We start from the raw sequence: 115,343 nt of genomic DNA, 5'->3' as shown, positions 1-115,343 counted from the left end.
AAGAATAGTAAAAGATGATGAAGTATTATATGATAAAGTGAATAAAATAGATAATCAAGCTGATAAAATCGAAGCGGATAGAAATTTATTAAATGTAAAAGATATTATTGAATTTGCTGATACTGTAAATTTAGAAGATGTAAAAGATATATTATCAAGACAGATAAATTGTAATATGGCTATTGCGAGAGAAGGTATAAAAAATAATTTTGGTGCTAATGTAGGGCTTAATTTATTAGCTTTATATGGCGATTGTTTACCTGTTCGAGCTAGAGCTATGGCAGCAGCTGGTTCTGATGCTCGTATGAGTGGTTGTTCATTGCCTGTAGTAATTAATTCAGGAAGTGGCAATCAGGGAATGACTGTAACAATTCCTTTAGTAGTGTATGCAGATGAATATAAGATTTCTCAAGAAAAATTGTATAGAGCATTGCTTGTAAGTAATTTATTAGCTATTCATCAAAAGAAATATATAGGAAAATTATCTGCTTTTTGTGGTGCAGTAAGTGCAGGTTATGCTTGTGGTGCGGCTATTACTTATATGTTAGGTGGTAATTTTAATCAGATTGCTAATACTATCATTAATACTTTAGCTAATACAAGTGGTATTATCTGTGATGGGGCAAAACCTTCTTGCGCAGCGAAAATTTCCTCAGCATTAGATGCAGCACTTTTAGCTCATACAATGAGTATGCATGATGATGTATTCCATGCTGATGAAGGTATTGTAAAAGATGATTTAGAAAAAACTATTAGAGCGGTAGGATATATTGGTCGAGAAGGAATGAAATCAACAGATATTGAAGTGTTGAATATTATGATTGATAAAGTCTGTCCGTGAATTAATTTGATGAAAAATAAATAAAAGAGGTCTTGAAGATGGCAAGATTAATAGATAAAGGTACTAGAGAATATACCTGTGCATTAATCATGATGTTTTTTGGTAGTTTGGCAGCATTTGGGGCAGAGTATTGTTTGCAACCAGTTATACCTATTTTGGCACAAGATTTTAACTTGACTCCGACACAAGCAAGTTTATCCATGTCTTTTGGCACAATCGGTATGGCTTTTTCAATGTTGTTGATAGCTAGTATTTCCAAACATTTGGAACGTAAAAAAGTCATGGTAATCGCTTTGGGGATTTCTTCTATATTGATATTGTTGATGTCAATTACAGAAGAATTTGCATTGATTTTGGCTTTGCGTTTTGTACAGGGAATTTTATTGGCAGGTTTTCCTTCTTTAGCTGTAGCTTATATAAATGAGGAATTCAATCCTAAAATAATCGGTGCTGCTATTGGTGTTTATGTAGCAGCAACGCCTCTTGGCGGTCTAGTTGGTCGTATTTTAATCAGTACCTTAACAGATGTAGCTTCATGGAGAATGGGCTTGATGATTGCTGGTATATTATATTTATTGAGTGCAATCATGATGTGGATTTTCTTGCCACCATCTCTAAATAAAAAAATCGAACATGGTAAAATTAAAATACAATGGAAAGATTTTTTGAGTTTATTGCAAAATAAGAAAATAATTATGATATATTTAATAGCTTTTTGTGTAATGGGCTGTTTTGTATGTACGTATAATTTTATTTCTTATGTATTGATGGCAGAACCTTATAATTTGAGCCAAACTATAATTGGCTTTATCTTTGTGCTTTATTTAGTAGGTTCAGTAAGTTCAGCCGTTATGGGAACATTATCTGACCATTATGGTCATGGAATAATAATCGTGATTTCTGTTATTATTCAATTAGTTGGTATTTTATTGACTTTATTTATGCCTTTAATCGTGAAGATAATAGGTCTTGCTATATTTACTTATGGCTTTTTTGGTGTGCATTCAAATGCTTGTGCGTGGGCACCGCAGAGTTGTCAAAATGATAAAGCACAAGTTTCTGCGATGTATATGCTATTTTACTATATTGGTGCTAGTACATTTGGTACAATTGGTGGTACTTTTTTAAGTAATTATGGTTGGAACGGTATAGTAGTATTTGAAACTGTTATTTTGACTATAGGTTTAATTTTGGCAATAATCTTATATAAAAAGAAGGAATAGTAAAAGTATAATTTTCAGAGATTTAGGATGTGTAAAATTTGTTTTTTAAACAAGAATATATTGCATCAGTAGAAACAAATCCCTCTATATTATTTTTTGATTTAGAAATGACTGGTGGCAATACTAGATATGATGAAATTTTGCAATTTAGTATTGTGGATTTATATAAAGGTGTGGTATTCAATGAATATATAAAGCCACGAAAATGTAAATCGTGGAAAGATACAGAAGCTATACACCATATAACACCAGAAATGGTAAAAGATTGTTTTACGATAAATGCTCATCAAGCAACAATAAAAAATTTATTTAAACATGCAGATATGGTCATTGGCTATGGCATTGAAAATGATTTGCGCTTTATGAAAAAAGATAAAATTTTTGTAGGTAAAAATACCATTATTTATGATTTACAAAAATCTTTTTCACGAGTTTATAGCAATGATAATAATATGCCTAGCTTGAAATCTTGCGCGCAGTATTATAGATGTCCAAATTTAGGAAAAGCTCATGACAGTTTGATTGACACATATATTACCGTTTATTGTTTTGTATGCATTTATGGATTAGATATGCCCAAGTGGCTAAAAGATATAGTAGAAAAGCAAAAAAGTAATTAATTATTTATTAGAAGCTGTATAAAATCTCATTATCATAAATAAAATTTATGATAACATTAAATATGTTAAAAAAATCACATAAAGTCATTGACAATAGTTTTATTAATACCTATACTGTAAATAGAATGTTATGTTCTATTTTTTATATTGTACATAGGTTAATTTTTGGGTATTTCATAAGTAATAAGTATGAAAGATTTATTTGTGAGAATACTTTATAAAAACTTAAAATATGATATAATAGATATAATTAATATTATATGTGTTGTATGACTTTGGTATAACATAATGCTCTTAATTTAAGAGCGTATGAATATAAAAGGTTGGGGCAACAACCTCTAAGATAGATATTTAAATCCTATGTTATAAATTAATATAGGTAGTGTCATTATGTCTTAAAATCACATAGATATGTGAATTGTCAATTGCATATATATGAAGGAGTGTTTATTTTATTATGGCAAAAGTAAAAATTACTGAAACAGTATTACGCGATGGCCATCAGTCCTTGCTTGCTACACGTATGCGTCTTTCCCAGATGCTTCCACAGCTCGAAGCTCTCGATGCTATTGGCTACAAATCTTTAGAAGCTTGGGGCGGAGCTACATTTGATAGCTGCCTTCGTTTCCTTGATGAAGATCCATGGGAACGTCTTGACACATTAAAAGCTCATCTTAAAACTCCTATTCAGATGTTGCTTCGTGGTCAGAACCTTTTAGGTTACTACCAATATCCAGATGATGTTGTTCGTGCTTTCGTTAAAAAAGCTGCTCAACATGGTATTGGTGTATTCCGTATCTTTGATGCTCTCAATGATACTCGTAACCTCAAAACAGCTGTAGAAGCTGCTAAAGAAGCTAAAGCTGAAGTTGAACATTCTGTAGAAGTTCAAGGTTGCTTAGTTTACACAGTTGGCGGTCCTCACACTATTGCTGAATTTGGTAAATTAGCTAAAGAACTTGATGCTATGGGCGTTGATTCCATCTGCATTAAAGATATGTCTGGTTTATTAAAACCATATGATGCTTATGAACTCGTTAAAGAATTAAAAGCATCCACAAAACTTCCTATTCAGTTACACACTCACTATACTAGCGGTTTTGGTTCCATGGCTTACATGAAAGCTATCGAAGCTGGTGTAGATGTAATTGACTGTGCACTTTCTCCATTCGCTATGGATACTTCTCAGCCTTGTACAGAAACTATGGTTGCTGCACTTGAAGGTACTGAATATGATACAGGTCTTGACCGTCAGGCTATGACTCCAATCGCTAAACACTTCCTCGGTGTTAAAAAAGAAATCATTGACGAATTTGGTTTAAAAGGTTACTTCGATGTTAATCCTAACGTTCTTGACTTCCAGATTCCAGGTGGTATGTTATCCAACCTTGTTAATCAGTTAAAAGAAATGGGTATGGCTGATAAATATCAAGATCTTCTTGATGAAATGCCACGCGTTCGTGCTGACCTTGGTTACCCACCACTCGTTACTCCTTCTAGCCAGATTGTAGGTACTATGGCTACATTCAACGTTATGACTGGCGAACGTTATAAAATGGTTCCAGATGAATTCAAAAAACTTGCTCGTGGTGAATTTGGTCGTACTCCACAGCCTGTTAACCCAGAAGTTCTTGAAAAATGCGGCATTAAAGAAGAAGACTTGGTTACTTGCCGTCCAGCAGACCTTCTCGAACCAGGTATGGATAAATTCAAAGCAGAACTTGCAGATAAAGGCTTCCCTAACGCTAGCGAAGAAGATGTATTATCTTATGCTCTCTTCCCAGCTGTTGCTGAAGAATTCTTCAAAAAACGTACTGTTAAAACTCTTAAAGAACTTGGTGTTGCTAACCCAACTGATGAAGATGTTTTACTTTACAACCTCGATGCTGAAGTTGCAAAAAAATTCTTTGCTGCTAAATAATTTTACTTTTAATTTTAAATATGAAAAGGCTCCACTTCTTGTGGGGTCTTTTTATATTAGTTTTTTTAATGACTTGAAATATAATTAAAATATAATAAAAACAGCTTTTTAGATATTGATTTATAGTTAAATTTTTAGATAAAATATTTTACTGATAAACTAACTTGAAGTAGTTATATAGAGTTATATAAGGAGAAATAGAAAGCGATGCAGTTGAATATTACAACAGACTATGCTATTAGAATTATTTTAGCATTAGCTAATAGAGATGGCGAAGTAGTATCTTCAAAAGATATCTCTATGACGATGAAAATTCCTCAAAAATATGTATTGAAAATAACACGCAGTTTAGTAGCTGCTGAGTTGATAGAACGTCGTTCGGGTGTATATGGTGGTTTTTTATTGGCTAAAAAGCCAGAAGAGATATCTTTATTAGAAATAGTTAAAGTAATGGAACCAACGATGTATGTAAATCGTTGTTTAGAAGAAGATAATTATTGCAGTAGAGATGCTGTTGATAATTGTTCGATAAGAAAATTTTATACTAATTTTCAAAATATAATTGAAGAAAAATTTTCAGAGATTACTATAAAAACTTTGATAGACAATAAATAAAAAAGATGTTTTCTTTTGAAAACATCTTTTTTATTTTGCCTATATATAATTGAATTAAGAATTTTGTTCTTGGTATTGTTTAAAGTTTTTAATTATAGCAATTGGTGTTTTTTGAGATGCGTTACCAAATGGATTATCGATAAGTAATTTAGCAACCATTTGACCATTACAGCCATCTGTTACATCTACGATACGAGAACGTTTTAAGTCGTTAACATCGGCGATTACAGCACCAAAGCAGTTAAGGCGAGATTTTAAATTATTAACTACTTCTTTTGTGTTTTCAGGGCCATAAACGATAGATTTATCAAATGGTGGCATTGTGCCAGTTACATCATCAATAAGAGCTGTTTGACGGCCAGCGATTTGATAGAATACACCGGATTTACCTACTAATTTTGCTAAGAAGCCGATGAATAAGCCAGCAGCTACACGGAAATGACCTTCTTTAATCATTAATGATTCCATACCGTGAGGAGTTGCAAGACTACCATAATCTGGAATGAAACGGCAACAAAATTGAGCCATATGAGAAATTTTGAGGTCTTCAGGACGAATGTATAATCCTTGAGTGATAGCCACAACGCTTTCAGCTACAGTGATGACATCATCAGGACCAATTTTATCTTTTGTATATTTTTCGATAGTATCTACAATATCATCTTTTTTTGTTAGAATACGAGTCGGAATGGGTATAATTTTAACTTCAGACATGATTTACCTTCCTTTTTTACAGTTATAAATTTAAAATATTAACAAGTTCTTATAAATTAATCTGCAAGCTTGATATCTGCTAATTTAGCGATTTCTTCAGATGTAAGCACGATTGTTTCTTTGGAGATTTTCCATGGGTAACGTGCAGCATGCTGATAAACGATATCAAGTGGTAAATCAACCATATGAGTAAGTGTTTGTTTGATATCATTGTTTTTGCGGTCAATTAATTTAACGCGAATAACAATGTCAATGCTTTCTTTTTTCTGAATTAATACAGCTTCAAAATAATCATCTTCACGAGGAACGCCTTTTAATTCAGCTTTTGCTTCAACTTTCACACCATCGAATTGTTCATATGGTAAAAGTTGACGAACGTAACAGTCCATGATTGTAGCACATTGTTTACCTTCATTGGCAACATTGATAGTAGTGCTAAGTGAAATACTGTCTTGAGTGATTTCATCAACAGTAAATGGTGTATGTTCGCTAGCTTTCATGTTGACAATAGCATCACCAACAACACGAATGATTACTTCATTGAGTAAGAATAAAATAATTAAAATCCATAGAATAATTGTGATAATAAAATCCACATCAATGCCCCCAATTGTGTTATTTTGCAAATGTAGTTAAATCTACATCTGTAATAGGTGGAATATCACTACCTAAAATAATTTCAGCCATTTTTTCAGAATTATTCTGTTTGGCAGAAAAGCGTAATTCAAGAGAACCAGATTGTTCTTGTGTATTGAGTAAATTATTTTTTGTAAGTATAGTAGCAGCATCTTTAGCTGTTTCTAAGGCTGGATTGATTAAAGCAACATCTTTGCCAAAATGTTTTGTTAAAACTTCACTGATGATAGGATAATGTGTACAACCTAAAATCAAAGAGTGAATATCGCTAGTTTTAAACTTGTCTGCATATTCTTGTACAGCTTCATCAATAGCATCATCATGAATATGACCTGTTTCAATCAATGGTACAAATTTTGGGCAACCTACACCAAAAACCTTTATCTGTGGATCAAGGTTAGAAGCTGCTTGTTTATGCATGCCTTTTTTGATGGTAGCTTCTGTAGCAATAACACCAATATGTTTATTTGCAGAAGCTTTAACAGCAGGAATGATAGCTGGGTTCATAGGAACTAAAGCAAAAGAAGTTTTATCTTTAATTACTGGATAACCATAAGATGTCATAGTATTGCAAGCACAAACTGCCATTTTTACGCCACGAGATTGGAAATAATCCATAAATTGTTGTAGAAATGAAATGATTTCTTCAGGAGTGCGTGAACCATATGGGGCACGAGCTGAATCTCCGACAAATATAAAATTTTCATGAGGTAAAAGGCGTCTTAGTTCTTTTAATACTGTGAGACCTCCAAGACCAGAATCAAAAACACCTATAGGTGAATTGCTATCCATTACTGTTGCTCCTTATTGTTATTATTTTAAAGCATTTTGCATTTTTGTATAGTATTTTTCAGGCAAACGAGTTATATGACCAGTAGCTTTGCTTGTGAATACATTTTGAGTGAAACCTTCAACTAATAAAGTATTATCACAATCGCGATAGATTTTATAGCTGAATTCCATTTTTACTTTGGTTAAAGCTACAGGTGTAGTTTCTATGCGTAAAACATCATCAAATTTACCTGAAGCTATATATTTACATTTCACTTCGGTGATAGGAAAAACATAGCCATCTTCCATCATTTCGCCAAGTGTGATACCGATTTCACGTAAGAAATTAACACGGCCAATTTCAAACCAACGTATGTAGTTAGAATGATGTACGACAGCCATAGCATCAGTATCATAAAAATTAACACGATGGATAGAGGTACTAATCATAAAATCATCTCCAATATAAAATAAAACACCGCCAAAAGGCGGATACAATAAACTATGAGTTAGATAAATATATGTATATGCCTCATAGCCAAACTTCATTATACTAATAATTGAAGTGCTTTTCAAGATTAATTTTGAGGAATTTATCTTCCAGGTCGTTGCAAGCGATAGGAAATTTTGGCATCTTTTTTAGTGAAGGCAACCCATAAATCACAAGCAGTGCAAAAAAAGCGACCTTTGGCTTCTGGTCTTGCTACATGACCAAGTTTTCTACGACAGACTGGGCATTTTATATCCAACAGAAACACTTCCTTAATTTAATGAGATTAAAATAAAAAGCACAGATTTTTCTGTGCTGATACTTAAAATTGGTGTGCCCAACAGGAATCGAACCTGTATTTTTGACTCCGGAGGTCAACGTTCTATCCATTAGACTATGGGCACATATAAACTATATTATACTAAAAAAATAAAATTTTTCAATGATAAAGATATGATATCTATTTATAAAAAATAAAGGTACTTTCAATTAAGAAAGATACCTTTATTTTTATTTATTATTCCTGTTGGGATAAATTTTGAGCTACAGCAATAAAAGATTTTTCACAAAGTTCATCTAAGCGAGTGAAATCTTTATTGAGATATAGATAACCTAAAACTGCTTCAAATCCTGTGCTTATATGATAATCATGGACTGAAGCCACACGTGGAGCGTGCGATTTAGCATTTTTTCCACGCTTGAAGACATATGCTTCATCTTCCGTTAAATCGTCTTTGATAGCTTTATAAGCTTGTGCTTGAAGCGTAGCTGAAACTAATTTCATACTGAAATCATTCAAAAGATGTACGCGAGATTGTTCAAAATTAAGCAATCTTGTGCGTATATAAAGATGATAATAAGCATCACCTACATAGGCTAAAACAAGCGGAGATAGATTGCGCGTAGGTATATCTTCATAACGATTTTTTAATTCATCAGGTGCTGTAAATTCAAAAAGATGTTGTTTTAAATATTGATATTGTTTGAATTTCATTATTTTTTCCAGCGAACACCAGTAGGAGAATCTTCTAAAGTAATACCGATATTTTTAAGTTCGTCACGGATTTTATCAGCAGTTGCCCAATCTTTATTTTTACGAGCATTTTGACGAATATCAATGATTAAATTCATGAGATTATCCACAAGTCCATCGTCAGCGGAGTTATCATCTTCTTCTAAAATACCAATGATATCAGCCATTTCACTGAATACATCAAGAGCAGTATCAACAGCTACTTTACTGCAAGCTACTTTACCGGAAGTTACTTCATTGTAGTAGATATTGATTTCTTTAGAAAGGTCAAACATATTTGCGATAGCAAGAGCTGTGTTGAAATCATCGTCCATAGCTTCAAAGAAATTTTGTTTGCACTGTTTTGCTTTGGCGATAAGTTCTTCACCAGATGTAGCATCAGTTGTGTTTTTAGCTAATTCTTTGAGATTATCAAGAGCATTTTTCAAACGGTTTAAGCTAGTTGTAGCTTCATCAAGACGAGCATCACTGAAATCAAGTGGGCTACGATAATGAGTAGATACGATGAAGAAGCGAAGTACTTCTGCTGGGTATTTATCAAGGATTTCTTTAACAGTGAAGAAATTGCCGAGAGATTTACTCATTTTTTCTTGATTGATTGTGATAAATCCATTATGAAGCCAATAGCGAGCAAAACTATGGTCATCACCACAATAAGCTTGAGATTGAGCAATTTCATTTTCATGATGAGGGAAGATTAAATCGCTACCGCCACCATGGAAATCAAATGTTTTACCAAGATATTTTAAAGACATAGTAGAACATTCAATATGCCAGCCAGGACGACCATTGCCCCATGGGCTTTCCCAGAATGGTTCACCTGGTTTTGCTGCTTTCCAAAGAGCAAAATCCATAGGATTGTGTTTGCTTTCATTGACTTCAATGCGAGCACCAGCCATCATATCTTCAAGTTTACGGCCACTTAATTTACCATAACCTTTGAATTTTTCTACGCTGAAATAAACATCGCCATTTAATTCATAAGCATAGCCTTTATCAATGAGTACAGATATCATGTCAATGATTTCTGGAATAGTTTGAGATACTTTAGGATAAATATCAGCATGTTTTACATGAAGTTTATCCATTACTTCAAAATAAGAATTGATATATCTTGTGGAGATATCGCTCCAATTTACACCTTCTTGGTTAGCAGTGCGGATGATTTTATCATCTACATCAGTAAAGTTTTGGATATGTTTTACTTTATAGCCAAGATGAGTGAAATAGCGTTTGATTACGTCCCAAGTAACGAATGGGCGAGCATTACCAATATGAGGGTGATTGTATGGTGTAACACCGCAAACATAAATGCTTACTTGTCCCTCTTTTAGTGGTTTGAATTCTTCTTTTTGTTTTGTTAGAGTATTATAAACTTTAAGCATGATTATTCTTGGAATCCTCCAATTCTTTTTTTAGTTTTTCTAATTGTAATTGTAAATCAGAAATACGATGAGAAAGTGTTTTAATCATATCTAATTCAGGGTCTGGTAACTTATCATGAGATAAATCGACGTCGAGCTCTTCGGCTAATTCACGCATTTTTGGAGAAATTGGTTTTTCTTCAACTTGTGTTTTTTCACCTTTGATTAAAATGACTCTACCCGGAATACCTACAACAGTAGCATATGCTGGTACTGGTTTTACTACGACAGAGCCAGCACCAATTTTGGCATGGTCGCCTACAGTGAATGAGCCTAAAACTTTAGCACCACAAGCCACTACGACATTATTACCAATAGTAGGGTGGCGTTTCCCTTTTTCTTTACCTGTACCACCCAAAGTAACTCCTTGGTATAAGGTAACATTTTTACCGATAATAGTTGTTTCGCCAATGACGATACTGGAACCATGGTCAATGAATAAACCAGGGCCTATTTGCGCACCAGGGTGGATTTCAATTCCTGTCAAAAATCTACCTAAATGAGAGATTAAACGAGGAATGACTACCCAATTTTTTTTGTAGAAATAATGACTTAAGCGGTAAAGCCAAATAGCATGCAAACCAGGATAACATAAGAGAACTTCAAATATACTTTTGGCAGCAGGGTCACGCTCAAATACAACACGAATATCTTTTTTTAAAGTTGATAATAAGTTCATAATGCTCACCGTTATAACGTATAACCCAGCCAAAAAATAGCTGGGTTATATGGATTATTTCTTTATAAATTTTAATTAGATTTAAGCTAAAGTGCGTTCAATGCGTTTTGCTGCACGTTCATAGCCTAAAACTTCTACAAGACCAGCAAGGTCAGGGCCATGCATTTGACCAGTTAAAGCAATACGAATAGGCATATAAACGGATTTTCCGCCTAATTTTATACCTTTATTAGCTTTGAAGTCTTTCATGATTTGTTTGAAAATTGGTTGGATATTTTCAGCTGTGAATTCTGTAAGCTCAGCTAATTTATTTTTAAACATAGTGATAACTTCAGTTGCAGTTTCTTCTTCAAGAACAGCTTTACATTCATCATCTTCTACTGTGAAATCATCTTTATAATAGAGGTCAGCGAAATCTACATATTGAGCAGCAAAACTCAAATGATCGCGAATAACTTCTGTGAAGCGATTTAATCTAGCCATTTCTTGTTCATCTGGAGTATCAGAGATATAGCCTTTTTCGATGAGATGAGGAATAGCCATCTGTGTGATTTGAGAAGCAGGGATTTTTTTCATGTATTGAGCGTTGATCCAGTTTAATTTGTCGATATCAAATACAGCTGGATTTTTAGCTACATGGTCCATAGAGAATTCTTTGATTAATTCATCAATGGAGAAGATTTCTTGTTCACTTTGAGGAGCCCAGCCTAAAAGTGCTAAGAAGTTAACGATTGCTTCTGGTAAATATCCAAGGTTTTTATATTGTTCAACAGAAGTTGCACCATGACGTTTACTCATTTTTGTATGGTCTTTACCTAAGATAAGAGAAATATGACCAAATTTTGGTACAGGGAAGCCAAGTGCTTCATATAAAACTACTTGACGAGGAGTGTTGGATAAATGTTCTTCTGCACGGATTACATGAGTGATATGCATTAGAGCATCATCGATTACTACTGCGTAGTTATATACAGGGATACCATCAGCTTTAACGATAACGAAATCACCAATACCGTTGGAGTCAAAGCTCATTTTTCCACGAACCATATCATCAAAGTTTACGGATTGGTCGCAAGGAGTGCGAAAGCGGATAACAGGTTTTCTACCTTCAGCTTCGTATTTTGCGATTTGTTCAGGTGTGAGGTTACGGCAATGACCACCATAAAGAGGCATTTTATTTTGTGCACGAAGAGCTTGACGTTCAGCTTCGATTTCTTCTTCTGTGCAATAGCAGTAATAAGCTTTACCTTCAGCTAATAATTTATCAGTGAATTTTTTATAAATATCTAAACGTTCAGTTTGACGATAAGGACCATATTCGCCACCTACATCAATACCTTCATTCCAATCAAGACCGAGCCATTTTAAAGCAGCTTTGATATTTTCCTCAGATTCTTTTGTAGAGCGAACTCTATCTGTATCTTCAATACGTAAAACAAATTTTCCATCAGTGTATTTTTTCGCTAATAACCAGTTGAATAATGCACTTCTTGCCCCACCAATATGGAATGGACCAGTAGGACTTGGTGCAAATCTAACTCTGATTTGTTCAGACATTAGTGATACCTCCAAATATATGAATTGATAATTATGAAATTTATTTAGCAAATTCTATTATACCATACAAAGGCAAGCACTTGAGCAGGGAAATAAGGATAAATTAATTTTTTATAAATTTAATTTATCAATACTACACATAGCATAAGAGGAAATTCCTTCTTCACTACCTGTAAAGCCCAAACGTTCTTCTGTAGTAGCTTTGATATTGACATCTTCAATAGGCAAATTCAAAATTTCAGCCACATTTTTTTGCATAGTAGGAATGAATGGCAATAATTTTGGTCGTTGAGCAACAATAGTAGCATCGATATTGTTGATTTTATAGTTTTTAGCTTGTAAAAGTTCTCCTACATGTTTTAACAATATTAAGCTAGAGATACCTTTAAATCTTTCATCTGTGTCAGGAAAATGTTTGCCGATATCACCAAGAGCAGCAGCACCAAGTAGAGCATCAGAGATTGCATGAAGTAATACATCAGCATCAGAATGACCAAGTAGACCTTTTTCGTGAGGAATATCAACGCCTCCTAAAATAAGCTTGCGGTCAGTTACTAATTTATGCACATCATAGCCTATACCAACTCTAGACATAATTAAACCTCTTTTCTATTCTATTTATTATTTTTATTTTGAGACCTTAGTGAAGACTTCATTAAATAATGAAGAGATTTTTATTTTAGCGTGATTTTTTACTTTTTGTCCGAATAACATTTCTGCGATGACTAAATCTGTAGGAGTTGTAACTTTGATATTATTATAATCTCCCATAACGAGTTTTACTGCATGGCTAGTGCGACGAACAAGGCTAGCTTCATCAGTACCTAAGAAATTATCTTCTTGAGCTTTTTTATGAGCTTCAATTAAAATTTCTTTTTTAAAACCTTGTGGTGTTTGAATTGCCCATAATTTGTTTCTATCTGGTACTCGTTCGATAAAGCCCATTTCATTGATTTCAGCTGTAGTATCTTTTACAGGAACGGCACAAACAGCTGAACCAGATATCATGACTTCATTGATTACATTTTGGATTACTGTTTCAGAAATTAAAGGACGAGCAGCATCATGAACAAGTACGATATCAGAAGCAGGATCTACTGCCATTAAGCCATTATAAACAGAATATTGACGTTCAGAACCACCTGCTACGATTTTGTAAGGTTTTAGTTTAGGAATTTTACTTAAGACTTTGCGAATAATTTCCATCTCATTGATATCGACAGCAATGATTAATTCATCAACACAATCACAACGAGAAAAAGTGAGTAGAGTTTGAATTAAGATTGGTTTACCTGAAAGCTCAGTGAAAATTTTGTTGAAGCCAAGTCCCATGCGTTTTCCTTGACCGGCTGCGGGAAAAATAACAGAAACCATAAGAATACCTCCTTAAAAAAAGACTACGAAGTATAAACCCCATAGTCTTTTCATAGTTTTTATTTTGGTTTGGCAAAAATCATGCGTCCTGCTGCTGTCTGTAATACAGAAGTAACAACAACTTCTAATGTTTCATTGAGATGTTTATGACCACCTTCAACAACAATCATTGTACCGTCGTCTAAATAAGCAACACCTTGCCCTTGTTCTTTACCATCTTTTACTACAGTTACTACCATAGTTTCACCAGGAATAACTACTGGTTTTATAGCATTAGCTAATTCGTTAATATTGAGAACTTGAACGCCTTGTAAATCAGCGACTTTGTTTAAATTAAAATCGTTAGTGATGATTTTAGCACCGATTTCTTGTCCTAAACGGATTAATTTGGAATCAACACCTGTAACATCATCATAATCGTGATGGTCGATTTTTACAAGCATATCAAATTCTGTTTGAATGCGTTTTAAGATATCCAGACCGCGTCTACCGCGTGTTCTTTTGAGTAAATCTGAAGAGTCAGCGATGAATTGTAATTCTTCCAATACGAAAACAGGGATTAATAAAGTACCTTCAATAAAACCTGTTTTGCAGATATCAGCAATTCTACCATCAATAATAACACTTGTATCGAGTAATTTATATGATGGAGTGTTTAATTCTGTCTTTATTTTATCCACAGATGAATTATTATCATTTTTGTTAGCATCTTCTTTAATGCGAGAAGGTAATAATGCAATAATATCTTTTCGTTTCTTTATGGTAATATATAAACCTAAATAACCAAAGACAATACTGAAAATGATTGGAATGTAAGGACCGATTAAAGGAATTCTAGAGAATGCGACACCTAAAAGATTAGCAAGAATAAGACCGATAGCTAAACCTAAAACACCAGCAACAACATCATGTGTTGGCATTTTACTGAGCTGACGTTCTACCCATATAGAGAAGATACGTAATTTGTTTATACAATAAGAAGAAGAAATAAATCCAATAGAACCACCAATAATACCACCGATGAGAATAGATAGAGCATTCATCATAGTCATATCTAAAATATCGAGGTTAATTTGTAAAAATTCAGCACTAATAATATAGGCTAAAACAGGACTAGCAAACTCTAGTAAGGTTGCCCCGATAATAACAGCAAAGACTGTTATAAAAAATTTTAAAACTCTATTTAATAACACTGTTGAAATTAAACCCCCTTTGCGAATGTGTTATAAATTTATTCTACTAAAATAATGAACAAAAGTCCATTAAGATTGCAAAATTATAATCAAATTATAATTTTTTAATCTTAAACTCATAATATATTCGGATTGATTTTGAGAAACGATTTTAAAACCTAATTTTTTGTACATATTTACAGCATAATTATTCTTTTGCACGGATAGTGATATTTGAGTATAATTTTTTTGCCGTAAAAAAGTTAAAAAGTTTTTTAATAAAGAAGTACCAATACCTTTATTTCGATATTGAGGGTATATGGACATAGCTAGTTCAGGAATATTGTCATTCAGATGACCAAATCCTTGAATACAGCGTATCCATACAGCACCTACTATATAATTATCAACTTGGGCAATAAAACAATAATCATCTTTTTCTTTACCAAAATTATTTATATAACGCCATAAACTAGGTTCTTGAATTATTGTTCTGGGTGGAATTTGGTCAGTATCTGAAAGAAAAATTGCTTCATATAAAAAATCGGTTAATAAAGGAATTTCATTTTCTTTTATAGGACGAATTATTATATTCATGATAAAACCTCTAGTTAAGTGCAATTTTTAAGGCTTCACTTAAATAACGAACACCATGGATTTGTACATTTGAAGCAAAATGTTCAAGGCGTTCTAAGTTTTTGGCAGGTAAGATGATATTTGTAAAGCCCATGCGAATAGCCTCGCGAACTCTTATATCCGGCTGACTGACAGAGCGTACTTCGCCAGAAAGTCCGACCTCACCAAAGATAATAGTTTGAGGTTTGATACTTTGGTTGCGAAAACTTGAAGCCATAGCACAGCAAAGAGCTAAATCGACAGCTGGGTCATCTATTTTTATGCCACCTGCTACTTTTACATATACATCACAAGTACCCATATTTAAATGCACGCGTTTTTCTAAGACTGCTAATAACAATTGAATTTTTTTGATGTCTATAGAGTCAGAAGTTCTGCGTGGCGGTACGTATGGTGTAGGAGCTACTAGAGATTGTATTTCTACTAAAAGAGGTCGAGTTCCTTCAAGGGCAGGTATGATTACTGTACCAGATTCATTGCTATTTTCTTCAGATAAAAACATTTTGGAAGCATCAGGAACATCGACAAGACCAGTTTCACGCATTTCAAAAATACCGATTTCATTAGTATTACCAAAGCGGTTTTTTACAGCACGTAAGACGCGATATTCAGCATTGCGTTCGCCTTCAAAATAAAGCACAGTATCAACGATATGTTCAAGTACACGAGGGCCTGCAAGTGTACCGTCTTTAGTTACATGACCAATGATGAAGATGGAGATATTATTTTGTTTGGCAATGCGAAGTAAGCTTACAGAACATTCACGTACTTGGCTGACGCTACCTGGTGCACTTTGGACATCAGGGCGAAAAATAGTTTGAATGGAATCGATGATTAATAAATCTGGCTTTGTTTCAAGTACATGACGTTCAATGCGTTCTAAATCTGTTTCGCTTAGAACAAAGAGATTATCTTGAAGTGCATTTAATCTATCAGCTCGCATGCGAATTTGACGAGCACTTTCTTCACCTGTTACATATAAAACTTTATGGGTAGTAGCTACATTAGCACAAATACGCAAATTTAAACTGGATTTACCAACACCAGGGTCACCGACCATGAGAACAAGTGACCCTGGAATTATACCTCCACCTAAAACGCGGTTCATTTCTACAGAGCCAGCACTAAATCTAGGTAAATCTTCTGTAGCAATTTCTTTTATGGGTTTAGGTGAACTATTTGTTTTATTTGTACTAAGGCTAAAACCACGATTATTAGAAGGAGTAACTTCTTCTAATTCTTCAACTAAAGTATTCCACTGACCACAACCTGGGCATTTGCCAAGCCATTTAGGAACACTATAGCCACATTCTTGACATACATATAAGGTTTTGCGTTTAGCCATAATAAGTTTCCTTGTAATTTTTTTATTATTTGGATTTAATGTGTAAATATTTTTTGAGATATTTTGCCATGGATTTTACTAGCCAAACAATGGCGATTAAAAAATTTAAAGTAAAATTTTTTATGCGTTTTATCAAAGATTTTTCAGCTAAAAAATTTTTTTGTACTTTATTCATTATTTATTTGTAACCTCAAAATTATCTGTTAGATTTTCGATATTTTCTGTAGGCAATACATCATCAACTTTAAAAGTCAATTTATCCTCAACACAATCTACAATTATTTTTTGCATGGATTTTATACTTTTTTGCAATAATTGTTCAGCAAGTGGGTCTTGAAGATAGCGTTGAACTGCACGTTTTAGCGGTCTAGCACCATAGATTGTATCAGTGCCATGTTTTAAGAGATAAGATTTTACTTCATCTTTGATGATTAATTCAATATCCATTTCAGCTAATCGCTTTTGAACATCATTTAATAATAAAGTAACGATTTGAGTCAATTCTTTATCAGTTAGTGGTTCGAAGATGATTATTTCATCAATACGATTGAGAAATTCTGGCTTGAATTGTCTTTTTACTTCGTCCATGACGATTTTTTTAGCATTTTGTTTAATCTGTTTATCTTCATTGACAGCAAAGCCCATGGTATTTGTCTTTTGTGGTTGCAGTTTAAAAGCACCTGCATTTGATGTCATGATGATGACTGTGTTTTTGAAATCAACAGTTCTGCCTTGGCTGTCAGTTAGGCGACCATCATCTAAGACTTGCAGAAGAATATTGAAAATATCTGGGTGGGCTTTTTCGATTTCGTCTAATAAAATAACAGCATATGGTTTGCGACGAACAGCGTCAGTTAATAGACCGCCTTCATCATAGCCGATATAACCTGGAGGAGCACCGAGCATGCGAGATACTGTGTGTTTTTCCATATATTCGGACATATCAAAGCGTATCATGGCGGATTCATCACCGAAAATAGCTTCTGCCAATGAACGTGCTAATTCTGTTTTACCTACACCAGTAGGGCCTAAAAATAAAAATGAACCGATAGGACGTTTTGGGTCTTTAAGTCCTGCTCTAGCACGGCGAATGGCTTTAGCTACAGCGTTTACACCTTCATTTTGACCTACTACACGTTTATGAAGTATATCTTCAATATGCAAAAGTCTATCTGCTTCTTTAGCTACTAATCTTTTTACAGGGATACCAGTCCAAAGAGTAGCGACATCGGCGATATCTTCTTCAGTTACAGCTATTTGAGCATTATTTTGTTTTTCCCATGCAGTTTTGGCAGTAGCTAATTCTTCTTTGATTTGTATTTCTTGGTCGCGGATAGTAGCTGCTAATTCATAATCTTGATTATCAATAGCTTTTTCTTTAGCTTTTTTCAAATCTTGAATTTTTTGTTCTAATTGTGAAATATTTGTAGGAATATTTACTGTTTTTAAGCGAACTTTAGCAGCTGCTTCGTCCATTAAATCAATGGCTTTATCTGGTAAAAATCTATCTGTGATATAGCGCTGAGATATTTTTACAGCAGCTTTGATAGCTTCATCTGTAATTTTAGCACAGTGAAATTTTTCATATTTATTGCGAATGCCTTTTAAAATGCTGATAGCATCTTCAGCGCTAGGTTCATTCACCATGATAGTTTGAAAACGTCGTTCAAGGGCAGAGTCTTTTTCAATATATTTTTTGTACTCTTTTAAAGTAGTAGCACCGATTACTTGGATTTCTCCACGAGATAGAGCCGGTTTTAAAATATTAGCAGCGTCTATAGAGCCTTCAGCAGCACCTGCGCCTACGAGAGTATGCATTTCATCAATGAATAAAATAATATTTTTATTTTCAATGATTTCATCAATGATTTTTTTGAGTCTGTCTTCAAAATCACCGCGATATTTAGTGCCAGCAACTAAGCTTGCCATATTTAAGGAAATAATGCGTTTAGAAGCTAAGACTTTAGGAATATTACCATTGATTAAACGTTGAGCCAATCCTTCGGTAACAGCAGTTTTTCCTACACCTGGCTCACCAATGAGAATTGGATTGTTTTTAGTACGGCGAGATAAAATTTGAATTACGCGTTCAATTTCATGATTGCGACCAATTACAGGATCGATTTTTTCTTCTTGTGCCAATATATTCAAATCTCTACCATATTTGTCTAATAGAGGTGTAGCAGAATTATTTTTTTGCTTATTATCTTTAGCATTATTATCTTTTTTAGGAGCTTTATTTTCATTAAAGACATTTAATTTAGGCATATCGTTTAAAGTATCTTCATTTAATAAATCCAAGATAGCATCATGGATAATATCTAAATCAGCGCCTAAAGAGACGAGAATTTCACAAGCTATACTTTCAGTATCGTAGATGATACCAAGTAAAATGTGTTCAGTGCCAATATAGTCATGCCCTAAAGCTTGGGCTTGTTCGACAGCGTATTCCATGATAGTTTTAGCTTCAGGAGAATAGCCTATTTCTTCAGTTTCAAGATCGTCAAAATCTTCTTTTTCCACTAATTCATGAACTCTTTGCCTTACTGTATATAAATCTATACCTATAGAAGAAAGAGCTTTAGCAGCTACATTAGTGCCTTCATGTAATAGACCAAGTAAGATATATTCAGTGCCTACATGAGCATGTTTTAAATGTTTTGCTTCATATTGAGCTAATTTTAAGACTTTTATAGCAGATTGAGTAAAACGTCCTTGCATAAATAAATCCTTTCTTTAATTAAAATCAGCTCATAGATATATCTGGGGCTAATTCTTGCAATATTTTTCTGATGATATGAGCACGTTGTTTATCAATTTCTTGAGGTGTCATATTTTCATTTTGTTGTAAGTTTTGAATATAATTTTTTTGACTGGCAATCAATAAGATATTTAAAAGCTCAGGTTTTGTTTCATCAATGATATCAAGGTCAACGCCTAAGCGCACTTTACTTACTAAATCAAGCATTTCATTTTCGGAGATAAAACGAGCGTATTTTAAAATACCGAAAGAGCGCCATACACGATTAGCGAGTTTATCAGGAGAATAATTTAAAAGAGCTTTTCTTGCTTCGCGTTCATGGGAGATAATTTCAGTTACGGTACTATTGAGATTATCGATTAATTCTTGTTCTTTAAAGCCTAGAGTTAATTGATTATCTATTTGGAAAATATTACCTGCATTATCTTCGCCAAAGAAATTGCGAATAGCCAAGCCTAATTGTGGTGAAATGTTGACAATTTTTGATAATTGTTGAGTCATCACAAGTGCAGGTAAATGCAGTAAGACAGAAGCACGAAGACCTGTGCCTAAGTTAGTAGGGCAAGCTGTTAAATACCCCATTTTTTCATCAAAGGCAATATTTAAATAAGCTTCAATGGCATCATCAATAGCAAAAGTTTTGGCTAAAGGTGTATTTAAATCTAAGCCTGAAGCCATACATTGAATGCGTAAATGGTCATCTTCATTTACCATGATAGCTACAGAAGCATCATTGCTCAAAATCAATAATCTGTTTTCTGGGTTGGTCAATAATTTTTTACTGATGAGATGTTTTTCTACTAAAACTTGTTGTTCAAGATGAGTTAATTTATCGATTTCCAAATAGTCAAATTTTAGACCTGTAGCACTTTCTATGGCTGGAATTAAGCGAATGATTAATTCTTTGATTTGAGCTAAATCATTGATATTAGCGCGATTAGGAAATGGTAAATTTTTTAAATTACGAGCGAGGCGAACTCTGCTAGCTAAAACAATATCTGCTTCTTTACCTAAAGTAGTAAGCCAAGATAATTGAGGAGTGGTAAATTTAGGCATTTTGGTCAACTCCTTTATCTAAATTTTGTTTAGCATGTAATTGATTTTCTAAAACTTTAATGCGGTCGCGCAAAACAGCAGCTTGTTCATATTCTTCAGCTTCTACATATTTAGTTATCTGTTTGCGTAAATTTAAAATTTCTTGTTTTAAACTCAATGTGCCACCAGCGCGATTAGGAATTTTGCCGATATGGGTACTAGAGCCATGAATTCGACGAAGTAAAGGTTCTAGGGCGAGGGCAAAAGTTTTATAGCAATCACTGCAACCTATTTTGCCAGTTCTAGTAAAATCTTGATAACTCATATGACAACTTGGGCAGATGAGAGGTTTTTTTAAATTATTTGTATCACTATGTTTAGTGGTTTTAGGTTCATGATTGAAAATTCCAGATAAAAAATCATTTATAGAGAATACATTTTGTTTTTCAGCTAATAGGCCTAATTTTGTAGCACAAAATTCACAAAGATGATGTTCTATTTGTCCTTGACTGGTAATTTCAGTCACATAAATACTAGCTTCATGTTTATGGCATTCATCACATAACATAAAAAATGCCTCCTTTGTAAATTATTTATAAATAATCTAGCTAAAATTAGCCAAAGTCATAATTAATGATTTGATAAAAGATACGCGTTCTTTGGCGTCTAATTTATCAAATACAGTGGAAAGCGTTTGCAAAAGCAATGCTGCTTCACGTTTTTGGATTAATTCTCGTTTAAATAAATAATGAATAATATTATTTACTTCATCTAAAGTGATATCTTCATCTATTTTAGCTAATATATCTTGGTAAATTAAATCTTGTAGTGGAACTCTACCAATGCGAATAAAGCCACCAAGACCACGACGAGATTCGACAACGAAACCTTTGTCTTGAGTAAAACGTGTGCTTAGTACATAACTTATCTGTGAGGGAGCACAAGATATTTCATCGGCAATATCTGAGCGTTTTAATTCTACTTTGCGATTATGCTCAGCCGCCAGACGACGTAGGATATAATCTTCAATTAAGTCAGCTATATTGCTCATATTAATCACCTTTATTTTAAAAATTTTTATCACTAATTATATTATAATTTGACATTTTGACTTAAGCAAGTTTTTTATTTTTAGCCTAAAATTTCTCTATAAAGGGATTTAAAGTATTTTCGTTAATAATAAAATAAAAGCATTCAATAGTTAGAGCAAAAATCTAATTATTAAATGCTTTTATTTTAATAATAAATACATATATTATTGTTCTCTAAAATTAATTTTACCTGTAACATCGTCCATAGAATCAACAATAGCAAGAGATTCCAAATGAACACCTTGAGCGCGTAAATCAGCGCCACCTTTTTGGAAACCTTTTTCAATGACGATACCAGCACCAATAAGTTCAGCACCAGCGGATTTTACGATTTCGATAAGACCTTTTAAAGCATTTCCATTAGCTAAAAAGTCATCAATTAATAATACTTTATCTTCTTTAGTTAAGAATTTTTTAGAAACAATTACATCATAAACTTTATTATGAGTGAAAGATTCTACCTTACTTGTATATACGGCACCTGCAATATTTTTAGATTTACTTTTTTTAGCGAAAACTACAGGTACATCAAAAAATTCAGCAACAATGCAAGCAATACCTATACCAGAAGCTTCAATAGTGAGTATTTTTGTAATTTCTTCATTAGCGAATAATCGTTTAAATTCTTTACCTATTTCACGGAATAATTTGATATCCATTTGGTGATTTAAAAAGCTATCAACTTTTAAAACATTTCCTTCTCTAACGATACCATCTGTTTGTATTCTCTCTTCGAGTAATCGCATGCGACTTTTCCTCCTAAAAATTTTCCGTCTATAAATATATAAACTATATTTTACCTATTTTTTGCGATTGTTGCAAGATTTTTCTAATGGATATATAAGAAAAAATAGGCTAGATATAATCTAACCTATTTAAATCTCAAAAAATTTATATATATGACTTATTTTTGTTTATTTAATAAAGCCATAGCAATTTTTTCGCTAGTGATAGGAAGTTCTTTAAACCAAACGCCAGTAGCATTGTAAATCGCATGAGCTAATGCTGGTGAAGGTGTATTGATAACGATTTCACCGATGGATTTTGCACCAAATGGACCAGATTGTTCATAGCTGTTAGCAAATTCCACGCGAAGTTTACCCATATCAAGACGAGATGGCACTTTATATTGCATAAAGGAATTTTCAGCGAGAACACCTTTTTTGTTATAAGTTACATCTTCATATAATGCCATGCCGATACCTTGAACGATACCACCTTCTGTTTGTACACGTGCAAGATTTGGATTGATTGGAGTACCACAGTCAACTACAGCGCAATAATCAAGAATTTCTACATGACCTGTTTCTTTATCAAGTTCTATTTCTACCATGCCAGCCATAAATGGTGGTGGAGATGATGGCATAGAATTTGATTCAGTATGTTGAAGTGATTGAGTTGCACCGCACATAGAACTTACAGCTATATCATTTAAAGAAACGCTTTCATTTGTATGCATATTGATTACAGATTTACCATCAAAATCAACATCATCAATAGAACATTTGAGCATATTAGCACCAAATGCTTTGATTTTAGAGATTAAGCCAAGAGCAGTTTTTTCTACAGCTTTACCAGTTACATAAGTTGTACTAGATGCATAAGAACCAGAATCATAAGGTGTTGCATCTGTATCAGCTGCGATTACAGAGATATTTTCTAATGGACACATCAATACTTCCGCTGCTATTTGAGCTAAGATAGTATCACAGCCTGTACCCATATCAGCAGAACTGATGGATAAAGTGTAAATTCCTTCATCATTTAATTTTAATGTAGCAGAACCCACATCAACGCATGTGATACCAGAGCCTTGCATTGCCATAGCCATACCAACACTGCGGATTTTGCCATTGCCCATATCGCGAGCAGGATATTTTTCGTCCCAGCCAATCATTTCTTTACAGCGAGCTACACAGCGGTCAAGTGTACAACTTGTAGCAGTTTCACCATAATAAGCTGGCATAACGTCGCCTTCTTTGACAAGGTTCATTTCACGAAGTTTTACAGGGTCAATATTTAATTTGCTAGCAAGTTCATTAACAGCACTTTCTACAGCGAAAATACCTTGAGTTGCACCGTAGCCACGATAAGCACCAGCACTCATTACATTTGTATATACTACATCATAAGCAAATTTAAATGCTTTTAAACCACGATAAAGTGGAATGGATTTATGACCAGATAAGCCAACAGTCGTTGGACCATGTTCTCCATAAGCACCTGTATTAGAAAGTGTATATACATCTATAGCTTGGATTTTACCTTCTTTTGTAGCACCAATTCGCACGGAAACTTCCATTTCATGACGAGGTGTAGAAGCTATTTGACATTCTGTACGAGTGAAAATCATTTTAGAAGGTTTTCCTGTTTTATAAGTTACAAAAGCAGGGAAAACTTCAGCTACTACAGTTTGTTTTGCACCAAAACCGCCACCAATACGAGGTTTTGTTACACGAATTTTTGATTGAGAAATATCAAGAGCGTGAGCTACGATACGGCGAACATGGAATACAATCTGTGTGGAACTTATGATATTTAAGCGATTATAAGTATCCATGTAGCAGTATGTGCAGAATGGTTCCATCATAGCTTGCTGACAAGCTTTTGTATGATAAGTTCCTTCAACTACAACATCGCAATTTTTTAATACTTCATCAACATCGCCTTCACCTTCAGAGCCACAAGCACAGAGATTGCGTTTATTATCTGCACCGACAGGAGCAAGAGAACGCCATGTATCTTCAGGATGAACGAGAATTTTATTATCTTTAGATTTACGGAAATCTAATAATGGTTCTAAAACTTGATATTGAACTTTGATTAATTTTAAAGCTCTATCTACAGCTTGTTCATTTTCCCCAGCAACGATAGCTACAGGGTCACCAACATAGCGAACATGTTTATCTAAAATCAAACGGTCATAAGGGCTAGGTTCAGGATAAGTCTGACCTGCCATAGTGAAGCGTTTTTGAGATACATCTTGATAAGTGAAAATAGCTTCGATACCAGGAACTTTACTAGCTATAGTTGTATTGATATTTTCAATGATAGCATTGGCATGAGGACTGCGTAAAACTTTTACAATCAAGCAATCTTTTGGTGCAACGTCATCAAGATATACAGGTTTACCTGTAACAAGTGACATAGCATCAGATTTCATGATAGGTTGATTGACATATTTTAAATTATCTAAATTAGTCATGCTTGTTCCTCCGTTTTACCATTTTTATAATCTAAAAAGGCACGAATACCACGAAGTTGACCTTCATAACCAGAACAACGGCAGAGATTACCAGCTAAATATTCAAGAATTTCTTCATCGGAAGGATTAGGATTTTCTCTAAATAAAGCAATGGCATTCATGATGAAACCTGGATTGCAAAAACCGCATTGTTCTGCACCTTGATTGGCAATGAAAGCACCAAATTCACGAGCTTCTTCTTGGAGTCCTTCAAGTGTAGTTATATGCTTGCCATCAACACGAGCAGCGAGCATAGAGCAAGATAATACAGGTTTATCTTCAACAAATAAAGTACAAAGCCCACAGTTTGAAGTGTCGCAACCACGTTTTACGCTACTACAGCCATGTTTGCGGACAAAATCTATCAATAATGTATCAGCTGAAATTTCTTCACTGATTTTTTTCCCATTGAGCCATACATTTAAAATCATTAAGCATTTCCTCCTATAGATACTAAAGCACGTTTGACTAAAACATATGCTAAATGTTTGCGATATTGTGCAGAACCACGAATATTAGAGTCTGTTTTTACATTATCTTTTACATAATTTGCAAATGCTTCAATAGTTTCAGGTGATACTTTTTCACCTAAGATATTTTCTTCATCAGCAATGATTACTGCACGATGAGGAGTAGCACCTATTACAGCTTGCCATTTGTCATGAAGTTTAGATACAGCAACAGCCAATACAGGAAAATCTGTTTTTGTCTGTCTATGTGATAAATATGCACAATTTAAAGCAGTTTTTTTCACAATGATATTGACTAAAACATCATTATCATAAGGCATTTTAGCAAATTCACTGATAGGAATGATACCTGCATGATGAAGTTCTACATAAGCATCAAGAGCCATAAATACAGTCAATACATCAGAAAATCCATAACGACCATATATACTACCACCAACAGTAGCAAGATTTCTAAATTGTACACCGACAATATGACGCATAGCTTCTTTCATGCTGTTATTAGTATATTGATTTAAACCAGCATGAAGTTCTAAATCGCGTAATGTTGTCATAGCACCGATTTTAAATTCTGTATCAGTTTCTTCGATAGTATCTAAATTTAAACCAGATAAATCGATAGCGATATTTACATTACCAGTTTGCATTTTCAACCATAACATACCGCCAATGATGCGATTAGTCTTTTTTTGATTTAATTCATAAGCTTCTTCTATAGAGGATACTTTGCGAAATTCTTTGATTGTAAGCACAAAATGCTCTCCTTTCCTTGCTCAAAAAAAGCTATCCGGCAAAATATGTCAGATAGCTTGTAGGTTATTCTTGTGATATTAAACAAGTCCAACCATCTTTTTGTTCTACTTTGCCTTCCTTCATTAAATGTCCTAATGCACGTTTAAAGGCAGATTTACTGATACCAAAGCGTTCACGAATAACTTCAGAAGCGGTTTCATCACAATAAGGCATTTTGCCACCTCGAGCCATAAGTGTATCATAAAGCATTTGAGCATCAAGATTAATAGCTTTTTCTTTGATTGGTCGCATAGAAACATTGATACGGCCATCATCACGAATAAAAGTAATACGTGTAGTTAAAGTCTGTCCAACACGTGGTTTAGTAGTCATTTCACGCTTATCTAAAAAAGCGATAAAACGTTCGTCTGTGAAGATAAAAGCACCTTGTTCTGTAAAATTATAAACAGAGCCAGAAACCATATCGCCGACTTTTACATTGTCAGCAGGGCGAGAAGCACGACGAATTTCATCTTCAACTTTCATAGTCATAGCTAATCGACCAGATTTATCTGTGTATAATTTTGCCCAAACGACTTCGCCTACTTGTAATTTTCCTCGCATACCAGCATATGGCATAAAGATACCACGTTCAGCACCGACATCTAAAAATGCACCATCACGGCTAGTATTGATTACTTTTAAACGAGCAATCTGTCCTTCACGCATTCTAGGAGTTCTCATACTGGCAGTAAGTCGTCCATGTGGGTCTTTATATAAAAACACAGATACTTTATCGCCAGGCTTTACAGGAGAGGTTTGTTGTAATTTATGCAACAAAATATCATCACTAGTATTGCCTGTTTGGGCATCTAAAAATGCGCCCATTTCACCAACACGTGCGACTTTCATAGTTACTACAGTACTTGGTTGATATTTTTTTTGTTGTTTTTCTATCAATATATTTATTTAACCTCGTTGTTTAATCTTCGTATTCAACAGTAGGAGCTTCGCCCCATAAGCTTTCTAGACCATAGAAACGACGAGCTTCTTCAGTGAAGATATGAGCAACGCAATTTCCAAAGTCTAATAATATCCATTCAGCATTTTGATATCCTTCTTTATGCAAGAATTCTTCACCAGCTTGAGTCATTTCATCTTCAATATTGTCAGCTATAGCACGAACTTGAGTTGCTGTAGTAGCACTACATACGATGAAATAATCAGTAGTAGTAGTTAAATCATGCATATTCATAATCATAATATCTAATGCTTTTTTATCGCTAGCAGCTTTTGCTATTAATTGGCTTTTTTTTTGAGAAGTTAAGGTCATATAAACACTTGCCTTTCTATAATAATTTATTTATGGTTATTCCTCAGCGGCATCTTCTGGAACTGGAGGGAACATATCATTTATTTCTTGTTCCACGCGGGCATTATCTGGTACCCAATCGCCAGTTGGAATGAGATTACCTGGAAGCATTTTAATTTTTATTTCTGTAGTGCTAAGAGTATCTAATAAATTTATCAGATTAGAAATATCTAAAATGTTAATATTAGTATCAATATTATTTTCCCAAATATCAAGAATTGTTGGCAATGTAGGAATTGTTTCCAAGGACATCATTTTTTCAAATAAAGCTTTGGCAAATTTTTGCTGACGTTGAATACGACCAATATCACCTAAATCATCATTGCGGAAGATGAGATATTGTTGAGACATATCGCCAGTTAAATGTTGATATCCTTTAGTGAGATGGACGGAAGTGCCACTTACAGGGTCTTCATAATCCATATTATTTTCTACATATAAATTAATTCCACCAATAGTATCTACAAATTTAGCTATACTTTTACGGTCTAAAGCTACATATTGAGTTATTGGTATATTTAATAATTGGGAAACAGTATTAACTGTCAAAGGTGCACCACCATAATAATAAGTGAAGCTGAGATATTCTGGGTCTTTGCGACCATCTATAGAGGTCTTGATTGTTCTAGGTAGAGATAAGAAACGTATTTCCCCATTAGTATGATCCATGCTTACAAGCATGAGAGCATCTGCATAACGACCAGATTCAGCAATACCTTCAACAGGTTTATCATCTATACCAATGAATAAAATATTAGTGTAATTTTCAAAACGTTTATCAGTGAATTGCGGTGGAATAGGTGGTTTTTGTGGTTTGCTAGGATGTGCTTCTTGGTATTGAGCATATTTAAAACTACCCCAAGAATAAATTTCAGAAATTACAATATATGAGCCATATACAATACTAGATAAAAGTATAAGTACAAGCAATAAACGACCAAGGCGTATACGTTTAATAAGTGGCTTTTTCGTTTTTCTATTCGTAGTTTTTGTTGAAGTTTTAATCTTTTTTGGGGGCATATTATAATTCTCGTTGGAGGAGAATTTCATTACGCGCAGCTACTGTATATGGATGAATAGTATGTCCTTTACGCATAATAAATAATATGGATTGGTTAAAAGCACTTATCATAACAGTATCAAGGTCTTGTGTTATGGCTTGTTTGCGAAGTTTATCTAAGCCTTCAAATTTACGATGAGGTTCTATCATATCGGCAAGATAAACTATTTTGTCGAGTTTAGACATATTAGCTCCGCCAACAGTATGAGAAGCGATAGCTTTTAAAATAGCAGTATCATGAACATCATATTTTTCTTTAGCAATAGCAGTACCAAGTGGGGCATGCATTAAAATAGGTAATTGACGGTCAATATCTGTAATATAGAGATGACGTTTTTCACATTCAGCAATTAAATCTTCGGTTGCAAACTCACGTGCACAATCGTGCAATAAGCCAGCAATAGCAGCTTGTTCTTCATCTACGCCAAATCGTTTTGCCAAGATGATGGCAGTATCCATTACCCCAAGACAATGAGCATAACGATTAGGTTTCAAATTTGATTGTAAAATAGTTTGCATTTGATTAATATCCACAAGAAACTCCTTCTTTATCCTAGATTAAAATAAATTTTATTAATGTAAATATTTATTTCTAAATATATTTTAATATATTTAGCTTAAAAATCAAATAGTTAAAATAAAAAAACTGCCAGTAAGGCAGTTTTCACTAAAGATATGAGTAATCAATAAGCCGAGTTTTGTTCCACTTGCGTGGTGATAATCATTTATCTGGACTTATAGTTACCTATAAGCTCTAGCGACACAACCCGGAAGGCTCAGCGGGCCACTTCATCCCTTCCCTATTCGGTCTTGCTCCATGTGGGGTTTACCTAGCCATACAGTCACCTGCATGCTGGTGCGCTCTTACCGCACCTTTCCACCCTTACCTGTATACACAGGCGGTTTAAGTTTCTATAGCACTTTCCCTGAGGTCACCCTCGCTGGACGTTATCCAGCACATTGCCCTGTGGAGCCCGGACTTTCCTCATATACAAAAAGTATACGCGATTATCTTTCATACTCATGTCTTTAGCTATTAGATTATAGCATTGATTTTTACTGTGGTCAAATATTTTGGCGACAATATTCGTACATAATCATCGAACCAGCATTTGCCACGTTCAATGATTCAGCATCGCCTTTCATCGGAATGTATATTTTAGCATTACATTTGTCTAATAAATTATCAGAAACACCATTGGCTTCATTGCCTAAAATAATAGCACAATCTTGAGGATAGGAAATATCCCATGAAGCTTTGGCACTATTATCTAAAGCTGTAGCATAAAGTGTTAAATTATGATTTTGACAAAAAGATAATAAATCTTGTTCAGAAATTTTAGTGATTATAGGGAGATTGAATAAAGAACCCATTGCAGAACGTACTACTTTTGGGGAATAAATATCGGCTGTTCCATTTAGGCAGATGATGGCTTTTACACCCATGGCATCAGCTGTGCGAATGATGGTGCCGATATTTCCAGGGTCTTGTAATCTATCTAAAATCAGATAAAGTCCTGATTTATTTATTGTAGCTAAATCATCTAAATTGTGATTTTGTATAGGTAAAATCAACATTAATCCCTGTGGAGATTGAGTATCACTGATCTTTTGATAAATATGTTCAGGAACTTCAAAACAAGGACAATTTAATTGTTCTAAAATGGATTTTCCGCGTTCATTTGTAAAGGCTTTTTGTGTGAAAAAACACATTTGCACGGAAATATTTTTGGCAATAACCATTTCAGCATTGCGAATACCTTCTAATATAAATAATTGGTATTTGTCGCGATATTTTTTTTGTTGGAGGCTTAAAGCCATTTTGACTTTGGCATTAGTTAGACTTGTGATTAGCTCCATTATTTTTCTAGAGCCTCCAAGCCATTGATACTTTCATTGCTACCAACAACGATAGCGATATCATTTTCAAGTAATACTTCTGTAGGAAGTGGAGAAATGATTAAATTATCATGACGTTTGATAGCAACAACGTTTAAGCCATATTTAGCACGGATATTTGATTCGCTGAGTGTTTTATTGCGGATAGCTTTTGGCACAGCGATTTCCACAATACTGAATTTTGGTGATAATTCAATATAATCCATGATATTTGTAGAAGCAAGGTTATAAGCAACACGACGAGCCATATCTCGCTCTGGAGCAACAATGCGGTTAGCTCCGATTTTTTCTAATACTTTGATTTGCAATGGACTTTTAGCGATAGCAACGATATAAGGAACACCGATTTCTTTTAATTGAAGTGTAGTCATGATATTAGCTTCAGTATCATCACCGATAGCCACGATTACAACATCGAAATTTAAAATGCCTAAAGAGCGAAGTGCTTCTTCATCTGTAGTATCTGCTTGAACTACATGAGTTACTTCATGGCTAAAGTCTTGGACTTTTTCCATATCTTTATCAATAGCAAGAACATCATAGCCCATTTCATGAAGAGATTTAGCGATATTTCTACCAAATCTACCAAGACCGACTACGGCAAATTGACGTTCATTTTGCGGAGAAAATTTCATAATAAAAGCTCCTTTATTTAATCTATTATGTTATATTTTGTTTTAACTTAAGGATAATTCTTTGAGTGCGAATTTAATAATATCTTCTGTATTGGTCATATTGCCAGCTTTTTTGAGTACAGAATTGATTTCTGGTTTTGTATAGCCAAGAGAAAGAAGGGCTTGTGTTGCTTCTTCATACATATCTATTTTTTCATCTTCGCTAGGTGTATCAATCAAGATTGGTTGGTCTAAGACTTCATCAGAAATACTTAAGTTGAGTTCAGTTAATTTATCTTTTAATTCTAAAACAATGCGTTCAGCTGTTTTCTTGCCAATTCCAGGGGCATTGGTGAGTAGGCTGACTTGTTTATTTTGGATAGCCCAGATGAGTTTTTCACTAGAAAGACTAGAGAGCAGACCAAGCCCAGCTTTAGGGCCAATCTTAGATACGGAAATCAATTTGCAAAATACATCATATTCTAATTGATTGATGAAACCATATAATAACATGGCATCTTCACGCACGCTTAAATAAGTAAAGAGTTTGATTTCTTCATTCATTTTTAATTTTGCACGTGTGCTAGTGCTGATAAATACGCGATAGCCGACACCATGAACATCAATAAAGCAAAAATCACTGGCAATAAAAGTGACTTTTCCCTGTAAATATCCTATCATAAAATCTTTCCTTGTTAATTTATTTATTAATCATTATTAATTTAATTATAATTTATTTCGCCATGTGAGGCTATTCATACAATGAGTAGTACAGATAGCTACAGCTAGAGCATCGGCAACATCATCAGGTTTTGGTGGTTCAGGAAGATGGAGTAATTTTGTTACCATATAGATGACTTGTTCTTTGCTCGCTCTGCCAAAGCCCACTACGGATTGCTTGATTTGTAGCGGTGTGCGTTCGACTAATTCAATTTGATTTTCAGCTGCGGTCAATAAGACGATACCACGAGCTTGACCGACAGGAATGGCAGTAGTTACATTGCGATTGAAAAATAATTGTTCTACGCCCATTACATCAGGTTTATATTTTTGAATAATATCTGTAAGTTCACGATGAATTTTTAATAATCTATCTTGTGGTCGCATCTGTGGACTCGTCAAAATAGCTCCATATTCAATGGCTTTTAGACGGCTTCCTTGCATATCTACAAGACCATAGCCACAGATAGCAGTCCCAGGGTCAATACCTAAAGCAAGCATAAAATCCTCCTTTTAGTATATCAAATTTAGCAAAAATGTGCAGTTCACATTATATCATGATTAACTAGTTTTTAAAAATAACAAAAGTCATGTTTAAATATATTATTCAAACATGACTATAATTTTATATTGATTTTAATAAATTTTTAAGCGAGTGGAAATATCTTCAATATATTTTTCATTTGGCTGAGCTTCAATGCTACCAAATGGCATTTGAGCTGTTAATTTCCATGTATCAGGAATAGAGAATAATTCTTTGATTTTATCATCAATTAAAGGATTATAATGTTGAAGATTAGCTCCGATATTTGCTTGGCTTAATGCTGTCCAGATATTATTTTGGAGCATACCATTTGCTTGATTTGACCATGTGGAGAAATTTTCAGCATACATAGCATAAGTTTCTTTTAATTCATTGATGATTTCAGTGTCTTCAAAAAATAAGATAGTGCCAACACCAGCTTTGAATTTATTGATTTTATTTTGAGCTACAGCGAAAGTCTCTTCTTTTTTAGCTAATTTTCCTTTTAAAATATCTGTAGTGATTTGCCAAATCTGTTGATGTTTTTCACCAAAGGCGATGATAACATTTGTTGTAGGATAGTTAAAAGCAGATGGGCTATATTTTAGGCAATCGGAGATGATAGAAGTTATTTCTTCATTAGATAAATTAACATTAGTTCCTAAATTATAGATACTGCGACGATTTTTTAAGGCTTGTAAAAATTCCATGATAAATACCTCGATTATATATCTTTAGATAAAAATAGACGCAGTTATCACTGCGTCTAAAGATTATTTTATTCTTCGTCCATTTCGTAGTTGGAATAAACGTTTTGAACATCATCATGTTCTTCAAGCATATCGATAAGAGTCTGCATTTTTTCAGCGTCTTTGCCTTCAACTTTAACAGTAGTATCAGGAATCATAGTGATTTCGGATTCAACTGTTTCAATGTTGTTTTCTTCTAATGCTTGAGAGATTGCATCGAAATCTTCAGGAGCAGCAGTGATTTCAAAAGAATCATCTTCTGCTTTGAAGTCTTCAGCACCAGCATCAAGAGCAATCATCATGAGGCTTTCTTCATCATCGAAAGCTTCTTTGTCTACAACAAAGATTGCTTTTTTGTGGAACATCCAGCCTACGCAACCAGTTTCGCCGAGGTTTCCGCCGTATTTGGAGAATAAATGACGAATATCAGCAGCTGTACGATTGCGGTTATCTGTCATAACTTCGAGCATAACAGCAGAACCTGCTGGACCGTAACCTTCATAAATTAATTCTTCGTAATTGCTACCATCAGAAGCACCTAAGCCTTTTTGAATAGCACGATTGATATTATCTTTAGGAATATTGTTAGATTTAGCTTTGCTTAAAGCTAATTTAAGACGCATATTACCAGTAGGGTCAGCACCACCCATACGAACAGCAATAGTGATTTCACGACCAATTTTTGTAGTCATTTTTGCACGAATGGCATCATTTGCACCTTTTTTTCGTTTAATATTGGCCCATTTAGAATGTCCTGACATCTTTTAAACGCACTCCTTAATAAATTAAACTATAAATTATCTAATATGTACTAGATAAGTAAAGAAAATTTTAAGATTTAGATAAAACTTTGTAAGAAAATATCTTTTTAGAGTATACCATAAAAAAACGAGTATTTGCAAATCATTTAAAAGGTTCATTTCTTTATTGATTGAGAAATAAATTAAATATAGTAATTATAGTCTACTAATAAAGATAAAAAGCTAGAATATATCAATATTATTATGGAATATATTCTAGCTTTTTGTTTATAATTTTATGATTTTTATGCTTTGATTAAACGATAGAATTTCTTTTTACCTTTGCGAACGATCATGTCGCCATTTGCAAGGTCTTCTGCTGTTAATACTTTTTCTACGTCAGTCCATTTGTCATCGCCAATAGATACACCGTTTTGAGCGATTAAACGACGACCTGCACCTTTAGATTCAAATACTTTGTTATCTACTAAGATATCAAGTAATTTTTTGCCAAAGTCTGCTTCTGTGATAGTAATAGTTGGAGCATTGTCCATATTACCTTTACCACTGAAAAGTGCTTGAGCAGCTTCTTGAGCTTTTTTAGCTTCTTCTTCGCCATGAACGAGTTTTGTAACTTCATAAGCGAGAACTTGTTTTGCTTCGTTGATTTTTTGGTCTTTATAGCTACCGAGGCGACGAACTTCGTCCATTGGTAAGAATGTGAGAAGAGCAAGACATTTTTCTACGTCGCTATCAGCAACATTTCTCCAGTATTGATAGAAGTCGTATGGAGAAGTTTTTTCAGGGTCGAGCCAAAGTGCGCCTTTTGCTGTTTTACCCATTTTTTTACCTTCACTGTTAGTGAGAAGGTTGAATGTCATACCATAAGAAGGTTTTGCTTCTTTACGACGAATGAGTTCAACACCAGCAATGATGTTAGACCATTGGTCATCGCCACCTAATTCAAGTACGCAACCATAACGGCGATTTAATTCCATGAAGTCATAAGCCTGCATGATCATGTAGTTGAATTCAAGGAATGTTAAGCCACGTTCTAAACGTTGTTTATAACATTCAGCAGTAAGCATGCGATTAACAGAGAAATGTGGACCAACATCGCGAAGTAATTCAATATAATTTAATTTGCGAAGCCAATCACCATTGTTGATCATTAAAGCTTTACCATCAGAGAAATCGATAAAGCGTTCCATTTGTTTTTTGAAGCAATTGCAATTATGTTCAATATCTTCATCAGTTAACATTTTACGCATATCTGTACGACCAGAAGGGTCACCTACAGTACCAGTACCGCCACCAACTAAGCAGATAGGGCGATGACCTGCTTTTTGCATATGAGACATAGCCATTAAAGCTAAGAAATGACCAACATGAAGGCTGTCTGCTGTTGGGTCAAATCCCATATAAAATGTAACTTGCTCAGTTTCTAAAGCTTTTTTTAATTCTTCTTCGTGTGTTACTTGAGCTAAGTAACCACGTTCTTTAAGTGTATCAAATACGCTCACAAAAAGTCCTCCTAAATTTTGTATGATTATCTATTAATTTAACCCTTTGCCTTGTTGAATACTTGGTTCAGGTAAATTTTGCCTTGGAGCTGGAAGAGATGGTTGCTCGATATTTTCTTCAATTGGTTCATTTTCATCAATTGGCTGTTGAGCATCATTTGGGTTTGATTGTTCATTATGAACAGGTTTTTGTTTATCAGGTGCTTCTTTTGATGGTTTTTCTTTTTCATGAGAAACATCTTTAGCTGTAGTTTTAGCATTGCTTTCTACATTTTGAACTGGATTATCAATGGAAGTATCTGAACCATCAAAGTTTTTAGCTGGTATAGATGCAAGTGCTGTTTTCATGAAGTTTTGCCAAATTTTCGCAGGTGTAGTACCACCAGTAATACCAGGCATAACATCATTATCATCACAGCCCATCCATACTACTGTTACTAAATCAGGTGTATAACCTGCAAACCAAGCATCTTGATAATTATCGGTAGTTCCTGTTTTACCAGCAGCAGGTCTGTTGATATTAGCAGCTTTACCTGTGCCTTTAGTGATAACATCTTCAAGCATATCTGTTAATAAAGTAGCTGTGCGTTCAGATAAAACTTGTTTAGTTTCTGGTGTATGTTCATAAATAGTTTTGCCTTTGCGGTCAACGACTTTAACTATAGCAGTTGGTTTTGTATAAACGCCATGATTTGCAAAAGCACTATAAGCACCAGCCATATCAAGAACTGTTACCCCATTTGTGAGACCACCGATGGAAGCAGCTAAGTTTTTATCATTTGCATCTTTAGAATTTAATTCTAATGTGGATATACCTAAATTTTGAGCTGTTAATAAAACTTTATCGATAGATAATTTTTCTGCTAAACGAATAGTAGGTATATTTAAAGAATTAATAGCTGTTTGACGCATGGAGACTGTACCTCTAAATGTACGGTCATAGTTTTGAGGTTGCCAATCACCTAATTTGAAAGGTTTATCCTCAATAGTAGTATCTGGTGTCATTTTATTTTCTAAAGCAGTAGCAAAAGTAAATGGTTTAAATGCCGAACCAGGTTGACGTACAGCAAGTACAGCACGATTGAATTGGTCAGTACCACGACCACCAACCATAGCTTTGATATATCCTGTTTTAGGGTCAATTGCTACGAGTGCTCCTTGTGGTTGAGTAAGACCATTAGCATCATTGTAATAAGTTGGTAATAAACTATTTACAGATTGTTCAGCAGCTTTTTGCATGTTCATGTCAATGGAAACATAAATTTTTAAGCCTTCTTTATATACTGCATCAGCACCGAATTTATCAATCATTTCTTGAGTTACATAATCGATAAAATATGAAGCAGTATTATCATTTTCTTGTTCTTTAGGATTTACAAGTCGTAAACTTTCAGCTTTTGTTTTAGCTGCTGTAGTAGAATCAATATAGCCATATTTTACCATTTGGTCTAAAACTTCTGCTTTACGTTCATTAGCAGCACCTAAATTATTAAGTGGTGAATAATAATTTGGACTACGAGGTATGCCAGCGAGCATTGCACATTCTGATAAATCTAATTGACTTACATCTTTGCCAAAATATGTCTGTGCAGCAGCTTGAACACCATAAGCACCTCTACCAAAATAAATTTGGTTGAGATACATTTCTAAAATTTCTTCTTTAGTATATTGTCTTTCTAAGCGAAGAGCAATGAAAAATTCTTGAATTTTTCGTTTGAATGTACGGTCTTGTGATAAAAAGGCATTTTTGGCTAATTGTTGAGTGATAGTACTACCACCTTCAGCCACTTCACCGCTTGTTAAATTAGAATAAATCGCACGGAAAATACCTCTAGGGTCAATACCGTTATGTTCATAAAAGCGATTATCTTCGACAGCGATAAAGGCATTTTGCAGATTAGCAGGGATTTTATCTAAAGTCACTAATGTACGATTTTCAGTAGCGTGAATATTAGTGATTAGATTGCCATTCATATCGAGAATTTGAGAAGAAGCAGGTGGGTGAATATCAGAAACATCTTTATCACCATCAAGGCCAATAGCAACTAATCCACAACCAACACCTAAAAATACAACTATAAATAGCGTTAAAAGCGCTAAGAAAAATTTTTTGAAGCCAAAAGATTTTTTCTTATTTTTTTTATCAGTTGTATGATTAGAGGTTGATTTTTTTTCGTTAAAAGGCTGTTTATTCATAGAATACACCTCAAATATTTATAATACTATGTTTAGTTTTGGTAAGAATATAGTAATTATTTGCGTTATTTTAATTTTACAGCGGTTACCCCACTACCGCCTTCGTCCATATCACCAAGAGTATAGCTTAAAACATTGCGATGATTTTTGAGATATTCTTGAATACCTTTGCGCAGAGCTCCTGTACCTTTACCATGAATGATTAATACTCTTGATAAACCAGAAATTACAGCATCATCAAGATATTTGCTAACAACTTCAATAGCTTCATCAACCATTAAGCCTCTGATATCTACTTCTGTACTAATTTGGCTGACTTTAGCTAGCATATTGAAGCCACCAGCTTTTTTAGATGGTGCAGTTTCTTTTACTTTAACAGCATGAGAAACGAAAGAGCAATCTTTAGCTTTAACATTCATTTTTAAACTGCCTAATTGAACAGTTAATTCTTTACCACTGATATCAGTGATAGTTCCTTTTTGGCGAAGTTTATTTACATATACGATATCACCAACAGCAATAGTTTTGATATCGACAGCTTCACCTGGTTTATTTGGATCATCATTTTGTTGACTTACTTTATCCAAACGACCACGTAATTTATGACGAGCAGCATCTATTGTTTCCTGACGTTTTTTCATTCCTTGGTCGTTGAATTGAGCTTTCAATTCCTTGATGATTTCTTCAGATTCACGACGAGTACGGCGAAGTAAACTAGCACATTGTTCTTTAGTTTTACGAAGTGTTTGCTCTTTTTTCTTAGCCATTTCTTGCTTCATATCGGCAAGTTGTTTTTCTAATTTTTCAATGCGTTGTTGACGTTCAGCAATATCAGCATTTTTTTGTTCATACATCAATTTTTCATTTTCTAGTGTATTTAATACATTTTCAAATTGAGCATGGTCTGCTTTGATGAGTTGTTGTGCACGTAAAATCAAAGTATCTGATAAACCTAATCTTTTACTTATCGCAAAAGCATTACTAGCCCCTGGTGTACCTATCAATAAACGATAAGTAGGGCGAAGGGATTTGATGTCAAATTCCACACAAGCATTTTCAATGCCTTCTTTAGAATAAGCAAAAGTCTTTAACTCGTTATAGTGAGTAGTAGCTACAGTGCAAGCGCCAATGTCCATCAATCTTTCTAAAATTGACATGGCAAGGGCAGCACCTTCTTCTGGGTCAGTACCAGAACCTACTTCATCTAATAAGAGCAAGTCATCATGTTCAATATTATTCAAGATATTTACGATATTGCGCATATGAGCGGAAAATGTACTGAGGCTCTGTTCAATGCTTTGCTCATCACCGATATCAGCATAGACATTTTGGAAAATGGAAATTTTGGAACCAGATTGAACAGGGATAAAAAGACCAGATTGAGTCATTAAAACTAATAAGCCTAAAGTTTTCATGCTCACTGTTTTACCGCCTGTGTTTGGCCCTGTAATCAATAAAGTGCGATATCCTTCGCCAAGTCTGATATCAATAGGAACGACGTTATCTTTATTGAGTAATGGGTGGCGAGCTTTAGCTAAATTGACAATACCTTCATCATTGATTTCTGGCATAGTAGCGTGCATTTTACGAGCTAATTTTGCCTTAGCAAAAGCAAAATCCAATTGGGCCATGATTTCACAGTTATGAAGTAAGCTATCAGCATTTCTAGCGATTTTTTCAGAAATTACTTTTAAGATACGTTCAATTTCACGTTTTTCATCAATAACTAATTGTTTGATATCATTGTTTAGGTCAACAATGGACATAGGTTCAATAAACAAAGTAGAACCACTAGAGGATTGGTCATGTACGACACCTGGGAATTGTTGACGATATTCTTGTTTGATAGGGATAACATAGCGTTCATCACGGATAGTAACGATATTATCTTGAAAATATTTTTGATAATCAGGATTTTTTAAGATACCGTCAAGATTTGTTTTGATGCGACGCTGAGAAGATTTGATTTCACGGCGAATACGCATAAGTTCAACGCTAGCACTATCACGCATAGAACCATGTTCATCAACAATATTATCTATTTCGCGTTCGAGTTGCCCCAAAATTTCAATAGATTTAGCCCATTCTTTGAATTGAGGGCTATCTATTTCTAATTCTTTGAAGAATTTTTTGAGATTACGCATTGCGTACATGGTATTTAAAATATCAAGTAATGAATTTATTTCAATTACTAGACCTAAAGATGTTTTCTTTAATAATGAACGAATATCATGAATACCGCCAAAAGGTGGTTCAGAGCTAATTAAAATGTTACTAGCTTCTTGTGTATGTGAAAGATTTTCAATTACTTCGTCAATATCGCTACTTGGTAATAGTTTTTCAGCAAGTTCTTTTCCCATACTAGAAGTAGCCATATTTTGTAGCATAGTGATAATTTTGGCATATTCTAAAGTTTTAAATACGGATTGATTCATTTGTTAAAAAGATACCTTCCTTAAATTATTCTACTCCACGGAAGTAATGACCACGAGTAATATTTTGTTCATATTTAGTGATATTTTCAGGCATTAAAGCAAGATGATTTTTGCCTTCGATGATGATTTCTTTATAGAGTTTAGTGAATTTAGCTAATTTTTCTTTGGACATATATCTGCCATCTAAGCGAATGCGGTCAATATGAAGATTGCTAAATTCTGGAACATGAGCTAGCATATTTAATTCTTTAGCATTTAATAAATGCATATGACAATATTGGTCTGTTACGATAGGGAATTTTTCATTTTTGCGGTCGCAAAGCCAATAATTATTTTTTTCGCAAGGTTTTGTACAAGTACCTTTATCTAAATTGCCTAAGAAACTGCCAAGCACACAATATTCAGATACCATAAGTTCCATATTGCCATGAACGATACATTCAAGAGGTAATGTAGAAGCTTCATTTAATGTTTTTATCTGTTTAAAGTTTAATTCAGGGGAAACAGTAGCTCCCTTAATGTCATAATTATTTAGGAAAGTTAAAGTTACATCATTATAGACATTGAAGGAGAAATCTGCCCAGATAGTGATATCTGTAAATTGTTTGATTAAGTACATTTCGGCTAAAGTATGTGCATAAATCATATCTGGAGCGATATCTTTTATTTTTGTAAGCCAATTTGTAAAAGCTGTTTGTTCATTATCGCGCATGATACGAGGTGTAGCAAAAGCAATTTTAATATTAGCTTCACGGCAAAGTCTTGTAGCTTCAGCATACATTTCAGCAGTGATGAATTGATGATTATAAGATTCGCCACCGAATAAAACAATATCTGCTTGATTATCAATAGCTGTCTGTACTTTAGCAATAGTATCAACAGCGACTACAAGTTGAGGTTTATTTGTTTGATTGAATGATTTGGAAGCTAAATCCTGTTGCCAAATAGTATTATCAATTTTAGCAATCTGTGGACGATGATAAGCTTCAAGGCGCATGGACATTAATTTTTCAATTAATAAGCGACGAGTATCATTCATGACGCTCATAGGCACAATGACATTTTCATCAATAGTGCAAGATAAATTTTCTAATTGATAAATAGTATTGCCTAAACGTTCCATCTGTTTTTGCACTGTTGATTTATCCATAGCGCGTTTTAGAGCTGTTTCCACAAGGAAATCACTAGTTATTTGAGCACTATAACCATCTTCATCAGTAGCTTTTAATATAAAAGGCTCATTGAGTTTAGCAATAGCTTCGATATTTAAATTTATTTTGCGTATTGGTGAAGCACTAGTATAATAACTGCGAGCTTTTTGCATGAGATTAGCATCAAAAACTTTAAATATACGGTCATGTGGGTGTACGCGATTTGGTACAGGAATGATGACTTCCATGCCAGCACTAGCAGAAGTTATTTCTTTATTTTTATAGATGATTTTAGATACATTAGTACTTACACGACCGCCGACTTTTACCCAGAAATCAATAGTATCACCGATATTTACATCATCAGTGAGTTTCATGATAGCTTGACGTTTATTATCATCATAACGAATTACTCTACCTACGAGGCGACCACGATTGTTTGGTCGTTTATCGCTCATCATGAATTTACCTTGTTTTTTCTCTAAATAAGCAGTAGTAAAATCACGATTGAATATTTGAGAAAGATTTTTTTGAATATCTTCTTGAAGTTCTGTATGGCTATAATAAGAGTTGATTTTTTGGCGGTAAGCGTCAACAACGACAGCTACATATTCTGGTTTTTTCATGCGTCCTTCAAGTTTTAAAGAAACGACACCAGCTTCGATAAATTCAGGAATTAATTCAAGTGTATTCATGTCGCGAGGACTCAATAAATATTGTCCAGCATCTTTTAAAACATTGTTATTATTTTTATCAACTAAAGTATAAGGTAGACGACATGGTTGAGCACAGCGACCACGGTTACCACTTCTGCCACCAATCATACTACTCATTAAGCATTGACCGGAATAGCATACACATAAGGCACCATGAGCGAAAACTTCAATTTCTACATCGCTATTACGGCAGATATGAATAATATCTTTTAATGTTACTTCACGAGATAAAACGACACGTGAAAAACCAAGTTCTTGAAGAGCAAGAACACCAGCTAAATTATTCACTGTCATTTGTGTACTAGCGTGTAATGGTAAATCAGGAGCTACAAGTTGAGCCAAACGTGCAGCACCTAAATCTTGAACGAGTACAGCATCAGCACCTATTTCATAAAGAAAACGAAAATAATCTGCAAGTGCAGGTATTTCAGAATTGTCTACTAAAGTATTTACAGTTACATGGATTTTTACATTGCGTAAATGAGCAAATTCAATGGCTTCTTTTAAGCCTTGTTCATCAAAATTATTGGCATAAGCTCTTGCACCGAACATTTTGCCTGAAAGATAAATAGCATCAGCACCACTTTCTACAGCGGCTTTTAATGCTTCCATACTTCCAGCAGGGGCTAATAATTCTATCAAAATATTTTCCTCCAGTTATTTTCTTAGCTTATTATAATACACAGAGTATAAAAAATAAATGGTAGTGCCATTAAAATGCCTACCATTAGTGTATGTCTTCATGTTATTTTTTAGCTTATTTATGTTTATTAGAGCGATTTTCATCAAGAATATCCCAAAATTCATTATAATCTTTTTTCAAACGAATTAATTGTTCAGCTATTTGAAGTGCCGTCAATACTGCTACTCTATCTGGTGGCAAATATTGGTTTTGTTTAGTCATAAGACGAATATTTTCATCTACTATTTTAGCAGCTTCTTGAATGTCATTGATATCACTATCTTTAGAATAGCGGAGAGGATATTTTACTCCCAAAATTTCTACAGTTACTTTGTTATTCATAAAATCACCTTAATATTTTAAAATAAGCCATGATATATTTAGTATATCAATATTATATACTAATACTATTTTTATAGCAAAGTATTTTACAAGATATTCATTTGACACTAATTTATATATTTTTTAAAATGTAATAAATATCTATGGAGAAGTAAAAAATGAAATTTAAATCATATATAAAACAAAAATGGTTATTATCAATTATAGCAGTAACTTTAATGATTGTTTATTACATGAATTTTATTCAACTACCTCCTGCTGTATCTGTGGAATTGCAACAAAACTATAAATATAAATTGATTTTGATACCGTTAGATACAAGACCACCATGTCAAAAGATGGTGGTAGATGCAGGAAAGATGGCAGGCGTACAGATTATAACACCGCCGTCAGAGATAATGGATTATTATACTAAAGAAGGCGATACAAAAAAAATACAAAAATGGTTGATGGATAATATTGATAAATCAGATGGGGTAATTGTGTCTATTGACCAATTATTGCATGGAGGTTTATTAGCTTCACGTGAGTCAGGGACGAAACAAGATGAGTCGCAAATTTTATTAAATTTTATGCGTGATTTGAAAACAAAAGCGAAAGATAAACCAATTTATGCTTTTAATGTTTTGCCAAGGATAACACCACCGCCAACTTTAGAAAGTGATAGTAAAAAAATGATAAAAATATCTCGTCTTATTGATGAGATAAGTATTTTTGAAAATGAAGATGATATAAAATTATTGGCAGATTTAAAAGAAGATATAAAACAAGAAGACTTAGATATTTATTTAGATTTATTTAGACGCAATACAGCTTTAAATAAAGAATTAATAAATCTAGCTAAAAAAGGCATCATAACAAAATTAGTGATTGGTCAAGATGATGGTGAAGATTTTGGCATACCAAATATGGAGAAGAAAAGTCTTATAAATTATGTGCATTCTTTAGGTATTAGTAATGATGTTGTGATGATAACTAAAGGCGCAGATGAGGTGGCTTTATCACTATTAGCTAATTTTGTGCAGACAAAGACAAATTATCAACCTAAAGTATATGTAGAGTATAATGATGAGAAAGCTATGCGTACAGTTATGCCGTTTATGGCAGGCTCAGTAGGCTCTACAGTAGAAGAAAAATTAGTGATGGCAAATGCTAAAAAAGTAAATTCACCACAAGAAGCTGGCTTGATTTTATATGTTTTTATTGGTAATGATGAAAATATGTCTATACAGAGACAATCTGCATTAAAGATAAAAAAATATTTAGAGCAAGGTAAAAAAGTCGCTTTAGTTGATTTAAGTAAGCATTTTTCAGCAAACGAAGTATTATTTCCTACATTATTAAAAGAAGCTGTGCCGATTAATGAATTAACTTCTTATGCTGGTTGGAATACAGCTAGTAATTCCATTGGTACGGCACTGGCGAATGCTGTTATTTATAAGGCGATAAGACCAACATTTAATACAACAAATGATATGCTTGCTGTAGAGTATAATCGTTTAAATATAAATTATGAGAGATTTCTAGAAGATTATTATTATCTAAAAGAAGTGATTGATGTAATGAATATTACCTTGAAAAATCATGGTTATGAAAATGTAAATGATTTGGATATGGAACATAATTATATTTGGATGAATAAATTACTACAATCTGATATGCAAAAGAGAGCAAATCAATTAAATAATAGTGAAGTTTTTAAAATGCCTTTTAAAGTGCAAACACCAGAGGGAGTATTTGACTTGACTATTCGCAATTTGCAGGTTGATGTATTTTTCCCATGGCCAAGAACTTTTGAAGTATATTTAGATGTAAGATTAAATTTATATAGATTAAATAATTAAATATACGAATTTAAGGAGTGAATTTTTTGGTAGAAACATTGATTATGGTATTAGGTGTAATAGCAGGATTTAGCCTGTTAAAAGTGAAAGAACATAGGCGAATAGCTGTGGTAAATTTAAATAATAAGGTACAGTTAATAGCAGTAGCTTTAATTATTTTTATCATGGGAATAAATTTAGGTAGTATGGAAGATTTTGCACATAAGATGCTGACCATGGGATTACAAAGTTTGGTATTTGCTATAATTCCTACAGTATTTTCCGTAATTATAGTATACATTTTTAGCAAATTATTTATTGTAAAAATTTAAATAGTAAAAGAAGGTTTGTAGATGGTTTATATTGCATTATGTGCATTAATTTTAGGAATTATTTTTGGTCAATTTGTACTTGATAGTACGTGGCATGATTTATGTAGTGAATTAGCAGATTATGTCTTATATTTATTGATGTTTTCTGTGGGTATAAGCGTGGGCATGAATGAATCAATAATTGAGAAAATAAAAAATTATAATTTGACAATATTATTGATTCCTATAGGTGTAATTATTGGGTCTGTTTTTGGCGGATTTATTTGCAGTTATATTTTTGATATGAATTTGGTATATAGTTTATCTATTGGTGCATCTATGGGCTGGTATAGTTTATCAGGGGTAATGCTTGAATCACTAGCAAATGCACAGATAGGCACAATAGCCTTTTTGAGTAGCTTGATGAGAGAATTTATCGCTTTTATGATGATTCCAGTTTTAGTAAAATATTTAAATACATTTGCAGCTATAGGAGCAGCAGGTGCAACAAGCGAAGATTCCACTTTGCCTATGCTTATAAAATATAGTAGTGAAGAATTTATTATTATATCTGTAATTAATGGTGTATTATGTTCAGTAGCCGTACCAATTTTAATAAACTTTTTCTTTTCCACATTATAAAATTAGTAAAAAAGCTGTAACATTGAGAAATTCTCTTTGTTACAGCTTTTATTTTTTTGTACAACACTTGTTAAAGTTAAATGCAAGAGGAGGAGCAAGTAGCTAATGAAACTAGGAAATTCAAATACAACTCTTGTTAAAGTTAAATTTGGTTAATAGGGAGTGATTAAATGGAACAGGATAAATTCAAATACAACTCTTGTTAAAGTTAAATATGTTAAAAGCTATAAATACAAGTGGTTTTTATTCATTCAAATACAACTCTTGTTAAAGTTAAATTAAACGAGCTATACAAACAAGTTTTGCCCGTTCACAATTCAAATACAACTCTTGTTAAAGTTAAATACTGGCTATTGTGCGGAAAATACGTATCTGATAACATTCAAATACAACTCTTGTTAAAGTTAAATATATACCTAATGGCCCTGCACTAGGTAAAACACCGTATTCAAATACAACTCTTGTTAAAGTTAAATAGCCTGTCAAGTTGGTGATGTAGTATTACTTAGTCAATTCAAATACAACTCTTGTTAAAGTTAAATCAATACAAAATCCTTTTATTATTTACACAACAGAATTCAAATACAACTCTTGTTAAAGTTAAATTAATGTAATTATTAATAATTGTGATTTTAATAACATATTCAAATACAACTCTTGTTAAAGTTAAATTGCTTTTTCTATACAATCTAAAAATGTATAATTACAATTCAAATACAACTCTTGTTAAAGTTAAATTGTATTTCATTTCTTTCTGAATAACACTCCACTTTATTCAAATACAACTCTTGTTAAAGTTAAATTTTTAAAAATGAATATTATATTGGTGCTGGTGTCGGATTCAAATACAACTCTTGTTAAAGTTAAATGTGAAGATTTAATAGAAAAAGTTAAAAATCATATATTCAAATACAACTCTTGTTAAAGTTAAATAAAACTTCGTAAATTCTTGGCTAGGTATGCCATAATTCAAATACAACTCTTGTTAAAGTTAAATAATCAGATACAACATGGAAAAAGAAAACACCAGAATTCAAATACAACTCTTGTTAAAGTTAAATTTTAAGTAAAATAACTATTCGATATCGGGATAATATATTCAAATACAACTCTTGTTAAAGTTAAATACCAACAGATTTTATAGGTGGTGCTAAGAGAATATTATTCAAATACAACTCTTGTTAAAGTTAAATGCCAGTAAAATTAATACTTTTATAAATAATTATAGTTTATAAAGGTTGAAATATCAATATTTATATAAGTTTTTACCAGCGATTAAGGATTTTTGGTGATTTTCTATAAATCCTTTATTTATAAGGATTTCAGGTTTTAAACTAAAAAATGATTAGGAAAATAAAAAAGGCACTTGTTTACACAAATGCCTTTAAAAAATTATTTTACATTAGCAAAAGCTTGTTTTAAGTCATCTAAAATATCATTGATATCTTCAAGACCTACAGAGAAACGAACCATACCACTATTAATACCAGCTGCTTCGAGTTGTTCATCTGTCAATTGACGATGTGTTTCACTTGCTGGGTGAAGAACACAAGTGCGAATATCGGCAACATGAACTTCATTAGAAGCTAATTTTAAGGAGTCCATGAATTTAACAGCGTTTTCTTTGCCACCTTTGATTACAAAAGTGATAACACCACTGCAGCCTTTTAAATATTTTTTAGCAAGAGGATAAGATTCATTGCTTTCAAGAGCAGGGTACATAACGCTTTCTACTTTATCATTGCTTTCTAAATATTTAGCAACAGTAAGAGCATTTTCGCAGTATTGTTTCATACGTACAGGTAAAGTTTCTAAACCTAAGTTTAATAAAAATGCAGAATGTGCAGCTGGATAGCAACCGAAATCACGCATTAACTGCATTCTAGCTTTTAAAATATAAGCTTGTTTACCATAAGTTTTTGTATAGGAAAGACCGTGATAAGATGGATCTGGTTCTACTAATTCAGGGAAATTACCATTATCCCAATTGAAATTACCGCTATCAACGATTACACCACCGATTTGAAGTGCATGACCGTCCATATATTTACTAGTGGAATGAGTAACAATATCAGCACCAAATTCAAATGGTTTACATAAGATAGGAGTTGCAAAAGTGTTATCCACAATCAAAGGAACACCATGAGCATGAGCGATATTTGCATAACGTTCGATATCAAAAACAGTTAATGCAGGATTAGCTAAAGTTTCACCAAAAACAGCTTTAGTATTAGGCTTAAAAGCAGCATGAATTTCTTCATCAGTAGCATCATGACCAACAAAGATACATTCAATACCTAATTTTTTTAAAGTGAAAGCGAAAAGATTTACAGTACCACCATAAATTTGAGTAGTGGAGATAAAGCTATCACCAGCATTACAGATATTTAAAATAGCAAGTAAGTTAGCAGCTTGACCAGAAGTAGTACACATAGCACCAACGCCACCTTCAAGGTCAGCAATTTTATTTTCAACAGCCATGACTGTAGGATTAGCAAAACGAGAATAAATTAAAGATTTAGTAGGTTCATCAAAAACAGCAGCAACATCATCAGTAGAGTCATAAACATATGTAGTGCTTTGCACAATTGGCATGACACGAGGTTCAGTATTTTTAGGGCTGTATCCAGAATGTAAACATTTAGTAGCGTCTTTCATAAAAAAATAGCCTCCTTAGTAAAATATAAATTATATTATAAAACATTATAGACAAAATAGAAAGTATTTATATACATGAAGAAAATTATTTATTGTAAATATGTTTAAAAGCTGAATATATTTTTAGATAAAAAGAAAAAACTAGCAAGTAAAATAAATACCTGCTAGTTTTTGTTTAAACATCTTTAGAAGAAATATATTTAATAATACCAAATCCTAAAATCAAAGTTAAAGCACAGATAAAAATTTCTTCATTTTGCGGAATACCTGGATAAAGTTCCAAGATAGAACCTAAAATGAATCCAAGGATAATTAAAAAAGTAGGTTGAGGATAGTTTTGCATAAGATTTTCTAATAATTTAGTAGTTAGTAAAATACCCACAACTAGACCAAATCCTAATGGAATTAAAAATGGTAAATAAAATTCAGAAGCCGCACGCATAGTTTCATCATATAATCCCATCAATAAAAGCATATAAGAAACGCTTATTCCTGGTAAAACAAGTGCAATAGCAGCTATAAAACCAGCGACAACTAATAATAAATAAGTGTACCAATTAGTAGCATCATTTGTAGTTACATTACTGATAGGAGACATTTCAAAAAAGAGAACAATTAAAAAGCCAATAGCGACATATATAGGGACTGTCCAGGAAAATTTAGTTAATTTAGCCTCGCGAAACATCAAAGGCACACTGCCTGCTACAGCACCCATAAAGAAATAAAGCATAGGCATAGGATAAGTTTCAATTAAATGCAAAATAGGTTTAGAAAAAGAAACAATACCTATTAAAGAACCTGCTAAAAATATAGTTAAAAAAAGAGAATTTCTAAATTTATTTTTCATGAATGAACTTACAGAAGAAATTAATTTAGTATAAATCCCAAGTATCATAGCCATAGAACCGCCACTAACACCAGGAACTAGCATGGTAGAACCAACAACTAACGACTTAGCAAAAGTTACAACATAATTTCTCATAAAAGTAAACAAAACCCCTTCTAAAATAAAAAATAAATTGACAATAAAAAAGACATAGCCTATAAAAGGTTATGCCTAATATGAGATTTCCAAAACATACTATAATTGTATAGTTTGTAAAAAATAAAGTCAATTAACAAAAAAAGAATTTACAAAGATTTTACAAAATCAAATCATCAATTAGAAAAGAAAATAAAAGACGACATAAAATAGATGTAATAATAGCAAGCTTAGCAAAAGTCTAGACGAAAAAAATAAATAAAAAGCGATGTAAAAACATCGCTCTAATTTAACCAAATAAAATCATATAATCACATATCATTTAAAATTTTAACGAAATCTTCCCTACAAACAGCCGAATTAAACTTTTGTCTCAAACTAGCACTGCCATACAAGCCATGAGTATACCACGTAGCATGCTTTCTCATTTCACGAGGACCAATATAATCGCCCTTCCATTTCAAAAGCATATCCAAATGTTCTAAAATAACCTGTTTTCTTTCATCAATGCTAGGTTCACCAGGATCGACACCAGTAAATAAAAATTCTTTAAAACGGCGGAAAATCCAAGGATTACCCTGAGCCCCACGACCAATCATGACAGCATCACAACCAGTATGTTCAAAAATATTTTTTAAATCCTGGCAAGTTCTAACATCGCCATTACCGATGACAGGAATATCAACAGCCTGTTTAACTTCGCGAATAATATCCCAATCAGCATGACCACGATAAAATTCTTCTCTAGTTCTGCCATGAACAGCAATAGCATCAAGCCCAGCCTTTTGAGCAAGCCCAGCCATTTCAACGACATTACAGTGTTCACTATCCCAGCCCTTACGCATTTTCACAGTAACAGGCATATCTTTTACAGCTTCACGAGTAGCACACATTATTTCATATGCTAAAACAGGATCTTTCATCAAAGCTGAACCCTCGCTATTGCGTACAATCTTCGGTGCAGGGCACCCCATATTTATGTCAATCATATCACAACAATTCAAAGAAGCCACAAAACTAGCTGCTTTATACATACGTTCAGGATTACCACTGAATAATTGAATAGCTAAAGGTCTTTGTTCAGGAACAGTCTTTAACATTTCTAAAGTTCGTTCATTGCGAAAATTAATACCCTGGTCGCTGACCATTTCAGAATAAACGAGACCACAGCCCATACGTTGAGCTAAAATACAATAAGCAGTATCAGTTACACCAGCCATAGGTGCTAAAAATACGGGAGTAGTTATTTCTAAGTTTCCTATTTTCATAAATTATTTGAAGGCTTATTTTTTAACCTTTCTAAGTACCCCTTTCTTGAAGCAGCATTACGTTCATAGAGAACGCGAAGACCAGTCAAAGTTAAGAAATGATCTGTTTTATCAATAGTGCTAGACTCTTCCGCAATCATGCGAGCAAGTCCACCAGTTGCGATTACAGTCATATCTTTACCATATTCTTTTTTTATACGATTTACAATACCATCTATTTGCCCTACAGCACCATAGATAATACCAGATTGCATATTTGTAATAGTATTATGGCAAATTACATTTTTAGGAGTAACAAGTTCTATACGAGGCAAATTAGCAGCCTTTTGGAATAAAGCATCTGCTGACATACCGATACCAGGAGCTATTACACCACCTAAAAAATCACCTTTATCATTTACTACATCAAAAGTAGTAGCAGTACCGATATCAATTACAATCAAAGGACCACCATATTGTTCAAAAGCACCAACAACATTTACAATACGGTCAGCACCTAAAAGGCGTGGATTTTCATAAACTAAGCGAATGCCAGTTTTTATACCAGGACCTACAAGTAATGGTTTTATTTTAAAATAACGTTCACACATTTTACTAATAGGAATAACAAGAGGTGGAACAACAGATGAGATAATAATATCATCAATATCGTTCATATCCATACCTTGGAAACGGAACAGTTCGTTTATGAGCATACCATACTCATCGCCAGTTTTTTGTCGGTCGGTGGAAATTCGCCAATGACGATAAAGTTTTTTACCATCATAAGCACCCATAACGATATTACTGTTACCAATGTCAAAAACTAAAAGCATTTTATCCTCCATCTGTGAGTTTAGCGGTTTTGTACTGGTCGAATAGAAACATCGCCTGCTAACACACGTTTTATTTGTCCATCAATATTTACAAGAAGAGCACCATCATCATCAATATCCACGGCAATTCCTTCTAAGACTTCATTTGTGCCGATTACACGGATATGTTGATTTAAAGTAATGGAATATTTACGCCATTCATCAAGAATAGGTGCAAAACCTTCCTCTTGACAGATTATATACAAATGTTCTAAGTAATACAAGATTTTATTTAAAAGTTTTAAACGAGAAATTTTTTTACCTGTAATTTGACTCAAAGAAGTAGCGATATTTTGAATTTCTTCAGGCATTTCTTCTTTATCAATATTAACATTAATTCCCATACCAATAATGATGTAATTTATGCAATCCATTTCAGCATTCATTTCTGTCAAAATACCTACTAATTTTTTTCCTTCATATAAAACATCATTAGGCCATTTAATACCAACTTTTACACCAGTAACATCTTCGATAGCTTTGGTGATAGCAGTAGCAGCCATCAATGTACATTTTGGTGCTTCTTGAGGTAAAAATTTTGGTTTTAAAATGACAGAAAACCAAATCCCTTTATATTTAGGAGAAAAGAAAGAGCGAGATAATCTGCCTCTACCACCACCTTGTTCTTCACTGATGATGATAGTACCATCTTTAACACCTTGAAGTGCTACTTTTTTAGCTTGAGTATTTGTGGAGTCTACAGTTTCAAAATATAAAATTTCAGAACCTAATATTTTAGTAGTGAGAGAAGATTTTATTTCTTCACTTGATAATAAGTCTGGAGAGTCAATCAAACGATAACCACTTCTAGGAACACTTTCAATATTATAGCCATTATCACGTAATGCTTTTATATGTTTCCAGATAGCAGTTCGAGATACTTTTAGCGTATCAGCTAAGTATTCACCAGATAAAAATTTGTTGCCATTTTGTTTTAATAAATTTAAGATTTGAGAACGCATAATAAAAATTGTTATAAAATAACAATAGCTACCCTCTTTTCTTTAAGATTTTGATAGGTGATATAAATATAATAAATAGATTAATAAAAATCTTGATTGTTAAAATATATAATAGCCTAACAAAGTCATATTCGCAATAAAGTTAGATAATAAATTTTAGAAGAAAAAAGGATTTTTACAAATTTTAGTAAAATATAATATATATATCTTTAAATATCTTTAAGAATTAGATTATATTTTATAAATTGGAGGTAGATTATGATGATGGCATTAAACTTTCAGGCAAAAAAACATGAAGAATTGATTATGTCACGCAAAAAAAATTGTACTGTTCGCTTAGGAGATGTTCGCAGTCAATATCCAGAAAGTTCTATAGTGTGGATTACTACTGGTAAAAAATATGAAGTGAAAAAAAGATTATATACAGCAATCATTGATAAAGTTCGCGTAAAAAAATTCGCTGAATTAACTTCAAAAGATTTAGGTCACCAAAATCCAGAAATTGATTCATTAGAAGAATTACGTTTAGATTTTGAAAATATTTATCAGCGTCGAATTACTTTAGATGATACTGTAACAGTGATATATTTTTCTGAAGTTCTTTAAGAAATTTTGAATAATAAGCTATTTTTTCATTTCTATATAATGGGAAAATAGCTTATTTATTGGGCTTTTGGAGGCATTGAAAAATTTTTTAAATTTTTTTCAAAAAAGTTGTTGACAAAATACTCTGTTATACATATAATAATATATGTCGCTGATACAGCGGCAGACAAAAAACGTCAAATGCGGAAGTAGCTCAGTGGTAGAGCATCACCTTGCCAAGGTGAGGGTCGCGAGTTCGAGCCTCGTTTTCCGCTCCAGACGGCGGCATAGCCAAGTGGTAAGGCAGAGGTCTGCAAAACCTTTATTCCCCAGTTCAAATCTGGGTGCCGCCTCCAAATGAATTTATTATGCACTGTGTGATTGCACAGTGCATTTTTGTTATATAATAAAATATTGAGCTGTGAAAAATATTGAATATAATTTTTAAGGAGTTGTTTTTTTGCGTAATCGTGGTTTTGAAATAGTGAGTGATTTTAAAGATAAATATATAAATTTACCAACTCGAAAAACAAGTAAATCAGCAGGTTATGATATCGAAGCTGCTGAAGATAAAATCATAAAAGCTGGGCAGATGGCAGTAATTGCAACAGGATTAAAAGCTTATATGCAAGATGATGAATATTTAGGTATACATATTCGTTCTAGTTTAGCTTTTAAAAAGAATTTGAATTTAGTAAATTCTCAAGGTGTTATTGATGCAGATTATTATAACAATGAAGATAATGAAGGTCATATAATGATTGGTCTGATAAACTTTGGTGATGAAGATGTAGAAATTACTAAAGGTATGAGAATAGCTCAAGCCATTTTTTATAAATTTTTAACTATAGATGATGAAAAAAATGTTGATACTATAAGAAGTGGCGGTTTTGGTTCAACAGGAGAATAATATGCAAGATTTAGACTTATTTTCAGCAATGGCTAGTGAAAATAATAAAAATATAAGCGAAAATACCATAGAAATGGATGAAGATTATCGTCCGTTAGCTGAAAGAATGAGACCGCGTAATTTTGATGAATATATAGGACAGGAAAAAATACTGGGTAAAAAATCATTTTTGCGTAGAATGGTACAAGAAGATAAAATACCTTCGATGATTTTATATGGGCCTCCAGGTACAGGAAAGACAACGCTTGCGAAAATGATTGCAGGTATGACAAAAAGTGAATTTTCTCGATTAAACGCGGTGTCTGCTGGTATCTCTGATGTGCGTAAAATCATTGAAAAAGCTGATGAAAATAGAAGATATTATCGTAAACGTACAATTATATTTTTAGATGAAATACATCGTTTTAATAAGGCTCAACAAGATGTATTATTGCCTTATGTTGAAGATGGTAGAATTATCTTGATTGGTGCTACTACAGAAAATCCGTATTTTGAAGTAAATCATGCGTTATTATCTAGAGTTCGTGTAGTAAAATTAGAATTATTAGATGAACAAAATTTAATTGATATCTTAAAAATAGCTTTAGAAGATAAAGTTCGCGGTTTGGGTAAATATAAATTTAAGTATGATGATGAAATATTATCGATAATAGCTCAATATGCTGGTGGCGATGCTAGAGTGGCTTTGAATATATTAGAGCAAGCTGGCGATGTGGCGTTAGAGCAAAATCATAATATCAATAAAGAAATTATTGAAAGTATTATCAGTGAAAAAATTCAAACATATGATAAAAATGGTGATAATCACTATGATATAGTATCGGCATTTATCAAGAGTATGAGGGGAAGCGACCCTGATGCGGCGTTGCACTATTTAGCAAGAATGTTGGTAGCAGGTGAAGATATTAATTTTATTGCTCGAAGAATTGCTATCTGTGCTTCTGAAGATGTGGGAAATGCAGATCCACAAGCTTTAGTTTTGGCTATGGCTACAGTGCAAGCTGTTCAATTTTTGGGTATGCCTGAAGCTCGTATACCACTTGCACAAGCAGTAACATATATAGCATCTGCGCCTAAAAGTAATGCCAGTTATTTGGCGATTGATAAAGCTATAGAACAAGTAAAAAGTCAAGATTGTGGGCAAGTACCAATACACTTAAGAGATTGTCATTATAAAGGTGCTAAAAAACTCGGTCATGGTGTAGATTATAAATATGCTCATGATTATCCATATCATATAGTGAAACAACAGTATTTGCCTGACAAAATAAAAAATGCTAAATATTATATGCCAACATCAAATGGATATGAAGAAAAAATTGGTAGATATATGCAGTTTTGTGAAAAAATAAAAGCTTAATTTTGACAAAAAAGCATTAGTTTGTTAGTATATGAATATATCTTAGTTGTTTACTAGGAAATATATATTTGTTATTTGTAGATAGATTTTTAGAGGGGAAAAGAAGATGAAAAAAAAGGTAGCAGTAGCTATGAGTGGTGGCGTAGATAGTTCGCTTACAGCTGCTTTATTGATAGAACAAGGTTATGATGTTATTGGCGTAACAATGACTTTAAGTGATGAAAGTAGAGAAGCAGGCGGTTCAACTGCTGTCAGTGATGCTAAAAAAGTAGCAGATGAGTTGAATATTCCACATTATGTAGTTAATTATCATAAGAAATTTAAAGATGATGTAATAAAATATTTTATCAGTGAATATGCAAAAGGTAGAACACCTAATCCTTGTGTGAGATGTAATAATACTGTAAAATTTGGTAGTTTATTGAAAGATTGCTTAGAATTAGGTGCAGATTGTGTAGCTACTGGTCATTATGCACGCATTGAACAAGATGAAAAAACAGGCAGATATTTATTAAAAAAAGGTTTAGATGTAAGAAAAGACCAATCATATGTTTTATATACTTTGACCCAAGATGTATTAAAGCATTTTATGTTGCCACTTGGAAATTATAGCAAGGAAAAAACTCGCGAATTAGCTGGAAAAATGAATTTACCAGTAGCTAATAAGCCTGAAAGTCAGGAGATTTGTTTTATTCCAAATGATGACTATAAAGCTTATTTAAAAGCAAAAGCACCACATATTTTAAAACCTGGTGATATTGTTGATGTCAATGGTAATAAATTGGGTCGACATGAAGGTGTACCATTATATACTGTGGGGCAAAGAAAAGGATTAGGTATAGCTGCTGCTCATCCATTATATGTAGTCGGTTTAGATGTGAAACGTAATCATGTAATTGTTGGTGAAAATAAAGATGTTTTTGCTAAAGGATTAGTAGCTAAAGATTTAAACTTTATCACGAGAGATGATTTCACTGAAAAATTCGTTACTACTGCTAAAATTCGTTATGGTGCTAAAGAATGTGAATGTACTGTGGAACCATTAGACAATGGCAATTTGGCTAAGATTTTATTTAGTGAACCACAAAGAGCGATTACACCAGGGCAATCTGTAGTATTTTACGAAGATGAAATCGTTGGCGGTGGCGGTGTAATTAAAAATATAATAAGATAATATATTAACGATAAAAGCAAGGGTAGATGGTACTTTTGCTTTTTATTTTATTGAGAATAAATATAATTATACAGATAATATTTATCATTTTTATTGACATGGATTATCATTTGCTATATAATGTGGTTGTTAAAAGAAGTAATAATTATTATCAAAATCAAAAACAAATATAAAGAAAGATTTTAAAATAGAAGGAGGAATATTATGACTTTAAAGGAAGCAAAGCCAGGAATGGTAGTAAAAGTTGAGTCTATAGAGGCTTCAGAATTGAAAGAGCGTCTTATGAGTATGGGAATGGTAAAAGGTACAAAAGTAAAGGTATTGCGTTCAGCGCCACTTGGAGACCCGATTGCGATATCTATTCGTTCTTTTAATATGTCTATTCGTTTATCTGATGCGGCAAAAATTGCAGTTACTCAAATTGCTTAATAATTAATGGGAGGGAGATAATAGTGGCAACATTATCCGTAGCGTTGACAGGAAATCCCAATACTGGGAAATCAACAATATTCAATGAATTAACTGGTATTAGACAAAAAATTGGTAACTGGCCAGGAGTTACAGTAGATAAAAAAGTAGGTTATACAAAACATAAAGATAGAGCTATATCTGTAATGGATTTACCTGGTACATATAGCATAAACGGACGTTCTCCAGAAGAAATTATCGTAGAAAACTATTTAAGTGGAGAAAAACCTGATATTATTGTAGATGTCATTGATTCTTCTAATATTGAACGTAATTTATTTTTATGTTTACAATTGTTAGAGCGTCGTATTCCTGTATTAGTTGACCTTAATATGATGGACGAAGCGAATAAAAAAGGAATTAAAATTTCTACAGCTAAGTTAGAAAAATTATTAGGAATGCCTGTAGTAGAAACTGTAGGTCGCAGTAAAAAATCCACTAATAAATTATTAGATATCTTCACTTCTACAGTAATGGATAGTTATAAAAATTCTCAACAGGTGGAAGAACATATTGCTAATATTGAAAAGTTAAAAGCTACTATTAGTGATAAAGAAAAATTAGAAGAAGCAATTATAGAAGCACGTTATGCTTTTATTGATAAAATTGTAGAGCAAGTTGTCGTTAAGGAAAATGTAGGTAATAATCTCACTGAAAAGATTGATAAAGTATTAGCTAATGGCTTTATGGCATTACCTATTTTAGTATTAATGTTATATCTTGTATTCCAGATTACTTTTACATGGATTGGTCAACCGATTGCTGATGAATTAGATGTACTTATAAATGAAGATTTTTATGGTTGGGCAGATGAAGCGTTGACTGGATTAGGTGTAGCTGATTGGTTACATTCTTTAGTATGTGATGGTATTATAGCTGGTGTAGGTGGAGTGCTTACTTTTGTGCCACTTATTTTCACGTTATTTTTCTGCTTGAGTTTCTTAGACGGTACAGGATATATGGCTCGTGTGGCTTTTGTCATGGACCCAATTATGCGTCGTGCTGGTCTTAGTGGTAAAGCATTGATGCCTATTATTTGTGGTTTCGGTTGTGCTGTTCCAGGTATTATGGGAGCTAGAGCGTTAGATTCAGAAAAAGACCGTATGATAACTATTTTAGTAACGCCGTTTTTAACTTGTGGTGCTAAACTTCCAGTAATGGCGTTATTTGGAGCTATTTTCTTTGGTGAAAATGCAGGTGATGTTGTATTTGCTATGTATCTTATCGGTATAATTGGTGCAATTTTAGCTTCTAGTATATTGAGTAGAACTGTATTTGAAAAGGATAATACAAGCTTTGTTTTAGAATTACCACCATATCGTATTCCAGATATGAAAACAGTATTGTTAGAAACATGGGATAAAGGTAAAGGTTATCTCATAAAAGCAGGTACAATAATTTTTGCTATGTCTGTAATTTTATGGTTCTTAAGCAGTTATAATTTTGCAGGTCAAGTAGAAGATATGTCTGAATCTTTATTAGCTAGTCTTGGTGGTATTATGTCCACATTGTTTGTATTCCATGGTTTTGATACATGGGAAGCTGGTTCTGCTGTTATTACTGGTATTATGGCAAAAGAAGCTGTTATTTCTACAATGGGTATTTTATATGGTTTACCTGATTTAAGCCCTGATACTGAAACTGTTGAAGCTGTAGGTATGGTAGCTAATACTGGATTACAGATGGCATTTACGACAATGTCTGCGTTAGCATTTATGGTGTTTAGCCAGTTATATACACCATGTATGACAGCACTTGGTACAATAAAGAAAGAAGCTGGTGGTTGGAAATGGATGTTCTTATCTGCTATTGGTAATTTTGTTGTAGCATGGGTTGTATCTTTATTAGTTTATCAAGTAGGCACATTATTAGGTTTTTGATAAATTTTGATATTTAGTATAAAAATAAACGGAGGCTTTTAAATGACGACAGGTGATATCGCTACTTGGATTATAGCTTTGATAATATTTATAGCTTTTGTTTTTGGTATGAAACGCATATATCATAATTTTTCTTCAGGAAAATGTGATTCTTGTGGTACAAATAATGGTTGTTCTGGCGGTTGCCATTGTGATTGCTGTGGAACAGATAATAAGCTAATTTCTAAGGTCAAAGATAAACAGCATTGATAATGATTATAGGCATTTTGCTTTATAATAAAAGGTCTATTATATATTATATTAAAAGGAGTCTTGATTATGTTTACAAGAACAGATTTTTGGATTGGTTTAGCTGTAGGTGTGGTAGCAGGTGCATTTGGTTATAAATATATGCAAAATCGTGTTCAGCAACAACCTGTTATTGCGGAAGGACAAGAACAAGTGTCTATGGAAGAACTTGTTCGTCAAAAAGAAGCTTTAGAAGATATGATTGCTGCACAGCAAGCTGCTGAAGTTAAATAATTTCAATAAAAAAGGAGTGTTTATTAAAACACTCCTTTTTTAAAATCTATGTGTATTTTTATAAAAAATAATTATTATATGGAGAATGTATTATGAAAAAGATGAGTTTAGGAATTCCTTTAGCTGTTGGAATGACAGGTACTGTTTTATCTTTGGTAACAGGAAGTAAAAAAATACATACTGTATTTGGAATAGCTTGGACAGCTTTATCTTTAGCACATGCGTATCAATATAAAAAAGTGATGAAAAATAATGTGAGGAAGGGTTTTAGTCAAATGAATATTCTAAATGCAGTGGGTATACCAACATCTAAGATGGATTGGTTTTTAAAATCAGTAACAGTAGGTTCTTATATACCAGGACGTATTCGTGTTTATAGTAAAGCTTTAATAAATAATGCACAATTAAAGTTAAAAGTTGAAGAAACTATGGCTAAATATAATGAACTAGACAAAGTTACTATAAATACAATAACAGGTTCTGTTCTTATTGAATATCAACCAGCAAAAATAAAAACTAATAAAGAACTTTGTGAGATTGAAGCATATATAAAAAAACGTGCAAATAGATAAGTGGGGTGGATTTTATGTCATATGCATCTGGTATGGCTATTGGATTAACTATTGGACAACAATTATTAAAATTTTTTTCTAAAGATGGAGGAAATAATAAAATTTTTAGTTTTTCAGAACTACATCAAGGATTGAATACTATAAATGAAGAAATAAAAGCACAAAGTTTTCGTTTGGCACATGCTATAAAAGGGCGTCGCCGTTATTATATTGATGCTTTAAAACAAAATGAAAAATTAGCTAAAGTATTAAGTTTAAAATTGAAAGAGTTACCATATATAAAAGAAGTTACTACTAATATTAATACGGGAAGTTTACTTATTATATATAGTTGTGTAGAAAATATTATAGATGATATATTTGCACAGTTGAAAAACAAGGTATTTGCTTTTAAACATAAAGTAACCCAAATGAGTAATCAAGCAACTACTATGGCTAGTGATACTATTTTAATGGTAGTGAAAGAGATAAATGAATGGGTTAAGAAAAAAACAAATAATGTCATAGATTTACGTGTACTAGTATCAAGTTTTTTTGCTTTAAGAGGTATACGTAAGATTTTAACTATGGGGCAACGTCCTAATGGACCACAAATGCTATGGTGGGCATTTTCTATTTTGAGAGGAATTGGTAAATAATGACGAATCAAACTATGAGATATTGTCAAATTCCATTACAATCTTATTTAACTGTAAATCAAAGAAATAAATTGACTTTACGTTTACATGCAATTAAAAATGTTGTTCTAGTAAGATATTATTCAAAGGCAGTACGTATATTTTATAAAGATAGTATAAATAAATTAGCAATTATACAGGTTTTAGGTTATAAAGTAAATATACCGGTAGTTAATAAACCAAAAGAAACTTTGCCAGTGAAGAAAGATATCAATAATGAATTACAAGCTTATAAACGAGATGCAATTATTTCTTTAGTAGGCTTTGTGGGTTTACAAGTATTGAAAAAATTTGCTCCGCAAGTATATACAAGTTTAAATATTGTGCGTAGTTTATTTGTATTGGGAATTGCACGTAATGTAATTAAAAATGGTTTAAAAGGTTTAATAACAGATGGTCAGCCAAATGCTGATACACTTACTTCGACAGCTGTTATTGCTTCAGTATTAGCAGGTAAACCAGAATCTAGTTTAAGTTTAATGACACTTTCTAATGTAGCCGAAATGCTTACTATTTATGCAGCAGAACGAGCTAGAAAACATATATCTAGTTTGTTGAAATTAGATCAACAATATGTATGGCGTGTAGAAGATGATGGACATGAAGTAAAAGTACCCATAGAAACTATTAAGGTAAATGATGTTATTGCAGTGCATACTGGAGAAAAGATTTGCGTTGATGGCAAGGTTTTAAGTGGTAATGCGGCAATTGACCAAGCTTCAATAACAGGTGAATCCAATCCTGCTTTAAAAGGACAAGATGATCCAGTATATGCAGGTTCAGTAGTACAGGGTGGACAACTTACTATTTTAGTACAGAAAGTAGGAGATGATACATCTCTTGCTAGAATTGTGCATTTAGTAGAAGATGCACAAGCTCGCCGAGCTCCTGTACAAAATTTTGCTGATAGAATGGCGAATATGTTAGTTCCTATTTCTTTTATAGGGGCAGCTATTGTTTATGGAGCAACTCGTGATTGGCAACGTGTACTTAATTTATTATTTATTGATTTTTCTTGTGGTTTAAAATTATCTACGGCAACAGCAATATCAGCAGCAGTAGCTACTGCTGCAAAACAAGGAATTTTAATAAAAGGTGGTAACTATATTGAAGCTTTAGCTGATATTGATACTGTAGTTATGGATAAAACAGGAACAATTACAGTAGGTGAGCCGAAAATAGTAGAAACACATACAGCTGAGGGTGTTTGTGAAAAAGAAATGATATTATTAGCAGCATCAGCAGAAATTCATTCAGTTCATCCATTGGCAGTGGCTATTCAAAATTATGTAGAGGAACAAGGTTGGAAAGTACCAGACCACATAGATTCAGATACAGTAGTTGCTCATGGTATGGAAGCAAATGTGGATGATTTTGATGGATTTAAAGGTGGACATATTATTGTAGGCAGTCATCATTTTATGATGGATAGAGAAGTAACAGGTCTAGATAATTTTTCTGATATAGAAACTATGCCAGGTCATAATATCTTATATGTAGCACGTGATGCTAAGCTTATGGGTTTAATTGTTATTAATGATCCAATACGTCCACAAATGAAAAAAACTTTTAATCAGATGCGTCGGCATGGTATTGATGAAATTGTAATGCTTACAGGAGATAGTGAAGAAGTAGCTAATACTGTAGCACATAAAATGGGAATTGACAATTATTATGCAGAAATTTTACCAGAAGATAAAGCTGAAATTGTAAATAGACTACAGAAAAATGGACATGTATTAATGGTAGGAGATGGTATAAATGATGCGCCAGCATTAGCTTTTGCTGATGTAGGGGTAGCATTAGGTGGTCGTCGAACAGATATTGCTGTAGAATCTTCGGATATCACAATTAATTCGGATAATCCAATAAAATTAATGGACGCTTTAGAACTTGGTCAAAATACTATGAAATTAATTCGTCAAAATTTTACAGCTACAATTACTATTAATTCGGCGGCAATGCTTCTTGGTGCTTTGGGTAGAATTAATCCACTTGTAGCAGCTATTATTCATAATACGGCTACTTTAGCGGTAGTATTAAATAGTAGTAGAATTTTGATGGGAAAAGATAATTTTTTTAATAAATAAATAATAAATTAAAATAGGTGTGATTTTTCATACCTATTTTTTTATTTGATGAATTTTTATATAGTCTTAATACTATGTTGATAAGTATTAAGGCTATTTTTATGTTATTTAAGGTATTATATACGTAATCTCAATTATCAATTAGGAGGACTATTGTGATTACATTTGAAGAAGTAGACAAGGCTTATAAAGAAAAACTTGTACTACACAAAATTAATCTCACAATCAATGATGGTGAATTTGTGGTGTTAATAGGTTCATCTGGTTGTGGAAAAACAACTTTATTGAAAACTATAAATAAATTGGAGACTGTGGATAGAGGCTTAATAAAGATAGATAATGTTTCAATACGTCAGCAAAATACTTTAGAGCTTCGTAGACGTATTGGGTATGTTGTTCAAGATGCAGGATTATTTCCACATATGACGATTTATGATAATATTGCAACTGTGTTAAGAATAAATAATTATGATAGCAATAATATAGAAAATCGCATTGATGAATTATTAGAAATGGTGGATTTAGACCCAAATAGTTATAAATATTTATATCCGTGTCAATTGTCTGGAGGTCAAAAGCAGCGTGTAGGCGTAGCTAGAGCTTTTGCTACTAATCCAGATATTATTTTAATGGACGAGCCATTTAGTGCTTTAGACCCTGTAACACGTAGTGATTTACAAGATGCAGTAGTAAAATTACAAAAGCAATTCAAGAAGACTATTGTCTTTGTAACTCATGATATGGACGAAGCTATAAAATTAGCTGATAAAATATGTATTATTCAAAAAGGTTGGATTGTACAATATGATACTCCAGAAAATATTTTGAAAAATCCTGCCAATGAATATGTACAAAATTTTGTGGGCAAAAATAGATTGTGGTCTAATCCAGAATTTATCAAAGCTAGTGATATTATGTTGAAAAATCCATGCAAAATTTCTGTAGATAGAACGATTATTCAAGCGTTGCAAGTAATGAATCATGCTCGTGTTGATAGTGTACTAGTTACGGAAGATAATAAATTTTTGGGAATTGTATGGCTAGCTGATTTACAGAATTTTGATTCATATAGTGGTTCATTAAAGAATTTTATATCAGATGATTATCATGCAGTATATGAAAATACTTCGTTGAAAGAAATTACTAATACAGTAGATTATAATCATTTCGGCATTGTTCCAGTATTGGATTTAAAAAATGAATTAGTAGGCTATTTAACAAAAAGTAGGCTATTATCAGTGCTTAGTCGTCAATATCAAGATAGTGTAAGACAAAAGGACGGAATTTTAGCATGAATAGTTCATTACTAGCTTTATTTTTAGATAAATATCCAGATGTATGGCTTCGTTTTATGGAGCATATGAACATGACTACAATGGCGGTATTATTATCTATAGCTATCGGGGTACCATTAGGTATTTTGATAACTAGAAATAAAACTGCGTCAAATATAGTTATTGGAATAGCCAATTTAATGCAAAGTATACCATGTATTGCGCTGTTAGCATTTTCTGTACCATTTGTAGGCATTGGAGAAAAGCCTGCTATTATCATGGTAATAATTTATGCTTTATTGCCAATTATAAAAAATACTTATACAGGTATTAGCAGTATTGACCCTAAACTTAGAGAAGCTGCAGAAGGAATAGGTTTATCTAGTTGGCAAAAATTAATTAAAGTAGAAATGCCACTTGCCATGCCTTTTATTATGGCAGGAATACGAATTAGTACGGTAGCAGCTGTGGGAACAATGACTATTGCTGCTTTTGCCGGAGCTGGCGGCTTAGGTTGGTTTATTAATATGGGGCTTATTGGTCTTAATATTGATATGGTTTTATTAGGAGCTATTCCAGCATCAGTTTTAGCTTTATTAATTGATTATATGTTAGCTAAAGCTGAAAATCTATTAGTGCCAGAAGGGTTAAAACCAGCAGGACAAATAAAAAATGATAAATTAGAAAAACATACATTCCAAAAAGTAGTAGTAGCAGGATTGTGTACTTTATTGGTGATAATGCCACTTGGTGTTAAAGGTTATGCTTATATAAAAGATGCTACTCAGAAAACAATTGTAGTAGGTACATCTAATTTTACAGAAGTATTTATTTTGGGATATATGTATGAAGATTTAATTGAACATTATACTGATTTTAAAGTAGAGCGTCGTTTTAACTTAAATGGTGCAGATTTTTGCTTTAGTGCTTTGACAAATGGTGATATTGATACTTTTGTAGAGTATTCAGGTACAGCTTTGATGAATTTTTGTAAATTGCCAATGAATTCAGATTCAGAAGTGGTATATAATCAAGTATCAGAGACATTATTAAATAAATATAATGTAGTAACGTCTAAACCATTAGGTTTTAATAATACTTATGTGTTAAGTGTTCGTCCAGATTTTGCTAAAGAACACAATCTAGAGAAAATGAGTGATTTGTTAGCTATCTCTAGTGATGTAACACTTGGTTGTACAGCTGAGTTTTTGCATCGTGAAGATTGCTTGCCAGGATTGGAAGCGAAATTTGGCACACAATTTAAAGATGTAAAAGCTTTAGATGCTACTATTCGTTATCAAGCAGTAGCAAATGGAGAAGTCGATGTAGTAGATGCTTTTTCCACGGACGCTTTGCTAAAAAAATTGAATTTACAGGGGTTACCTGATGATATGGGATTTTTCCCACCATTTTATGCAGTATCATTTACTAGAGGCAAATTATTAGAGCAGCACCCAGAATTAAAAGATGTATTTGCTAAATTAGATGGTCAAATATCTGATGAAGAAATGAGAAACATGAATTATGCTGTAGATGTAGAAGGTAGAGATGCTCATGAAGTGGCACATGAATTTTTAGTACAAAAAGGGCTACTTCCTGAATAAAAAAGTGATAGATAAAACCTAGGGCAAAATGCTCTGGGTTTTATTTGTCTATAAAAATAGATGTTTTAGAAAAAGGTGAAAATATGCAATTAAAATTATGTTTAAAGTCATTATTTGACATGAAAGCATTGGGATATATTATAAGTGGTTCATTGCTATATTCTATAGGATTTAATGTATTTATATTGCCTTGTGATTTATATAATGGTGGTTTTTTGGGAATTTCTCAGATAATGATTTATGTGATAGAAAATATAATAGAAATTGATTTGGGTGAAGGTAATTATACAGGGATTATTTATTTTTTGCTCAATTTACCATTGTTATATATTTCTTTAAAGCGTTTTGGTGGAGATTTTATCATCAAAACTATTTTTTGTGTAATATGTTATAGTGTATTGTTGAGTATTGTGCCAGTACCAGAAAAAAAGTTTTTTGCCTGAAAATATTACTGCATGTATTGCCGGCGGAGTTCTTTGTGGTATAGGTGCTGGCATTACTTTATTATCAAAAGGCAGTGGTGGTGGTGAAGAAATATTAGGATTATTGTTGATGCAAAAATATAAAAGTATGAGTGTAGGTAAAATATTTAATATTATAAATGTATTTGTATTTACTACTTGTATGTATATATATGATATTTCAGCTGGTGTATATTCGATTTTTTTTGCAGTAGTAACGGCTGTTGTTATTGATAGAGTACATTTACAGAATATTACTATGACGATGTTGATTATCTCAAAAAAAGAACAGCTTGAGGATTTGATTTTTAAAGCTGTTCATCGAGGAGTAACTAAAATTAAGGGGATTGGTGCATACAGTGGCGAAGAAACTAATATTTTATTGACAGTAGTGTCCAAAGATGAAGCATTAATTTTGCGTAAAATTCTTTGTGATTATGATGAAAATGTATTTATTATTGAAGATGAAAGCATAAATGTAGTAGGAAACTTTCAAAAAAGATTATAAAAATTTTAGTTAAAACAAGGATTTCTATTTGTTATGAAGAATATATATTAAATTATGTTTTTTAAGGAGATATTCAAATGACATTAGAAGAATTGGTTAATAGTAAATTAGATAAATTAAATCCGACAGATTTAATCGTATGGCGTTATATTTATGCACATAAAAAAGAATGTTGTTACATTTCTATTTATGATATAGCTGATAATTGTAATGTTTCACGAACAACAGTGCTTCGTTTTGCTAAGAAATTAGGTCTTGATGGTTTTAGTGATTTGAAAATGATGTTAAAAATGGAAATAAGTCAAGCGAGAGAAAAGCCATCAATGGATATTGCTGAAGCAACAGTAAATTTATGCAAAAATGTAGGGGAAGAAATAGCAAAACAAGATTTCACAAGATTAAATAAATTATTACATAATGCTAAAAGAATATTTGTCTATGCTTCAGGTCATGTACAGAAAAATGTTGCTAGTGAAATATCACGTTTATTTGTTAATTGTAATGTTTTAGTTTATGAGATAAAAGGTCCTGATGAAATAGGAATTATTTTAAAAAATATAACAGAAAATGATTTATTTATTATTATTTCTTTAAGTGGTGAGTCTAAAAAAGTAGTAGATGTAGCACAAAAATTATATTTACAAAAAATTCCTATTATTTCTTTGACAAAATTAAAAAGTAATACATTAGCAACACTCAGCACAGAAAATATATATGTTACGCCTATAGATTTGCCAGCTACTGTAGATTTTGAATATAAGTCTATGTTAGGTTTTTTCTTAGCAGTAGAAATGTGGTTTGTTAGTTATAGCCAATATTGTGCAGAACAAATAGAGTAATGAACTTTAAACAGTATTTTATATTTTTAAAATACTGTTTTTATTGTATTTAGAAGATTTTAAAATATTTTATAAAATAAACATTTTCAAGATATATTGACATGTTAAATCATAAAGTTTATATTAAATATTGTCTTATAATTAACTAGTTAATTATAAATATAGCTTATTAGTTAACTAGTTAATTCATGAGGATTATTGAAAGGAAGGGTAAAATGTCAAATATAAAATTATGGACAAGAAATTTTATAACTTTAGTTGGTGCTAATGGATTATTATTTGCAGGTTTTCATTTTTTATTACCTACTTTACCACTATATGCTGCGTCAATTGGAGCTAGTGGTGCAGAAATTGGAATTATAACAGGAATTTTTGGTTTTTCTGCAATATTTATTCGTTTATTTACAGATGCAGGTGTGCGTAAATTTGGTAAGAAGAAATGTTTATATTTAGGTTTGCTTTGTTCTTTTTTAGCTACTTTGAGCTATGATATGTTTACATCAGTTTATTCTTTGATAGCAGCACGTATTTTACATGGTATAGGTTTTGGTCTTAGTACGACTTTTGCAGCTGCTTTGGTTGCTGATGTAATTCCAGCTCAAAGACGTGGAGAAGGCATTGGTTATTTTGGTCTTGGCAGTACAGTGGCTATGGCTGTAGCTCCTGCTTTGGGTGTTATGTTATTGACTGATTTTAGTGCAAATATATTATTTTTTACTTCAATGATAGTTACCTTTTTGTCTGCTGTTAGTGCAAAATTATGTAATGCGAAAGAAGCTCCTTTACCAACTGAGAAAAAGCATATGTCTATCCGTCATAAGTTGTGTGAATATGGTACAGGAATACCTTCAATATTGACAATTTTATTTGGTGCAGCATATGGCAGTGTAAATACTTTTATTGCAATGATGACTAGTGAAGTAGGTATTGAAAATGCAGGTTTATTCTTTATAGTTGGTACTATATTTGTATTTATCTCTAGACCTTTTGGCGGGCGTATTTTTGATAGTAAAGGTGGCTTCTGGGTAATTTTACCAGGCGGTATTTTATATTTGATTGGATTAGGAATATTAGTTTCAGCACAATCTTTAACTGTATTATTAGTAGCTTCTGTATTCTATGGTTTTGGAGGCGGTTTATTATTGCCTTCTCTTATGACATGGATGCTTAATGTTGTTACTCCAGACCGTCGTAGTGGTGCTAGTGCTACTTTTTATAATATGTTAGATATTGGTACAAGCAGTGGTATTATTTTATTAGGCAGTGTAGCTGGTTCAATTGGTTATGTTAATATGTATTATTATGTAATCGGTGTTATGGTAATATTTATAGCATTCTTCATGTTTAATCATTTCGTTTTACAAAAGAAAGTAAAAAAGCAAAATCAACAGGAAGAACTCGCTTAAATAAAAATATGAGTTGTCATATAAGAGATTTTCTGCTATAACGAAGAATATAGTTAGCAGAAAGGAATTAGTATGATATGGATAGGATAAAAGAAGTGGATAGTGAAAAATATCCTCAAATAGATGATAGATTAGATGATTTATTAATTCATCAACTTTATCAAACGATGAGAGCTTTTTCAAAAACGCTTAATAGTGAGATTTATACAGCAGATGTATATAGTTCTGAGTGGTCTATTTTGAAAATGGTTAAAGAACATGATAATATATCACAGTTAGAATTAGCCAATTGTTTGAATGTAGAACCAGCAGCTATATCTAAAACAATAAAAAAGATGGAAGAAAAAAATCTTGTTAAGCGTCAACGCATTCAAGGAAAAAGAGAAAAATATATATTTCTTACTGAGCATGCGATAGAGCTTTATGATTTTTTAGAAAAACGAGTAACAAAACATCGTGTTAAAGCATTGAAGGGCTTAACGGCAGAAGAAAGATATACATTATTTAAATTATTACATCGCATTTGTCAAAATACGTTGACAGTAGATGAATAGAAAAAATATAATATATTATCAGCTGAGAATATTGTTAAAGATATTTGAGGCTGATTTTTTTATGTGATAAAGTAATTCGGTAAATATTTATATCAATTTTGGGAAATAATAAAAGCATTAGTATTTATAATATATATAGTGTTTTAATAGTGATGTGATATATCACATGGGCTGTGATAAAGTGCAAGTGAAGGTAACAAAATCCTAAAACCCTTGAAACTATTGAATTTATGAGTGTATTAGATTATTATATAGCCATGAGGTTGATAAAAAACAAAAACTAATACATAAATGAAATTTATGATTAAAGAAAAGGGGTTTTAATTATGAAAAAATCTTCAATTGTAATTGCAGGTGGCGGAAGTACTTTTACACCAGGTATTGTAATGATGCTTTTAGATCATGCAGACCGTTTCCCACTTCGTCAGATTAAATTTTATGATAATGATGCAGAACGTCAGGAAAAAATTGCTAAAGCATGTGAAATCTTATTAAAAGAACGTGCTCCTGAAATTGCATTTTCTTATACAACAGATCCAAAAGAAGCATTCACTGATATAGATTTTGTAATGGCTCATATTCGCGTTGGTAAATATGCAATGCGTGAAAAAGATGAAAAAATTCCAATGAAACATGGCGTATTTGGTCAAGAAACTTGTGGCCCTGGTGGAATTGCTTATGGTATGCGTTCTATCGGTGGAGTTATTGAAATCTTAGATTATATGGAAAAATATTCTCCAAATGCTTGGATGCTCAACTACTCTAACCCAGCAGCTATCGTAGCTGAAGCAACTAGAAGACTTCGTCCAAATTCTAAAATCATCAACATCTGCGATATGCCAGTAGGTATTGAAGATAGAATGGCTGAAATTTTAGGTCTTCCAGGTGGCAGAAAAGACATGACTGTTCGCTATTATGGACTCAATCATTTTGGTTGGTGGTGTGATATCCGCGATAAAGATGGTAATGATTTAATGCCACGTATCAAAGAACATGTTGCTAAATATGGTTATATTGTAAATCCAGAAGCTCATAATGATGAAGCTAGTTGGAATGATACTTTTGGCAAAGCTAAAGATGTTTATGCTGTTGACCCAGATACATTACCAAACACATATTTAAAATATTACTTATTCTCTGATTATGTATTTAATCATGACAATCAACATCCAGACCATACTCGTGCAAATGAAGTTATGGAACATCGTGAAAAAAATGTATTTGCAGCAGCTAAAGAAATTGTAGAAAAAGGTACAGCTGTTGATTGTAAATTCCAAAGTGATGATCATGCAAGCTATATCGTAGACCTTGCAGAAGCTATTGCTTTCAATAAAAAAGCTCGTATGCTTTTAATCGTACCAAATGATGGTGCTATTTCTAACTTTGATCCAACAGCTATGGTAGAAATTCCTTGTATCGTTGGTTCTAATGGTTATGAAAAAGTTTGCATCGGTAAAATTCCTCAATTCCAAAAAGGTTTGATGGAACAGCAAGTATCTGTAGAAAAACTTGTTGTAGAAGCATGGATTACAGGTAGCTATCAGAAATTATGGCAAGCACTCACTTTATCTAAAACAGTACCAAGTGCATCTGTAGCAAAAGCTATTTTAGATGATTTAATTGAAGCAAATAAAGATTATTGGCCTGAATTAAAATAATAAAGAGAAGTATATATTAAGAGAATTGTATTACTAAAAAATCAAGGCACAGAGCATATTACTTTGTGCCTTGATTTTTGAATAAAGTATTCAGAAGTTTTACATAAATAGTAATATTAGTGTAATATTTAAGGGAATGAGAAAGGTTGGCGAGAGAAATGGCATTTAATAAAGATGTTGTGATGCAAAAAATTCAACGTTTTGGTGGTGCGATGTTCACACCGGTCATAATGTTTGGGGTTTTTGGTATCTTTGTAGCAGTGTCAATTTTGTGTAAAAATCCAATGATATTAGGTTCTATAGCCGAAAAAGGTACGGGTTGGTATGATTTTTGGTATATTGTCGAACAAGGTGCTTGGACAGTATTTAATCAATTACCTTTATTATTTGTAATTGGTCTACCTATTGGTTTGGCTAAAAAAGAAAATGCTAGAGCTGTAATGGAAGCATTTTTAATATATCTTATTTTTAATTATTTTATATCCGCAATGCTCAATTTATGGGGAGCAAGTTTTGGCGTAGATTTTGCACAAGAAGCTGTTCCAGGTAGTGGTCTGACAACAATTGCTAATATTAAAACACTTGATACAAGTATGGTTGGTGCTATTTTAATTTCTTCAATAGCTGTATGGTTACATAATAAACTATTTGATGTTGATGTACCAGAATGGCTTGGTCTGTTTAAAGGTTCTTCTTTAGTTGTTATTGCAGGTTTTGTACTAATGTTACCTATAGCACTTTTATTCTGCTTGATTTGGCCACATTTCCAATCATTAATCGCATCATTACAAGGTTTCTTGACTGGTGCAGGTGTACTTGGTGTTTGGGTATATACATCCCTTGAACGTATTTTAATACCAACAGGTCTTCATCATTTTATCTATATTCCATTTATTTATGGTCCAGCAGTTGTAGATGGTGGTATACAGGCTTATTGGCTTCAACATATTCAAGAATTTGCTCAATCAACAAAACCTCTTATTGAATTATTCCCACAAGGTGGTTTTGCTTTACATGGTATGAGTAAAATGTTTGGTTGCCCTGGTATCGCACTTGCTATTTATTTCTCTGCTAAGAAAGAAAATCGTAAAAGAGTGGGTTCTTTGTTATTCCCAGCAGCAATTGTAGCAGTATTATGTGGTATTACTGAACCTCTTGAATTTACATTCTTATTCGTTGCTCCTGTATTGTTCTTAATTCATGCAATTTTAGCTGGTACTTTAGCAGCTACTATGTATTTCTTTGGTGTAACTGGTAATTTTGGTGGTGGTTTACTTGATACAGATTTATTCCAAAACTGGATACCACTTTTCAATAATCATTGGGACACATATCTCACACAAATAATCATTGGTTTAATCTTCACATGTATTTGGTTTGTTGTATTTAGATTTTTAATTGTAAAACTTAATTTGAAGACTCCTGGTCGTGGGGATGACGAAGAAATCAAACTTTATAGAAAAGCTGATTACAAACAAAAAGTAGCAGGCGATGAACGTGATAGAAAAGCTGCTGCATTTTTAGAAGCTTTAGGTGGTAAAAATAATATCGTAGATGTTACAAACTGTGCTACTCGTCTTCGTGTAACTGTAAAAGATGATAGTTTAGTAAAAGATACAAATGTATTTATGGCAGCAGGTGCTCATGGATTAGTTCATAATGGTTGTGCTATTCAAGTAATTGTAGGTCTTTCTGTACCACAAGTTCGTGAACGTTTTGAAGCTTTACTTCAAGGTCCTGATGTACTTCAAAAAGAAGAATTAGTTTCTAACACAGATAAATCTCCAAGCTTAAAAGCTTTTGCAACTGGTGATTTAGTGTCTATTGAAAATGTACCTGATGAAGCATTTGCTTCTCGTGCTATGGGCGATGGTGTAGCAATTATTCCAACTGAAAAATATATTACAGCACCAGCTAATGGTTCTGTTATGATGGTAATGGAAGAAACAGGACACGCTCTTGGTCTTAAACTTGATACAGATATGGAAATTTTAATTCATATAGGTATTGATACAGTTAATATGAAAGGCGATGGCTTCAAAGTTTTAGTCAAAGCTGGCGATGAAGTAAAAGTTGGCGATAAATTAGTAGAAATTGATATTGAAAAAATCAAAAGAGCTGGATATAATCCAATCACTATAATGATAGCTACTAATTTTGACCAATATAGCTTATTAAAATTTGAAAAAGAACAAAAAGTAATTGCAGGCAAAACAACTGTAAGCACATATTAATAAAATTAAGGCAAAATATAATGGTAAAATATTATATTTTGCCTTTTTGCTATAATTTTTATAATATAATAGAAAGAGTGATATAAATATAATTAAAATTTAAGATATAAGGTGAAGATATGAAAAGTATAAGAGTTGTAGCAGCTATAATTAAAGATAAAGATAAAATTTTGGCAACTAAAAGAAGTTATGGGGAGTTTAAAGGTGGTTGGGAATTCCCTGGTGGAAAGATAGAAGAAGGAGAAGATAAAAAAACAGCATTAATTAGAGAAATAAAAGAAGAATTAAATGCTAATATTGAAATTGATAGCTACTTTGCTACGATAGATTATACGTATCCTAATTTTCATATGATTATGGATTGCTATATTTGCAGTATAGATGATTTTGCAATCAATGAAGAAATACATGATGAGGCAAAGTGGCTGACAAAAGATGAATTAGATAGTGTGAATTGGCTGGCAGCTGATGAAAAAATCGTAAATAAATTAAAAATATATTTAAGTTCAAAGATTGCAGTAAGTGCTTGTCTTTTAGGTGGTAATTGTAGATATAATGGCAAAAATAATTATAATGAAGAAATAGAGCATTTGCTAAAAGATAAAGAAGTATATAAAATTTGCCCAGAAGTATTGACAGGACTTAGTATTCCTAGAAAGCCTGTAGAAATAAAAGATAATAAAGTCATAACACAGGATAATGAGGATATGACAGAGATTTTTCTTCATGGTGTAGATATGGCATGGGAAAAATTAAAAGATAAAAATATAGATTTAGCTATATTGAAGGCGAATAGTCCAACATGTGGCAGTAAAACAATTTATGATGGAACTTTTTCCCATACATTAGTAGAAGGAAATGGATTGTTTGCTAAATTATTAAAAGATAATAAAATCATGGTAATCAGTGAAAAAGATATAGAATAAAAAAATACCTAATGAGTTTATGTGATAAATTTTGCTTTATACATAGCTCATTAGGTATTTTTTATAGAATTAAATTATTAAGTTTGTTTAGACTTATTTGTCTAAATGCCAAATATCATTATTATATTCAGCTATTGTGCGGTCACTGGAGAAGTAACCAGCGTTAGCAATATTGATTAAAGATTTTTTAGCCCAAGCTAAGCGGTCTTCGTAATCATTATATGCTTGGTCTTTTGTTTGAATATAAGCTTTTAAATCTAATAAACTCATGAACCAGTCTTTAGAAATTAATTCGTGATGTAAACGATGGAGATTTTCTGTCTGTCCAATAGAAGTCATTTCTTCAGAAATTAAGAAGTCTACTGCATTTTTAATGATTTCATCATTATTATAGTATTTTCCTGCATCATAATCATTGTTGTTGTAATGAGCGATAACATCATCACTGCTTTCGCCGAAGATATAGATATTGTCATCGCCAACAAGTTCATGAATTTCTACATTAGCGCCATCTTCAGTACCGATTGTAATAGCACCATTGAGCATGAATTTCATATTACCAGTACCACTAGCTTCTTTACTTGCAAGAGAAATCTGTTCAGAGAAATCGCAAGCAGGAATGAGTTTTTCAGCGTTAGTTACATTGTAGTTTTCTACCATTACCACTTGAATATATTTAGAAGCTACAGGGTCTTTAGCGATAATATCTTGAAGACATAAGATAGCATGAATTATATCTTTAGCAATGATATAAGCTGGTGCAGCTTTAGCGCCAAAAATGAAAGTAATAGGTGTAGAAGGAACATAACCACTGCGGATTTTTTGAAGAAGTTGAATGATATAGAGTAAATTCATTTGTTGACGTTTATATTCATGTAAACGTTTAATTTGAATATCAAAAATGCTATTTGGATTTAAAGTCAAATGCATTGTTTTATTTAAATAGTTGCATAAATCCTGTTTACGATTTTGTTTGATAGTTAAGAGTTTATTTAAAACAGTTTCATCATCAACAAATTTCAATAAATCTTTTAATTTTGTAGCATCAGTTTTGTATTCATCACCAATTAAAGATGTGATATATTGACTTAACTCATGGTTGCAATGCAATAACCAACGGCGAAAAGTGATCCCATTTGTTTTGTTGTTGAATTTTTCTGGGTATAATTCATAGAAAGCTTTTAATTCGCTATTTTTAAGAATTTCAGTATGCAAGGAAGCAACACCATTGATACTATAGCCAAAATGAATATCCATATGAGCCATATGCACAAGGTTATGCTCATCAATGATTTGTACAGCTTTGTTATCACTGCGAGATTTAGCAATAGCATTTAATTCTTGAATAGTAGAAATGAGTTGAGGTACTACTTGTTTTAAATCTTCAAGATGCCATTTTTCAAGTGCTTCAGCCAAGATAGTGTGGTTTGTGTATGCACATGTTTTGGATACGATATCAATAGCTTCATGTAAATCGATACCTTCTAAAACTAAGCGATTGATTAATTCAGGAATTACCATAGATGGATGTGTATCATTGATTTGGATACATACATATTTATAAAGTTCATGTAAATCATGTCCTTTAGCTTTTTCTTCCATCAAGATTAATTGTGCAGCATTGCTTACCATGAAATACTGTTGATAGATACGAAGCATTTGACCTTCTTTGGTGCTATCATCAGGATAGAGGAATAAAGTTAAATTTTTACGAATGTCTTTTTGGTCAAAAGAAATACCATCATTGACGATAGTTTCGTCAATAGTATCAATATCGAAAAGATGTAATTTATTTAATCCTTTTTGATAGCCTAATACATCAATATCATATAGTTTGGAATGAACAGTAAAACCATTAAATTCGACATCAAAACCAATATTAGTATCATTTAACCAAGATTTATCTGTAATCCATGGATTTTTTTCTTCTTTTTGAAGATGATTTTCAAATTTTTGTTTGAATAAACCAAAATGGTAATTTAAACCTACACCATCTCCAGATAAATTTAAAGTTGCAATAGAGTCTAAGAAGCAAGCAGCAAGTCTTCCAAGACCACCATTACCTAAAGATGGTTCGAGTTCAATTTCTTCTATATCACTTAAATTTTTGCCATTATCAGCAAGTAATGTTTTTATTTCATCATAAATACCTAAATTTATTAGGTTGTTAGATAATAATTTACCTATTAAAAATTCAGCAGAAATATAATAAAGTTTACGAGGGGTTGAAGTTGGTTTTCTGTCATTGCTTAAATTTTTTACTAGCATTAATAATCCAGTATACAATTCTTCATTTGTACAATCTTCAATTGTTTTATTAAATTGAGTTTGTAAAATATTAGTTAATTTAGTTTGCATATTTTCTACTCCTTTAATATTAAACTTTGATTATGCACCACTATATTTAGATTAGAGAATAAGCAATATTTTGTAAAGGTTATTCTCTAGTTCTATATTATAATATATAGTGTCAATACTTAAGGTTTTTTCTAAAGAGTAAGAAAAAAGAATTAATTACATATATTAAATACATAGATATTAAAAGTTTAAATTTCTTTAGAGTAGATAATAAAAACTGCACTTCTAAAATTATATTAGGTTAATTTTAAAAATGCAGTTTCTAGTTTATAAATTTAATTTTATCTGGAATCTTTATTATTTTAATTGCAAATATTCTTCATCAGTTACAGGTTCAAGCCATTCGTTAGAGCCACCAACAGCAGGAACTTCAATAGCTAAATGAGAAAAGAAACTATCTTTTGTAGCACCATGCCAATGTTTTACTTCTGCAGGAATATTGACAACATCGCCAGCTTTTAATTTTTGAGCAGGTTTTCCCCATTCTTGATAATATCCTTCGCCAGCTGTTACTAATAACATTTGACCGCCTTTATGATGAATATGCCAATTGTTGCGACAAGCAGGTTCAAAAGTAACGTTACCAATAGAAACACCTGTAGTAGTTAGCATATTCAAATGAACTTGACCAATAAAAAATTTACTGAATTGTTCTGGTAATTTATCTCCTAAAGGAAAAATTAAAGAATTACTAAATTCTTTTAATGTAGACATATTATTACCTCCAAATAAATATTTTTCTATATATTGTTATACTACTTGGAGTGAACTTCAAGTCAAGGTTTTAAATAAAATATTATGTATATTAAAATGGATTTCTCATTTGAAAAAGTATTTTATCTATGATAAAATATCTATAAAGTTCAGTTTTCCGAACTAATAGCTTTAATATTTAAAGGTATGGTGATATTATGGCAAATTTGAATAATTTCATGTTTAAGGTAAAAGATTATAATAAAAATAAATCAAATAATATTGTAAATAGTAATATTACTTTTAATGAATATGCAGATAAATGGTTAAAAGAATATCATTTACAGATAAGAAAATTAGATTTGCCTATAGTTATTAATAATATAAATATTGGTAAATATTATTTTGGTCAAAAGAGATTAAAAGATATTACTTCTTTGGATTATCAACAATTTTTGATGAATTATTCTTTAGGGAGAAAGAAATCTTCTGTAGAACAGGCAAATTCAATTATTCAAAGTTTATTAAAATCGGCATTAAATAAAAAATATATATAATTATTAAATTTTTAGTTTTAATTTATTTATTAATTAAGACTAAATTCTGTATAGTGCAGAATTTAGTCTATTTTTTTATATAGATATTTTATTTTAATTGAAATGTAAATTGTTGAGTAGCATAACATCTAACATCTTGTCCGTTAGTATTTTTAGCTGGTAAAAATTGCCATTTATATGCTGTATTTAAAGCTGCTTCATCAAGTGCAGAACTTCCTGAAGAAGAAATTATTTCAGCAGATTCTATACTGCCATCTTTACCAATAAGAAAACGTACTATGGATACGCCTTCAATTTTATTATTGCGTTCTTTAATAGGATACTTTGGAGTAGGACTTTTTATTATTCTGGGAGGAATTGCAGGGTTACTATAAACATTATCATCATTATCATCGTTACCATCGCTATCTCCTACACCAGAACCACTGCCTGATCCAGAACTTTCACCATCACCTGTTCCTTCACTAGAACCAGAGTCTGTACCAGCTCCATTACCAGAACCTGTATCATCATTAGTATTTATAGTAGCATTATTACCGTTATGATGATTAGAATGTTCAACGTTATTATTTATTGGTGGAGCAATTACTGCTTCCTCTGTAGTTATTTCATGTTTTTCCACTTTTTCTTGTAATTCTTGAATTTGTTCGTAAGTTACATTAGTGGTAGCTATGTCAGAATGTTGTAAAATACTATCTGGAGTTATAGGAGCTTGCTCTACTGGCGCAGGCTCTAAAGGTGGTGTATAAGTAGAGTCTGTGATATTCGCTGATGCACTGCCTCCACCACTTCCGCTTACAGAAGTTATTTCCACAATTTCATCATATTGTGGTAGAGTAGTGAATTTTAATAATCCAGTGATAGAAATAAAAAGAAATATAAATATGTGAAATAAAAATGAACCAATTATACTGATTTTCTTTCGTTTTTGTTCATCCATTAATTACCACCCGCTCCATTTGTTGCTAAACCAAAACGAGTGATACCAGCTTTTTTTAATGTATCAATAAAAGAAACTACTTTGTCATAATTAATATCTTTATCTGCTCGAATAATAATAGCAAATGATGGATTATTTTTTTGCTCTTTAGTTGCTTGCATTAATAATGTTTGAATATCTGTTTGTTGGTCTTCTAGATAAATACTACCATCATCCTTTAGGGTTACCGTAAAATTAGTTTTGTTATCAATAGCAGCAGAAGTAGCTTGTGGTAAATTTACAGGAATAGTTTTTTGTTCTACCATGTACATCGTACTAAGCATAAAAAATACCAATAAAAAAAACATAATATCAATCATTGGAATGATATTTAAATCAGGTTGTTTAGTCTCACGATAATTTCTTAATTTCATTTATTAGCACCTCTGACTTTAGCCTCAGATAAAGCAGAAAAACATTGTTCCATATTAGTGATAATATTGTTCATTTTATGTGAGAGATAAGAATGAACACATAAAGATAAAATTGCCACACAAAGACCAGAAGCTGTGGCAATTAGAGCTTCACCGATACCACCTGTAATGGCCATTGGTTGACCAGCTTGAATATTAAAAATACTAAATGTGGTAATCATACCAACAATAGTTCCTAAAAGTCCTAAAAGTGGAGCTAATGTGGTAATTACACTTAAATAACTTAATTTTTCACGTAAACGAGACATTACAATATTACCCTTCATTTCCATAAAAGCCTCAGTACGTTCTACTGTAGGCAAAGGACTTGCTTGAGTTAGAATATTAGCACAAGCTCCTTTATGTGTTTTAGCAAATTCAAAAGCTTTTTCTAGCGTTTCTCCAGATAGAATATCGCAATATTGTTTAGTAAATAAATGACCAGAATCAATAGATTTATAAAACAGATATCGTTCAATAGCAATAAAAATAATAACTAGTGAACAAATAAGTAGTGGATACATTACTAATCCACCTTTTTCAAAATACATTAATACATCAGACAAAATATTACCTCCTAAAAATAAAAATACCTTCCTAACCTGAAAAGAAAGGAAGGCATAAATATATAAAATAAATTTAAATTCAGCAATATTATATATTTTCCTATCCATGTCACTCGCAGGAATCGGAAAGATAATATAGGCAGTTCTTCTGGCTTGGAGTCATTGCATAATTTCGCCTTCCCAGTTTCCCAGTGACATAAATGAAATATAGCTCGTCCTTACAGCGGCGGGACCGCATCGGCTTATACCGATTTCTCTATTAAGTACAAAGTACACCTAAATTATGAATTATTCATTTGTTGCATAGAAGTATAGCATTTTTTATAAAAAAAAACAATAGTATTTGATAAAAGATTAAAATTAGATTAAATTTTTATTGACATTAACTATATTATCATTTATAATGCAAAATTGTAATAGATAAATACAATCTATGAAAAGATAAATATAGATAAAGTTAGGTGTAGCAATACTTAATAGAGAAACAGGTGTGAAACCTGTGCTATCCCGTAGCTGTAATGTGGAGCGAGTCTTAAATATGTCACTGGGAAACTGGGAAGGCAAGATGAGCGGTGAAGCAGAGCCAGAAGAACTGCCTAATTTTAGTAGCCAATAAAAGTTACTGCGAGAGACGGTATGGTGAAGTTTTTACATAATTACGCCTTTTGTTGATAACAAAAGGCTTTTTTGTATTTAATTTAAATAAATAGAGAAATTATATGGGGAATCTAGTGAGAATCTAGAGCTGTACCGCAACTGTGTTGGGAGCAGTATTATCAGTATCCTCTCGCAAAGGGATAATATTGCATAGATCTTAGTCAGGGCGCCATTTTTATGTTCATAATTTGCGATGTACAAATTTGAATAGTGCAAATAAACGTAGATATTATTTATATGTTTATAATTAGCACTGTTTTGTCATGCAGTTATGAAAAAAACGACTGCATATATTGTAGTCGTTTTTTTTTATAAAAACTTATATGAATTATAGATATGGAGAGTGTGAAATGAATTTATCAAAGAAAAAATTAGCTATGTGTATATGTTTAGCAACTTTAAATTTAGGCAATAATTATGTAGGAGCAACTGAAGCAACAGAAACAGTTGAACAGTTAAAATCTTATAATTTAGATGAAGTAGTTATAACAGCTACAAAAAGAGAAGAAAATTTAACGGATGCTAATGCTAACATTAGTGTAATAACAAAAGAAGATATAGAACGTATGCATTATAATACTATAGAAGAGGCTCTGCGTACTGTGACAGGTATACAATTTTTAGATTATAATTTACCTGGGTATAGTATGTCAAAAGTTAGAATAAATGGTTCTGATCAAGTTGTAGTATTGATTGATGGTGTTCGTGTATCAATGACAGGTACAGGACAAACATATCCATTTCATTTAGTTAGTGATATGGAAAATATTGAGCGTATAGAAGTTTTAAAAGGCTCAGCGTCTGTATTATATGGTAGCGATGCTAAAGGGGGAGTAATAAATATTATTACCAAGAAAGATACTGAGCCTAAAACCAAAATAACTACTAGTACAGGACGTTTTGGTAAAGAAGAATATAAAATAAGTACTGAAGGTTCATTAGGAGATACAAGTTATAGAATTTATGGACAAAAAGCTATTTCAGGAAAATTCAAAGATGGTAATGATATAGAATGGAAAGCGCATGATAATTCTGAAAATATAGGAGTGATGTTAAAGCAAGATCTTTCAGATAATGCTAATATTATACTAAATTATACAAATGGTGATGATGATTTTTCTTTTTTAGATCATTTATATAATCAAGATATTAAAGGTGAAGCTAAGTCAAGAAATTTGCAAATAATATATAATCAAAAAATAGATGATAGTTTGAGCAATGTATTAAGTTATAATAATGCCAAATTTGAACATGTTGGATTATTACATAATTCAAGAGATGATAGTTGGGGTAATTTCTGGAATAATAGATATAAAAGTACAGTGATAAATGATACTTTAACAAAAATTTTTGGTGATACTCATGTGGTTACTGTAGGTCTTGAGCATATAAAATCCGAAAATTTAAATCCATCAACAGTATGGACACCAGATTATCGTTCCTATGAAACATATCAATCGTTAAAAAATACATCATATTTTTTACAAGATGAATGGATGTTTGATGATAAATGGAAATTAACAAGTGGTATACGCTATGATGATCCATCTGGTGGTCTAGTAGAATTAGAATCAAATACAGCTAAAAGTTTTAATTTAGGATATAATTTTACAGATGATACTAATATATATATAGCATATAATGATTATTTTGTATTGCCATCAATGTATCAACTTTATGATACTAACTATGGTAATGCTAAATTGTTACCAGAAGAAGGCAAAAATTATGAAGTGGGCATTAATCATAAAATTGATGATAGTTCAATGATTAATGCACATTATTTTAAACGTGATTCTGACAGGAATATAGGTTTTGATGTGAAAGAAGATACTTATGTTAATGACAGTGAAAAAGCTCATGGTTTTGATATTCAATATGAAAAATATTTTGATGACTCTTGGCATGGATTATTGAGTTGGTCGAGGTTATCATATACAAATAAAAAAGGAACTACAGATTATGGATATTTACCTAAAAATATGGTAACAGTTGGTGTAGATTATACAAAAGATAAATGGAATATTGGATTAGATGGAAAAGGTTTTATTGGTAGAGATGGCAATAAGGTAGAATCAAAAGGGTGGCCAAGTGATAATTATTGGGTATTCAATTTAGGATTAAATTATAAACCAGAAGATAATCTAAAAGTTTTTGCTAAGGTAAATAATTTATTCAATCAAGAATATGCAGAACAAACTAATGCTATTTGGTGGGGCAGTAAACCAGGTGATTGGTATGGTATGCCAGGTAGAAATTTTGCAGTTGGTATGGAATATGAATTTTAATTTAATATAAAAGATTAGGAAGAAACATATAGAAAATAAAGATTTTCTATATGTTTTCTTCTTAAAATAAGATAATTAAATAATGGATATGAGGAAAGGGTTTAACCTATGGTAAAATATTTATTTAATTATCCAGTTATAGATTGGTATGAAAAAGAACTCCAGTTGATGGGACAATCATTAGGTGAATATGTAGCATCTATGAAATTAGATGGCATAGAACAATTAATTTATGATAATAATATGATATTAAAATATAAAGAATCAACAATAGGTGTACATCTTGAATATTGGTCTTATTGGATAGATTTTTGGTGGAATAATCAGCAACGATTAGATTATATATTTGAAAGTAATGAAGAAAAGAAACATTATTATAAAGCTCAAAATATATATGAATGGATTGAATATATAAAAAAAAATATAACTTTGGCTCTGAATTTAAAACCTCAATATTTAGTATGGCATGTGTCAGAAGCAAATGTTCAAGAAATATTTACTTATAATTTTTATTATAATGATAGACAAGTTTTATTAGCTACTAGTGAAGTTTTTAATGAAGTAGCAAAAATAATACCAGATAATGTACTGATATTATTTGAAAATTTATGGTGGCCAGGATTGCGTTTAAATAGTATGGAGAATGTAGTGTATTTTTTTGAGAAATTAAAACATAATAATGTTGGCATTATGTTAGATACTGGACATTTAATGAATACAAATATAAATTTAACATCAGAATTAGAAGCTAGTATATTTATTAAGGATATTGTAAATAATTTAGGTAGTTTTGCGAGTTTGATAAAAGGAGTACATTTAAATTGTTCATTATCAGGGCAATATCAAAAAAAATTTATTGAACAGCAATTTAAATTTTGTGAATTTGATAAACATAGATTATGGGAACATATTACAAAAATTGATAAACATGAAATTTTTCAAACTAAAGCTCCAAGTTTTTTAATAGATTATATACAACCACAATATGTGGTTCATGAACTTGCTTACGATAATTTAATATTATTACGTAATAAAATAATGGCACAATCAAGAAATTGTAAAATGTATTGAGGTTAATGATTATGAGAAAACTGTGGCTTATAATAGGAATTTTTATCATATTACTAAATATAAGTGGTTGTTTTTGGCAAAAGGAACAAGATAAAAAAGAGACTTTTATACTATATAGTGTAGTAGATGCGACTGGTACACGATTAGATTTTGAAGAGAAGCCAGTTAGAATAATGAGTATGAATATTTCAATTGATGAAGTATTATGGGAAATAGTAGAAAAAGATAGAATTGTAGCATTATCTAAATTAGCCGATGATCCCAAAATTAGTTCTATTAGTAAAGAGGTAAAAAACCTAAAAGGACGAGTTTCTAGTGGGAATATTGAACAGATTTTAGCTTATCAACCGGATTTAATAATAGTGCCAGATTACAATATGGGATTTATAAAATCGTTAAGAAGCTTGGGATTAAAAGTATATGTGTGTAAAACACCAGTAAATGTAGATGAAATATTTACTTATATTAATAAAATCAGTAAAGTTGTTGGTGAACAAGAGAAAGGAGAAAACTTAGTAAAAGAACTTAAAATAAAATTAGCTACAATTACTAAAAATGTTGAAAATAACATTCCTGAAAATAAAAGAAAAAAAGTAATAGTATTAACATCAACTGGTTTATTGGGTAGTAAAGGCACTTTTAGTGATATTTGTTATTATGCTGGAGTAAAAAATTGTTTTGCTGATGAAGATATAATGTTTGAAGGAATTTTTCCTAAAGAATTATTATTAAAGGTAAAGCCTGATATTATCATGATTTCTGATTGGAATTTTAATGTAAATGAAAAATCTAGTATTTTTATTGAAGATATATTAAAAAATCCTTTATACAAAGATTTACCAGCTATAAAAAATAATCAAATATATAAAATTCATAGTAATTATTTGAATTCTACATCACAAAATTTTATTAAGGGTGTAGAGGAAATTACTCTTATAGCGTATCCTGAAATTAATTTTAAGGAGGGCGAATAATATGTTAAAAATAAGAAATGGAATATTTTTTTGTGGATTAATGTTAATATTATTATTAATTAGTATATGGGCTATTAGTATTGGTACTGTACAGTTAAATTTGATAGATATTCAAAAAGCACTGATGTATATTTTTAATCCTAATTTTTCATTAACTGAAAGTGGACATGGAATAGAAAATGATATTATTTGGTTAATTAGAATACCACGAATATTATTGGTAATATTAGCTGGGGCTGGTTTAGCTATCAGCGGTGTAGTTATGCAGGCTATTGTACAAAATCCATTAGCAGATCCGTATATTTTAGGTGTATCATCAGGTGCTTCCCTTGGTGCTACGATAGCTATTTTTTTCAATGTAGGTATTTATTGGGGAAGTAATTTTGTGGGAATTATGGCATTTTTGGGTGCGTTAATGATTTCAGCATTAGTCTTATTTGTAGCTAATTTAGGTGGACGGACTAATTCCATGAAATTATTATTGTCAGGAATATCTTTAAGCGCTGTTTGTAGCGCTTTTTCTAGTTTTATAGTGTATTTTGCTGACGATAAAGATGGTATAAAAACTGTGATTTATTGGATGATGGGAAGCTTTGCAGGTACACGTTGGGAAAATTTATATGTAGTAGCTCCAGTAGTAATTATATTAATAGTATTTTTTTATACACAAAGTAAAATTTTAAATTTGATGTTATTAGGTGATGAAACAGCAATTACTTTAGGAACAGATTTGGCAAAATATAGATATGTTTTTTTATTAGGTAGTGCTTTATTAGTAGCTATGGTAGTTTTTTCAGCAGGAATGATTGGCTTTGTAGGATTAATAGTGCCACATATAGTACGTATGTTGATTGGCACAGAACATAGAATTTTATTGCCTTTTTGTGCAATAACTGGAGCGATTTTTTTATTAATAGCAGATAGTTTATGTAGAACATTATTACCAGCTACAGAAATTCCTATAGGTATTTTGATTTCTTTGATAGGAGCTCCTTGTTTTGTTTATTTAATGATAAAGAAGACATATGGTTTTGGAGGTAATTAAATGGAAATAATAAGTGAACAAGTAAAAAAGTTTATTGGGAATAAAGAAATTTTAAAGGGTATAAACATAGATGTAAAAAATAAAGAGTTTTTAGGAATAATAGGTCCAAATGGTAGTGGAAAATCTACTTTTTTAAAATGTATTTACCGTATATTGAAACCTAGTGAAGGCAAAATTTTATTTAATGGAAAAAATATAGATGAATTGTCTTTTCGTCAGACAGCATTAGATTTAGCTGTAGTAGCTCAACATAATTTTTATAATTTTGACTTTAAAGTTTTAGATGTAGTATTAATGGGTCGTTCTCCACATAAAAAAATTTTAGAAAGAGATAATGAAATTGATTATAAAATAGCTAGAAATGCTTTAGAAAAAGTAGGATTAAAAGATTTTGTTGAAAGAAATTTTACTACTTTATCTGGAGGAGAGCAACAACGTGTAATTTTAGCTAGAGCTTTAACTCAAGAAACAGAGTGTTTAGTTTTGGATGAGCCAACAAATCATTTGGATATAAAATATCAATTACAAATAATGGATATTGTAAAAAGTCTAAATTTAACAGTAATAGCAGCTATTCATGATTTGAATATAGCATCTATGTATTGTGATAGATTGATTGCACTAAAAAATGGCAAAATTGTAGGCGAAGGAAGTCCTAAAAAATTGTTAACAGAAAATTTTATTAAAGATATATATGAAGTAGAAACAAAAGTAGAAATGTTAAATAATGGTAGTATTAATATTAGATATTTACCTAATCATTGGCAGGAAAATTTATTGATGGATTATAATAAAAATTAAAATTGGATTAAATTTTTATTGACATTAACTATATTATCATTTATAATGCAAAATTGTAATAGATAAATACAATCTATGAAAAGATAAATATAGATAAAGTTAGGTGTAGCAATACTTAATAGAGAAACAGGTGTGAAACCTGTGCTATCCCGTAGCTGTAATGTGGAGCGAGTCTTAAATATGTCACTGGGAAACTGGGAAGGCAAGATGAGCGGTGAAGCAGAGCCAGAAGAACTGCCTAATTTTAGTAGCCAATAAAAGTTACTGCGAGAGACGGTATGGTGAAGAATATGTATAACTATACCTTTTTGCATACAGCAAAAAGGTATTTTTTACTTATAAATAAAACCTTTCTGTATTTTAAGCAGAAAGGTTTTTTATTTGGTTCGTTATTAAATATTAGAATATTTTTGATGATAATATTTGATAAAGCACCATAATAATTAATTAAATAGAGAGGAGGATATTTTTGAAAAGACAAGTATGTATTATTTTTTTATTATTGATAATGATTTTTCCAACAGTTAGTTTTGCAGCAGAAACTTCATCAGATACTATGATTTTAGAATGGAAAACTTATAAAGTATGGAAAGATGGAGAAAATTTATGTATGAGTGGAGAATTTGAGAATTTACGAAATGATTTGAAAATTACTAGATTAAATAATTTCACAGCTATTATTACATTTATGAATAATGATGGAACTTCTTATCAATATATAGGACAACCAGAAAAAATGCCTATGTGCAAGATAGCACCAAATAGTAAAAAAAGAATTACTTTTAATTTAGGTAAATTTGATGGTAATTGGACTGATTGGAATGTAGATGCTATTTATAATTTTTCTTATATAAATGGAGTAAATTTTTGAAATATTAATTAAGAAAGTCAGGTTTAAAAATGAGATTAAAAAAACAATATCTAGTAGCTGCTGTAATTCTTGGTATTATGAATTGGACAACATATTCCGAAGCGGCATTTGATGAAAATTTAAATGAATATACTTTAGATGCTGTAGTAGTAGAAGCGGATGCTACAAAAGATCAATTTGGTAATACTATTACAGAACAGTCTTATTATCGTACAGGTGGAGATGTAAAAGTAATTACTCGTGAAGAAATTGAAAAACGTCATTATCAAGATTTGACAGATGCTATTAAACGTATACCTGGTGTGACTTTTCAAAACCCTGGATATAGGGGCGGAGAATATGGCTATGCACCATATAATAATAGTTTATCAATTAATGGTGATTCTCGTGTAGTTGTTTTAGTGGATGGTCGTCGTGTTGATAATGCTACTAGTACTCGTTTTGGTAGTTCTAATGCTAGTGGGACTAGAACGATGGTTGATTTAAATCAAGTAGTAAATATTAATAATGTAGAAAAAATTGAAGTAATTAAAGGTCCTGGCGCTTCAGTTTATGGAGCTGATGCTACAGGTGGAGTAATTAATATTATTACTCGTAAAGGAGCAGATGAAAATCAAGGAACTATTGATCTTTCTACTGGTTCATGGAAAAAACATAATTATAATGTAACTTATTCTGGTTCTGCTGGTGATGATAAATCATGGAAATATTTTATATCATTGGATCGTGAAATGTCTGGCGATACAAAATATAAAGATGGTCTTACTGGGGGAAATTATACTTATAGGGGTACAGAATTTAAAGAAGAAGGCGCTAATATACGCATAGATAAAGATTTTAGTGATACAGAAAACCTACGTATTTGGTATAATCATAGAAATGGCAAAGATGGCTATCCAATTACTGCGCCGGATTATCGTTTTTGGAATGAAACAGAATGGAATAGAATTATTCAAGATACCGAAGATGGTAAATTTGGTAATACTACGAATCCAGGTTATAGAAATTTATTTGTATTAGATGCTTTGAGTGGTTCATATAATGCTTTTCGTAATAATGATATTGATATTACATATACATTTGATAAAGAAAATGGTATGGAAAGCTTTATTCGTTTTTATGATCAAGATCATCATTATTGGGGTGTTGATAGATATCCAGATTGGGTAGCAGATGATGGTAGTTTTGTGCCATTTCCAGGCTCTCCTGCTTGGGATGATTTTATAAATAATTATCAATTTAGTAAAACAGGTCCTACTACTTTATATAATGAAAAAAATCAGGGATTACAGCTTCAATATGGTAAATCTATAGATAATAATGATTTATTATTTGGCTTAACTTATGACAAAGCTAAAACTTATACTAAAAGTTTAAATAGAAAAGATAATACGTGGAAAACTACACATGTAGAAAGAGATAGCATTTTAGGATTTGTGCAAGATAAAATACATTTATCTGATAAATGGGATATAACACCAGCTATTCGTTATTCTAATTATAGTACTTTTGATAAAACAAATGATGCTGGTACAGTATCTCAAGGTAATACTTCATCAATAATTTTTACACCAACAATTAATACACAATATGCTTTTGATGATACAACTAGTGCATATTTAGGATGGGCAAGTGTATATAGACCAATAAAATCAGCAGATTATGGAAAAGATACACCAAATGGAGCTCCTTTAAAAGATGAAGAAGGAGATGTATGGACGTTTGGTGTACGCAAAGATATTGATGATAAAACGAGTGTAGCACTTCATTATGATTGGACTGATATGGATAATGCTATTACTAATTATTCTGTATGGTCTGACGTTGACAAAGATTTTGTGAATAAAAATGTTAATGCACAAGAAACTAAAAAGTCTATTAATTTAACAATGGACCATCAATTTGATGATCATTGGAATTTGAGCTTAGCATATAGTCATATGAAAGATGAGTGGAAAGCAAAAGACGGTATGCAGTTTGACCCAGATATTAATTTAGATGATAATTCTAATGTTAATACAATGATAAATGCTTTACGTCCGGCGAATCATTATATTGCTAACTTATCTTATGAAAATGGTAAATGGTATACAGGTTTATTAGCTAATTATTATACTGGTATGGATACAACAGCATTTACAGATAAGCATTTCTTTGTACTTGATTGGAACTTAAATTATGAAATTAATGATGATACAACAGCATATGTAACTATTACTAACTTAACTAATGAAGCATATGAAAATGCTTATAGTGCATATAATGGAATTGGCGCAGCACCACAACCTGGTCGTTGTTATATGGTAGGTATGAGATATAAATTTTAATTAAGTTTAATATAAGAAGAGTATAAAGTACACATTTAGTGTACTTTATACTTTTCTATAGAGGTTTTTATGAAAAATATTATATTTATAAATTTAATGGTATTGTTGATAATATTATCAGGTTGTAGTCCTGTTATAAAAGAAAATGCAGATACTATACAGTTGTGGGAACAAAAAAAGTCTCAGTTAAATATATCATATAATGAAAATAATTATCCAATAAAAATAAAAAATATAAACTCTAAAAATGAAGAATTTGAATTAACATATAAAAAACCACCTCAAAAAGTAGTCGCTTTTTGGCAAAACTCTGTAGAAACATTAATTGCTTTGGGTGTTGGTGATAGAATTGTGGCAGGAACAGGTATTCCTGACAAGAAATATCTTCGACCTGAATATCGAGAAGAATATAGTAAAATCCCTTATACTGGATTACAAAATTTAGATATAGAAACTATAACAATGTTAGAGCCAGATTTTATTTTAGGTTGGTATTCTACTTTTGCACCAAAAGTGGCAGGAACTACAGATTATTGGAATAGTAGAACTGTAAATACATATATAGCTAAATCATCTGCTCCAACAAAATCTATAAATGATAATATATTAATAAAACCTAAACATAGTTTAGATGAAGAATATCAATATATTTTAGATTTGGGTAAGATATTTGATCGTAAAGATAGAGCTAATGAATTAGTTGGACAGATGAAAAAAGAAATATCTTTTGTTACAGAGCATACTAAAAATATAAATAAAAAACCTAGAGCAATTATTATTGAGTTTTTAGGAAAAGATATTTCTGTATATGGAGAACAAACTTTAGCTGGTGATATTTTACAACGAGTTAATGGTGAATTATTGGAACCTAATGTAGAGCGTTTTAGTTTTGAACAGTTAATTGATTTAGATCCAGATGTAATTTTTATCGTTATTACTGAACAGCACTATGGTGACGAACGTATGTATTTAGATAGAATTTATCAAAATAAGGCTTTACAAGGATTAAAAGCTGTAAAAAATAAAAGAATATATCCTGTACCTCTTTATGCAATATATAGTCCTGGTATTAGAGCATATGATGGTATAAGAATAATGGCACAAGGTTTATATCCAGAATTATATAAGGAGAAGTAAAATGCAAGAATTTTTTCGAAAAACAGATTATCTATTTATTTGTTTGTTGTTGATAATTATTTTGATTATGATATTATTTTGGGCTTTAAGTATAGGAACAGTAAAATTACCATTAGAAAAAATATATTTCACTATTATAGAACAATTACAAAGTGGTACAAGTATAGAAACTATAGGAAAAGGACCTGTGCATGATATTATTTGGTTATTGCGTTTACCACGACTAGTTTTAGCTGCAATAGTTGGAGCTGGTTTAGCCGTATGTGGTGTTATTATGCAAGCTATTGTAAAAAATCCTTTAGCTGATCCATATATTTTAGGTATTTCTTCAGGAGCTTCTTTAGGAGCTACAGCAGCTATTTTACTAGGTATTGGTGTTGCTTTGGGTGAAAATTTTGTAGGGATATCTGCTTTTATTGGAGCATTTACTATTTCATTAGGTGTGGTATTTATTGCTAATCTTGGTGGAAAGGCTAATTCGATAAAATTATTATTAGCTGGTATGGCATTAAGTGCAGTATGTAGTGCTTTTTCTAGTTTTATTGTGTATTTTGCTAATAATAAAGAAGGAATGCAATCTATTGCTTTTTGGTTAATGGGTAGTTTATCTGGTGCTAAGTGGGATAGTATTTTTATAATTGCACCAATAGTAATGATATCTATCTTATTTTTTTGGACACAGAGTCGCATTTTAAATTTAATGCTTTTAGGTGATGAAGTAGCTATAACATTGGGACGGGATTTGCATATATATCGTCAGGTATATTTATTGGTTAGCTCTTTAATTGTAGGATTTGTAGTTTATGCTGCTGGAATGATTGGATTTGTAGGTTTAATTATTCCTCATATAATAAGGATGTTAGTCGGTACTGATCATAAAAAATTAGTACCTATATCGGCTTTAGCAGGAGCAATATTTCTTGTTTTAGCTGATGGATTATGTAGAATTATTATTCCAAAAACTGAATTACCAATAGGAATTTTGATTTCTTTGATAGGTGCTCCTTGTTTTGTTTATTTAATGATAAAGAAGACATATGGTTTTGGAGGTAATTAAATGGAAATAATAAGTGAACAAGTAAAAAAGTTTATTGGGAATAAAGAAATTTTAAAGGGTATAAACATAGATGTAAAAAATAAAGAGTTTTTAGGAATAATAGGTCCAAATGGTAGTGGAAAATCTACTTTTTTAAAATGTATTTACCGTATATTGAAACCTAGTGAAGGCAAAATTTTATTTAATGGAAAAAATATAGATGAATTGTCTTTTCGTCAGACAGCATTAGATTTAGCTGTAGTAGCTCAACATAATTTTTATAATTTTGATTTTAAAGTTTTAGATGTAGTATTAATGGGTCGTTCTCCACATAAAAAAATTTTAGAAAGAGATAATGAAATTGATTATAAAATAGCTAGAAATGCTTTAGAAAAAGTAGGATTAAAAGATTTTGTTGAAAGAAATTTTACTACTTTATCTGGAGGAGAGCAACAACGTGTAATTTTAGCTAGAGCTTTAACTCAAGAAACAGAGTGTTTAGTTTTGGATGAGCCAACAAATCATTTGGATATTAAATATCAATTACAAATCATGGATATTGTAAAGAGTTTAAATTTAACAGTTATAGCAGCTATTCATGATTTAAATATTGCTGCTATGTATTGTGATCGTTTAGTAGCTTTAAAAGATGGACAAATTGTAGGTGCAGGAAAACCAAAAGACTTATTAACTGAAAAATTTATTAAAGATTTATATGAAGTTGATACCAAAATAGAGGCTTTACCTAATGACAATATAAATATACGTTTTTTACCAAAACATTTTAAATAAACAATTTAAATATTTTAAAGAGGTTATGTATATGAAAAATATCGCTATTTTAACATGTTTAAAAGCCAATGATGTATGCACAGGTGCTAGTTGTTTAGATGCTTTTTATAACAAAAAGGGATTTTTTACTCAATATACCAATGATGATACAAAATTAGTTGCTTTTTGGACTTGTAATGGTTGTGATGAAGTTTTATTAAATAACCAAGAAGGTTTATTAGAAAAATTAGAAAGAATATTGTCTGTAAAAACAGATATTGTCCATGTAGGCATTTGTACAGAAATAATAGATGAACAAACGCATAAAAAAGTTCTTTGTCCTAAAATACAAGAAATTGTCGACTTTCTGCAAAAAAATAATATTAAAGTTGTTTTTGGTACACATAAATAATATTTAGGAGGAAAAATTTTGTATAATATTAAACAAAAATTATTAGTAACTAGTTTAGTTTGTGGTAGTGTAATTTTAAATAGTAATTTTGCAATGGCTCAAGAAACAGAACAAGTACCTACTTTTCAATTACAAGAAATGGTAGTTACTGCTACTAAAACATTAAAAGAATTAAAAGAAACCCCAGCGAGTGTAGATGTAGTAACAGCACAAGATATTCAAGAAAGAAATGTAAAATCTGTACCTGAGGCATTACAACAATTGCCAGGTGTATATATGAGCCAAGTAGCTCAAGGTGGTATTCAAATTAGAGGTTTTGAGTCAGATAATATTTTAATTTTATTAGATGGAATGCCAATGAATACCACTTATAATAACAATATGGAATGGGAAATGCTCCCAGTTGAAAATATTGAACGTATCGAAGTGGTAAAAGGTGCTGGTTCATCATTATATGGTGGTAGAGCTGTAGGTGCTGTAGTAAATATTATTACAAAAGATCAAACTATGGCTAAAGGTGAATCTAAAATCAATGCTGTTTTAGATTATGGTAGTAACAATACATGGAAAAAAGCTGTATATGCTAATATGCAAGTAGATGAAAAATTATCTGTAGGTTTAGGCTATGAAAATCGTAAATCTGATGGATTTAAAGGCTATTATTATACAGGAAATGCCAAAAAAGGTACAGCAAATATAAAACCAGATAATATCCCACCACAATTAAGTACGGGCAAGTATTTGTTAGGTGGTCGTGGAGAAAAACAATGGGAAAACGAAAATATTTCTGCACATATAAAATATGATTTTGATGAAGATAAATCTTTAAAATATAATTATATTCATACAGAAAGTGAATATAGCTATAAAAATCCATTTTCTACAATAACTGTAAATGGAAAACCTATTTTTGGTGAAAAAGTAGATATTGGCAATGGTTTGATTTTATCGCCAAGTATTTCTAGTTATCTTGGTTATGACGGCAAAAAAGAATCTGATTTACATGTATTAAATTATGTAGATGAGGCCAATAAATTTAGTGCTAATTTTGGTTATTTAGATATGAAAAAAAATGGATATAGTAATGCAAGTGGGGCTAAAAATATTAATTGGAATGGAGAAGGTACTGACTCATATTATCCAGGAAAAACATATAATTTTGATTTTCAAAAAGTATGGGAAGATATCGGTAAACATAATATTTTAGTTGGTGGTAGCTATAAACAAGAAAGCTTTGACCAAGATAGAATTTATTTAAATAATTGGCGTGACCATGGTTCTGTAAATACCAATTGGGGTAATAATGGTTTATATGAAAAACATGGTGGTAAAGCTAAAAATATAGCTTTATTTATTCAAGATGAATATCAAATAAGCGATCCATTAACTATGTATTTAGGTGTAAGATGGGATCATTTTGAAAAAACAGATGGTTACAGTATCTATTACGATAAAAAAACAGGTGCGGTAACACGAAGTTTAAATTATGATTCAGCAACATATGATGAAATTAGTCCTAAAATTTCTTTAAATTATCAAGCTGATGAAGATACTAATTATTATGTATCATATGGCCATTCTTTTAATCCACCACCATTATATCAAGTATACCGTGATGGTGGTGGTGATATGGGCGGTGTTATAGCTAATCCAGATCTTGATCCAGAGACATCAAATACATTTGAAATCGGAATGAAAAAACAATTATCAGAAAGAACTAATATAGGTTTGTCCTTGTATCAAGTAAAAACAGATGATAAAATTTTATATACAACACATTATAAACCTGGTACTAATAAAGCAGAATATAAACAATATGAAAATTATGGTACAGAAAAACGTCGTGGAATAGAATTTGAAGCAAATCATCAATTTGATGATAATTGGTCTGCATATTTTAACTATGCTTGGCAATCTGGTAAAGTAGAACAAAGTAAAGTTGCAGGTACTAATTTAAAAGATGTAAATAGTAATGATTATGGTATTCCAAAACATTTGATGCACGCAGGATTTAATTACAAACAAGATAAGTGGAACGCACTTCTTGATTGTCAATACGTTAGTGCAAGACAAGCACCTGATGATGTAACTGGTGAATATGGTGCAGAAGATCCATATTTTATTGTAAATACTGCTATAAATTATCAGCTTTCTGATTCAACAAGTGTACAATTTGCTATCAATAATATTTTTGATAGAGAATTTTATTCTAGTGAAGCTACATCAGGTCGCACATATAGTGTAGGTGTACGTTATAATTTCTAATTAAAAATAAGTAATTAATTATTAATAAGGATAGGGTGATTTTTGCTCTATCCTTAATTTATCTAGAAAGAGAGTTTGTATGTATTTTCAAATAAAACGAATTATTGGATATATGCTAGGTTTTATATTGTTTTATGCACCTGGAGCATTATTTACTAAGGCTATATTTTATCTTTTTGGTCGAGATATCAATGAGATATCTATTCATAGTAGTTGTTTTCGTATTCAAATTGAGCATTTATTAGATGGAAAATTCTTTGCTATGGATATTGCTTTTGTCTCTTTTTTAGTGGTTTTGGGGATAATATCTTTCTTTAAAGGTGCTATTTTTTGTGGGAAACTTTGTCCAGCAGGTGCAAGTACTGAATATTTAAGTCGTTTAATACCTACGAAATACAAAATTAATTGGAGTAAATATGTAGATATAACACCTATTCGCTATGGTATGCTTACAGGTTATATGATTTTGCCATTTTTTGGCGGATTATTAGCATGTAACTATTGTAATTTTTATTTATTTGATTTATTCACTAATTATTTTATTTGGGGTTATTTTATCTCGTTAACATCAACTTTGATAATTACTACTTTTGTATGGGTAATTATTTTGGGATTATTTACCCAAGGTGGTAGAGGATATTGCAATTTTTTATGTCCTGTAGGAGCAGTGCAAAATCTAATTCATGCTCTAGGTTGTAAATTTGATTTTGTATCAAGGATTAATATTGATAAAACAAAATGTATTGGTTGTCAAAAATGTAGTAAAGTTTGTCCTATGGAATCAATAAAAATTGTACAAAACAAAGCCCAAACGAATGTATATAATTGTATTATTTGTGAAGAATGTGTGTATAATTGCCCTGTAAAAGCTGTTTCTTATGGAAAGAGAGAAAAATAAATATGAAAAATAAAATTATTACTTTCTTTATTTCTTTAGGTATACCTATATCTTCACTAGGTATGGCAAATAATTGCACTGGTTTTTGTGGGAATTGTCAATTAAATTGTATGCCCGGAGTAATAGCTATAATTATACTAGGCAGTAAATGTATATTAAAAAAGATTAAAGAGAAATGGCGAAATAAGTATGAACAAATTTAATCGAAAAATTATAAGTATAGTCTTAGTGATTTTAACTATATTAGCAATGTTTATGCTAGAGAAATTCACTGATGAAAATAAATCAGATAAAGTTTATCAAAAAATAGATTTAACACAAAATTATATTACAGATTGTACAATTGATATTAATAATATGGGAATAGTAAAATATTACATTGAACCTAATATAGTTAGTGTATATTTACGTATAAAAGTAGATAAAAATGCAAGAAATCTTTCATATACAACTGAAAAGTTAGATGTAATAGTATCTCAAGGTACTAAAAAAGGAATTTGGCCAAAATTAAATCCAGAAGATGAGCTTGAAAAAAATAAAAAGAATATTATACCTTTGAATTTAGAATTAAGATTACCAAATGAAGATATTCATCAATATAATATTTCTCAAGGAAAAGTAAAAATTATTGATAAACAAAAAGTAATCGGTGAAATAAATATAAATATAATAAATTCAAAATATAAAAATTAACTAAAAATATAAGTATACAATATTTAAATGATGGATTGTATAATGAAGTGCGACACCTAAAAAAATAAAAAACTCATTATGAATTTTCATGTAAAATAAAGTTACCACACCAAACCTACACGAAAGGAAAATTCATAATGAGCTATCATCATCTTACCATATCTGAACGTATTCGTATAGAGGTTCTTTCTATCTTAGGTTACTCTACTCGTTTTATTGCTAAATTTTTACATCGTCATCATTCTACTATTGCTCGAGAACTTTCTCGTAATAAATTTGAAAATAATTATTGCTCTACATCTGCCTACAATAACTATCTTAAACGTCGTAAAAATTCTTCTCACTCTAGTAAATATAATGATGTTTTTTCTAATCTTATTTCTGAAAAATTACATGAAAATTGGTCTCCAGAACAGATTTCTAATGCACTTTTAAATGATAAACTTTCCTTTAAAACTATTTATAACTGGATTTATATTGGTAAATTAAAAGGTATTTCACTATTACAACTAGACCAAAAATGTAAAAAGTAGAAAAACTTTTGGACATTGGGAGTTAGATATCATAGTATCTAGTAGAGGAAAATCTAAGGCTTGTTTAGCAACATTTGTAGAAAGAAAAACAAGATTTTATGTGGCAATAAAAATAAAAGATAGAACAGCCCCATCTATGCTAAAAGCAATAAAAAAGTTAGTGAAAGTACTACCCAAAAAGGCATTAAAAACATTTACAACAGATAGAGGAAAAGAATTTGCATGTTACAAAGAAGTAGAAAAATTAAATATAAAAGTATATTTTGCAGATGCTTATGCAGCATGGCAAAGAGGTAGTAACGAAAATTCAAATGGGTTATTAAGAGAATATTATCCAAAGAAAACAGATTTAGGAAAAATATCTAATGATGATTTAATAAAAAAATTAATATTATTAAATAGTAGACCAAGAAAATGTTTAAATTGGGATAATCCATTTAATTTATTTTTAAAAGAAGTGTCGCACTTGGATTGACAATTCATCATATAGAAAAAATAACACCTTAAAAGATTATTTTAAGGTGTTATTTTTTGTTTTATTATAAATTTTAAAATTTATAATAAAGTTGCGTAGAATGAAACAGCAATTACAGTAACAATACCAGCTACGGCAATAGTTAAGCTACTGATAGCAGCTTCAATAGGGCCCATTTCAATTGCTTTTGCAGTTCCCATAGCATGAGCAGATGAACCGATTGCTACACCTTTAGCTACAGGTTCATAAATTTTAAATACTTTGCAGATATATTCAGCAGTCATATTGCCGAATACACCAGTGATGATGATAACAGCAATAGTGATAGTAACGATACCACCTAATTCTTCAGATATACCAATACCTATAGCAGTTGTGATAGATTTTGGTAAAAGTGTTACATATTCTGTGTGACTAAAGCTAAATAAAATAGATAAAGCTAAAATACAACTCATACTAGTGATTACACCAGAAATGATACCAGCCATGATAGCTTTTACGTTTTTTTTCAATTCTTCTAGTTGTTCATATAAAGGAACAGCAAGACAGATTGTAGCTGGTGTTAATAAATAACCTAAATATTTAGCGCCTCGATTATATTCTTCATAATCAATATCGAAGGTTACTAAAAAAATGATTATAAGACCTATTGCTATTAACAAAGGATTGAAAATGGCAATTTTTAATTTACGTTTTATGCGCAAACCTATTTCATAGGCTAATAAGCTAATAATCAAACCAAATAAAGCTGAATTAAAGATAAGATCCTGTAACATTTAATTAGCAAGCTCCTTTTTTCTTCTTACTAGATACAATAATAAATTGTGTTATATGACCAGAAATAACCATTACAATAACAGTAGTTAAGCTTACTACTAAGGTCAAAGGAATTAATAAATCACGAATTACATTCCATGCATTTAAAAGTCCAACAGCAGCAGGAATGAACATGATAGGCATAGTTTCGATTAATAATTTACTAGCATCTTTGATAGCAGAGATATTTAGAATTTTGAATTTTAAAAGTAAAAGCATTAAAACTAAGCCATAAACACTAGAGGGAACAGGTAATGGAACGAGTTCCTTAAAAGTTTCAACGATAAAAGTTAAAGTTAAGATAATACCAAATTGTTCAAGTAATTTCACTTAAAGAACCGCCTTCCATTTTAATATTTCTTTATCAACTAAATCGTAATGGTGATTAATAGCTGCATAACCAGCTAATTCATTGCGATTGATGATGCAATTTAGAATTTCTTTGTGTGAATTGATAATTGTATTTTTGGTTTCAGCTGTAGCGCTGGAAAAAATATTATCAATTAATGTACAACATACGTTAGAAAGTGCATTCATCATGCTAATCATTAATTTGTTTTGAGAGATATGTAAAATAATATCATGAAATAATTTGTCATAGTGGCTTTCACGATGACATTGCTCCATTTTTGTTACTACTTTTTGTAGCAATTTTATTTCTCTATCAGTGCATTTTGTAAAAACATGGCGAAAACATTCTAAGGCAATGGCACGTCTGATTTGATTGATTTCAGTAAAATTAGATTGCTCTAAAAGTAACATGAAATTTATAGTGGCGGAGATATTGCCACTGATTTTATTAGATAAATAATTGCCAGAACCTTGACGGCTTTCAATAAAACCCATGCTTCCCATAATGCGAATTGCATCACGGATAGTATTGCGACTTAGAGAAAGTGTTTCAGATAATTTGCGTTCAGTAGGGAGTTTATCACCAACACTGAGATTACCAGAAATGATTAATTCCTTGATATATTCTAAAACTAAGATATAACCTCTATCTTCCAAATGTGTACCCCTATCTATTTAAATAATTGGTAGTACCAATTATTATACATTAAATTATATTGAAGTCAAGAGAAAAAATCGATAAAATCTGCATAAAAAAAGAAGTAACATATAGTTACTTCTTACAAACTTATTATTTAGTTGATTATATATTTAGTTTTTAATTTTTTAGTTAAGATTTTTGTTGAAGTCTGTTGATTTCGTTGAAAAGTGTATTATATTTTTGCGGAGATAGGCGTTTATTAAGTTTTTCTAGAAATATATCTAATTTATATTTATATTGAGCAAAATTTCTTAAATTGTTTTCATCTATAGATTTTATGGTGTTATGTGTTAATTTATAAATATTAATAAAAGCTGTTTGAATATCTGGGCTTAGGTGCTTGAATAAATCATGGCTTTTATCATTGATTAGAAAATCTATATCTTGTTGAAATCTCAATAATTCATGGCGAGCGCCTATCATTAAAATTTCATTGCATTTAAACATATTTTTTTTTAATAAACCGATATAAGTTTGAAAATCTCTATTTTTAGTGATGCCAGCTTGAAGAAGTGACATAGATGAGATTTTTTGATGATAATCTTGCATTCGTGCTATATAAAAAAGCACTTCTTCTATTTGATAATCGCTTAAACTTTGTTTTTTTTGATAATAAGCAAAGTCTTTTTTAGTAGCATAGATGATTATTTGATAATGTTTTTTTAGATTTTGGAAATTTTTTCTAAATTTTATAAGCCAACGTAAAGATTTAAACATGTGATTACTCCTAAATTTTAATCATTTAATAAAAATTATAATAAAGTAAAATTATTTTTGTGATAAGTAATTAGTTTATCTTTTTGCATGCGTGATAATTCAGCAGACATAGCACTTCTTTCAACAGAAAGAAAATCTGCAAGTTCTTGTCTATTGAAGGGAATGGTAAAAGAATTATTATTATTTTTTAAAGCTTCGCTAGATAGATAGGATAAGATTTTTTCACGAGTTGTTTTTTTGCTTAAATGGTCTATCTTTGTTGTTAATTGTATATTTTTTTTAGCTATGAGTAAAAGCATATTTTGAATAATTTTTGAATGAAAATTGCATGCAAATTGACAAGGTGAAGTTATTTTTTGATAGTTTAAAAACATAATTTCAGCTTTTTCAGCAGTTACAATGCTAAAACAATTATTGTTAATATTCGTGCAAACAAAACTTTCGCCAAATAAATCGCCTGTTGAAAGCGTAGTGAGAATTGTTCGATTGCCCCAATAATCTTCTTTGATGATATTTACTCTACCTTTTAAAATTATACCTACTTCAACGAGTGGTTCAGAGGCTTTGAGTATATAAGAATTTTTTTCATAAGTTTTTATGTTCATCAAAAGGCATTTGAACATATTGATTAAATCCTTTGTATCAATGCCAGAAAATAAAGCTGAGTTTTTGAGTATATCTAAATATTTTTGCATAAAACTACTCCTTTGTTGGAAAAACAACGTATATAATATTATACTAAATTATAAAATATTGTAAATAATTGTTTAATAGTTGATAATAAAGATGGTATAAGGTAAAATTATAATAATCAAAGTTTTAAGGAGCGATTGTGCATGTTTAATGAAGATTTTAAACAATACAAAGGTCACATTGTAAGAGTTATTTGTAATGATGGTAGAGAATATGTAGGAGAACCTACAATTTTTAGAGATCATGATGCTACATCTTTACCTGGTTCTGATTGTATTTCTTTTTATGAAAGCAATACATATCGTGTAGCAGATTTTTTCCGTGCTGAAATAAAAGATATTGTTGTTATTTGCAAACAAGAAGCGCAAGAAGCATAATTTAGTGAAATAAAAACCCGAAGAATTCTATTAATTTTGTGTATATATTTTAATAGTAATCTTCGGGTCTTTGTCTAATTAAAGGAGATTTTTTATGAAAACTTTAGGTTATTATAATGGAAAATATGATGAAATTGATAAAATAATGATACCTATGTCAGATCGTTCCCATTGGTTTGGCGATGGTGTATATGATGCCACTTGCGCTAGAAATTATAAAACCATGGCTATTGATGAACATGTTGATAGATTTTTTAATAGTGCTAGATTGTTAAATATCAATTTAGGTTTTACTAAAGAGTATTTAAAAGATTTATTGAATGAATTAGTACAAAAATTAGATGATGATGAACTGTTTGTATATTGGCAAGCTACTCGTGGCGGTAATGGGCTTAGAAGTCATAATTATGATAAAGAGCAAAAAGCTAATTTATGGATAACAATTTGCCCAGAAAAAATAACTGATAAAGATAGAGAATACAAATTGACTTCTATGGAAGATACAAGATTTTTGCATTGTAATATTAAGACTTTGAATTTAATTCCTAGTGTAGTAGCTTATCAACATGCTAAGGAAAATAATTGTGATGAAACTGTATTTCATCGCGGGGATATAGTTACAGAATGTGCTCATAGTAATGTGCATATAATCAAAGATAAGAAATTCATCACTCATCCTGCTGATGAATATATTTTACCTGGTATTGCTAGAGCGCATTTATTAAAAGCATGTAAAGCGTTGAATATTGAAGTAGAAGAAAGACCTTTTACAGTAGATGAATTAATCAATGCTGATGAAGTAATTGTAAGTAGTTCTGGTGATTTGTGTATTCGTGCTACAGAATTTGAAGGAAAAGCTGTAGGTAAAAAAGATAGTGATACTTTTGATAGATTGAAAGAGTATATTTATCAAGAATGGTTAGAATGTACTAAAAAATAAAATTGAATAGATTTAAAAATTGTTCATAAAATATTTGACAATGAGAATTGTTTTCAATATAATTATTTATGTAATTTTTAAAAGAGAGTCTAGAACTCCATAGAATATATTTTTAAATAAAATTTTTGTGTGTATTTATTTTTATGTAGAGCATAGGAAAATTTTATTTTGGATTTATTCTATGGAGTTTTATCTTTTTAATGAAGATTATTATTTAGAGAAAGGTGCGTTTAAATTGGATTTTATTATTAGTGCATTAGAATTATTTCATCATGGTGGTTGGGTGATGTATCCACTTTTAGCTTGTTCTATTTTAGTTGTTGCTATTGGTATTGAGCGTTTTATCTATTATAAGAGGACTTGTGGCGATAATAAAGATATGGCTCAACAAATTTTAGCTTTAGCTAAAGAGCGTAATTGGCAAGAAACAGAAAAAGTATGTGCTAATAATCGTTGCTTTGTCAGTGATGTATTGGCGATAGGTTTAAAATATCGTGAGTGTCCAATGTCAATGAAGGAAAGTTTTGAGGAATATATTTCTGTTAGAGCAAATGGGTTAAAACGAAATTTAAATTATTTAGATACTATTGTTACAATGGCTCCACTGTTAGGTTTATTAGGTACAGTGGTGGGGATGATTAGTTCTTTTAAAGTATTAGATGTTGCTGGTGATAATCCTGCATTAATCACTGGTGGTGTAGGTGAGGCGTTAATTGCGACAGCTACTGGTCTTTGTGTAGCCGTGCTAGCCTTGATTGTGCATAGCTATTTTAGTAATCGCTTAGATAGTGTTTTAACTGATGTAGAAAATGTTTGTACTGTAGTGATTAGTAAGGCAAGAGGTAAATAATAATGAATATACGTAGTAATCGCGTGGCAAGACCACCACGATTGATGATTATACCGATGATAGATATTATATTTTTCTTGATGGTGTTTTTCTTATTTAGCACTTTGCAAATGGTTTATCAAAAATCTATGCCTGTGAATTTGCCAGTAGCATCTTCTAGTCATCAAGAAGCACCAAAGCCAGTGGCTATTACACTAATGAAAGATGGCACAATCAGTATAGGTGATACTGTGGTGGGCATTGAAGAAATAAAACCACGAGTGGAACAATTAGCTGATAAAGCAGATACTCCTGTGATTTTAAGAGCTGATGAGAATGTAGAACATGGAAAAGTAATCAAAGTGATGGATGAAATCAAGAGTGCAGGTGTAACCAAATTATCCATAGCTACTCAGGAGAAATAATCAATGAAAAAGCATATTTGGAAAAAATCTTTTTCAATATCATTTGTTTTTCATTTTATAGTAGTCATAACTATTGGTGCTGTGGTAGCAGGCTTTCATCAGGAGATACAAAGACCAAAAGAAGAATTGATTACAGTCAATCTAGCGGACACACCAGAACAGATAGCAAAAGTTCAAGAAAAATCATCATTCAATTCATTTAGTAGAGATATAGAAAATATTTTTAAGCATAATAGTGATAATGATAATCAAAATATCAGGAATAAAAATAATGAAGTAAATCAAAATAAAGATATAAAACAAATAAATAATGTAGAAAATAAGCAGATTGAAAAAGATGAAATTAGTGCAGAAGATGGAATTTTACCAGCTTCCAATAATATAACAAATACAATATCAGAAGATGATACGCAAGTAATCAGTGACGGTATTGGTCAGGGAGATGGTGAGAATTTTTCTGGTAGCGAAAATAAAAACAGTGGCAGTGGAAGTGGTGGCACAGCAGAAGGCATGGCTGGTGGCAATAATGGAAGAGCTAGTGGCGGAGCAAATGTTACAGAAGATAGATATAGTGTAGCAAGTAGATTTGCTCAAGCTGTGGAAAATCATAAATCTTATCCGTATGCAGCTGTTAGATTAAATCAGCAAGGCACAGTAATTATTAATGTAACTATTGATGCAAATGGAAATTTAATCAGTGCAGGTGTAGTTTCTAGCGTTAATGGGAATTTAGATAAGGCTGCTTTAAATGCAGTATATAGTGCATGTCCATTTAGTCATGGTTTAGGTGAAAGTATTAGTATGAATGTTCCTGTTAATTTTTATTTGAATTGATATTGAGAAAAGAGCTGTTTTTGATGCAAGAAGTTATATTAAAACAAGAAGAAATCGAAAATATTATTATAGATGATGAAAAAAAAGACGAAAAAAAAACGTTAACTAAATTACCAGAACATAGATGTAAGCGATGTAATAGATTGCTTTTTTATGGAAATGTTAAATATGTAGAAATAAAATGTCCTAAATGTAGTTGTATAAGTAAAATTGGCAAAGATGTAAATAAAATTTGTATAAAAAGTTGATTGAAAAATAAAGAGGTGAAAATATGAGTGGCTATTTGAGAAAAGTAATCTTTGGCATTATTTGTTTGATAGCTATTGGCGGATTGTTTTTAGGCTTTCGCTCACATGAAGGAGATACAAATAATATCAGCTCAACAAGAGTCGTTACAGATAGCACAGGTAGAGAGGTAACAATACCAACACATCCTAAACGTGTAGTATTATTAAATGCTTCTCATTTAGATTTATATTATTATGCTGGTGGTAAAGAGACTAATACAATAGTGGGAAAACCTACTTCAGAAGCTTTGAGTGATGAAGTTAAAGAAGGAACAAAAAATATAGAGCAAATCGGTGTAATTCATAATCCTAGTGTAGAAACTATTTTGAAATTACAACCTGATTTAGTAATTGGTGTAAATGTACCTTTTCATCAGCAATTAATTCCTACTTTAGAGAAAGCTAATATTCCTGTGTTGATTAAATCTTTAGACACATATGAAGATGTGATATCCACTTTAGGTTTTTATGGAGAATTAACAGGAGAAGAAGAAATTGCTCAAGCAAAAATCAAAGAAATAGAAGCTGATTATGAAAAAGCGATTGCTAGAGCAGAAAATAAAACAGCTCCAAGAAGTTTGATAATTTGGGGAACGACAGATAGCTTTAGTATGGCAACAAGTAAATCATTTACAGGAGATTTATTAAAACGCTTAGGTGGTAATAATATAGCAGATAATGTGGATTCTGTAGCAAAAGATAGTGGCTATATCCCATTAGGAATGGAATATATTGCTACACAAGATCCAGAGGCGATATTTGTAGTAACTCATGGTGATGTGGACGCAGTAAAAAATAGTATAGATGAAAATTTAGGGCAAAATCCTTTGTGGCAAGATATATCTGCTGTGAAAAATAATAGAGTATATGTATTACCATATCAGTTATTTGCTGTAAATCCTGGTACTAATATAGCTAAAGCGATAAATATATTGGCAGATGATTTATATTTACAAGAATAAAAAATATGAGGTATGGTAATGGCTATTGCTAGTATAAGTGAAAAGATAAAAGATCCTAGAAGTAAAAAACGCAATTTAGTGATGTTTTTGGGACTGATTTTGTTGGTAGCAGTTTTATTTATCAGCGTGATTATAGGTACAGCAAATACATCATTTAGCGATTTATATAATGTGTTTGTAGGTGTTCAAAATACAGAAAGCTATAGAATTTTATATCACATTCGCATTCCTAGAGTGCTTACAGCGATGTTTGCTGGTATAAATTTGGCTATTGCAGGCTGTATATTACAAGGTGTATTGAAAAATCCATTGGCAGATCCAGGTATTATTGGGGTATCAGCAGGGGCTGCTCTTGCTGCTATGGTAGTCATGATTATTTTACCTGAATATACGAATATGGTGCCAATCGTAGCTTTTGTAGGAGCGATGATAGCGACTTTAATTTTATTTGCATTGGCATGGGAAGATGGTATTCAGCCACTTAAATTGATTTTAGCTGGTGTGGCAGTTTCAGCATTTTTTGCTGGCGGTATGACATGTTTGATGGTATTTTTCTCCGATAAAATTCAAGGTACAGTGAATTGGATGGCAGGTGGTTTTTCAGGTGCTTCATGGAAGCATGTAACTATGATTTTGCCATATACTATCATTGGTTTAGTAGGTGTGAGTATCAGTAGTAAATTGTTAAACGCTTTGCAATTAGGTGATGATGTAGCAAAAAGTTTGGGAACACGAGTGGAAGCTACAAGATTTTTCCTCGTTACATTGGCGGCTTTATTAGCTGCTTCTGCTGTAAGTGTAGCAGGTATGCTCACATTTGTTGGTCTTATAGTGCCACATATGATGCGTTTAGTAGTGGGTTCTGATTTTAACTATTTATTGCCAAGTTCAGCTATTTTTGGTGGAATTTTACTGATTGTAGCAGATACAGTGGCAAGGACTGCTTTTAGTCCTATAGAGGTGCCTGTAGGTGTATTTATGTCATTTATTGGTGCACCATTTTTCCTTTATTTATTGAAAAGGGGAATGCAAAAAAGATGATTTTACAAGCAGATAAACTTACATTGCAATATGGGCAAAAAATCATTGCTGATAAATTGAATTTCAAGGTAGATAAATCAGAGATAATAAGTATTATTGGCCCAAATGGTTCAGGAAAATCCACATTATTAAAATCTTTAGGTAGATTATTAAAGCCTACACATGGGACTGTTTTATTAGAAGGAAAAGACATTCAAAAAATGAAACCTGGTGATATAGCACGCAAGATGTCAATATTGCCACAATCTTCAACGGCTCCAATGGATATGACTGTTTATGATTTAGTCTGTTATGGTAGAATGCCACATCAAGGATTATTTTCTTCGCCGAATAAAATTGATGAAGAAAAAATCGAAGAAGCATTGACGCAGACAAATACATCACATATGCGATATCGAAGATTAGATACTTTATCTGGTGGTGAACGTCAAAGAGCATGGCTAGCAATGGCAATAGCTCAAAACCCAGAGATTTTATTATTAGATGAACCGACTACGTATTTAGATGTAAAACATCAATTGGATTTGATGAATTTAGTATATAAATTATATGAAACAAGAAGAATCACAGTGATTATGGTCTTGCATGATTTAAACCATGCTGCTAGATATAGTCATCGCTTAGTAGCGGTGAAAAAAGGCAAGATTTTTGCTGAAGGTTTGGTGCAAGATGTATTTACAGAAAAAATACTTTGTGATTTATATGATGTAGAAACGTCAGTCATGTCTTTAGAACAAAATGGACAAAAACATTTAGTTTGTTTCCCTTATGATGTAAAACAAGGGGAGAAAAATTAGTGCAGGTTTTAAGTTTAAATAAGATAAATAAACAAATTAAGGATAAAATTATTTTAAAAGATATAAGTTTCACACTTGAAGAAGGCGAGATATTGGGGCTTTTAGGCCCTAATGGTGCTGGTAAAACAAGTATGATGAAGATAATATCTGGTTTAAGTAGAGCAAATTCAGGTAAGCTTGAGATTTTAGGGATTGAGGCTGATAAAGAAAGAGCAAAGATAAAGTCTCAGCTAGGTTTTGTCATGCAGGATAATAATATGGAAAGAGAATTTTCCGTTAAAGAAGCTTTGCTATATTATGCTCGTTTGTATAAGATGAAAAATTATAAATATGAAGTGGAAAAAATAATATCTCAATTTGAGATGAATACTTGGCAAGATAGAAAGATTGAGAAATTATCTGGCGGTATGGCTAGAAAAGCAATGATTGCTAGAGCTTTATTAGTGAAACCTAAAATCTTATTATTAGATGAACCAAGTGTGGGATTAGATCCTGATGTGAGATATGATATTTGGCAAGAAATAAAAAAACTAAAAAATATGGGGATAAGTGTAATTATCACCACTCATTATATGGAAGAAGCTGAATATCTTTGTGATAAAATCGCTATTTTAAAACAAGGAGAATTATTGGCGATAGATGAAGTAGAAAAAATAAAGCAGATAATGCAAAAAGATGAAAATGAAGATATAACTTTAGAAAAAGCTTTTTTACGATTTATTGGTAAGGAGGCTTATTAATTTTGAATTTTTTAGCAGTATATATGCGTGAAATGGCACTTTTGCAAAAGAAGATGGGAAAATTAGGATATATTTTCTCAGCGGTAATGTTTCCGATAATCTATTTATTTGCCTTTGGCATGGGGATTGGGCCAGTGATGAATAATATCCATGGTGGTTATTTACCTTTTTTGGCAAAGGGAATGTTATCGATAACAGTCATGATGAATGCTTTTCAACAGACATCATTATCAGTGAGTGTGGGGAGATTTTATTTTAAAACATTCCAGACATTATTATTGAGTCCGATTTCGGCTTTTCAAGTTATATTAGGCATTACTTTGGCTGGAGTTACTCGTGGCTTTATAGCTGGAGGTATTATCTATATCATAGCTATGGTATTTTTTGATGTGCCGATGTTGAGCCTTTGGGGATTTTTAGGGATTTTATTATCTGCCTTTTGCTTTGGTATTTTAGGGATTGCCATAGGTCTTTGGATCAAAAATCCAGATGCGTTATCTTCAGTGATAAATTTTATAATTACACCAATGACTTTCTTTTGTGGTACATTTTTTCCGTTGTATAATTTGCCGGATTGGTTGCAGATTGTAGTGGGGATTTTGCCATTGACTTTAGCGAATAATTTATTGCGTACAGAAGTATTTAGTGTGTATAGTTTGTTAGATATGATTTATTTAATAATTATCACATTAATCTTGTTGGTAATTAGTAGATATCAATTAAAAAATTATAATGAATAATCTAATTGATATAAAATAAAAGTTTTAAATTTTAGTGTGTTTAAGATAAATTTAGACTATAATTTGAGTAAAGATATATTTTTTATAGAAAAGAAGGAGATAAAAAATGAAATCAATAGTAGTTTATTCTAGTTTAACAGGTAATACAAAAATGGTAGGAGAAGCTATTGCCGAAGTTTTAGCTCCGAATTGTGATATTTATAAAGTAGAAGATAATCCTGATATTACAGGTTATGATTTAGTTGTTGTAGGTTTTTGGGTGGACAAAGGAACAGCTGATGCAAAAGCTAGTAAATTTTTGAAATCCATTCGCAATAGTAAAGTGGCTGTATATGCTACGCTAGGAGCTGAACCAGATTCAGAACATGCAAAAACTAGTTTGCAAAATGGTATAGATATGTTAGATAGTTCTAATGAGATTATGGGAAGATTTATCTGCCAAGGAAAGATTGATCCCAAATTATTAGAAGCGATGAAAAAAATGTTTGGCACGAAAGTTTCTAAAGAAAATTTTCATGCAGTAGATGAAAAGCGTTTGGAACGTCATCGCAAAGCTAGTACACACCCTGATGAGCAAGATTTGGCTAATGCAAAGAAAGTATTTAGTGAGATTAAAGCAAAAATGAGTGGTGAAATGAATTTATGAGCAAAATAAGAGAAATATTAGATAGTCTATCAACTGAACAATATAAGATGATGATAGGGGAAAAATCTTGTCAGCCTTTGACGGAGACTTTTAGCAAAAAAAGAGTAGTTCATCCAGGGGCAAATGGACAGATGGTACCACCTGTAAAACAGCAAGAAATTTGGCTTGAATATATGCAAAGAAAAGGAGATAAAAGTAAAAAGAAAGCAGTATATATACACATTCCTTTTTGTAGTCAAATTTGTCTATATTGTGGTTTTTTCCAGAATTATTCTAATGAAGAACGCGAAACCATGTATGTAGATAGATTAATCAAGCAATTATTGATGGCAAAAGAATATAAATATGTACAAGATAGTGTGATCAATGCTGTATTTTTTGGTGGCGGAACACCATCTACATTATCGCCATATAATGCAGATAGATTATTAAAAACTATGAATGAAGTATTGCCACTTGCTAATGATTGCGAGATAACTATGGAAGCTCGTGTGCATGATTTAGTTGATGAAAAATTGCAAGTATGGTTTAAACATGGTGTAAATCGCATATCTGTGGGTGTACAATCTTTTGATACGGCTATCCGTCAAAGTATGGGACGCAAAGATGATAAAGAAACTGTTATTGAAAATCTCAAACGAGCTGCAAGTTATAATCAAGCAGTATTAATCATAGATTTGATTTATGGGTTACCTGCTCAAGATGTGGATAACTTTGTAAATGATTTAAAAATAGCAGATAGTTTGCCAATTGATGGTATGGATTTATATCAATTAAATGTATTTGAACAATCTGCATTAAAAAAAGCGATAGATAATGGCAAAATACCACCTGCGGCAACGACAAAACAGCAGGCAAAATATTTAGAAGCAGCTATTTCATATTTAGATGAATTAGCTTATAAACGATTGAGTGTCTGTCATTGGGCAAAAACAAATCGTGAACGCAGTATGTATAATACTTTGGCAAAATCAGGAGCTGATGTGATACCATTTGGTTCAGGGGCTGGCGGTTTTGTAGGAGATATTTCTATGTTTTTAAATAGAGATTTACAGCGTTATATGAATGCTATTGATGAAGGAAAATGGCCATTGATGGTTTTAACCAAAGAAGCAGAAGGCAAAGTTTTATTTAAGGATATTCAAGCACAGACTGAAAATTGTATGGTAAATATACAAAAATTAGCTCAAGTATATAGTGAAGAACTTTTACAATTAGAAGAAGTACTCAATATTTGGGTGGAATATGGTTTATTTGAAAAATGTGGCCATACTTATAAAATGACAGTTGCTGGTCAATTTTGGCAAAATAATATCACACAGACAATAATAGAACTTACACAACAATTATTGATGGGCAAAAAATCTTTTGAAGTTCAGCCAATAGCAGCACAAGGTTAAATATATAAATAAAATAAGGCAGTTATGATTAATTTTGATAACTGCCATAATTTTTAAAGTATAAATGATAATGATTATCATTTATAGAAATTGATTTTATAATGAAGGAGACGAGTAATGCTAACAAAAAAACGTAAATCTACACTTTTAACTTTATCTATATTGATGGGATTGACAAGTTGCACGCAAGCCAGCGAAGTAATCCAAACACCAGATGTAGTGGTAACAGCTACAAAAACACAGCAAGAAGTGAAAGCTGTACCTAATGCAGTAGAAGTCATCACCAGTGAAGATATTGAACAATTAGGAGCAACAGATATTTATTCTGCTTTGAAATTGGCAACAAATGTTGATGTTTCTCAAATTGGTGCAGGTCATAGATTGATGGTCCGTGGGAAAAATGCAGGTGCATTAGTATTATTAGATGGCAGAAGAATGTCAAATGAATATTCATCAATGACTAGAGGAGCTTTTGATTTAGATAAGATAAATTTATCTAGTGTAGAACGCATTGAGATTGTTAGAGGTGCAGCCTCCGCTCAATATGGTGCAGATGCTGAAAGTGGAGTAATCAATATTATTACGAAAAAATCCAAAGAACAATCTGTAACTGTAGGAGCAAATACAGGAACTGATGTCATGAATAATTATTATCGTTTTGATTTAGGTCAGCAAGGTAAATTCAATGGGGTAGTGAATGCTAATTTTGCTAAATATCGTAAACGTGAATTTGTCGGTGGCACAGGGACAAATTATTTTGGACCTAGAACAAATTATGATTTTAGTGGAACGTATGCATTTGATGATAGTAATAATTTAGATTTTTATATAGGTTATTATGATGAAAAATCAAAGAAAATAACAGATTATTCTTCTATGGGAATGGGCAAAAGTTCTACAAATTATGATAAGACAAATCAAGATTATAGTATAGCTTATAATGGAAAAGGCGATAATAGTAATTATATGATTAGAGCTTATTATAATCGATATGATAAGGAAGAATATAAAGGCAGTAAAAATAATGGTTATAAGCAAAATACATTTGATACTTTAGGTATTGAAGCTAAAAATACAGTACAAGCAGGAGATGAGCATTTATTAACTTATGGTGTTGAATATAAAAATATAGGTGTAGAAGGTCCAATCTTAGCTTTAGGTGAAGGTAATAGCAAGGACAATTCTGCTTATGCTGGATATATTCAAGATGAATGGTTTATAAATGATAAAATTTTATTTATTCCAGCAGTAAGATATGACCATGATGAACAATTTGGCGGAAAAACAACACCAAAATTAGGGGCAACTTATTTTCTAAGTGATAATAGTCGTATAAAAGCGAATTGGGGTAAATCATGGAGAGCTCCGAATTTAGTGGAATTATATGCTGGGCAAGATCATGGTTTTACTACGATATATGGAAATCCAGATTTGAGACCAGAAGAAGCTACTACATGGGAATTAGGTTTTGAAGCTGAAAAAGATAATAATTGGTTGAAATTAAATTATTTTAATAGTAAATACGATAATTTAATAACATATGATAAGGTAAATGGAAAAAATACATTTATCAATGCTCAAGATGCCAAAACTGATGGCGTAGAATTTGAAGTAGGTCGCCAATTCAATGATAATTGGTCTATTAGAGCGACTAGTAATTGGCTTAATGCTAAAGATAGTGATGGGGAAAAAGTATCTGCGACAGCTGATAATATTTCCACTTTGGAATTGGATTATGATGATAATGATATTAATGGATATAGTGCTAAACTTTGGAATTCTTGGGTAAGTAATTATCATTATGCTAATGAAAATTATGATTATAATACTTTAAATTTTGTAGTAAATAAAAAATTCGCTTTTGATGATGGTCGAAATGGACGAATTTATGCAGGTGTAGATAATATTGGAGATAAAAAAATAGGAGATATTTATTTAGAAGGTAGAATTTGGCGTGTAGGAGCAGAGATTACTTTTTAAATAAAAAATATTCATAGCTAAAGAAAAGCAAATAATACGTTTAATCTGTTTATATTAATGATAATGATTATTGTTAATATAAACAATTACATACAAAGGAGTTAATATAATGAGATTATCTACAAAAAAACAACAAACTTTATTGACTTTATCAGTGTTATTAGGTTTATCAAGTCCAGTATATGCACAAGATATACAAAATAATGACGTGATAGTTACACCAGATGTAGTAGTTACAGCGACACGAACTCAAGAGGAAGTAAAAGCTGTACCGCAAACTGTAGAAGTAATTACTAAAGAAGATATTGAACAATTAGGAGCAACAGATGTTTATTCTGCACTTCGTTTGGCAGCTAATGTAGATGTAACTTCAGCAGGTATGGCAGGTCATAATGTGATGATTCGTGGAATGAGTACAAATCATACTTTAATTTTAATAGATGGTAAAAGATTTGCTGGAGAAGATACAAGTGCCACACAAAACGTTTATGCCTTAGGTCGCTTGAGTCTGTCAAATATTGAACGTATTGAAATTGTGCGTGGCAGTGCTTCAGCACAATATGGTTCAGATGCTTTAGGTGGAGTAATTAATATCATCACTAAAAAATCAAAAGAGCCATCAGTTATGGTAGGTCTTTCTACAGGATCAGAAGCTATAAATAATTATTATCATATAGATTTTGGTAAACAGGGAAATTTCAGTTCTACTTTTGATATGCGTTTTAGTGATGTACGCAAGAATATGCAAGCCGGAGACGAAGGCAGTAATTATTATGGCCCTATTCAAGATTTTAATTTTGCTGGAACATGGGATTTAGGCAATGATAAAGAAATTGATTTGACGCTTGGCTATTATAATGAACATACAAAAGCAGATTATGCTGATAAATATACATCAACAGGTGTTTTTCAAACTAGTAAGGATAAAAAAGAATGGTATGATTATAGAAGATATGATTATAGCTTAGGCTATAGTGGCAAAACTGATAATAGTGATTATATGATTAGGACTTTTTATAGTAGATTGGATAAAGAAAATAATTTATATAATTATCGCAATAATTTTCCAGGACCAATGGAAAATATTTTGGGTTCAATGTATCCAAAATATGATTGGGATAAATCCACTTATACGCTTTGGGGCATAGAAGGTAAAAATACTGTGCAATTAAGTGATAATCATCTTTTGACATTTGGTGGCGAATATCGTCAAAATAAAGTCGAAGGTACTCGTTTGAGTGATGGAGGTGATAATGTACATCAAGTAAGTCAATCAGGAAATGGAATAGTGAGTAATAAATATTATTCAGATAAAGAAATAAATACATGGGCAGGATATATCCAAGATGAATGGCAAGTGAATGATAAATTATTAGTAATTCCATCTATGCGTTATGACCATGATAGTTCTTTTGGTGGGGAAGTTACACCAAAAATAGGTGCGACATATTTTATCAGTGATAATAGTCGCATTAAAGCTAATTGGGGTAAAGGCTTCAAAGCTCCAACTATTAGTGAATTATATATGGCAATGCATCGTGCAATGGGTGGGCAAACTGTCAATGTTTATGGCAATCCAGATTTAAAACCAGAAAAATCTACTTCATGGGATATCAGTTTTGAAGCTGAAAAAGATAATAATTTTGGTAAATTAACATATTTCAATAATGATGTTAAAAATTTAATCACTACAAAACAAATAGGTAGTAGTTATTATGATCAGAGATATATAAATGTAGATGAAGCTGAAATTGATGGTGTGGAAATGGAAATTGGTCGCAATTTAGACGATAAATGGACAATAAAAGCAACAAGTAACTGGCTTGATGCAACAGATAAAGTGAGTGGTGATCGTTTAGATAATAGAGCAAGAAATATGACTACATTGCAATTATTATATGATGATCATGATGATTGGGGATATAGTGCGATTTTATGGC

Annotated in this window: 112 protein-coding genes, 3 tRNA genes, 1 other RNA gene, 1 pseudogene, 1 CRISPR repeat array and 4 riboswitches (2 of these 122 cut by a window edge); of the genes and pseudogenes, 62 read left to right on the top strand and 55 right to left on the bottom strand. The window is 31.6% G+C overall.

The features are described from left to right. From GXM21_RS08775 to GXM21_RS08755, 5 genes are all read left to right on the top strand, one after another. Window positions 1–841 carry the 3' portion of an L-cysteine desulfidase family protein gene (locus GXM21_RS08775; RefSeq protein ID WP_071987377.1) on the top strand. It extends 446 nt beyond the left edge of the window, so the window shows 841 of its 1,287 coding nt (coding positions 447–1,287); the start codon falls outside the window, past its left edge; its stop codon occupies window positions 839–841. A 38-nt stretch (window positions 842–879) separates the two neighbouring features. Then, window positions 880–2,064 carry an MFS transporter gene (locus GXM21_RS08770; protein WP_008537335.1) on the top strand — a complete coding sequence of 395 codons (1,185 nt, stop codon included), beginning with the start codon at window positions 880–882 and terminating at the stop codon, window positions 2,062–2,064. A gap of 38 nt (window positions 2,065–2,102) precedes the next feature. Next, on the top strand, window positions 2,103–2,684 hold the full coding sequence (locus GXM21_RS08765) for a 3'-5' exonuclease family protein (protein WP_008537336.1): 582 nt from the start codon (window positions 2,103–2,105) through the stop codon (window positions 2,682–2,684). Window positions 2,685–3,141: 457 nt separating this feature from the next. Further along, complete coding sequence (locus GXM21_RS08760; RefSeq protein ID WP_008537337.1) at window positions 3,142–4,605, top strand: pyruvate carboxylase subunit B; 1,464 nt, start codon at window positions 3,142–3,144, stop codon at window positions 4,603–4,605. A gap of 207 nt (window positions 4,606–4,812) precedes the next feature. Next, window positions 4,813–5,220, top strand: coding sequence for an RrF2 family transcriptional regulator (locus GXM21_RS08755; protein ID WP_008537338.1), 408 nt, complete (start codon window positions 4,813–4,815; stop codon window positions 5,218–5,220). 54 nt (window positions 5,221–5,274) lie between these two features. Here GXM21_RS08755 and GXM21_RS08750 read toward each other — a convergent pair whose 3' ends face one another. From GXM21_RS08750 to GXM21_RS08565, 40 genes are all read right to left on the bottom strand, one after another. Continuing rightward, a complete protein-coding gene (locus GXM21_RS08750) occupies window positions 5,275–5,934 on the bottom strand; it encodes a coenzyme F420-0:L-glutamate ligase (protein WP_008537340.1) in 660 nt (219 codons plus the stop codon). A 56-nt stretch (window positions 5,935–5,990) separates the two neighbouring features. Continuing rightward, window positions 5,991–6,530, bottom strand: coding sequence for a hypothetical protein (locus GXM21_RS08745; RefSeq protein WP_008537341.1), 540 nt, complete (start codon window positions 6,528–6,530; stop codon window positions 5,991–5,993). Between the two features lie 19 nt (window positions 6,531–6,549). Further along, the gene (gene murI, locus GXM21_RS08740; RefSeq protein WP_008537342.1) at window positions 6,550–7,362 is read right to left on the bottom strand and encodes a glutamate racemase; all 813 of its coding nucleotides are present in this window, start codon (window positions 7,360–7,362) and stop codon (window positions 6,550–6,552) included. Window positions 7,363–7,383: 21 nt separating this feature from the next. Further along, on the bottom strand, window positions 7,384–7,791 hold the full coding sequence (locus GXM21_RS08735; protein ID WP_008537343.1) for an acyl-CoA thioesterase: 408 nt from the start codon (window positions 7,789–7,791) through the stop codon (window positions 7,384–7,386). Between the two features lie 143 nt (window positions 7,792–7,934). Further along, complete coding sequence (locus tag GXM21_RS12860; RefSeq protein WP_008537344.1) at window positions 7,935–8,090, bottom strand: hypothetical protein; 156 nt, start codon at window positions 8,088–8,090, stop codon at window positions 7,935–7,937. Between the two features lie 70 nt (window positions 8,091–8,160). Continuing rightward, window positions 8,161–8,235, bottom strand: a tRNA-Arg gene (locus GXM21_RS08730). 113 nt (window positions 8,236–8,348) lie between these two features. Then, window positions 8,349–8,825: a Mini-ribonuclease 3 gene (locus tag GXM21_RS08725; RefSeq protein ID WP_008537345.1), complete on the bottom strand. Its 477-nt coding sequence runs from the start codon at window positions 8,823–8,825 to the stop codon at window positions 8,349–8,351. Further along, the gene (gene cysS / locus GXM21_RS08720; protein WP_008537346.1) at window positions 8,825–10,249 is read right to left on the bottom strand and encodes a cysteine--tRNA ligase; all 1,425 of its coding nucleotides are present in this window, start codon (window positions 10,247–10,249) and stop codon (window positions 8,825–8,827) included. The genes GXM21_RS08725 and cysS overlap by 1 nt, the downstream gene beginning before the upstream one ends. Continuing rightward, the gene (gene cysE / locus GXM21_RS08715) at window positions 10,242–10,967 is read right to left on the bottom strand and encodes a serine O-acetyltransferase (protein ID WP_039881297.1); all 726 of its coding nucleotides are present in this window, start codon (window positions 10,965–10,967) and stop codon (window positions 10,242–10,244) included. Before cysE ends, cysS begins: the two co-directional genes overlap by 8 nt. Window positions 10,968–11,048: 81 nt before the next feature. Then, window positions 11,049–12,524, bottom strand: a complete 1,476-nt coding sequence (gltX, locus tag GXM21_RS08710) for a glutamate--tRNA ligase (protein ID WP_008537348.1) — start codon at window positions 12,522–12,524, stop codon at window positions 11,049–11,051. 111 nt (window positions 12,525–12,635) lie between these two features. Beyond that, the gene (gene ispF / locus GXM21_RS08705; RefSeq protein ID WP_008537349.1) at window positions 12,636–13,118 is read right to left on the bottom strand and encodes a 2-C-methyl-D-erythritol 2,4-cyclodiphosphate synthase; all 483 of its coding nucleotides are present in this window, start codon (window positions 13,116–13,118) and stop codon (window positions 12,636–12,638) included. Between the two features lie 33 nt (window positions 13,119–13,151). After that, window positions 13,152–13,898: a 2-C-methyl-D-erythritol 4-phosphate cytidylyltransferase gene (gene ispD / locus GXM21_RS08700; protein ID WP_008537350.1), complete on the bottom strand. Its 747-nt coding sequence runs from the start codon at window positions 13,896–13,898 to the stop codon at window positions 13,152–13,154. 59 nt (window positions 13,899–13,957) lie between these two features. Then, on the bottom strand, window positions 13,958–15,091 hold the full coding sequence (locus tag GXM21_RS08695; RefSeq protein ID WP_008537352.1) for a PIN/TRAM domain-containing protein: 1,134 nt from the start codon (window positions 15,089–15,091) through the stop codon (window positions 13,958–13,960). Window positions 15,092–15,160: 69 nt separating this feature from the next. Beyond that, on the bottom strand, window positions 15,161–15,667 hold the full coding sequence (locus tag GXM21_RS08690) for a GNAT family N-acetyltransferase (RefSeq protein WP_008537353.1): 507 nt from the start codon (window positions 15,665–15,667) through the stop codon (window positions 15,161–15,163). Window positions 15,668–15,677: 10 nt separating this feature from the next. After that, the gene (radA, locus tag GXM21_RS08685) at window positions 15,678–17,051 is read right to left on the bottom strand and encodes a DNA repair protein RadA (RefSeq protein ID WP_008537354.1); all 1,374 of its coding nucleotides are present in this window, start codon (window positions 17,049–17,051) and stop codon (window positions 15,678–15,680) included. Between the two features lie 25 nt (window positions 17,052–17,076). After that, window positions 17,077–17,226: a hypothetical protein gene (locus GXM21_RS12855; protein ID WP_008537355.1), complete on the bottom strand. Its 150-nt coding sequence runs from the start codon at window positions 17,224–17,226 to the stop codon at window positions 17,077–17,079. Next, a complete protein-coding gene (locus GXM21_RS08680; RefSeq protein WP_008537356.1) occupies window positions 17,226–19,772 on the bottom strand; it encodes an ATP-dependent Clp protease ATP-binding subunit in 2,547 nt (848 codons plus the stop codon). The genes GXM21_RS12855 and GXM21_RS08680 overlap by 1 nt, the downstream gene beginning before the upstream one ends. A 25-nt stretch (window positions 19,773–19,797) precedes the next feature. Further along, window positions 19,798–20,868 (bottom strand): protein arginine kinase, encoded by a 1,071-nt coding sequence (locus tag GXM21_RS08675; protein ID WP_008537357.1) that lies wholly within the window; start codon window positions 20,866–20,868, stop codon window positions 19,798–19,800. Beyond that, window positions 20,861–21,415 (bottom strand): UvrB/UvrC motif-containing protein, encoded by a 555-nt coding sequence (locus GXM21_RS08670; RefSeq protein ID WP_008537358.1) that lies wholly within the window; start codon window positions 21,413–21,415, stop codon window positions 20,861–20,863. The genes GXM21_RS08675 and GXM21_RS08670 overlap by 8 nt, the downstream gene beginning before the upstream one ends. 36 nt (window positions 21,416–21,451) lie before the next feature. Next, window positions 21,452–21,898: a CtsR family transcriptional regulator gene (locus GXM21_RS08665; protein WP_008537359.1), complete on the bottom strand. Its 447-nt coding sequence runs from the start codon at window positions 21,896–21,898 to the stop codon at window positions 21,452–21,454. Between the two features lie 204 nt (window positions 21,899–22,102). Further along, window positions 22,103–22,684: a xanthine phosphoribosyltransferase gene (locus tag GXM21_RS08660; RefSeq protein WP_008537362.1), complete on the bottom strand. Its 582-nt coding sequence runs from the start codon at window positions 22,682–22,684 to the stop codon at window positions 22,103–22,105. A 158-nt stretch (window positions 22,685–22,842) separates the two neighbouring features. Next, window positions 22,843–25,143, bottom strand: a complete 2,301-nt coding sequence (locus tag GXM21_RS08655; RefSeq protein ID WP_008537363.1) for a xanthine dehydrogenase family protein molybdopterin-binding subunit — start codon at window positions 25,141–25,143, stop codon at window positions 22,843–22,845. Continuing rightward, the gene (locus tag GXM21_RS08650) at window positions 25,140–25,613 is read right to left on the bottom strand and encodes a (2Fe-2S)-binding protein (protein ID WP_008537364.1); all 474 of its coding nucleotides are present in this window, start codon (window positions 25,611–25,613) and stop codon (window positions 25,140–25,142) included. Before GXM21_RS08650 ends, GXM21_RS08655 begins: the two co-directional genes overlap by 4 nt. After that, window positions 25,613–26,404 carry an FAD binding domain-containing protein gene (locus tag GXM21_RS08645; RefSeq protein ID WP_008537365.1) on the bottom strand — a complete coding sequence of 264 codons (792 nt, stop codon included), beginning with the start codon at window positions 26,402–26,404 and terminating at the stop codon, window positions 25,613–25,615. Before GXM21_RS08645 ends, GXM21_RS08650 begins: the two co-directional genes overlap by 1 nt. Window positions 26,405–26,468: 64 nt before the next feature. Continuing rightward, window positions 26,469–27,344, bottom strand: coding sequence for a CvfB family protein (locus GXM21_RS08640; protein WP_008537366.1), 876 nt, complete (start codon window positions 27,342–27,344; stop codon window positions 26,469–26,471). Window positions 27,345–27,366: 22 nt separating this feature from the next. After that, complete coding sequence (gene rsfS, locus GXM21_RS08635; protein ID WP_008537367.1) at window positions 27,367–27,717, bottom strand: ribosome silencing factor; 351 nt, start codon at window positions 27,715–27,717, stop codon at window positions 27,367–27,369. 36 nt (window positions 27,718–27,753) lie between these two features. Then, on the bottom strand, window positions 27,754–28,776 hold the full coding sequence (locus GXM21_RS08630) for an LCP family protein (protein WP_008537368.1): 1,023 nt from the start codon (window positions 28,774–28,776) through the stop codon (window positions 27,754–27,756). 1 nt (window position 28,777) lies between these two features. Continuing rightward, window positions 28,778–29,350, bottom strand: a complete 573-nt coding sequence (gene yqeK, locus GXM21_RS08625) for a bis(5'-nucleosyl)-tetraphosphatase (symmetrical) YqeK (RefSeq protein WP_008537369.1) — start codon at window positions 29,348–29,350, stop codon at window positions 28,778–28,780. Between the two features lie 138 nt (window positions 29,351–29,488). Continuing rightward, window positions 29,489–29,840, bottom strand: an RNA gene (rnpB, locus tag GXM21_RS08620) — RNase P RNA component class A. Window positions 29,841–29,881: 41 nt separating this feature from the next. Next, window positions 29,882–30,676, bottom strand: a complete 795-nt coding sequence (locus GXM21_RS08615; protein ID WP_008537370.1) for a TrmH family RNA methyltransferase — start codon at window positions 30,674–30,676, stop codon at window positions 29,882–29,884. Continuing rightward, window positions 30,676–31,350, bottom strand: coding sequence for a potassium channel family protein (locus tag GXM21_RS08610; RefSeq protein ID WP_008537371.1), 675 nt, complete (start codon window positions 31,348–31,350; stop codon window positions 30,676–30,678). Before GXM21_RS08610 ends, GXM21_RS08615 begins: the two co-directional genes overlap by 1 nt. A 42-nt stretch (window positions 31,351–31,392) precedes the next feature. After that, window positions 31,393–32,010 carry a Holliday junction branch migration protein RuvA gene (ruvA, locus tag GXM21_RS08605; protein ID WP_008537373.1) on the bottom strand — a complete coding sequence of 206 codons (618 nt, stop codon included), beginning with the start codon at window positions 32,008–32,010 and terminating at the stop codon, window positions 31,393–31,395. A 45-nt stretch (window positions 32,011–32,055) separates the two neighbouring features. Continuing rightward, on the bottom strand, window positions 32,056–32,550 hold the full coding sequence (ruvC, locus tag GXM21_RS08600) for a crossover junction endodeoxyribonuclease RuvC (protein WP_008537374.1): 495 nt from the start codon (window positions 32,548–32,550) through the stop codon (window positions 32,056–32,058). 135 nt (window positions 32,551–32,685) lie between these two features. Continuing rightward, a complete protein-coding gene (locus GXM21_RS08595; RefSeq protein WP_008537375.1) occupies window positions 32,686–33,282 on the bottom strand; it encodes a nitroreductase family protein in 597 nt (198 codons plus the stop codon). 68 nt (window positions 33,283–33,350) lie between these two features. After that, window positions 33,351–34,082, bottom strand: coding sequence for a YebC/PmpR family DNA-binding transcriptional regulator (locus GXM21_RS08590; protein WP_008537376.1), 732 nt, complete (start codon window positions 34,080–34,082; stop codon window positions 33,351–33,353). A gap of 284 nt (window positions 34,083–34,366) precedes the next feature. Continuing rightward, window positions 34,367–35,584, bottom strand: coding sequence for a tyrosine--tRNA ligase (tyrS, locus tag GXM21_RS08585; protein ID WP_008537377.1), 1,218 nt, complete (start codon window positions 35,582–35,584; stop codon window positions 34,367–34,369). Window positions 35,585–35,617: 33 nt separating this feature from the next. Further along, a complete protein-coding gene (locus tag GXM21_RS08580) occupies window positions 35,618–37,780 on the bottom strand; it encodes a transglycosylase domain-containing protein (RefSeq protein WP_008537378.1) in 2,163 nt (720 codons plus the stop codon). A 65-nt stretch (window positions 37,781–37,845) separates the two neighbouring features. After that, a complete protein-coding gene (locus GXM21_RS08575; protein WP_008537379.1) occupies window positions 37,846–40,215 on the bottom strand; it encodes an endonuclease MutS2 in 2,370 nt (789 codons plus the stop codon). A gap of 25 nt (window positions 40,216–40,240) precedes the next feature. Continuing rightward, window positions 40,241–42,724 (bottom strand): U32 family peptidase, encoded by a 2,484-nt coding sequence (locus GXM21_RS08570; RefSeq protein ID WP_008537380.1) that lies wholly within the window; start codon window positions 42,722–42,724, stop codon window positions 40,241–40,243. A gap of 115 nt (window positions 42,725–42,839) precedes the next feature. Then, the gene (locus GXM21_RS08565; protein WP_008537382.1) at window positions 42,840–43,106 is read right to left on the bottom strand and encodes a cell division protein ZapA; all 267 of its coding nucleotides are present in this window, start codon (window positions 43,104–43,106) and stop codon (window positions 42,840–42,842) included. 158 nt (window positions 43,107–43,264) lie between these two features. Here GXM21_RS08565 and GXM21_RS08560 point away from each other — a divergent pair, with 158 nt between their 5' ends. The 3 genes from GXM21_RS08560 to GXM21_RS08550 are packed head-to-tail and all read left to right on the top strand — an operon-like array spanning window position 43,265 to window position 45,882. Continuing rightward, on the top strand, window positions 43,265–44,950 hold the full coding sequence (locus GXM21_RS08560; protein ID WP_008537384.1) for a DUF4127 family protein: 1,686 nt from the start codon (window positions 43,265–43,267) through the stop codon (window positions 44,948–44,950). Window positions 44,951–44,976: 26 nt separating this feature from the next. After that, entirely contained in the window at window positions 44,977–45,261 is a 285-nt protein-coding gene (locus GXM21_RS08555; protein WP_008537385.1) for a hypothetical protein, read from the top strand. A gap of 21 nt (window positions 45,262–45,282) precedes the next feature. Beyond that, a complete protein-coding gene (locus GXM21_RS08550; RefSeq protein ID WP_008537386.1) occupies window positions 45,283–45,882 on the top strand; it encodes a LysO family transporter in 600 nt (199 codons plus the stop codon). 52 nt (window positions 45,883–45,934) lie between these two features. Beyond that, a CRISPR array of direct repeats spans window positions 45,935–47,075; the repeat unit is 30 nt; unit sequence ATTCAAATACAACTCTTGTTAAAGTTAAAT. A gap of 199 nt (window positions 47,076–47,274) precedes the next feature. Here GXM21_RS08550 and GXM21_RS08545 read toward each other — a convergent pair. The 5 genes from GXM21_RS08545 to GXM21_RS08525 all read right to left on the bottom strand — a co-directional run bounded on the left by GXM21_RS08545 (window position 47,275) and on the right by GXM21_RS08525 (window position 52,606). Next, window positions 47,275–48,540 (bottom strand): O-acetylhomoserine aminocarboxypropyltransferase/cysteine synthase family protein, encoded by a 1,266-nt coding sequence (locus GXM21_RS08545; RefSeq protein ID WP_008537387.1) that lies wholly within the window; start codon window positions 48,538–48,540, stop codon window positions 47,275–47,277. 175 nt (window positions 48,541–48,715) lie between these two features. Further along, on the bottom strand, window positions 48,716–49,522 hold the full coding sequence (locus tag GXM21_RS08540; RefSeq protein WP_008537388.1) for a DUF368 domain-containing protein: 807 nt from the start codon (window positions 49,520–49,522) through the stop codon (window positions 48,716–48,718). A 311-nt stretch (window positions 49,523–49,833) separates the two neighbouring features. Continuing rightward, window positions 49,834–50,790, bottom strand: coding sequence for a tRNA dihydrouridine synthase DusB (gene dusB / locus GXM21_RS08535; protein ID WP_008537389.1), 957 nt, complete (start codon window positions 50,788–50,790; stop codon window positions 49,834–49,836). Then, a complete protein-coding gene (locus GXM21_RS08530; RefSeq protein WP_008537390.1) occupies window positions 50,787–51,605 on the bottom strand; it encodes a type III pantothenate kinase in 819 nt (272 codons plus the stop codon). Before GXM21_RS08530 ends, dusB begins: the two co-directional genes overlap by 4 nt. Before the next feature lie 20 nt (window positions 51,606–51,625). Further along, a complete protein-coding gene (locus GXM21_RS08525; protein WP_008537391.1) occupies window positions 51,626–52,606 on the bottom strand; it encodes a biotin--[acetyl-CoA-carboxylase] ligase in 981 nt (326 codons plus the stop codon). 261 nt (window positions 52,607–52,867) lie between these two features. Here GXM21_RS08525 and GXM21_RS08520 point away from each other — a divergent pair, with 261 nt between their 5' ends. The 23 genes from GXM21_RS08520 (at window position 52,868) to GXM21_RS08410 (ending at window position 74,308) form a co-directional block, all read left to right on the top strand. Further along, complete coding sequence (locus tag GXM21_RS08520; protein WP_181970942.1) at window positions 52,868–53,212, top strand: ASCH domain-containing protein; 345 nt, start codon at window positions 52,868–52,870, stop codon at window positions 53,210–53,212. Window positions 53,213–53,394: 182 nt separating this feature from the next. After that, window positions 53,395–53,469, top strand: a tRNA-Gly gene (locus GXM21_RS08515). Between the two features lie 3 nt (window positions 53,470–53,472). Then, window positions 53,473–53,547, top strand: a tRNA-Cys gene (locus GXM21_RS08510). A 104-nt stretch (window positions 53,548–53,651) separates the two neighbouring features. Continuing rightward, window positions 53,652–54,101 carry a dUTP diphosphatase gene (gene dut, locus GXM21_RS08505; RefSeq protein WP_008537393.1) on the top strand — a complete coding sequence of 150 codons (450 nt, stop codon included), beginning with the start codon at window positions 53,652–53,654 and terminating at the stop codon, window positions 54,099–54,101. Window position 54,102: 1 nt separating this feature from the next. Continuing rightward, window positions 54,103–55,461 (top strand): replication-associated recombination protein A, encoded by a 1,359-nt coding sequence (locus GXM21_RS08500; protein ID WP_008537394.1) that lies wholly within the window; start codon window positions 54,103–54,105, stop codon window positions 55,459–55,461. Between the two features lie 106 nt (window positions 55,462–55,567). Beyond that, window positions 55,568–56,635 (top strand): tRNA 2-thiouridine(34) synthase MnmA, encoded by a 1,068-nt coding sequence (mnmA, locus tag GXM21_RS08495; protein WP_008537396.1) that lies wholly within the window; start codon window positions 55,568–55,570, stop codon window positions 56,633–56,635. 204 nt (window positions 56,636–56,839) lie between these two features. Continuing rightward, the gene (locus GXM21_RS08490; protein ID WP_008537397.1) at window positions 56,840–57,064 is read left to right on the top strand and encodes a FeoA family protein; all 225 of its coding nucleotides are present in this window, start codon (window positions 56,840–56,842) and stop codon (window positions 57,062–57,064) included. 23 nt (window positions 57,065–57,087) lie between these two features. Beyond that, window positions 57,088–58,983 (top strand): ferrous iron transport protein B, encoded by a 1,896-nt coding sequence (feoB, locus tag GXM21_RS08485; protein ID WP_008537398.1) that lies wholly within the window; start codon window positions 57,088–57,090, stop codon window positions 58,981–58,983. 42 nt (window positions 58,984–59,025) lie between these two features. Then, on the top strand, window positions 59,026–59,232 hold the full coding sequence (locus tag GXM21_RS08480; RefSeq protein WP_008537399.1) for a hypothetical protein: 207 nt from the start codon (window positions 59,026–59,028) through the stop codon (window positions 59,230–59,232). 69 nt (window positions 59,233–59,301) lie between these two features. Continuing rightward, window positions 59,302–59,505, top strand: a complete 204-nt coding sequence (locus GXM21_RS08475; RefSeq protein ID WP_008537400.1) for a hypothetical protein — start codon at window positions 59,302–59,304, stop codon at window positions 59,503–59,505. Between the two features lie 92 nt (window positions 59,506–59,597). Then, window positions 59,598–60,077, top strand: a complete 480-nt coding sequence (locus tag GXM21_RS12930) for an HMA2 domain-containing protein (protein ID WP_008537401.1) — start codon at window positions 59,598–59,600, stop codon at window positions 60,075–60,077. Window positions 60,078–60,091: 14 nt separating this feature from the next. Continuing rightward, the gene (locus GXM21_RS08465; RefSeq protein WP_008537402.1) at window positions 60,092–60,715 is read left to right on the top strand and encodes an HMA2 domain-containing protein; all 624 of its coding nucleotides are present in this window, start codon (window positions 60,092–60,094) and stop codon (window positions 60,713–60,715) included. Then, window positions 60,715–62,844, top strand: a complete 2,130-nt coding sequence (locus tag GXM21_RS08460; RefSeq protein WP_008537403.1) for a heavy metal translocating P-type ATPase — start codon at window positions 60,715–60,717, stop codon at window positions 62,842–62,844. The genes GXM21_RS08465 and GXM21_RS08460 overlap by 1 nt, the downstream gene beginning before the upstream one ends. A 155-nt stretch (window positions 62,845–62,999) precedes the next feature. Next, window positions 63,000–64,139 (top strand): ABC transporter ATP-binding protein, encoded by a 1,140-nt coding sequence (locus GXM21_RS08455; protein WP_008537404.1) that lies wholly within the window; start codon window positions 63,000–63,002, stop codon window positions 64,137–64,139. After that, a complete protein-coding gene (locus tag GXM21_RS08450) occupies window positions 64,136–65,722 on the top strand; it encodes an ABC transporter permease/substrate-binding protein (protein ID WP_008537406.1) in 1,587 nt (528 codons plus the stop codon). The genes GXM21_RS08455 and GXM21_RS08450 overlap by 4 nt, the downstream gene beginning before the upstream one ends. A gap of 83 nt (window positions 65,723–65,805) precedes the next feature. After that, a complete protein-coding gene (locus GXM21_RS13150; RefSeq protein WP_008537407.1) occupies window positions 65,806–66,165 on the top strand; it encodes a YitT family protein in 360 nt (119 codons plus the stop codon). Continuing rightward, entirely contained in the window at window positions 66,158–66,691 is a 534-nt protein-coding gene (locus tag GXM21_RS13145) for a YitT family protein (protein WP_008537408.1), read from the top strand. Before GXM21_RS13150 ends, GXM21_RS13145 begins: the two co-directional genes overlap by 8 nt. A gap of 77 nt (window positions 66,692–66,768) precedes the next feature. Continuing rightward, window positions 66,769–67,530: a MurR/RpiR family transcriptional regulator gene (locus GXM21_RS08435; protein WP_008537409.1), complete on the top strand. Its 762-nt coding sequence runs from the start codon at window positions 66,769–66,771 to the stop codon at window positions 67,528–67,530. 215 nt (window positions 67,531–67,745) lie between these two features. Next, the gene (locus GXM21_RS08430) at window positions 67,746–68,936 is read left to right on the top strand and encodes an MFS transporter (protein WP_008537410.1); all 1,191 of its coding nucleotides are present in this window, start codon (window positions 67,746–67,748) and stop codon (window positions 68,934–68,936) included. Window positions 68,937–69,013: 77 nt separating this feature from the next. After that, window positions 69,014–69,490: a MarR family winged helix-turn-helix transcriptional regulator gene (locus GXM21_RS08425; RefSeq protein ID WP_008537411.1), complete on the top strand. Its 477-nt coding sequence runs from the start codon at window positions 69,014–69,016 to the stop codon at window positions 69,488–69,490. A gap of 326 nt (window positions 69,491–69,816) precedes the next feature. Further along, window positions 69,817–71,148, top strand: a complete 1,332-nt coding sequence (locus tag GXM21_RS08420; protein ID WP_008537412.1) for a 6-phospho-alpha-glucosidase — start codon at window positions 69,817–69,819, stop codon at window positions 71,146–71,148. Between the two features lie 158 nt (window positions 71,149–71,306). After that, complete coding sequence (locus tag GXM21_RS08415) at window positions 71,307–73,382, top strand: alpha-glucoside-specific PTS transporter subunit IIBC (protein WP_008537413.1); 2,076 nt, start codon at window positions 71,307–71,309, stop codon at window positions 73,380–73,382. 119 nt (window positions 73,383–73,501) lie between these two features. Beyond that, window positions 73,502–74,308 (top strand): 2-thiouracil desulfurase family protein, encoded by an 807-nt coding sequence (locus GXM21_RS08410; protein WP_008537414.1) that lies wholly within the window; start codon window positions 73,502–73,504, stop codon window positions 74,306–74,308. Between the two features lie 93 nt (window positions 74,309–74,401). Here GXM21_RS08410 and GXM21_RS08405 read toward each other — a convergent pair whose 3' ends face one another. Both GXM21_RS08405 and GXM21_RS08400 read right to left on the bottom strand, forming a co-directional pair. Beyond that, window positions 74,402–76,666, bottom strand: a complete 2,265-nt coding sequence (locus GXM21_RS08405) for a glycogen/starch/alpha-glucan phosphorylase (protein WP_008537415.1) — start codon at window positions 76,664–76,666, stop codon at window positions 74,402–74,404. 297 nt (window positions 76,667–76,963) lie between these two features. Beyond that, window positions 76,964–77,380, bottom strand: coding sequence for a cupin domain-containing protein (locus GXM21_RS08400; protein ID WP_008537417.1), 417 nt, complete (start codon window positions 77,378–77,380; stop codon window positions 76,964–76,966). Window positions 77,381–77,577: 197 nt separating this feature from the next. On the opposite strand from GXM21_RS08400, the gene GXM21_RS08395 reads away from it, so the two are divergent. Further along, window positions 77,578–77,916: a hypothetical protein gene (locus tag GXM21_RS08395; RefSeq protein WP_008537418.1), complete on the top strand. Its 339-nt coding sequence runs from the start codon at window positions 77,578–77,580 to the stop codon at window positions 77,914–77,916. A gap of 88 nt (window positions 77,917–78,004) precedes the next feature. Here GXM21_RS08395 and GXM21_RS08390 read toward each other — a convergent pair whose 3' ends face one another. The 3 genes from GXM21_RS08390 to GXM21_RS08380 are packed head-to-tail and all read right to left on the bottom strand — an operon-like array spanning window position 78,005 to window position 79,874. Continuing rightward, complete coding sequence (locus GXM21_RS08390; RefSeq protein WP_008537419.1) at window positions 78,005–78,856, bottom strand: energy transducer TonB; 852 nt, start codon at window positions 78,854–78,856, stop codon at window positions 78,005–78,007. After that, entirely contained in the window at window positions 78,856–79,269 is a 414-nt protein-coding gene (locus GXM21_RS08385) for an ExbD/TolR family protein (RefSeq protein ID WP_008537420.1), read from the bottom strand. Before GXM21_RS08385 ends, GXM21_RS08390 begins: the two co-directional genes overlap by 1 nt. Continuing rightward, on the bottom strand, window positions 79,266–79,874 hold the full coding sequence (locus GXM21_RS08380) for a MotA/TolQ/ExbB proton channel family protein (protein WP_008537421.1): 609 nt from the start codon (window positions 79,872–79,874) through the stop codon (window positions 79,266–79,268). Before GXM21_RS08380 ends, GXM21_RS08385 begins: the two co-directional genes overlap by 4 nt. Before the next feature lie 121 nt (window positions 79,875–79,995). Next, window positions 79,996–80,169, bottom strand: a riboswitch (cobalamin riboswitch). Window positions 80,170–80,316: 147 nt separating this feature from the next. Beyond that, window positions 80,317–80,488, top strand: a riboswitch (cobalamin riboswitch). 47 nt (window positions 80,489–80,535) lie between these two features. Continuing rightward, window positions 80,536–80,722: riboswitch (cobalamin riboswitch) on the top strand. Window positions 80,723–80,881: 159 nt separating this feature from the next. Here GXM21_RS08380 and GXM21_RS08375 point away from each other — a divergent pair. The 15 genes and pseudogenes from GXM21_RS08375 to GXM21_RS08305 all read left to right on the top strand — a co-directional run bounded on the left by GXM21_RS08375 (window position 80,882) and on the right by GXM21_RS08305 (window position 98,128). Next, a complete protein-coding gene (locus GXM21_RS08375) occupies window positions 80,882–82,819 on the top strand; it encodes a TonB-dependent receptor plug domain-containing protein (protein WP_008537422.1) in 1,938 nt (645 codons plus the stop codon). A gap of 108 nt (window positions 82,820–82,927) precedes the next feature. Then, a complete protein-coding gene (locus GXM21_RS08370; protein ID WP_008537423.1) occupies window positions 82,928–83,890 on the top strand; it encodes a TIM barrel protein in 963 nt (320 codons plus the stop codon). A gap of 5 nt (window positions 83,891–83,895) precedes the next feature. Next, window positions 83,896–84,864 carry an ABC transporter substrate-binding protein gene (locus tag GXM21_RS08365; RefSeq protein ID WP_083826918.1) on the top strand — a complete coding sequence of 323 codons (969 nt, stop codon included), beginning with the start codon at window positions 83,896–83,898 and terminating at the stop codon, window positions 84,862–84,864. 1 nt (window position 84,865) lies between these two features. Then, window positions 84,866–85,909 carry a FecCD family ABC transporter permease gene (locus GXM21_RS08360; RefSeq protein WP_008537426.1) on the top strand — a complete coding sequence of 348 codons (1,044 nt, stop codon included), beginning with the start codon at window positions 84,866–84,868 and terminating at the stop codon, window positions 85,907–85,909. After that, a complete protein-coding gene (locus GXM21_RS08355) occupies window positions 85,910–86,710 on the top strand; it encodes an ABC transporter ATP-binding protein (protein WP_117898857.1) in 801 nt (266 codons plus the stop codon). It begins immediately after the preceding gene. Window positions 86,711–86,794: 84 nt separating this feature from the next. Beyond that, window positions 86,795–86,966: riboswitch (cobalamin riboswitch) on the top strand. Window positions 86,967–87,179: 213 nt separating this feature from the next. Beyond that, window positions 87,180–87,581, top strand: a complete 402-nt coding sequence (locus GXM21_RS08350) for a hypothetical protein (RefSeq protein WP_008537429.1) — start codon at window positions 87,180–87,182, stop codon at window positions 87,579–87,581. 29 nt (window positions 87,582–87,610) lie between these two features. After that, window positions 87,611–89,908: a TonB-dependent receptor gene (locus GXM21_RS08345; protein ID WP_008537430.1), complete on the top strand. Its 2,298-nt coding sequence runs from the start codon at window positions 87,611–87,613 to the stop codon at window positions 89,906–89,908. Window positions 89,909–89,977: 69 nt separating this feature from the next. Beyond that, on the top strand, window positions 89,978–91,045 hold the full coding sequence (locus GXM21_RS08340; protein ID WP_008537431.1) for an ABC transporter substrate-binding protein: 1,068 nt from the start codon (window positions 89,978–89,980) through the stop codon (window positions 91,043–91,045). A 1-nt stretch (window position 91,046) separates the two neighbouring features. Next, on the top strand, window positions 91,047–92,102 hold the full coding sequence (locus GXM21_RS08335) for a FecCD family ABC transporter permease (protein ID WP_008537432.1): 1,056 nt from the start codon (window positions 91,047–91,049) through the stop codon (window positions 92,100–92,102). Next, window positions 92,103–92,873 (top strand): ABC transporter ATP-binding protein, encoded by a 771-nt coding sequence (locus tag GXM21_RS08330; protein ID WP_008537433.1) that lies wholly within the window; start codon window positions 92,103–92,105, stop codon window positions 92,871–92,873. Window positions 92,874–92,904: 31 nt separating this feature from the next. Beyond that, window positions 92,905–93,264 (top strand): CGGC domain-containing protein, encoded by a 360-nt coding sequence (locus GXM21_RS08325; RefSeq protein WP_008537434.1) that lies wholly within the window; start codon window positions 92,905–92,907, stop codon window positions 93,262–93,264. A gap of 18 nt (window positions 93,265–93,282) precedes the next feature. Then, entirely contained in the window at window positions 93,283–95,529 is a 2,247-nt protein-coding gene (locus GXM21_RS08320) for a TonB-dependent receptor (protein ID WP_008537435.1), read from the top strand. Window positions 95,530–95,608: 79 nt separating this feature from the next. After that, complete coding sequence (locus tag GXM21_RS08315) at window positions 95,609–96,427, top strand: 4Fe-4S binding protein (protein WP_008537436.1); 819 nt, start codon at window positions 95,609–95,611, stop codon at window positions 96,425–96,427. A 189-nt stretch (window positions 96,428–96,616) separates the two neighbouring features. Further along, window positions 96,617–97,120, top strand: a complete 504-nt coding sequence (locus tag GXM21_RS08310) for a hypothetical protein (RefSeq protein WP_008537438.1) — start codon at window positions 96,617–96,619, stop codon at window positions 97,118–97,120. Window positions 97,121–97,257: 137 nt separating this feature from the next. After that, a pseudogene (locus tag GXM21_RS08305) lies at window positions 97,258–98,128 on the top strand (IS30 family transposase). A gap of 80 nt (window positions 98,129–98,208) precedes the next feature. Here GXM21_RS08305 and GXM21_RS08300 read toward each other — a convergent pair. The 5 genes from GXM21_RS08300 to GXM21_RS08280 form a co-directional block, all read right to left on the bottom strand. Further along, window positions 98,209–98,904, bottom strand: a complete 696-nt coding sequence (locus GXM21_RS08300; RefSeq protein WP_008537444.1) for an LrgB family protein — start codon at window positions 98,902–98,904, stop codon at window positions 98,209–98,211. A gap of 4 nt (window positions 98,905–98,908) precedes the next feature. Beyond that, the gene (locus GXM21_RS08295) at window positions 98,909–99,274 is read right to left on the bottom strand and encodes a CidA/LrgA family protein (protein WP_008537445.1); all 366 of its coding nucleotides are present in this window, start codon (window positions 99,272–99,274) and stop codon (window positions 98,909–98,911) included. Continuing rightward, on the bottom strand, window positions 99,275–99,952 hold the full coding sequence (locus GXM21_RS08290) for a FadR/GntR family transcriptional regulator (RefSeq protein WP_008537446.1): 678 nt from the start codon (window positions 99,950–99,952) through the stop codon (window positions 99,275–99,277). It lies immediately after the preceding gene. 172 nt (window positions 99,953–100,124) lie between these two features. After that, complete coding sequence (locus GXM21_RS08285; RefSeq protein ID WP_008537447.1) at window positions 100,125–100,712, bottom strand: hypothetical protein; 588 nt, start codon at window positions 100,710–100,712, stop codon at window positions 100,125–100,127. 35 nt (window positions 100,713–100,747) lie between these two features. Beyond that, window positions 100,748–101,407: a Crp/Fnr family transcriptional regulator gene (locus tag GXM21_RS08280; protein ID WP_008537448.1), complete on the bottom strand. Its 660-nt coding sequence runs from the start codon at window positions 101,405–101,407 to the stop codon at window positions 100,748–100,750. Between the two features lie 141 nt (window positions 101,408–101,548). Here GXM21_RS08280 and GXM21_RS08275 point away from each other — a divergent pair, with 141 nt between their 5' ends. The 15 genes from GXM21_RS08275 to GXM21_RS08205 form a co-directional block, all read left to right on the top strand. Next, complete coding sequence (locus GXM21_RS08275) at window positions 101,549–101,782, top strand: LSm family protein (protein ID WP_008537449.1); 234 nt, start codon at window positions 101,549–101,551, stop codon at window positions 101,780–101,782. 94 nt (window positions 101,783–101,876) lie between these two features. Next, on the top strand, window positions 101,877–102,722 hold the full coding sequence (locus GXM21_RS08270) for an aminotransferase class IV (RefSeq protein ID WP_008537451.1): 846 nt from the start codon (window positions 101,877–101,879) through the stop codon (window positions 102,720–102,722). A gap of 235 nt (window positions 102,723–102,957) precedes the next feature. Then, a complete protein-coding gene (locus tag GXM21_RS08265; RefSeq protein WP_018999549.1) occupies window positions 102,958–103,572 on the top strand; it encodes a MotA/TolQ/ExbB proton channel family protein in 615 nt (204 codons plus the stop codon). Between the two features lie 2 nt (window positions 103,573–103,574). Next, window positions 103,575–103,976, top strand: a complete 402-nt coding sequence (locus tag GXM21_RS08260; protein WP_008537454.1) for an ExbD/TolR family protein — start codon at window positions 103,575–103,577, stop codon at window positions 103,974–103,976. 3 nt (window positions 103,977–103,979) lie between these two features. Next, window positions 103,980–104,810, top strand: coding sequence for an energy transducer TonB (locus GXM21_RS08255; protein WP_008537455.1), 831 nt, complete (start codon window positions 103,980–103,982; stop codon window positions 104,808–104,810). 23 nt (window positions 104,811–104,833) lie between these two features. After that, on the top strand, window positions 104,834–105,058 hold the full coding sequence (locus tag GXM21_RS08250; RefSeq protein WP_008537456.1) for a hypothetical protein: 225 nt from the start codon (window positions 104,834–104,836) through the stop codon (window positions 105,056–105,058). 23 nt (window positions 105,059–105,081) lie between these two features. Continuing rightward, window positions 105,082–106,059: an ABC transporter substrate-binding protein gene (locus tag GXM21_RS08245; RefSeq protein ID WP_008537457.1), complete on the top strand. Its 978-nt coding sequence runs from the start codon at window positions 105,082–105,084 to the stop codon at window positions 106,057–106,059. 18 nt (window positions 106,060–106,077) lie between these two features. Next, window positions 106,078–107,100, top strand: a complete 1,023-nt coding sequence (locus tag GXM21_RS08240; RefSeq protein WP_008537458.1) for a FecCD family ABC transporter permease — start codon at window positions 106,078–106,080, stop codon at window positions 107,098–107,100. Then, entirely contained in the window at window positions 107,097–107,897 is an 801-nt protein-coding gene (locus GXM21_RS08235) for an ABC transporter ATP-binding protein (protein ID WP_008537459.1), read from the top strand. The genes GXM21_RS08240 and GXM21_RS08235 overlap by 4 nt, the downstream gene beginning before the upstream one ends. Beyond that, on the top strand, window positions 107,897–108,637 hold the full coding sequence (locus GXM21_RS08230; protein WP_008537460.1) for an ABC transporter ATP-binding protein: 741 nt from the start codon (window positions 107,897–107,899) through the stop codon (window positions 108,635–108,637). The genes GXM21_RS08235 and GXM21_RS08230 overlap by 1 nt, the downstream gene beginning before the upstream one ends. A gap of 2 nt (window positions 108,638–108,639) precedes the next feature. After that, window positions 108,640–109,377 (top strand): ABC transporter permease, encoded by a 738-nt coding sequence (locus tag GXM21_RS08225; protein WP_249068207.1) that lies wholly within the window; start codon window positions 108,640–108,642, stop codon window positions 109,375–109,377. 106 nt (window positions 109,378–109,483) lie between these two features. Beyond that, window positions 109,484–110,023: a flavodoxin family protein gene (locus tag GXM21_RS08220; RefSeq protein WP_008537463.1), complete on the top strand. Its 540-nt coding sequence runs from the start codon at window positions 109,484–109,486 to the stop codon at window positions 110,021–110,023. Further along, window positions 110,020–111,423, top strand: a complete 1,404-nt coding sequence (gene hutW / locus GXM21_RS08215; RefSeq protein ID WP_008537464.1) for a heme anaerobic degradation radical SAM methyltransferase ChuW/HutW — start codon at window positions 110,020–110,022, stop codon at window positions 111,421–111,423. The genes GXM21_RS08220 and hutW overlap by 4 nt, the downstream gene beginning before the upstream one ends. Before the next feature lie 117 nt (window positions 111,424–111,540). Then, window positions 111,541–113,403 (top strand): TonB-dependent receptor plug domain-containing protein, encoded by a 1,863-nt coding sequence (locus GXM21_RS08210; RefSeq protein ID WP_008537465.1) that lies wholly within the window; start codon window positions 111,541–111,543, stop codon window positions 113,401–113,403. Between the two features lie 109 nt (window positions 113,404–113,512). Next, window positions 113,513–115,343 carry the 5' portion of a TonB-dependent receptor plug domain-containing protein gene (locus tag GXM21_RS08205; protein WP_008537466.1) on the top strand. 191 nt of this gene lie beyond the right edge of the window, so the window shows 1,831 of its 2,022 coding nt (coding positions 1–1,831); the start codon lies at window positions 113,513–113,515; the stop codon falls past the right edge of the window.

It is taken from the genome of Megamonas funiformis (assembly GCF_010669225.1).
GTDB lineage: Bacteria > Bacillota > Negativicutes > Selenomonadales > Selenomonadaceae > Megamonas > Megamonas funiformis.
This window is presented reverse-complemented; position numbering and strand designations above follow the sequence as displayed.

Bases quoted from the DNA above. Each gene is read 5' to 3' on its own strand.
- GXM21_RS08770 (WP_008537335.1), top strand. From the start codon at position 880: ATGGCAAGATTAATAGATAAAGGTACTAGAGAATATACCTGTGCATTA.
- GXM21_RS08760 (WP_008537337.1), top strand. From the start codon at position 3,142: ATGGCAAAAGTAAAAATTACTGAAACAGTATTACGCGATGGCCATCAG.
- GXM21_RS08755 (WP_008537338.1), top strand. From the start codon at position 4,813: ATGCAGTTGAATATTACAACAGACTATGCTATTAGAATTATTTTAGCA.
- GXM21_RS08750 (WP_008537340.1), bottom strand. From the start codon at position 5,934: ATGTCTGAAGTTAAAATTATACCCATTCCGACTCGTATTCTAACAAAA.
- murI (WP_008537342.1), bottom strand. From the start codon at position 7,362: ATGGATAGCAATTCACCTATAGGTGTTTTTGATTCTGGTCTTGGAGGT.
- GXM21_RS08735 (WP_008537343.1), bottom strand. From the start codon at position 7,791: ATGATTAGTACCTCTATCCATCGTGTTAATTTTTATGATACTGATGCT.
- GXM21_RS08725 (WP_008537345.1), bottom strand. From the start codon at position 8,825: ATGAAATTCAAACAATATCAATATTTAAAACAACATCTTTTTGAATTT.
- cysS (WP_008537346.1), bottom strand. From the start codon at position 10,249: ATGCTTAAAGTTTATAATACTCTAACAAAACAAAAAGAAGAATTCAAA.
- cysE (WP_039881297.1), bottom strand. From the start codon at position 10,967: ATGAACTTATTATCAACTTTAAAAAAAGATATTCGTGTTGTATTTGAG.
- gltX (WP_008537348.1), bottom strand. From the start codon at position 12,524: ATGTCTGAACAAATCAGAGTTAGATTTGCACCAAGTCCTACTGGTCCA.
- ispF (WP_008537349.1), bottom strand. From the start codon at position 13,118: ATGTCTAGAGTTGGTATAGGCTATGATGTGCATAAATTAGTAACTGAC.
- ispD (WP_008537350.1), bottom strand. From the start codon at position 13,898: ATGGTTTCTGTTATTTTTCCCGCAGCCGGTCAAGGAAAACGCATGGGA.
- GXM21_RS08690 (WP_008537353.1), bottom strand. From the start codon at position 15,667: ATGAATATAATAATTCGTCCTATAAAAGAAAATGAAATTCCTTTATTA.
- radA (WP_008537354.1), bottom strand. From the start codon at position 17,051: ATGGCTAAACGCAAAACCTTATATGTATGTCAAGAATGTGGCTATAGT.
- GXM21_RS12855 (WP_008537355.1), bottom strand. From the start codon at position 17,226: ATGAATAAAGTACAAAAAAATTTTTTAGCTGAAAAATCTTTGATAAAA.
- GXM21_RS08680 (WP_008537356.1), bottom strand. From the start codon at position 19,772: ATGCAAGGACGTTTTACTCAATCTGCTATAAAAGTCTTAAAATTAGCT.
- GXM21_RS08675 (WP_008537357.1), bottom strand. From the start codon at position 20,868: ATGCCTAAATTTACCACTCCTCAATTATCTTGGCTTACTACTTTAGGT.
- GXM21_RS08670 (WP_008537358.1), bottom strand. From the start codon at position 21,415: ATGTTATGTGATGAATGCCATAAACATGAAGCTAGTATTTATGTGACT.
- GXM21_RS08665 (WP_008537359.1), bottom strand. From the start codon at position 21,898: ATGAGCAATATAGCTGACTTAATTGAAGATTATATCCTACGTCGTCTG.
- GXM21_RS08660 (WP_008537362.1), bottom strand. From the start codon at position 22,684: ATGCGATTACTCGAAGAGAGAATACAAACAGATGGTATCGTTAGAGAA.
- GXM21_RS08655 (WP_008537363.1), bottom strand. From the start codon at position 25,143: ATGACTAATTTAGATAATTTAAAATATGTCAATCAACCTATCATGAAA.
- GXM21_RS08650 (WP_008537364.1), bottom strand. From the start codon at position 25,613: ATGATTTTAAATGTATGGCTCAATGGGAAAAAAATCAGTGAAGAAATT.
- rsfS (WP_008537367.1), bottom strand. From the start codon at position 27,717: ATGACCTTAACTTCTCAAAAAAAAAGCCAATTAATAGCAAAAGCTGCT.
- GXM21_RS08630 (WP_008537368.1), bottom strand. From the start codon at position 28,776: ATGCCCCCAAAAAAGATTAAAACTTCAACAAAAACTACGAATAGAAAA.
- GXM21_RS08615 (WP_008537370.1), bottom strand. From the start codon at position 30,676: ATGGAGCTAATCACAAGTCTAACTAATGCCAAAGTCAAAATGGCTTTA.
- GXM21_RS08610 (WP_008537371.1), bottom strand. From the start codon at position 31,350: ATGAAATTTTCTCCGCAAAATGAACGTCAATTTGCCGTAGTCGGTCTT.
- ruvA (WP_008537373.1), bottom strand. From the start codon at position 32,010: ATGATAGGATATTTACAGGGAAAAGTCACTTTTATTGCCAGTGATTTT.
- ruvC (WP_008537374.1), bottom strand. From the start codon at position 32,550: ATGCTTGCTTTAGGTATTGACCCTGGGACTGCTATCTGTGGCTATGGT.
- GXM21_RS08595 (WP_008537375.1), bottom strand. From the start codon at position 33,282: ATGGAATTTTTACAAGCCTTAAAAAATCGTCGCAGTATCTATAATTTA.
- GXM21_RS08590 (WP_008537376.1), bottom strand. From the start codon at position 34,082: ATGTCAGGACATTCTAAATGGGCCAATATTAAACGAAAAAAAGGTGCA.
- GXM21_RS08580 (WP_008537378.1), bottom strand. From the start codon at position 37,780: ATGAATAAACAGCCTTTTAACGAAAAAAAATCAACCTCTAATCATACA.
- GXM21_RS08575 (WP_008537379.1), bottom strand. From the start codon at position 40,215: ATGAATCAATCCGTATTTAAAACTTTAGAATATGCCAAAATTATCACT.
- GXM21_RS08565 (WP_008537382.1), bottom strand. From the start codon at position 43,106: ATGAATAACAAAGTAACTGTAGAAATTTTGGGAGTAAAATATCCTCTC.
- GXM21_RS08560 (WP_008537384.1), top strand. From the start codon at position 43,265: ATGAAATTTAAATCATATATAAAACAAAAATGGTTATTATCAATTATA.
- GXM21_RS08550 (WP_008537386.1), top strand. From the start codon at position 45,283: ATGGTTTATATTGCATTATGTGCATTAATTTTAGGAATTATTTTTGGT.
- GXM21_RS08545 (WP_008537387.1), bottom strand. From the start codon at position 48,540: ATGAAAGACGCTACTAAATGTTTACATTCTGGATACAGCCCTAAAAAT.
- GXM21_RS08540 (WP_008537388.1), bottom strand. From the start codon at position 49,522: ATGAGAAATTATGTTGTAACTTTTGCTAAGTCGTTAGTTGTTGGTTCT.
- dusB (WP_008537389.1), bottom strand. From the start codon at position 50,790: ATGAAAATAGGAAACTTAGAAATAACTACTCCCGTATTTTTAGCACCT.
- GXM21_RS08530 (WP_008537390.1), bottom strand. From the start codon at position 51,605: ATGCTTTTAGTTTTTGACATTGGTAACAGTAATATCGTTATGGGTGCT.
- GXM21_RS08525 (WP_008537391.1), bottom strand. From the start codon at position 52,606: ATGCGTTCTCAAATCTTAAATTTATTAAAACAAAATGGCAACAAATTT.
- GXM21_RS08520 (WP_181970942.1), top strand. From the start codon at position 52,868: ATGATGGCATTAAACTTTCAGGCAAAAAAACATGAAGAATTGATTATG.
- GXM21_RS08500 (WP_008537394.1), top strand. From the start codon at position 54,103: ATGCAAGATTTAGACTTATTTTCAGCAATGGCTAGTGAAAATAATAAA.
- mnmA (WP_008537396.1), top strand. From the start codon at position 55,568: ATGAAAAAAAAGGTAGCAGTAGCTATGAGTGGTGGCGTAGATAGTTCG.
- GXM21_RS08490 (WP_008537397.1), top strand. From the start codon at position 56,840: ATGACTTTAAAGGAAGCAAAGCCAGGAATGGTAGTAAAAGTTGAGTCT.
- GXM21_RS08480 (WP_008537399.1), top strand. From the start codon at position 59,026: ATGACGACAGGTGATATCGCTACTTGGATTATAGCTTTGATAATATTT.
- GXM21_RS08475 (WP_008537400.1), top strand. From the start codon at position 59,302: ATGTTTACAAGAACAGATTTTTGGATTGGTTTAGCTGTAGGTGTGGTA.
- GXM21_RS12930 (WP_008537401.1), top strand. From the start codon at position 59,598: ATGAAAAAGATGAGTTTAGGAATTCCTTTAGCTGTTGGAATGACAGGT.
- GXM21_RS08465 (WP_008537402.1), top strand. From the start codon at position 60,092: ATGTCATATGCATCTGGTATGGCTATTGGATTAACTATTGGACAACAA.
- GXM21_RS08460 (WP_008537403.1), top strand. From the start codon at position 60,715: ATGACGAATCAAACTATGAGATATTGTCAAATTCCATTACAATCTTAT.
- GXM21_RS08450 (WP_008537406.1), top strand. From the start codon at position 64,136: ATGAATAGTTCATTACTAGCTTTATTTTTAGATAAATATCCAGATGTA.
- GXM21_RS13150 (WP_008537407.1), top strand. From the start codon at position 65,806: ATGCAATTAAAATTATGTTTAAAGTCATTATTTGACATGAAAGCATTG.
- GXM21_RS08435 (WP_008537409.1), top strand. From the start codon at position 66,769: ATGACATTAGAAGAATTGGTTAATAGTAAATTAGATAAATTAAATCCG.
- GXM21_RS08430 (WP_008537410.1), top strand. From the start codon at position 67,746: ATGTCAAATATAAAATTATGGACAAGAAATTTTATAACTTTAGTTGGT.
- GXM21_RS08425 (WP_008537411.1), top strand. From the start codon at position 69,014: ATGGATAGGATAAAAGAAGTGGATAGTGAAAAATATCCTCAAATAGAT.
- GXM21_RS08420 (WP_008537412.1), top strand. From the start codon at position 69,817: ATGAAAAAATCTTCAATTGTAATTGCAGGTGGCGGAAGTACTTTTACA.
- GXM21_RS08415 (WP_008537413.1), top strand. From the start codon at position 71,307: ATGGCATTTAATAAAGATGTTGTGATGCAAAAAATTCAACGTTTTGGT.
- GXM21_RS08410 (WP_008537414.1), top strand. From the start codon at position 73,502: ATGAAAAGTATAAGAGTTGTAGCAGCTATAATTAAAGATAAAGATAAA.
- GXM21_RS08405 (WP_008537415.1), bottom strand. From the start codon at position 76,666: ATGCAAACTAAATTAACTAATATTTTACAAACTCAATTTAATAAAACA.
- GXM21_RS08400 (WP_008537417.1), bottom strand. From the start codon at position 77,380: ATGTCTACATTAAAAGAATTTAGTAATTCTTTAATTTTTCCTTTAGGA.
- GXM21_RS08395 (WP_008537418.1), top strand. From the start codon at position 77,578: ATGGCAAATTTGAATAATTTCATGTTTAAGGTAAAAGATTATAATAAA.
- GXM21_RS08390 (WP_008537419.1), bottom strand. From the start codon at position 78,856: ATGGATGAACAAAAACGAAAGAAAATCAGTATAATTGGTTCATTTTTA.
- GXM21_RS08385 (WP_008537420.1), bottom strand. From the start codon at position 79,269: ATGAAATTAAGAAATTATCGTGAGACTAAACAACCTGATTTAAATATC.
- GXM21_RS08375 (WP_008537422.1), top strand. From the start codon at position 80,882: ATGAATTTATCAAAGAAAAAATTAGCTATGTGTATATGTTTAGCAACT.
- GXM21_RS08370 (WP_008537423.1), top strand. From the start codon at position 82,928: ATGGTAAAATATTTATTTAATTATCCAGTTATAGATTGGTATGAAAAA.
- GXM21_RS08365 (WP_083826918.1), top strand. From the start codon at position 83,896: ATGATTATGAGAAAACTGTGGCTTATAATAGGAATTTTTATCATATTA.
- GXM21_RS08360 (WP_008537426.1), top strand. From the start codon at position 84,866: ATGTTAAAAATAAGAAATGGAATATTTTTTTGTGGATTAATGTTAATA.
- GXM21_RS08355 (WP_117898857.1), top strand. From the start codon at position 85,910: ATGGAAATAATAAGTGAACAAGTAAAAAAGTTTATTGGGAATAAAGAA.
- GXM21_RS08345 (WP_008537430.1), top strand. From the start codon at position 87,611: ATGAGATTAAAAAAACAATATCTAGTAGCTGCTGTAATTCTTGGTATT.
- GXM21_RS08340 (WP_008537431.1), top strand. From the start codon at position 89,978: ATGAAAAATATTATATTTATAAATTTAATGGTATTGTTGATAATATTA.
- GXM21_RS08335 (WP_008537432.1), top strand. From the start codon at position 91,047: ATGCAAGAATTTTTTCGAAAAACAGATTATCTATTTATTTGTTTGTTG.
- GXM21_RS08330 (WP_008537433.1), top strand. From the start codon at position 92,103: ATGGAAATAATAAGTGAACAAGTAAAAAAGTTTATTGGGAATAAAGAA.
- GXM21_RS08325 (WP_008537434.1), top strand. From the start codon at position 92,905: ATGAAAAATATCGCTATTTTAACATGTTTAAAAGCCAATGATGTATGC.
- GXM21_RS08315 (WP_008537436.1), top strand. From the start codon at position 95,609: ATGTATTTTCAAATAAAACGAATTATTGGATATATGCTAGGTTTTATA.
- GXM21_RS08310 (WP_008537438.1), top strand. From the start codon at position 96,617: ATGAACAAATTTAATCGAAAAATTATAAGTATAGTCTTAGTGATTTTA.
- GXM21_RS08300 (WP_008537444.1), bottom strand. From the start codon at position 98,904: ATGTTACAGGATCTTATCTTTAATTCAGCTTTATTTGGTTTGATTATT.
- GXM21_RS08285 (WP_008537447.1), bottom strand. From the start codon at position 100,712: ATGTTTAAATCTTTACGTTGGCTTATAAAATTTAGAAAAAATTTCCAA.
- GXM21_RS08280 (WP_008537448.1), bottom strand. From the start codon at position 101,407: ATGCAAAAATATTTAGATATACTCAAAAACTCAGCTTTATTTTCTGGC.
- GXM21_RS08275 (WP_008537449.1), top strand. From the start codon at position 101,549: ATGTTTAATGAAGATTTTAAACAATACAAAGGTCACATTGTAAGAGTT.
- GXM21_RS08270 (WP_008537451.1), top strand. From the start codon at position 101,877: ATGAAAACTTTAGGTTATTATAATGGAAAATATGATGAAATTGATAAA.
- GXM21_RS08260 (WP_008537454.1), top strand. From the start codon at position 103,575: ATGAATATACGTAGTAATCGCGTGGCAAGACCACCACGATTGATGATT.
- GXM21_RS08255 (WP_008537455.1), top strand. From the start codon at position 103,980: ATGAAAAAGCATATTTGGAAAAAATCTTTTTCAATATCATTTGTTTTT.
- GXM21_RS08250 (WP_008537456.1), top strand. From the start codon at position 104,834: ATGCAAGAAGTTATATTAAAACAAGAAGAAATCGAAAATATTATTATA.
- GXM21_RS08245 (WP_008537457.1), top strand. From the start codon at position 105,082: ATGAGTGGCTATTTGAGAAAAGTAATCTTTGGCATTATTTGTTTGATA.
- GXM21_RS08240 (WP_008537458.1), top strand. From the start codon at position 106,078: ATGGCTATTGCTAGTATAAGTGAAAAGATAAAAGATCCTAGAAGTAAA.
- GXM21_RS08235 (WP_008537459.1), top strand. From the start codon at position 107,097: ATGATTTTACAAGCAGATAAACTTACATTGCAATATGGGCAAAAAATC.
- GXM21_RS08220 (WP_008537463.1), top strand. From the start codon at position 109,484: ATGAAATCAATAGTAGTTTATTCTAGTTTAACAGGTAATACAAAAATG.
- hutW (WP_008537464.1), top strand. From the start codon at position 110,020: ATGAGCAAAATAAGAGAAATATTAGATAGTCTATCAACTGAACAATAT.
- GXM21_RS08210 (WP_008537465.1), top strand. From the start codon at position 111,541: ATGCTAACAAAAAAACGTAAATCTACACTTTTAACTTTATCTATATTG.